Source organism: Citrobacter sp. Cpo074 (assembly GCF_030332745.1).
In the GTDB taxonomy this organism is placed as follows: domain Bacteria; phylum Pseudomonadota; class Gammaproteobacteria; order Enterobacterales; family Enterobacteriaceae; genus Citrobacter; species Citrobacter portucalensis.
In genome coordinates, this window is the sequence record NZ_JAOWHG010000033.1 from 682,534 (window position 1) to 797,876 (window position 115,343).

Genomic DNA, 115,343 nt, shown 5'->3' on the forward strand with positions numbered 1-115,343 from the left:
CCGTCTGGAGGTGTTGTATCAGTGCTCCCAGGCGTTAAATACCAGCCAGATTGACGTGCACTGCTTCCGCCATATTTTACAGATCGTCCGCGAACATGACGCCGCGTATTTCCTTGAACTCACCGTCGGTGATAACTGGCGGATTAGCGAAGGGACTAAAAGCCTCGAGCTACCGATGCAGATCCTGCCTGTCACCATGCAGGAAACCGTCTACGGCGAACTGCACTGGCAAAGTCCAAACGTCAATGCTTCTACTCCGCTGCTCAACAGCGTCTCCTCGATGCTGGGACGCGGGTTGTACTTCAACCAGGCGCAAAAACATTTTCAGCAGCTGTTGTTAATGGAGGAGCGAGCGACGATTGCACGCGAGCTGCACGACTCGCTGGCGCAGGTGCTCTCTTATTTACGCATTCAGCTCACGTTGCTTAAACGTTCAATCCCGGAGGATAACGCCCCGGCGCAAAGCATTATGGCGGATTTCTCCCAGGCGCTGAATGATGCCTATCGTCAATTGCGCGAGCTGCTGACCACCTTCCGTCTGACCTTACAGCAGGCAGACTTACCCTCCGCCCTGCATGAAATGCTGGAAACGCTGCAAAATCAAACCTCAGCTAAACTCACACTCGACTGTCGGTTACCCACGCTGGCGTTGGATGCGCAAATGCAGGTGCACCTGTTGCAGATCATCCGCGAAGCGGTGCTGAACGCCATTAAGCATGCCAGCGCGAGCGAAATTGCCGTCAGCTGCGTAACGGCTCCGGACGGCAACCACACGGTTTATATCCGCGATAACGGCATCGGCATTGGCGAACCACACGAGCCTACGGGGCACTACGGTTTAAATATTATGCGCGAACGAGCGGAAAGACTGAGCGGCACGCTGACCTTCTCTCAACCCTCCGGAGGGGGCACGCTGGTGAGCATCAGTTTCCGTTCGGCTGAATCAGACAGTGAGCTAACGTAAAGAACCGCAAAGCGCCGTCGGGTCTGGATCCAGGCCTGACGGCGTTGGCACGAAAGGTATGCTGTAAACGGGCATGATAATTTACATTATCTTCTTTTTTTCTCCACGTTTGACCCGTACCTTGCCGCTAAAGTGAAGCAAGCCATACCCATAACGATACGCAGAAACACGAGGTCCTCTTTTAATGGCGAATTTTTTCATCGATCGCCCCATTTTTGCCTGGGTGTTAGCTATCCTGTTGTGCCTGACAGGAGCCCTGGCTATTTTTTCACTGCCCGTTGAGCAATATCCCGATCTGGCACCGCCAAACGTGCGGGTCACCGCCAACTATCCTGGCGCTTCGGCTCAGACTCTGGAAAACACCGTCACCCAGGTTATCGAGCAGAACATGACCGGTCTCGATAACCTGATGTACATGTCATCGCAGAGCAGCGGGACAGGTCAGGCTACGGTTACGTTGAGCTTCGTTGCCGGAACCGATCCTGACGAGGCCGTCCAGCAGGTGCAAAACCAGCTGCAATCGGCAATGCGTAAACTGCCGCAGGCGGTACAGGATCAGGGGGTCACGGTGCGTAAGACCGGGGACACCAATATTCTGACTATCGCCTTTGTCTCCACCGATGGCTCAATGGATAAGCAGGACATCGCCGACTACGTCGCCAGTAACATTCAGGATCCACTCAGCCGTATTAACGGCGTGGGAGATATTGACGCTTACGGCTCACAGTACTCCATGCGTATCTGGCTTGACCCGGCCAAACTGAACAGTTTCCAGATGACCGCTAAAGATGTGACCGACGCTATCGAGTCACAGAATGCGCAGATTGCCGTCGGACAACTTGGCGGTACGCCTTCGGTGGACAAGCAGGCGCTGAACGCGACGATCAACGCCCAGTCGCTACTGCAGACTCCGGATGAATTCCGCGCCATTACGCTATGCGTCAACCAGGATGGTTCAGAAGTTAAACTGGGCGATGTGGCGACGGTCGAAATGGGTGCTGAAAAGTATGATTACCTCAGCCGCTTTAATGGAAATCCTGCCTCCGGCCTGGGCGTGAAGCTGGCTTCAGGCGCCAATGAAATGGCGACAGCAACGCTGGTCATTAACCGTCTGAACGAGCTGTCACAGTATTTTCCGCATGGGCTGGAATATAAGGTGGCTTATGAAACCACCTCCTTTGTCAAAGCCTCAATCATCGACGTGGTAAAAACCCTGCTGGAAGCTATTGCACTGGTATTCCTCGTGATGTACCTGTTCCTGCAAAACTTCCGCGCCACGCTGATTCCCACCATCGCCGTTCCCGTCGTCCTGATGGGTACCTTCTCCGTGCTTTACGCCTTTGGCTATAGCGTAAACACCTTGACGATGTTTGCGATGGTGCTGGCGATCGGTCTGCTGGTCGATGACGCCATTGTGGTGGTGGAAAACGTCGAGCGTATTATGAGTGAGGAAGGACTCTCACCACGGGAAGCGACACGAAAATCTATGGGGCAAATCCAGGGCGCGCTGGTCGGTATCGCCATGGTGCTGTCAGCGGTGTTTATCCCGATGGCCTTCTTCGGCGGCACTACCGGGGCTATTTACCGCCAGTTCTCGATTACTATCGTCTCCGCCATGGTGCTGTCTGTTCTGGTGGCGATGATCCTGACCCCCGCACTGTGCGCCACCCTGCTCAAACCGCTGCATAAGGGCGAGCATCACGGACAAACCGGTTTCTTCGGCTGGTTTAACCGGATGTTTAATCGCAACGCCGAGCGCTACGAAAAAGGCGTTGCCAGAATTCTGCACCGCAGCCTGCGCTGGATACTGATCTACGGCCTGCTGCTCGGTGGAATGGTTTTCCTGTTCCTGCGCCTGCCAACCTCCTTCCTACCGCTGGAAGACCGCGGCATGTTTACCACCTCGGTACAGCTGCCCAGCGGCTCCACACAGCAGCAAACATTGAAAGTGGTTGAGGAAGTGGAGAAGTATTACTTCACCCATGAGAAAGACAACATTATGTCAGTCTTTTCCACGGTCGGTTCTGGCCCTGGCGGGAACGGTCAAAACGTGGCGCGTATGTTTGTCCGCTTAAAAGACTGGGATGAGCGCGACACCACTACCGGAACCTCTTTCGCCATCATCGAACGTGCGACCAAAGCCTTTAATAAGATTAAAGAAGCCCGCGTCTTCGCCAGCAGCCCTCCGGCTATCAGCGGCCTCGGAAGCTCTGCCGGTTTCGATATGGAGCTGCAGGATCACGCCGGTGCGGGCCATGATGCGTTAATGGCCGCGCGCGACAAACTCATTGAGCTGGCAGGGAAAGACACGTCCCTTACCCGCGTTCGTCATAACGGTCTGGACGACAGCCCGCAGTTGCAAATTGATATCGATCAGCGCAAAGCCCAGGCGCTGGGCGTTTCCATCGACGACATCAATGACACATTGCAAACGGCCTGGGGTTCCAGCTACGTCAATGACTTTATGGACCGGGGCCGCGTGAAGAAGGTTTACGTGCAGGCGGCAGCAAAATATCGCATGCTCCCGGACGACATTAACTTGTGGTACGTCCGCAATAACAACGGTGGCATGGTGCCTTTCTCGGCCTTTGCGACTTCACGCTGGGAAACGGGTTCTCCACGTCTGGAACGCTATAACGGCTACTCCGCAGTCGAGATTGTCGGCGAAGCCGCGCCCGGCGTCAGTACCGGTACGGCAATGGACGTGATGGAATCGCTGGTGCGCCAGTTGCCGACAGGGTTTGGCCTCGAATGGACTGCGATGTCTTATCAGGAACGGCTGTCGGGCTCTCAGGCCCCTGCCCTGTACGCCATTTCTTTGCTGGTCGTGTTCCTGTGTCTGGCGGCACTGTACGAAAGCTGGTCGGTACCCTTCTCCGTCATGCTGGTCGTGCCGCTGGGGGTTATTGGCGCGCTACTGGCGACCTGGATGCGCGGCCTGGAAAACGATGTGTATTTCCAGGTCGGGTTACTTACCGTTATCGGGCTATCGGCGAAGAACGCAATATTGATTGTTGAATTCGCCAATGAGATGAACGAGAAAGGACACGATCTGCTCGACGCCACGCTCCATGCTTGTCGCCAACGTTTACGCCCAATTCTGATGACGTCACTGGCGTTTATCTTCGGGGTGCTGCCGATGACCATCAGCAGTGGCGCTGGTTCTGGCGGTCAACATGCGGTGGGGACAGGCGTAATGGGCGGGATGATTTCAGCCACTATCCTGGCGATTTACTTCGTTCCCCTGTTCTTTGTGCTGGTGCGCAGACGCTTCCCATTGAAGCCACGCCCAGAATAATCGGACACAAAAAAGGCGACTTACGTTGAGTCGCCTTTTTTTATCCTTTACAGGATATGAATTTCTTCCAGAAAATTATTTACGAAGCATCACTTCGATAAAGTCTTTCCAGTTCCCCAGTTCACGTTCAATCATAACAACCTCTCTTATTATTATGGGCATTCTACGAAATCATCATCATTAAAAGAAGGCAATTTAACCGATGGTTGCGATTGATTCCTCCAGTGTTTGGGGTTTATGTGATCACTATGCGCTATACCCATAAATTTTATGTGACTTACTGCAATATTTTGAAATATTCATACATCATCTACTACTTTTGCAATTCTGATGAAAAAACAGGCTGATGCAAACAGGCAGATTCTGATTTTTAGTTATACGGTATTTTTTGGAGCTTTCAGGAATCATTATTCACTGTTGTTCAACAATGTTATATTTTTCTATAACGATTGAATGACAATATGTATTATTCATTGCCACAGAACATAAGAATAAATATTCAAATTACGTCAATAAGGATTCAAATGATCACCCTTTACGGCATTAAGAATTGCGACACGATTAAAAAAGCCAGACGCTGGTTGGAGGCTCAAGGTATTGACTACCGTTTTCATGATTATCGCGTCGACGGTCTGGACAACACGCTATTACAGTCCTTTATCAGCGAATTAGGTTGGGAGGCGCTGCTCAATACGCGTGGAACCACCTGGCGTAAACTCGATGAATCCACGCGCAGTCAAATCACCGATGCGGCTTCCGCCGCCGCGTTGATGATTGAAATGCCAGCAATTATCAAACGCCCATTGCTCTGCGCGCCGGGTAAGCCTATGCTGCTTGGTTTCAGTGAATCCAGTTATACTCTGTTTTTTAATGAGGTGTAGTCTATGTCGTGCCCGGTCATTGAGCTGACACAGCAGCTTATTCGCCGTCCTTCCCTGAGCCCGGATGATGCCGGGTGCCAGGCGTTAATGATTGAACGCCTGCGCGCGGTAGGTTTTACCGTTGAGCGAATGGACTTTGGTGACACACAGAATTTTTGGGCATGGCGCGGTAAAGGTGAGACCCTGGCATTTGCCGGTCACACCGACGTAGTGCCTGCCGGCGATGTCGATCGCTGGATCAATCCACCGTTCGAACCGACCATTCGCGATGGCATGTTGTTCGGGCGTGGCGCTGCCGATATGAAGGGTTCACTGGCGGCGATGGTCGTGGCCGCAGAACGTTTTGTCGCCCAGCATCCAAACCATCAGGGTCGTCTGGCCTTTTTGATAACGTCTGACGAAGAAGCCAGCGCCAAAAACGGCACCGTGAAGGTGGTTGAAGCGCTGATGGCGCGTAATGAACGACTGGATTATTGCCTGGTGGGTGAGCCATCCAGCACGGAAATCGTTGGCGACGTGGTGAAAAATGGACGTCGTGGTTCACTGACCTGCAACCTGACCATTCACGGCGTGCAGGGCCACGTAGCCTATCCGCATCTGGCCGATAACCCGGTACACCGCGCGGCCCCCATGCTCAACGAACTGGTGGCGATCGAGTGGGATCAGGGTAACGAATTCTTCCCGGCGACCAGCATGCAGATTGCCAATATCCAGGCTGGAACCGGCAGCAACAACGTTATCCCTGGAGAACTGTTTATCCAGTTCAACTTCCGTTTCAGCACTGAGCTGACCGATGAGATGATTAAAGCACGGGTTCACGCGCTGCTGGAGAAACATCAGCTGCGTTATACCGTCGACTGGTGGCTTTCCGGTCAGCCGTTCCTGACCGAACGCGGTAAACTGGTGGATGCAGTGGTGAACGCCATTGAGCACTATAATGAGATTAAACCGCAGTTACTGACTACAGGCGGGACGTCCGACGGGCGTTTTATTGCCCGCATGGGGGCGCAGGTAGTAGAACTTGGGCCGGTCAACGCCACTATTCATAAAATTAATGAATGTGTTAATGCCGCCGACCTGCAGCTGCTTGCCCGTATGTATCAACGTATCATGGAGCAACTCGTCGCCTGATGAGTGTTCCTGTAAGAGGAAATGAGCATGGACTGGCTGGCAAAATATTGGTGGATTCTGGTGTTGGTGTTTCTGGTAGGCGTGCTGCTGAACGTGATTAAAGATCTCAAGCGCGTCGATCACAAGAAATTTCTTGCCAACAAGCCGGAGCTTCCCCCGCATCGTGACTTTAACGATAAATGGGATGACGACGACGATTGGCCGAATAAGGACCAACCGAAGAAATAATTAGTAGGCCGATAATTCCCGTAGGCCCGGTAAGCGTTAGCGCCACCGGGCATTACGTGCCGGATGGCAAGGCTTCGCGTTTTATCCGGCCTACGGTGATCAATCAGATCATGGTAATCACATCATCATCGTGAGGCTTACCGCCGCTCAGCGCTTCATCAAAGTAGTGCTTCGGTACGGTAAAACGCAGATGATCGAGCGCAAACTGCATGCTGCGTTCATCAATGGCGTGCCCCAGATTTTCGACGATATCCAGCGTCACATCCCCACCGGCGCGAATTAACGCTTCCTGCGCGGCAACGGCATGAGATAACTCAATTACCCGGTCTTCACCACCGTGAATCAAATGCACCGTCGTCGCGGTGGTTGCAGCCTCTGGCAAGGTGGCATAGCGGCCATTGAAGGCGATGACCCGCGACGCCAGCCCCGGCTCAGCTTTGATGCTCTCAAGTGACATAATCGAACCTTGAGAAAAACCAATCAGCGCGGTTGCCTGCGGCGAAACGCCGCTTTGCTTCTGCCAGTAGCGCACGGTTTCGATAAACACCGGCATAATGGCGTCAACACGTTCCTGACGATTCTCTTCTGTTACGCCCTGCACCGAAAACCACTGACGTCCGGACGTCGTTCCGTAAGGCTCTGCTCCACCAATGCTAACGATTAGCGCATCCGGAAACAGCGGCGCAAACCAGGAGCCGATTTCGCCCATGGCAACCGGGTTATCGCCGACGCCATGAAACAGCAGCAGTAGCTGTTGAGCGGGTTTATCGGGACTTTGAACAACAAAATGGTCATGTTTCATGGCGATCTCCTTAACTGATGAGAATCATTCTACGCCGCTTAACCGCAATGACCATGCCAGGAAATTGAAGAAGTTAGTGAAAAAATTGCCATTGCATAATGCGATTATGTAGCCGCTGTTCACGCTCTGCATCCAGCTGATTTAATGCCTGCGCCGCTTCGGCGCGCTGAATGACCAGCAACGCTTTACGACCAGAAATCTTGAGCTGTTGGCACAATTCGGCGTCGCTACGTTTAGCCTGGATGCGTCCGCGCAAGGCCGGAAGAGGTAACTCACTGTGCTCAAGCAGACGACTCAGACAGCCTAGCGACGTCAATAATGGCCGATGCGCGAAGGCAAACCCGGCCAGCTCAGCCCAGTCATCCTCATTAAGCGTAGTCTCTTTCAGCGGGACCAGCGGAATGCTCTCACCGTTCCATCGCGCAAGGATTTCCGCATCACGGCGCAAATGCTGGTGCTCCCGCTCGGCAAGGCGTTTCCCCGCTTCGCTAATGGGAAGTAACGCCATGGCGGTATAACAGCCGCTGCTGGCTTCCCGATGATTTCCCATTCGCACCAGCACAAAACCGCAACGTTGCCAGAAACGCCATAGTTCAGCCGTATACCCAAAACTGACCGACAGATAGTCACACGATGTGGAATAGCGGTAGGCCAGCATAATCAGCTGTTGCCCAATACCTTCTCTTTGGCGCGCAGGATGAACCGCAATTCGACTGACCCGTCTCCCGACGAGCGTCGCCGCCAACGGGTCACCACCGTGCGCCGCCAGCGACTGCGCAACCAGATTCCCTCTCGGTCGACGATATCCGGCCCAGACAGCCTGGCTTAATTCCGCGGATAGTCCCCCTTCATCGACCAACCAGACGGCTCCCGCTACGGAGTCAGCGGTTGATGCCTGAAGAAAATGCTGACCAGGCGCGTCCATCATCCGCCGCAGGTCCAATGGCGAGGTGCGATAATGCGCTCCAGAAAGCAGCTGGTATACCGCTAACGGCAGCGCCGGATTAGCATGCCAGGACTGTTGCTCAAATGCCGAGAAGTGAAGCTCCCCCAATGGGGCATGCGTGAACGTTTCATCATCAAACACCAGCGCATCGCTGACGATTTGCTCCAGCGGACATCCCTGCGCCCAGCGTACCGGTTGCTGCAACTCATAGCGTTGAAGATTGGGGAAGCGGGCACAGAATTTCAGCAAGAAGCCTCGACCCGTTCCCTCGTAGCCTTGTACTGTAGTGGTTAACAGCGTACGAGGAAAACACGCCACCAGTTGATGCAGCAGCGGCGCGGGGATCGCGGCGGCTTCATCCACAATTAGCCAGTCTGCGATTGCAGAACTGCTTAACAGCGCATCCGGGGCCATAAAACGGTAACGCTCTCCGGCAAATTGCGCCAGCACATCGGTTGCCGCTTTGGCAGGCGCTGTCACAATCGCAGTGCCGTTAATCCGCGCTATGAGTTGCCCTGCCAGAGCGGACTTGCCCCGACCCCGTGCGGCCGTCACCGCAACCACACCGGGAGGCATAGCCAGCAAATGATTTAATATCATCGCCTGTTCTGGCTGGGGTTCGCCGGTTGCCGCATGCCAGGCTGCGCGAGCAGGAAAATGCGGACAGGTAACCGGCTGATGCTGCTGCCAGTGCAGAGCCTGTCTATCGCGGGAAATCACCCGTTTGACGTGTTCGATAAAGTGCGGTGTAGGGATAGGTTCAGCACAATCGCTCCAGCGTAGTGAATCCGCGTCCGGATGCGTGTGCCAGGAATGCCAGGGTGGGGTCAGCAAAACCAGCCAACTGCCAGCAAGCAGTGTGCCGCATAAGGCGGCAAACGCCGCAGCGTCAAAACCCTGCCCTGCGTCAAAAACCGCATGACGAAACTCGCGCCCTAATAATGTTTTTAGCGCCTGCGGCGTACAGCACGGCTCGGTAGGGGCTTGCTCCCCTACCCACAGCCAGTCGCCGGGTAACGTGCTACGTAGCGCTAATGCCTGTTCCTGACACCAGTTATCCTCGCCGCTGATAATCAGCAGACGACGGATCCCTTCGTGGGTCATTTGTTCGGTTAACGCGCTCAGCGCCGTGTTATCGGACATCCCTGCCTCAGTATCTTAAATACCTTTACCAAAAGTATTACATTGCCCCGGATCGCCGCTGTCAAAGCCGCGTTTGAACCAGGTAAAACGCTGTTCAGAGGTTCCGTGAGTAAAGCTGTCCGGTACTACGCGTCCTTGTCCCTGCTGTTGCAGACGATCGTCACCAATGGCCTGTGCGGCGTTCAGTGCCTCTTCCAGGTCACCAGACTCCAGTACGCCCTGCTGCTGCATGCTGTGGCCCCAGACACCGGCAAAGCAGTCTGCCTGCAGTTCCATTCGAACGGAAAGACGGTTCACTTCTGCCTGTGAGGCATTCTGCTGCATCTGACGAACTTTAGGTTCAATGCCCAGCAGTTTCTGCACGTGGTGACCCACTTCATGGGCGATAACATAGCCCTGAGCAAAATCACCATCGGCGCCCAGCTTGTTTTTCATGTCGTCATAGAATGAAAGGTCGATGTAAACCGTACCATCTGCCGGGCAATAAAACGGTCCCATCACGGACTGACCCGCGCCGCAGCCGGTACGCGTCGCGCCCCGGTACATCACCAGCTTCGGCTGTTGGTAGGTGCGACCCATTTTTTCAAACTGCTGTCCCCAGGTATCTTCTGTTGTAGCCAGAATCACCGAGGTAAATTTTGCCGCTTCATCATCGTTTGGGCTGATGGAGCGTGATGATTGCTGTTGGGAGACCGGCTGGCCAGTCATTAGCCCGGTGAGATCCACGCCATAGTAACCCGCCACCAGCACCACAATCAGCAGGATGATGCCTCCTTTACCACTGGGCAGACGAAAACCAGGCCCACCCATAGAGGGGCCGCCAGAGCTGTTTCGTCTGTCTTCCACGTTGTCACTTTCACGACGCCCTTGCCAGCGCATAATCACCTCAACTTTTTATTCATTATGATGATGATCGTAGGCGGTTCGGAACAGGATTACCATAAGAAATAGTAATCAAATCAGGTGGGGTTAATGAGCCGGAGAGCGATCGCCGGCTCAGGGGATGATTAGTCTAACTTCACACCCAGGCGATGCGCGACGGCTTCATAGGCTTCGATCAGGCCGCCCAGACTCTGGCGGAAGCGATCTTTGTCCATTTTATCCAGCGTTTCTTTGTCCCACAGGCGGCTACCGTCCGGTGAGAATTCATCACCCAGGACCACTTCACCTTTATACAAACCAAACTCAAGTTTGAAGTCGACCAGAATCAGACCAGCATCATCAAACATCTTTTTCAGCACGTCGTTAGCTTTGTAGGTCAGCTCTTTCATACGTGCCAGATTCTCTTTGCTCACCCAACCAAAAGTTTCGCAATAGGAATCGTTAATCATTGGATCGTGCATAGCATCGTTTTTCAGGAACAGATCAAACAGCGGCGGATTCAGTTCAATACCTTCCTCAACGCCTAAACGCTTAACCAGAGAGCCTGCCGCGCGGTTACGTACCACACATTCAACCGGTACCATCTCCAGTTTTTTCACCAGACATTCGGTATCAGAAAGCAGTCGCTCCATCTGGGTAGGAATACCCGCTTCTTGCAGTTTAGTCATAATGAAATGGTTGAATTTGTTGTTCACCATGCCTTTACGGTCAAACTGTTCAATGCGCGCGCCATCCCCTGCTGACGTATCATTGCGGAATTCGAGCACCAACAGGTCCGGGTTTTCCGTGCTGTATACGGTCTTCGCTTTACCACGATACAACTCAGCTTGCTTTTGCATCTTTATTACTCCTGGGTGTGAATTAACGATAAATATTGCGTTTTTCTGCCGACGCACACGTTTGCGTATCATATCAGAAAAAAAGGGCTGGAGTTATCCAGCCCTTTATTTTTACTTACTGAACGCTGCCTGGAAGACGGCGACCAGCGCGTCGTTCTGGCTTTGCGTCAGGGTATGCCCCTTCGGATCGATAAACTGCAAGCTGCTGCGGTTGTCTAAATCACCGACCTGCAGTTTATAGTCGCCGGATACCAGACCCGGATCGCTTGCGCCCAACTCCTGCCAGTTGCTATCGGACAGTGGTTTGTAGGTCACCGCGATGCTGCCCTGAGAACGGGTGCTGTCGGTTACCTTCATCCCCACTTTCTCAAGCGCTGCCGGCAGACGCTGCCACACCACGTTGAACGGCCCACGTACCACCAGCATTGGTAAACCGGTGTCATCGGCGGCGCTCTGAACATCCATGGTGGCTGCAGAGCGGTTCTGCGCGGCATTCGCGGCGTCGGTGGCGTTCTTATCCAGACCAGCAGAGATAACGTTCATCATCTCAGCGCTGTAACGCTGCATTGATGCCGCATCGGCTACGGGTTTACCCGCCTGCTCGAGGTTAACCAGTTTCACCGTTACCGCTTGCTGATAGCCCTGCGGTTTAACCGAGATTTGATAACGTCCACGGTACTGCTCGTCTTCATCCAGACGGTTCCAGTCAACCCAGTCGGTGGTCAACGTCTGGCTGGCATCATCACGTTTGGTGATCGTGTAGTTTTTAGACTGAATGACGCTAACGACCTGCGGCCACAGTGTGTTGCCACGACCGTTTTCCACCAGTAATGTCGACGTATCACCCGCGATCTGTGTGCGAGCACCGGTGACTAATGCTAACGGCTGAGCCGGTGGACGAATATCCAGCGCTTTACCCACGGCACCACTGCCGTTGGTTACCGGGATATTATAGTCGCCCGACATAACCGGCAAAATCATCCCAGCTGGAGCATGAAGCTCAGCAAGCGGTGCGGCCTCCAGATAGGATTCATCACCGCTCACCTGGCGCTTATAGCGCGAGTCAGAGCTACAGGCCGCGAGCAACATAACAAGCGAAACACCCGCAACCTTGGCCAGGCGCGACTTTTGTACTGAGTAAGCCATCAAATCTCCCTAAACTTTACAGCAAACCGGCATGCTTAAGCGCCGCTTTGACGATTTCACGAGCATTGTCCGTGATTGGCGTCATCGGCAGACGTAGCGTATCGGTCGCCACAAGTCCCAACTCCTTACACGCCCATTTCACGGGGATAGGATTGGGTTCGACAAATAGTTTGTTGTGTAACGGCATCAGACGCTGGTTAATCACCCGCGCCTCGGCAAATTGCCCGGCTGCCGCCAGTTTGCACATTTCAGCCATATCACGTGCCGCAACGTTAGACGTTACGGAAATCACGCCATGACCACCGAGCTGCATAAAATCCAGTCCGGTCGCGTCATCACCGCTGAGCAGAATAAAGTCGTCCGAAACCAGCTCTTTGATCTGGTGAACGCGACTTAAGTTCCCCGTGGCTTCTTTAATAGCGATAATATTTTTAACTTTCGCCAGACGACCAACGGTTTCCGGCAGCATATCGCAGCCAGTACGGGACGGCACATTATACAGAATTTGCGGCAGGTCAGTATGCTCAGCGATGGCTTTGAAATGCTGGAACAAACCTTCCTGGGTTGGGCGGTTGTAGTAAGGCGTCACCGTCAGGCAGCCGACAACACCGCTGTCGTTGAAACGCTGCGTCAGACTAATGGCTTCCGCGGTCGCATTGGCGCCGGTTCCGGCAATCACCGGAATACGCCCGTCAGCCAGTTCCAGCGTCATCATCACCACATCGCCATGTTCATCATGACTCAGGGTGGCGGACTCACCGGTGGTGCCAACAGAAACGATCGCCGAGGTGCCGCTGGCGACATGATAATCAATCAGTTTTTTCAGGCTCGACCGGCAGACTTTACCTTTCTCATCCATCGGCGTAACAAGCGCGACAATACTTCCCGTGAACATGGGCCATCCTCTGTGCAAACAAGTGTCTCAATGGTACGTTTGGTACGACAATAAAAGCAAGCGACCAGAGCCGTTCTGATTGTTGTATGCATGTTTTTTTTATGCTTTCCTTATGATTACCTCACCGCTCAAAGGAAGAACAGGTTTGACATCGTCATCGCAACACTATCTGGTCATTACTGCGCTGGGTGCCGATCGCCCAGGAATTGTGAACACCATCACACGTCATGTCAGCAGTTGCGGCTGTAATATCGAAGACAGCCGACTGGCCATGCTGGGTGATGAGTTCACGTTTATCATGTTGCTGTCGGGCACCTGGAATGCCATCACCCTGATTGAATCAACCCTGCCATTAAAAGGCGCAGAGCTGGATTTACTCATTGTGATGAAGCGCACAACCGCGCGCCCCCGTCCGGCGATGCCTGCTACGGTATGGGTGCAGGTCGATGTCCCTGATTCTCCCCATTTGATTGAACGCTTCACCGCTCTGTTTGACAGCCACCAAATGAATATTGCGGAACTGGTTTCACGCACGCAACCGGCTGAGAATGGAAAGGCGGCGCAGTTGTTTATTCAAATTACCGCACATAGTCCTGCGTCACATGATTCGGCAAATATTGAAGATGCGTTTAAAGCACTCTGTACAGAACTCAATGCGCAAGGCAGTATTAACGTCGTCAATTACTCACAGCATGATGAACAGGATGGAGTTAAGTAATGAACCCACTGAAAGCCGGTGATATCGCACCGAAATTTAGCTTGCCGGATCAAGACGGAGAACAAGTAAATTTAACCGACTTCCAGGGACAGCGTGTTCTGGTTTATTTTTACCCGAAAGCCATGACACCCGGCTGTACCGTACAGGCCTGCGGCCTGCGCGATAACATGGATGAGTTAAAAAAAGCGGGTGTTGAAGTGCTGGGGATCAGCACCGACAAACCAGAGAAGCTTTCCCGATTCGCGGAGAAAGAAGTCCTGAATTTCACGCTCCTGTCCGATGAAGATCATCAGGTTTGCGAGCAGTTCGGCGTCTGGGGTGAGAAGTCATTTATGGGCAAAACCTACGATGGCATCCACCGCATCAGCTTCCTGATTGATGCCGAAGGGAAAATTGAGCATGTGTTTGATGACTTCAAAACCAGCAACCACCACGACGTGGTATTGAATTGGCTGAAAGAGAACGCCTGACCGTGAAATGCCGGATGGCGGCGTGAACACCTTATCCGGCCTACAAATGCACGCGCGTAGGCCGGATAAGACGCGTTAGCGTCGCCATCCGGCAGATGACCGCCCGGTTACTCAAACGTCCCTTCCACACACGCTTTCTGCTCCCTGACTACGGCTTTTCCCTTCGCCCACAGGTGATGAACTTCCAGCGCGTCGTTGAGCACCAGAATGTCCGCATCGCATCCCACCGCCAGACGCCCTTTATGCTCCAGTGCCAAAAATTCTGCGACCGTACGCGTCAGCGGACACAGCGCCTGTTCCAGCGGTATGGCATGAACCTTCACCAACTGGCGCACCGTCTCAGCCAGTGATTCAAACCCCGCGACACCGATGCCGGTGAGATTGCCAAGCTCATCAAATTCCGGCTGGCTGCCGTTGCCATCCGAGCTCAGGGTAATGCGCGACAGCGGCACGTTCTGGCGCAGCGCCGTGGCGATAGCCGTGGCGGGGTCGACGGGCTCATCAATGCTGCTGGTAATGTCGATATAACCGCCTTTACGGGCATACTCCAGCGCCGCCTGGAACAACGGTTCCGCACGGTTAACGTGTGTCGGCAACAGTTTAGTAATCGGCACATCGCAACAGTCAAGGATCTGGTACAACGGTTCCAGCATGCGCGGGCTGTCGCCCATATGGAAAACGCTGATCCCCGGTTTGCGCCCTAACAATCCGCCGACACGCGACTGCGCCGCCATATTTGCCAGCGCCGAAGTATCCGGGGCTGAAGAACGATGGTCCGAAACCGCACACTTCACGCCAATCACTTTATCGATCAGCGCCACGTCGCGATCGATGCTGCCGGTGATAGTCGGGGAAGGCAGAGAGTACGCCCCGGTCAGCATCCAGGCGCTGATACCTTCAAACTCCAGCGCGCGGGTTTTTGCCAGCAGCGATTCAGGGTGACGGGTAATGCCATCGGTACCCAGCAAACCCACCACCGACGTGACACCAGCTTCAACCAGCCGTGACAAGCGCACTTCCGGCGTGCGGGTATGCGGCCCCGCTTCCCCACCGCCGCCAATAAGATGGACGTGTTGATCGATAAATCCTGGGCACACAATCGCGCCGTCAAGATTGATACACTCGCAACCGGGAAAGTCTTCAGGAGAAATTGACGGGGCGATGGCAACAATTTTGCTGCCGGAGACCAGTATATCCTGTCGCCCTAAATCTTCCGGCGCATACACGTGTCCCTGCTGGAACAACGTCAAATCAAGAATTGAAAAGTTCATAACCTTCCTTGTCAGGCAATAACCTGCATAACCCAAATAGAGAGCAGCGAATTAATGACGCATACCGCAATAATTAGCGGATAATAACGAGGATGAACCCCCGCGGTCCCCAGACAACGGCCCACATTTTGCACCGGATTGCCCATCAGGTAGATAGCCGGTAACAACACCGTGGCATCATGTCCCGAAAGCGTACCGGCGACAACCAGGCTGGCGCACACGCCGACACCGCCTCCCATACTCATCACCGCTGCCAGCAGCACAGTGGCAGATTCCCCTGGCAGCCCCCACAGCGCCATTACCGGCTCGCATACCCGCCCGACAACCTCGAGCAGCCCTGTCACCTTCAGCGCCTGAATAATCACAAACGCCATCACCACGTTAGGCAACAGACTGGTTGTTGCAATGGTAAACCCGCGCCGTGCGCCATCGATAAACATATCCATGACGTTTTTACGTACCTGCGTTGTCATCTCACGCCTCCTGCTGCATACGGCGATTTTCCAGCTGCGCGATCCACACACGCAACAGGTTCGCACCCACAAATTTGAAGACAAGGATCACCGCCAGCGGCGTAATCACCGGAACGGTCACCATCGTAAACAGCGCTGCGCCAGAAGAAAAATAGTTGGTAATGCACGCGCTACCGCTGGTTTGCCAGCAGGCAAAAATAGCGCGTTCCTGCTCTGTGATAATGCCCTCTTCCGCCATTTCTTTGGTCATCCCTGCCGCGGCATCGGTATTTTGCAAATTCGCAATCAACGCCAGCGAACAAATACCCGGAATGCCCAGTAACGGACGCAGGACCGGCGTCATCAGCTGTTGTGCCGCGCGCAACCCACCCAACCCTTCGGTGACGGAAATAATCCCGAGCGAAAGAATGACGGAAGGCGCCAGTTCAAGCGCGAATAAGAAGCCGTCTTTTGCCCCCATCCCCCCAGTGCCACGAAAAGAGACCGCCGTGTCGCCCGCAGCATTAATCTGCCCAAACGCACCGTTGAGGACGGTGAAGTCAAAGACCCGCCACCATTCGGTACTTTTCGCAAACATGCCGGAAAAAAGAATAATCGTAATAAAAAAAGCGAGATAACCGCCCCATCCCACCTTTTGCTGCGTGTGTGTGCTGTGACCCATTTTGTTCTCCTGTTGGCCTTAATCCTTGTGTGACTAAAAGACATCACGATGGTCAAGTTAAATACAAACGCGGAGAAAAACGGCAGCAGAAGAGATTATTCAGAAAGTGTGGATAGAGGTCAGACAAGTTCAGATCCGGCGACATGATATCGCCGGATCTTGCAGATTAGGGTTCGTCAACGACCTGACCATCCGGCCAGGCATGCATTACCGCTTTGATTAACGTCGCCAGAGGAATCGCAAAGAATACGCCCCAGAATCCCCACAAACCGCCGAAAATCACCACGGAGAGAATAATCACCAGTGGATGCAGATTGACCGCCTCGGAGAACAGCACGGGAACCAGCAAATTGCCGTCCAGTGCCTGGATTATCAGGTACACGGCAAAACAGCTCCAGAACTCGGTGCCAAGCCCGAACTGGAACAGCGCCACGCCAACCACCGGAATCGTCACCACAAAAGCGCCGATATACGGGATCAGCACCGAGAACCCGACCAACACCGCCAGCAGCAGCGAATAGTTGAGACCAAACAGCAAGAAGCCGAGCCAGGTTGCTACGCCGACCACCACCATTTCCAGCACCTTCCCGCGGATATAGTTGGTGATTTGCTGATTCATCTCTTTCCATACCTGCCCCGCCAGCCCGCGGTTACGCGGCAGCACCCGGCGCACGGCGTTCAGCATCTGTCCTTTATCTTTGATCAGAAAGAACACCATCAATGGGACGAGAACCAGGTAAACCGCCAGCGTCAGCAAACCGACCAGTGAGGCCAGCGAATATTTCACCACCGAATCGCCCATGGTGAGCATTCGCGAGCGCATATTTTCCGCCATCGCATCAATGATGCCCGCATCCATCAGCGCCGGGTAACGTCGTGGCAAGGTGGCGGCAAAATCAGACAATTTATTGAGCATGCCTGGCATGTCGCGGATCAGGTAAATTCCCTGCTGCCACGCAACGGGCATCACCACAAAAGCCATCAGCAGTAAAATACCGACAAACACCACCAGCACAATCGATGTCGCCCAACGCCGTGAACACCCAATATGTTCCAGCCGCACTGTCGGCCATTCAAGCAGGTACGCCAGCACAATGGCGACCAGCAGCGGCGCCAAAAGACCGCTAAAGAAAAACAGGATGCCAAAACCGGCAACAAGAATAATCAGCAGGGCGATGGCTTCGGGGTCGCTAAAGCGGCGACGATACCATTGCATCAACATTTCGAGCATAAAACCCTTCCATGAACCCAATAGCGGGATTGCGATCCCGAATTGTATCGAAATGTCACAAAAAAGACTTCGCTTTTTATGGCTGATTACGCAAAGTGAAAAGACATTTTTCCTGGGTGTTCATCGTCAGGTTTCGCAGTTACACTCCGTAAGCTTGCGGAGTGTGAACGATACTTCACAGCATCGGTCAAATGGCTATCTCAAAAAAGAATACAGGACAGAGGTTATGTTCAGGCAGTTGAAAAAAAACCTGGTTGCTACCCTCATTGCCGCACTGACTATCGGTCAGGTTGCGCCCGCATTTGCTGATACTGCGGACACCCTGCCTGATATGGGAACGTCGGCAGGCAGTACGCTTTCCATAGGACAGGAAATGCAGATGGGCGATTATTACGTACGCCAACTGCGCGGTAGTGCGCCATTAATTAACGATCCATTGCTCACCCAATACATTAATGCACTGGGGATGCGTCTGGTCTCGCACGCCGACTCGGTAAAAACGCCCTTCACCTTCTTTTTGATTAACAACGATGAAATCAACGCCTTTGCTTTCTTTGGCGGCAACGTTGTCCTGCACTCCGCACTATTCCGCTATTCCGACAACGAAAGCCAGCTGGCATCGGTTATGGCGCACGAAATTTCCCACGTCACGCAACGCCACCTGGCGCGTGCCATGGAAGACCAGAAACGTAGCGCACCGCTAACGTGGGTTGGCGCATTAGGTTCAATTTTATTAGCAATGGCCAGCCCGCAGGCGGGTATGGCGGCGCTGACCGGTACGCTGGCGGGTACACGTCAGGGAATGATCAGCTTTACGCAGCAAAACGAACAGGAAGCAGATCGCATTGGTATTCAGGTACTGCAACGCTCGGGATTCGATCCCCAGGCCATGCCAACGTTCCTGGAAAAACTGCTCGACCAGGCTCGTTACTCTTCGCGTCCCCCGGAAATTTTGCTGACTCACCCCCTGCCGGAAAGCCGTCTGTCTGATGCCCGTAACCGCGCCAACCAGATGCGCCCGGTGGTCGTCCAGTCGTCAGAAGATTTTTATCTGGCTAAGGCACGAACCTTAGGCATGTACAACTCTGGTCGTAACCAGTTGACCGATGACCTGCTGAGTAGCTGGTCGAAAGGCAACGTACGTGAGCAACGTGCGGCGCAGTATGGCCGGGCATTGCAGGCGATGGAAGCCAGTAAATACGACGAGGCGCGTAAAGCGCTGCAACCGCTGCTGGCGGCGGATCCTAACAATGCCTGGTATCTCGACCTGGCAACAGATATCGATCTCGGCCAGAAGAAAACCAGTGATGCCATTAACCGCCTGAAAAACGCCCGCGACCTGCGCACTAACCCGGTTCTGCAGCTCAACCTGGCGAATGCCTATTTACAGGGTGGACAAGCCAAAGAGGCGGCGACCATCCTGAATCGCTATACGTTTAACCATAAAGATGACCCTAACGGCTGGGATCTGTTAGCGCAAACAGAAGCCAACCTGAGCAACCGCGATCAGGAGCTGGCGGCGCGCGCGGAGGGGTATGCCCTCGCGGGACGTCTGGATCAGGCTATTTCGATGCTCAGCAGCGCAAGCTCTCAGGTGAAACTGGGTAGCCAGCAGCAGGCCAGATACGATGCCCGTATTGACCAGCTACGCCAGCTGCAAGAACGCTTTAAACCGTACACGAAAATGTAATTATCGAACCCTTGCCGGATGGCGACGCTGTAGCGTCTTATCCGGCCTACGTCAGACGCAATATGTAGGCCGGATAAGGTCTTTTGGCCGCCATCCGGCAGTATTGTTATGCAAGGAGAAGTCATGTCAGACGCGATTAAAATCTACCATAACCCACGCTGCTCCAAGAGCCGTGAAACGCTGGAATTACTGAAGTCCAACGGCGTGGACCCGGAAGTGGTGTTGTATCTGGAAACGCCGGCTGACGCAGCAACCCTGCGTGAACTGTTGCAGATGCTCGGCATGTCCAGCGCGCGTGAACTGATGCGCCAGAAAGAGGATCTCTATAAATCGCTTAACCTGGCGGACAAAAATCTGAGTGAAGACGCGCTAATTCAGGCAATGGTGGAAAACCCGAAACTGATGGAGCGCCCGATTGTGGTTGCCAAAGGTCAGGCTCGAATTGGACGCCCGCCCGAGCAGGTACTGGAAATCGTCGGTTAACCTGCAACCTGCCGCAGTCTGCTCGGCTGCGGCGCTTACAGCTTCAGAATTTCTTTTACGAACGGAATGGTCAACTTACGCTGGGCGGTGATCGACGCATGATCTAACTGATCCAGCGTCATAAACAGCGTTCGCATTTCTCGATCCAGACGCTTTAGCAGAAAACGTCCCACATCTTCCGGCAGTTCAAATCCACGAAGTCTGGCGCGTAATTGCAACGCCTGCAGCTTATCTTCATCGGAAAGCGGTTGTAGCTTGTAGATTTGCCCCCAGTCCAGGCGTGAGGCGAGATCCGGCAACCCCAGATTCAGCTGTCTTGGCGGACGATCGCCGGTGATCAGCAGGCGCGTTTTCCCCGACTCCAGGATACGGTTGTAGAGATCAAAGATCGCCATTTCCCACAGCGAATCGCCGGCCACACATTCGATGTTATCAATGCAAACCAGCGATAAATGCTCCATCCCGTCGAGCACCTCGGGGACGAACCAGGTGCGTTTGTCGAGCGGCACGTAGCCTACCGCATCGCCGCGCGCGGACAGTTCCGCACAGGCTGCATGCAGCAAATGACTACGGCCAGCGCCTTCACGCGACCAGAGATAAATATACCCGCTATGTTCCTGACGCAGCACGTTTTGCAGTGCAGCCAGTAAAGAGGAGTTATCCCCCGGCCAGAAACTTGCGAAAGTTTCGTCGTCAGGAAGATAAAGTGGCAAAGAGAGCTGTGCCGGTGTGTTCAGAGATACCTCAACCCAGGATTTCATAAAATCGCGTTGAGTTTAACACAGAAATACGTCGCGATAGAACCGGGCAGCGCTGCCGCCCGGTCAGAGATTTACTGTTGCGGACTGTCTGCATCTTTCGCGTCAAGCACGACTTCTTCCGGACGCAGCAGGCTGATAACTTTGAAAATCAGGCTCAGACAGACACCAACGATGGTCGCCAGCGCCATGCCTTTCAGCTCTGCGGCACCGATGTGAACTTTCGCGCCACTTACGCCGATGATCAAAATAACCGAGGTCAGGATCAGGTTCTGCGCCTTGTTATAGTCAACCTTCGACTCGATCAGTACGCGAATACCAGAAGCACCAATCACACCGTACAGCAGCAGTGATACGCCGCCCATAACCGGCAGTGGGATAATTTGGATCGCCGCCGCCAGTTTACCCACGCAGGAGAGAAGAATGGCGAAAATTGCCGCACCACCGATAACCCAGGTACTGTAAACGCGGGTGATCGCCATTACGCCGATATTTTCGCCGTACGTGGTGTTCGGCGTAGAGCCGAAGAAACCAGAGATTACCGTAGACAGACCGTTGGCAAACATAGAACGATGCAAGCCAGGATCGCGAATCAAATCTTTTTTCACGATATTCGCCGTCACCACCAGATGCCCGACGTGTTCGGCGATGACCACCAGCGCCGCTGGCAGGATGGTCAGAATGGCAACCCATTCAAAACGCGGCGTGTAGAACGTCGGCAGCGCGAACCAGTGGGCCTGCGCAATCGGCGTAGTGTCCACAACGCCCATCACGAAGGAAAGCGCATAACCGGCCAGCACCCCGATCAGAATCGGGATAATCGCCATAAAACCGCGGAACAATACGGAACCAAAGACCGTTACCGCCAGCGTTACCATAGAAATGATGATGGTTTTTGAATCCGGTAATTGCCCCTCAGCAGGCAGTAACCCCGCCATACCCGCAGCAACGCCAGCCAGCTCCAGACCGATGACGGCAACGATTGCGCCCATCGCCGCAGGCGGGAACATGACATCCAGCCAGCCGGTTCCTGCCTTCTTAACAATGAAAGAAACCAGGCAGAACAAGACGCCGCACATAATGAAACCGCCCAGCGCCACTTCATACCCTAACGGCAGCAGCAGCAGTACCGGGGAAATAAAGGCAAAGCTGGAACCCAGATATGCGGGAATTTTACCCTTACAAATAATGAGATACAGCAACGTACCAATGCCATTAAACAGCAGAACGGTAGCCGGGTTGATGTGGAACAGGACTGGCACCAGTACCGTTGCGCCAAACATGGCGAACAGGTGCTGCAAACTAAGCGGGATTGTCTGTAAAAGCGGCGGTCTTTCACTCACCCCGATAGCACGGCGCGTCATAGTGTTTTCCTCTGAGTGTTGTTTGTTATTAGCCATTGGGTTGTTTTATTCAAAAAAAAGCCGACTCTTAAAGTCGGCTTCTTTTCACTTATTCGTTTACTTAGTACCAAAAATCTTATCGCCGGCATCGCCGAGCCCCGGAATAATGTATCCGTGCTCGTTCAGTCCCTGATCGATGGAGGCGGTGTACAGCTCCACATCCGGGTGCGCTTTTTCCAGTGCCGCGATACCTTCCGGTGCCGCAACCAGGACCAGCACTTTAATGCTGGTGCAGCCTGCATTTTTCAGCAGATCGATAGTGGCGATAACAGAGCCGCCGGTTGCCAGCATTGGGTCAACGATCAGCGCCATACGCTCATCGATGTTAGAAACCAGCTTCTGGAAATACGGAACCGGCTCCAGCGTCTCTTCGTTACGGTACATACCAACAACGCTGATACGCGCGCTCGGAACGTTTTCCAGAACGCCTTCCATCATGCCCAGGCCCGCACGCAGGATAGGCACAACGGTGATTTTTTTGCCTTTGATTTGGTCAACTTCAACTGGACCGTTCCAGCCTTCAATGGTCACCTTTTCGGTTTCCAGACCAGCGGTTGCTTCATAAGTCAGCAGACTGCCAACTTCCGAGGCGAGTTCACGAAAGCGTTTAGTGCTGATGTCGTTTTCACGCATCAGTCCCAGCTTGTGTTTGACGAGTGGGTGTTTGACTTCCACGATCTTCATACTCTTCTCCTTTCCTCAGACGAATGGCAACCACAAAAAAAATCGCCGGATTATACCGCTTTTCCTCTCTGGCGCAACACTGCATACGCTTGATATGGATCAACCAAAGTCATTTGCGTCTGAATGATGAGTATAAAACAAGCCCCGCACTGATGGCGGGGCTTGCTGTCAATACTATGAATTTTAAAGATATTCAGCATTGGTCTGGATGACTTTTTGATACCACGAAAAAGATTTTTTAGGTGAGCGCGTTAATGTCCCGCTACCGTCATTATTTTTATCGACATAGATAAACCCGTAGCGTTTTTTCATCTCCCCTGTCCCGGCAGAGACTAAATCAATGCAGCCCCACGGGGTATATCCCATCAGATCCACGCCATCTTCCACCACCGCTTTTTTCATCTCACGTATGTGGGCGGCAAGGTAGTCGATACGGTACTGGTCGTTAACTGTACCATCGTCCTCGCGCACATCAATGGCGCCAAATCCATTCTCCACAATAAATAGTGGCAGTTGATAATGATCCCAGAACCAGTTCAGTGAATAACGTAGGCCAACCGGATCAATCTGCCAGCCCCAGTCCGATTTCTGCACGTACGGGTTGGAAACCAGGCTTTTCGACTCGTCGTAATCCAGCTGTGGGTTGTCCGCGGTTGCCTGGGTCGCGAAAGACATATAATAGCTAAAGCCGATGTAATCAACGCAGCCCTTGGCCAGCGCCTGACGGTCTTCCTCGGTGATATCCAGTTCAAAGCCACGACGGGCAAAGTAGTTGAGAAGATGCCGCGGGTATTTGCCGCGCACATGGACGTCAGTAAACCAGTAACGCCGGTGCATGGCATTCATCGCCATCATCATATCGTCTGGCGCGCAGGTCAGCGGATAGATTGGACACATGGCAATCATGCACCCTATTTGTAATTCCGGGTTAATCTCACGCGCGACCTTTACCGCCAGCGCGCTTGCCACCAGCTCATAGTGCGCCGCCTGGTACATGACCGGCTCGCGGTCTTCGCCAGGCTGGTATTTCAGACCTGAGTTAGTAAAGGGCGCGAAATCTTCGTGATAATTTGCCTGGTTGTTAATCTCATTAAACGTCATCCAGTACTTCACTTTGTGCTGGTAACGAGTGAATACCACCCTGGCAAAACGGACAAAGAAATCGATAAGCTTGCGGTTGCGCCAGCCGCCGTACTCCGTCACCAGATGGTAAGGCATCTCAAAATGCGACAGCGTAATCACCGGCTCAATGCCATATTTCAGGCATTCGTCAAACAGGTCATCATAGAACTGTAGGCCAGCCTCATTGGGTTGTTCTTCATCGCCTAAGGGGAAAATACGTGTCCAGGCAATAGAGGTGCGAAAACATTTAAAACCCATTTCGGCAAACAGCTTTATGTCGTCTTTATAGCGATGATAAAAATCGATGGCCTCATGGTTAGGGTAATTTTTACCGGCAATCACACCGTCGGTAATTTCACGCGCCACCCCATGCGCTCCCGCGGTCATGACATCAGCAACGCTGACGCCTTTTCCGCCCTCCTGCCAGCCACCTTCCAGTTGATGAGCAGCGACAGCACCACCCCACATGAAATCTGCTTTAAATCCTGACATACCCTTCCCCTATCGTGATGACTCTGCGCAAAACGCTGTTGATGAGGTCCGCAACAGAAAAAAGAAACCGGTTTCAGTAAGATACTGTGCAATCGCCTAACAGGATTCAAGCACAAGACTGTACCCGGTTTCATTTTCGTGGCGCAGCTCAAACAAATAGATAAATGATTGTAAAATGCTGAAAAAACCAGCAGATAAAACTTGATGCAGAGCAGGCTCGCAAACGTTTGCTTTCCCTGTTAGAATTGCGCCGAATTTAACTTTTACTGCAAGTAAACATGTGGGGAAGCAGGCAGTGACCGATAAAACCTCTCTTAGCTACAAAGATGCCGGTGTTGATATTGATGCAGGTAATGCTCTGGTTGATCGAATCAAAGGCGTAGTAAAGAAAACTCGTCGTCCGGAAGTTATGGGTGGTCTGGGTGGCTTCGGTGCGCTGTGCGCATTGCCGCAAAAATATCGTGAACCGGTACTGGTTTCCGGCACTGATGGCGTTGGTACAAAACTGCGTCTGGCGATGGATCTGAAACGCCACGACACTATCGGCATTGATCTCGTCGCAATGTGCGTCAACGACCTCGTGGTTCAGGGCGCTGAACCGCTGTTCTTCCTCGACTACTATGCGACTGGCAAACTGGATGTGGACACCGCAGCCAGCGTCATTAACGGGATTGCTGAAGGCTGCCTGCAGTCTGGCTGTGCGCTGGTCGGTGGGGAAACAGCTGAAATGCCGGGGATGTACCACGGCGAAGATTACGACGTGGCAGGTTTCTGCGTTGGCGTCGTCGAAAAATCAGAGATTATCGACGGTTCAAAAGTGGCTGACGGTGACGTACTGATTGCGCTCGGCTCCAGCGGCCCGCACTCCAACGGCTACTCTCTGGTGCGTAAAATTGTAGAAGTCAGCGGTTGTGACCCAGAAACCACCGAGCTTGAAGGCAAGCCGCTGGCCGATCACTTACTGGCCCCTACCCGCATTTACGTGAAATCCATTCTGGAACTGATCGAGAAGGTTGATGTGCACGCCATTGCCCACCTGACCGGCGGCGGCTTCTGGGAAAATATTCCACGCGTTCTGCCAGACAACACGCAGGCAGTGATCGACGAATCTTCATGGCAGTGGCCAGCCGTTTTCAACTGGCTGCAAACGGCGGGTAACGTCAGCCAGCATGAGATGTATCGCACCTTTAACTGCGGTGTAGGTATGGTTATCGCCCTGCCAGCTCCGGAAGTGGACAAAGCCCTTGCTTTGCTCAATGAGAAAGGTGAAAACGCATGGAAAATCGGTATCATCAAAGCTTCTGATTCCGAACAGCGTGTGGTCATTGAATGAAAAACATTGTGGTGCTCATTTCCGGCAACGGAAGCAATTTGCAGGCGATAATCGACGCCTGCGAACAGAAAAAAATCAATGGCACCATACGTGCAGTATTCAGTAACAAGGCCGATGCGTTCGGCCTTGAGCGCGCACGCGAAGCGAATATTCCGGCACACTCGCTGGAAGCCGCCCAGTTTGCCAGTCGCGAAGCATTCGACCGCCAACTGATACAAGAGATTGACGCCTATGCACCCGATGTCGTGGTGCTGGCCGGTTATATGCGTATCCTCAGCCCGGCGTTTGTCGCTCACTATGCTGAACGATTGCTGAATATCCACCCGTCTTTATTGCCGAAGTATCCCGGCCTGCATACGCACCGCCAGGTACTGGAAAACGGCGATGAAGAACATGGTACCTCAGTCCATTTCGTAACGGATGAGTTGGACGGCGGACCGGTCATTCTCCAGGCCAAAGTCCCAGTATTTGAAGGCGACAGCGAAGATGACGTCACGGCACGGGTTCAGGCTCAGGAACATACCATTTACCCGCTGGTGGTAAGCTGGTTTATCGACGGTCGCCTGAAGATGCGTGATAACGCTGCTTGGCTGGATGGCGTTCGTTTGCCGCCACAAGGCTACGCCGCCGACGAATAATAAAAAAACCAACCTGTAAGCCGAATGTCACCATCCGGCTTACAGGCATAACTACCTTTTCCGGTTAATACCACCGGTATTCATCTACGCTCCCCCTTTCTCTTTGCTATCAGACGGTTTATTGTCATATTTTTCTGGCACAGTTGGACATCTGAGAGCAATGCTCGCCATAATAAATCGGTAGTGTCCCGTGAATGAAACGGAGTAAAAGTGGTAATGGGTCAGGAAAAGCTATACATCGAGAAAGAACTCAGCTGGTTAGCGTTCAACGAACGTGTACTCCAGGAAGCTGCTGATAAGTCAAACCCGTTGATCGAACGGATGCGTTTCTTAGGCATCTATTCCAATAATCTCGACGAGTTTTATAAGGTTCGTTTTGCCGAACTGAAGCGCCGAATCATTATTAGCGAAGAACAGGGTTCAAACTCTCACTCCCGCCATTTGTTAGGCAAAATCCAGGCCCGCGTATTAAAAGCCGATCAGGAATTTGACGGCCTGTACAACGAGTTGCTGTTGGAAATGGCGCGCAATCAGATTTTCTTAATCAATGAACGCCAGTTGTCTGTTAATCAGCAAAGCTGGTTGCGTCATTACTTCAAGCAATATCTTCGCCAGCACATCACGCCGATCCTGATTAACCGCGAGACGGATTTAGTCCAGTTTTTGAAAGATGACTACACCTATCTGGCGGTAGAAATTATCCGTGGTGATACGATCCGCTACGCGCTGCTGGAAATCCCTTCCGACAAGGTTCCCCGTTTTGTGAATCTGCCGCCGGAAACCCCACGCCGTCGCAAACCGATGATCCTGCTGGACAACATATTACGTTACTGCCTTGACGACATTTTCAAAGGGTTCTTTGACTACGACGCACTGAACGCCTATTCGATGAAAATGACCCGTGACGCCGAATACGATTTGGTGCACGAGATGGAATCGAGCCTGATGGAGCTGATGTCATCCAGCCTGAAACAGCGTCTGACCGCAGAACCTGTACGTTTTGTCTATCAGCGTGACATGCCCAATGCACTGGTCGAAGTACTGCGTGAAAAACTGACGATTTCTCGCTACGACTCGATTGTTCCCGGCGGGCGTTACCATAACTTCAAAGACTTTATTAACTTCCCTAACGTTGGCAAAGCTAACCTGGTGAACAAACCACTGCCGCGTCTGCGCCATATCTGGTTCGACAACGAGAAGTTTCGTAACGGCTTTGACGCCGTTCGCGAACGCGACGTGCTGCTGTATTACCCCTATCACACCTTTGAGCACGTTCTTGAACTGCTGCGCCAGGCCTCTTTCGACCCGAGCGTGCTGGCTATAAAGATCAACATCTACCGTGTGGCAAAAGATTCACGCATCATAGATTCAATGATCCATGCCGCGCACAACGGTAAGAAAGTCACCGTGGTGGTGGAATTGCAGGCCCGCTTCGATGAAGAAGCCAACATCCATTGGGCCAAGCGTCTTACCGAAGCAGGCGTTCACGTCATCTTCTCCGCGCCAGGCCTGAAAATTCACGCCAAACTGTTCCTTATCTCGCGTAAAGAAGGTGATGAAGTCGTGCGCTATGCGCATATCGGGACGGGGAACTTCAACGAAAAAACGGCACGCCTGTATACCGACTACTCGTTGCTAACTGCCGATTCGCGCATTACCAACGAAGTGCGTCGGGTGTTTAACTTCATCGAGAACCCGTATCGCCCGGTGACGTTCGATTATCTGCTGGTTTCCCCGCAGAACTCACGCCGTCTGCTGTACGCGATGATCGACAAAGAAATCGCCAACGCGCAGCAAGGACTGCCTTCCGGCATTACACTAAAACTGAATAACCTGGTCGATAAAGGTCTGGTTGACCGCCTCTATGCGGCCTCAAGCTCTGGTGTGCCGGTCAATTTGTTGATTCGTGGTATGTGTTCTTTGATTCCGAATCTGGAAGGTATCAGCGACAATATTCGCGTTATCAGCATCGTTGATCGCTATCTTGAACATGACCGGGTCTATATCTTCGAGAACGGAGGTGACAAGCAGGTGTATCTCTCCTCCGCTGACTGGATGACAAGAAACATCGACTATCGTATCGAAGTTGCCACACCGCTTCTTGACCCGCGCCTTAAGCAACGCGTGCTGGATATTATCGATATCCTGTTCAGCGACACGGTGAAAGCCCGCTTTATTGATAAAGAACTGAGTAATCGCTACGTACCGCGCGGAAACCGCCGTAAGGTTCAGTCACAATTGGCGATTTACGATTACATCAAATCACTCGAGCAACCTGACTAAAGATATGCCAATACACGACAAGACTCCACGACCGCAGGAATTTGCTGCGGTCGACCTTGGTTCAAACAGTTTCCATATGGTCATTGCCCGCGTGGTTGATGGCGCAATGCAAATTATTGGGCGACTGAAACAACGCGTACATCTGGCGGATGGCCTCGGCGAAGATAACAAGCTGAGCGAAGAGGCCATGGAGCGCGGGCTAAGCTGTTTATCACTGTTCGCCGAACGTTTGCAGGGGTTTCCTCCATCAAGCGTATGTATCGTGGGAACCCATACTTTGCGTCAGGCACTGAATGCGACTGATTTTCTCAAGCGAGCGGAAAAAGTCATCCCCTACCCAATTGAGATTATTTCCGGCAACGAAGAAGCCCGATTGATCTTTATGGGCGTTGAACATACGCAGCCGGAAAAAGGTCGCAAGCTGGTTATCGATATCGGCGGCGGCTCAACAGAACTGGTGATCGGAGAAGATTTCGAGCCTAAACTGGTCGAAAGCCGCCGTATGGGCTGCGTCAGCTTTGCCCAGATGTACTTCCCGCGCGGTGTAATTAACCGTGAAAATTTCCAGCGTGCCCGCATGGCGGCTGCGCAAAAGCTCGAAACCTTAACCTGGCAGTTTCGCATTCAGGGCTGGAACGTTGCGCTGGGCGCATCGGGCACCATTAAAGCAGCCCATGAAGTGCTGCTGGAGATGGGTGAAAAAGACGGTTTTATCACCCCCGAACGTCTGGACAAGCTGACATCTGAAGTGTTGAAGCACGCGTCATTTGATGCGCTCAGCTTGCCGGGGTTGTCAGAAGAAAGAAAAGCAGTGTTTGTACCCGGACTCGCGATTCTGTGCGGCGTTTTTGACGCGTTAGCTATTCGCGAACTTCGCCTTTCTGATGGTGCGTTACGTGAAGGCGTGCTGTACGAGATGGAAGGCCGTTTTCGCCACCAGGACGTTCGTAGCCGTACCGCCAGCAGCCTGGCGAACCAGTACAACATTGACAGCGAACAGGCCCGGCGCGTACTAGAAACGACGATGCAAATGTACGACCAGTGGCATACGCAGCAGCCAAAGCTGGCCAATCCCCAACTGGAAGCGTTACTGCGTTGGGCAGCAATGCTGCATGAGGTTGGGCTGAACATCAACCACAGCGGTTTGCATCGCCACTCTGCGTATATCTTACAAAACAGCGATCTACCTGGTTTCAATCAGGAACAACAGCTGATGATGGCAACATTAGTTCGTTATCATCGCAAAGCGATTAAGCTCGACGACTTGCCCCGCTTTACGCTGTTTAAGAAGAAACAGTTTCTGCCGTTAATTCAGCTGCTGCGCCTGGGCGTGCTGTTGAATAATCAGCGTCAGGCGACCACCACACCGCCGACTTTGACCCTGATAACCGACGACAGCCACTGGACCTTACGCTTCCCGCATGACTGGTTTAGCCAAAATGCGCTGGTGCTGCTCGATCTGGAGAAAGAGCAGCAATACTGGGAAGCCGTAACAGGCTGGCGACTCAAAATTGAAGAAGAGAGCTCACCCGATATCGCCGCATAAGATCTCAGCAGGTGTCAGTTCATCTGGCACCTGCTTTTCCAGAGTTTCACTCAACGGCAGTGGCTCACCAATCAGATACCCCTGCATGTAATCAATCCCCAGCGAAATCACCGCACTGCGTATTTCTTCGCTTTCGACGTACTCCGCAACCACCAGCATTCTTTTCATCCGCGCAAGATGGCAAATAGAGGCCACGATTTGGTAGTCGAGGCTGTTCGAAACAATATTGCGAATAAAGCTACCGTCAATTTTCAGGATATCGGCATTCACATTTTTCAGCCGCGCATAGCTGGCATACCCAGTACCAAAATCATCAATCGCAATCTGACAGCCCAGTGATTGCAGCTGCAGCAACGTTGCCTGTGCCTGTTCCGCATTGGTCAAGGCATTGCTTTCCGTCACTTCAAAGATAAGTTGCCATGCTTCAACCTTGTACTTATTCAGTAACTGATTGATGTCATTAGGAAGTCGCGCGCGACATACTGAGGTGGGTGATAAGTTGATAGCAAACCGGTGGGCGGGCATTTTTTCCCGATTCTGCGCCATAAATTTCAACGTATTTTCAATCACCCACAGATCGATACGGGATGACAAACCAAACTCATGGGCTACCGGCAAGAAGTTATCAGGGGCAATAGTTTCACCGTCATCCCCCTCAAGCCGCAGGAGGATTTCGTGATAAACGTCGCCACGCACGCCAAAAATCGGCTGCGCCTTCAGGAAAAAGCGATTGTTCTCCAGCGCCTGCTGAATACGGTTCATCATCGCAACTTTATCTTTCAGGTCGCGTTGCAGGTGCATTACACCACGCCGCTGCAAATTCTCTGGAGAATTGGTTGCCAGCGATAATTCGGCAATGGTACTTAACTCTCCCAGCAACAAATAGATATGGTTAACAGGAGAACGGACATAGCAAAAGCTGATCCCAACCTGCGGTTGCAAAGGCATTCCGTCCCAGACAAAACGAAACTGCTTGATATGCCTGTCCAGTGCTTCAATGCGTTCCTGGTGTAGCTCAGTGTTAAAACGCAGGATTAAATCATTACCTGACAATTGATAGACATGCTCATCCTGTTCAAGCAACGGTGTTATCCACTGAGCCAGTTTTTGCTTGTACTGGATACGCAGCATAATGCCGTAATTTTTCACCAGCAGCTCCATGCCCGGAACACCCAAAAAGCAAAGCACTGACCATGGCGCGTTTTTCAAATCCCGGTTCAAAGCGCGCAAATTCGGAATATGCACCATAGGGTCAAAGAAGGCCAGGCGATGGTTGCGCCGGGTAACAAAACGTTGACGCGTTGCCAGGACAGCAATGAAATTCACGATGAAGGAAAAAACCAGATAACTTGATGAGGTAATGGCCAGCTGCGTATCATAACCCGAATACCAGGGCATATAGCGCTGATAATAATGAATTGCGGTAATAAGTACGACCGCCCATATCAACGAAATAAATTTATAACCGTAACGCATTGCCCCCCACAGCATGACAGGCAGTAACAGTGACAGTGTATAATTCGTGCTGAATATTGAGCTTTGTTCATTGAGCGGCATACACAACATTGCCATTAGCACAGTCAATATAATCAACCAGACCGCAAACTCTGTTTTAGTCACTTTGGTATCAAACTGCTGCTTTAACTGAGAAAAATAGCCTCTCAGGTGCAAGGGGTTGCGAATTGTTCGAATGATGAAATAACACAGCGGCACACCTACAAGATTCCCCGCGAGTATGGACTGATAGTTGATCAATGTGCCTGTATTGAAGGGCATAACGCCCACCATGCCGGATTTGCTTTCATAAACACCCACAAATGCAGCAAACTGGAAGAGTATCAGAAACAGCGTTGCCGGGCAGAAGACTTGCCAGAACATACGCTGAAACAACAGATGAGAGTCGCCGTGGGAAACGTTGTTTCGTCGGGGAGAAAATACTTTATATCCTCCCCAGCTAAGCACGATTGTAACTATAAAGTGCGAAATTATTGAAAGTGTTTCAAATAACCCGACCTGCGGATATTTGTACCAGATAATGGAAATGATAATACCTGGCAATGCCGCCCAGCCAAAAAAAAGCATCAGGCTAATCATCAGCGCTAACGGCAGGTAGAAAAGAATTACGGTCCCCGTACTAATATGGGCATAGGTGGTGGCAGTGCTCAATATAGGCAACAACAAAGAAGGTAAGATGAGAGGTAATGCCCACCATCTATCTCTAATACCAATATAATTTTTATTGAGTTTCATAGATGCTCAGTAGAATCCCATACATCCTGTAGGGGGTATTCAGACAGGCATCCCACCTGACCTTAAAACGATAAAGTAAAATACATCACAATGATTCATCGATTTTAGTTGTCAGCAAAGTGTGATGCTTGATACATATCAAAAAACATCCCCCTCATTCATCAATTATTACTCTTTTCATTATTTTTTATCGTTAATACATTATTCATGCAAATAATAATATTAATTTCCATAACATAAGAAGATAAAACAACTGAAGCAATTTTACATAAGGAAGAATTGACCATTCCCTCTCAGTGTGCCTTAATGTGAGTATCGCCCTCAGTTGGGTACACTACAAGGAACCTTTTGTGAGCCAGGTTACCAGCCTACGCAAACGACACCGATTTAACAGTCGCATGATCCGGATCGTACTGCTTATCAGCTTTCTCTTCTTCTTCGGACGCTTCGTCTACTCCGCCATTGGTGCGTGGCATCACCACCAGGACAAAAAAGAATCTCAGCAGACCACTCAGCCGCAACAGACAGCTCCTGCACAAACCGACGAAAATTGATCGCTCGCGCCTGTGATACCCCCAGCATTAAGATTCCTTACCGGATGGCTAATCGCCTGACATTTAACCATCCGGTAAGGGATTTGAGTGACGAAACTTTACACATATCCCCACTCTCCCGCTTAATTATCAGATAATCGGCCGTATTTTTCGCACAAATGCACAATCTTTTCATCCCACTTCACCGCACCATTCGCGCTGATTTTTACGTTCCGGTTTAGCGGACATAAAAAGACAAACAGTGCTCAAATAAACGCTAATTAATATCACCAGCAAATATCACTGACGCAAGCATTTATATTTCGCATGAAAATTAAATAGTTATTTGAATTGTTATCATTTTTAAATACTACAGGGTAATACTATGAGTGGTTTTTTATTATTCCCGAAAATAAGAAGCGGCCTTGAGTGGATCGCCGGGCACAGCGATGCTGTCATTCAATTCGGCTGGAATATCGTTGCCGCCGTGATCTTATTGTTTATCGGTAAATTTATCGCTCGTCTGCTCTCTCGTGGGCTGGAAAAGTTACTGCTTAAACGTAAAGTCGACAGAACGATCATTCAGTTCTTCACCGCGCTGGTACGTTACATTACCCTCGCCTTTTCCGTCGTCGCCGCATTAGGTCGCATCGGTATTGAAACATCCTCCATTATTGCCGTCATCGGTGCCGCCGGACTGGCCATTGGCCTCGCGTTACAAAGCTCGCTTTCCAACTTTGCCGCTGGCGTGCTGTTGGTTTCCCTGCGGCCTTTTCGCGCCGGAGAAGTAGTGCAGATTGGTGCAGTCACCGGAACAGTAGAAAAGGTGCACATCTTCTCCACCACCCTGCTAACCGCGGACAGCAAAGAAGTTGTGATTCCAAACGGTAAGATCATCGCTGACAACATCATTAACTATTCCCGTCACCCTTTTCGTCGTATCGATCTGGTGATTGGTGTGGGTTATCAGAGTCGGATTGCAGAGGTTAAGCAAGTTATTAATCACATTATCGAGCAGGACAGCCGCATCGATAAGCAACGTGGGGTAACCGTTCGTCTGGGCGAACTGGGCGCTTCAGCGTTGAATTTTTACGTGCGCGTATGGGTGCCCAATATCGAATACTGGAATACCTATTACGATCTGCTGGAAAACATTAAAGAGGCGCTGGACGCCAACCACATCGACCTACCCTATCCACAGATGGATGTGCGTATTCAGAATGTCGCACCTCAGCAGCAGCCTCAGCTGCAACTGGTCGATTAGCGTACTTTCCTGCAGAGCATGCGCCTGAAGTATTTGCTGAAGTATTTTCTGAAATGCGTGCAATAAAAAACCCTCTATAAACAGAGGGTTTTTTGCATATTACCGGTTCAAAAAACCGCTAACGGAAAGGGATATTATTCCCACTCAATGGTAGCTGGCGGCTTACCGCTGATGTCATACACCACGCGGGAAATACCGTTCACTTCGTTGATAATGCGGTTAGAGACGCGGCCTAAGAAGTCATACGGCAAGTGTGCCCAGTGCGCGGTCATAAAGTCGATGGTTTCGACCGCACGCAGGGAAACAACCCAGTCGTATTTGCGGCCATCGCCCATCACACCAACGGAACGAACCGGCAGGAACACGGTGAACGCCTGGCTTACCTTGTTGTACAGGTCAGCTTTGTGCAGCTCTTCAATGAAGATAGCATCCGCGCGACGCAGCAGGTCGCAGTACTCTTTCTTCACTTCGCCAAGCACACGCACGCCCAGACCCGGTCCCGGGAACGGGTGACGGTACAGCATGTCGTACGGCAGGCCCAGCTCCAGACCAATCTTACGCACTTCGTCTTTGAACAGCTCACGCAGCGGCTCAACCAGACCCATCTTCATCTCTTTCGGCAAACCGCCCACGTTGTGGTGAGATTTGATAACGTGCGCTTTACCGGTGGCAGATGCCGCGGATTCGATCACGTCCGGGTAGATGGTGCCCTGCGCCAGCCATTTAACGTCTTCCAGCTTCAGCGCTTCTTCATCGAATACTTCCACGAAGACGCGGCCAATGATTTTACGTTTAGCTTCTGGATCGCTCTCGCCTTTCAGCGCGTCCAGGAAACGCTTTTCGCCTTCCACGTGAACGATGTTCAGGCCAAAGTGGTCGCCGAACATATCCATCACCTGCTGAGCTTCGTTGAGACGCAGCAGACCGTTGTCGACGAACACGCAGGTCAGGTTTTTGCCGATTGCACGGTGCAGCAGCATCGCGGTCACGGAGGAGTCAACGCCGCCGGACAGACCGAGGATAACTTTATCATTGCCAACCTGCTCACGAATGCGGGCAACGGCGTCATCGATAATTTTTGCCGGCGTCCACAGCGCTTCACACTGGCAGATGTCGCGCACAAAACGCTCCAGCATGCGCATGCCCTGACGGGTGTGGGTAACTTCCGGGTGGAACTGCACGCCGTAGAAGCGTTTTTCTTCGTGCGCCATGATAGCGAACGGGCAGCTGTCGGTGCTGGCAACGGTCACGAAACCTTCCGGAATGGCGGTCACTTTGTCGCCGTGGCTCATCCACACGTCCAGCAGCGGTTTGCCGTCTGCGGTCAGGGAGTCTTCAATACCGCGGACAAGCGCGCTGTCGGTCTGAACTTCAACCTGCGCATAGCCGAATTCACGTTCGTTAGAACCTTCAACATGACCACCGAGCTGCATTGCCATGGTCTGCATGCCGTAGCACACGCCAAACACCGGCACGCCCGCATTGAAAACGTATTCCGGCGCACGCGGGCTGTTTTCTTCGGTGGTACTTTCCGGACCACCGGAAAGAATGATACCGCTTGGGTTGAATTCGCGAATTTGTGCTTCCGTAACATCCCATGCCCACAGTTCACAGTAGACGCCCAGTTCACGTACGCGACGTGCAACCAGCTGAGTGTACTGCGAGCCGAAATCGAGGATGAGAATGCGATGTTTATGAATATTGTCTGTCATTGACGCTAATTCCGAGGCAAGTGAAACAAATTCGCCCGGCATATAGCCGGGCGCGGAAACTTATCAGGAGCCCATGCGGTAGTTAGGGGACTCTTTGGTGATGGTCACATCGTGAACGTGACTTTCCTGAATACCCGCACCGCTGATGCGTACAAACTCTGCTTTCGTTCGCAGCGCGTCGATAGTACCACAGCCGGTCAGACCCATACAGGAGCGCAGGCCGCCCATCTGCTGGTGAATGATCTCTTTCAGGCGACCTTTATAGGCAACGCGACCTTCGATACCTTCCGGGACCAGTTTGTCAGCAGCGTTATCGCTCTGGAAGTAACGGTCAGAAGACCCTTTGGACATCGCGCCCAGAGAACCCATACCGCGGTAAGATTTGTAAGAACGGCCCTGGTACAGTTCGATTTCGCCCGGGGATTCTTCAGTACCCGCCAGCATGGAGCCAACCATCACTGCGGCAGCACCAGCAGCAATCGCTTTAGCGATGTCGCCGGAGAAACGAATACCGCCGTCGGCGATAACCGGAATACCGGTGCCTTCCAGCGCTTCAACGGCATCAGAAACGGCAGTGATCTGCGGAACACCGACGCCGGTCACGATACGGGTAGTACAGATGGAGCCAGGGCCGATACCCACTTTAACTGCGCTGCAACCAGCTTCAGCAAGCGCGCGAGCACCTGCGCCCGTAGCAACGTTACCGCCGATGATCTGCAGGTCAGGATATTTAGCGCGAGTTTCACGGATACGCTGCAGAACGCCTTCAGAGTGGCCGTGAGAGGAGTCAATCAGCAGAACGTCTACGCCAGCGGCAACCAGCGCGTCTACACGCTCTTCGTTACCTGCGCCAGCACCTACCGCTGCACCAACGCGCAGACGACCATGCTCGTCTTTACAGGCGTTAGGTTTACGTTCTGCTTTCTGGAAATCTTTTACGGTTATCATGCCGAGCAGGTGGAAGCTGTCATCAACAACCAGCGCTTTCTCAACGCGTTTTTCGTGCATTTTGGCAAAAACGACATCGCGCGCTTCGCCTTCACGAACGGTCACCAGACGCTCTTTTGGCGTCATATATACGCTAACCGGCTGGTTCAGGTCAGTCACAAAACGCACGTCACGGCCGGTGATGATGCCGACCAGTTCGTTATCTTCAGTCACTACCGGGTAGCCAGCAAAGCCGTTACGCTCGGTCAGTTCTTTCACTTCGCGCAGAGTAGTGGTTGGCAGTACGGTCTGTGGGTCAGTTACCACGCCAGATTCGTGTTTCTTCACGCGGCGAACTTCTTCAGCCTGGCGCTCGATGGACATGTTTTTGTGGATAAAACCGATGCCGCCTTCCTGGGCCAGGGCAATTGCCAGGCGCGCTTCCGTCACGGTGTCCATTGCTGCGGAGAGCATAGGAATGTTCAGGCGAATGGTTTTCGTCAACTGGGTGCTGAGGTCAGCAGTATTCGGCAGAACGGTAGAATGAGCGGGAACGAGGAGGACGTCGTCAAACGTCAGGGCTTCTTTTGCGATACGTAGCATGGGCAATATCTCACCTGGGAGGTTATTAAATATTGCCGCGGCATTATACAGAGCGTAACCGATTGCATCCACACTTTTTTGCAAAAAAACCTTGCGCTCCTCTGTGAGCATGTTACTTTCGACTGAATAACTTGCTGATTTAGAATTTGATCCCGCTCACATGTTATCCTCTCAGACCACCTCAATTTTTACCGTAAGCCGCCTAAATCAGACGGTTCGTTTGCTGCTTGAGCAGGAAATGGGACAAGTTTGGATCAGCGGTGAAATCTCGAATTTCACTCAGCCGTCCTCCGGTCACTGGTATTTCACGCTCAAAGATGACACCGCCCAGGTACGCTGCGCGATGTTCCGCAACAGCAATCGACGGGTAACGTTCCGCCCACAGCATGGTCAGCAGGTCCTGGTACGCGCCAACATTACGTTGTACGAACCGCGTGGCGACTACCAGATAATTGTTGAGAGCATGCAGCCAGCTGGAGAAGGCTTGTTGCAGCAAAAATATGAGCAACTCAAAGCCAAACTGCAGGCTGAAGGGCTATTCGATCAGCAGTTCAAAAAATCACTACCCTCTCCGGCTCACTGCGTTGGAGTCATTACCTCGAAAACCGGGGCTGCGCTGCACGACATTCTCCACGTGCTGAAGCGCCGTGACCCATCCCTGCCCGTTATTATCTACCCGACCGCGGTCCAGGGCGACGATGCGCCAGGACAGATCGTTCGCGCCATTGAGCTGGCGAACGCGCGGGGCGAGTGCGATGTGCTTATCGTCGGGCGCGGCGGCGGTTCTCTGGAAGATTTGTGGAGTTTTAACGACGAACGCGTAGCACGGGCAATCTTTGCCAGCCACATCCCGGTGGTAAGCGCCGTCGGCCACGAAACAGATGTCACTATTGCCGATTTTATTGCAGATTTACGGGCGCCTACGCCATCAGCAGCGGCGGAAATTGTTAGCCGCAATCAACTGGAACTGCTGCGTCAAATTCAGCATGGCCAGCAGCGTCTGGAGATGGCGATGGACTACTACATCGCCAACCGTACTCGTCGCTTTACCCAGCTTCATCACCGTTTGCAACAGCAACATCCGCAACTGCGTCTGGCCCGTCAGCAGACCGTGTTGGAGCGGCTGCGTCAGAGGATGAATTTCGCCCTTGAGAATAAGATTAAGCAGGCCAATCAGCGCCAACAGCGCGTAAGTCAACGCCTGAGCCAGCAAAACCCACAGCCGCGCATTTATCGGGCGCAAACCCGTATTCAGCAACTGGAGTACCGTCTGGCAGAGAATATCCGCGCACGTTTAAGTGCACAGCGAGAACGCTTCGGTAATGTGGTGACGCATCTTGAAGCGGTGAGTCCTCTCTCGACGCTCGCTCGCGGCTATAGCGTCACTACCGCGACCGACGGCAAAGTGCTGAAGCAGACCAAACAGGTAAAAACCGGTGATGTGCTCACTACCCGCCTGTCAGACGGCTGGGTAGAGAGCGAAGTGAAAGGCGTAACGACGGCAAAGAAAACGCGTAAGAAAAAGCCAGATTAAACCGGCACAAACTCCACACGTTTCTTCGAAATCAGACCATGACCATTCTGACAGAAGTAATCCACCGCGCCGCAGGCTTTTAACACCTGGAGTGGCTGATGGCACTCCGGGCAGCGGGCTTCTAACGGAATATCTTTTTTACAGTTTTCACAGTGTGCCACACCGTTTTGTGGTTCCAGTTCTGCATGACAATCCGGGCAGGTCATCGACATGGTGACTCCTTTAAATGGCGTTCAATTCTGCGCTAATTTTACCATGATACGCTTAGTGTGAACCACGCAACTGTTGCTGTAGGATCAGTAATCGTTCTACCTCATCCAGCCTGCGCTGCGTCGTGCGGCTCACCTCCTGCGGGCTGCGTTCAAACAGACTTTGCGTCCCCAGAATATGTTCCGCCAGACAATGGGCATAAATCGTACCAGGCAGACACCAGCGTTGCACAACATCACCGTCAATCAATTCGAGCACATCGTCGGCACCCCGTCGGTCGTAGCTGATGATACGCCCATCACGCAGATAAAGGCGCAGACCTTTTTGTCCGCCAGCAGGCCCCGCGTATTTATTCAGCCAGATATCCAACGGTACACCGCTAATCAGTCCTTGCAGATGCGCCTCTCCTTCAGCCGTGGTCAGGTCACCCTGGATGATGTTACGTCCCAGACGGTCTTTAGCGCTCTTCACCTGCAGGGTCATGCTGTCATTACCGCCCAGGTAACGCACTGTTTCACGCAGCATGGCCAGTACGTGTGTGCCAATGTCCAGAATCACACCGTCCGGGTGGCGAAGCTCACGCGTATCTGGCTCACCAGTGGCAAAGTTGAGCGCGATCGGCTCTCCTGTAGCGTTATATCCGCTCGGCTCCTGCAAAAAACCGTCGATTTTAACAACGTCTGAAAAGTGAGAGACAAGTGCCTGTTGTGGGTTATCGCCCTGCCACTGCGCACCGAGTTTTCCCAATGCCAGCTGCATTGCGCCATTGCGCGCCATCCAGTGGTCGAGCGCCAGCACACGGTCGGCAGCGTCGGGTTGCTCCAGCAGCGTTTTCAGTTTTTCAATTTGGGAAAGCGTGGCAACAATCGGTTTTTCAACCACGATTCGTGCGATGGGAGCGGCCAGCGCCTGTTCAAGCACATCGAGATGATGCAGGGATGCGGTGGTGATAAACAGGGTATCAAGCGGTGTTGCAAGAAGTTCAGCGAGCGATGCACAGCGTGTCACACCAGCGGGCTGTTTTGCGGGTTGCACGTCAAATCCCACACAGCACAGGGAATCACCGTAAAGTTTACGCAATGCGGGCAAGTATGCCGTTTCAACGACTGCGCCAAGCCCAACAAACCCTAACAGCATGTTCTCACCTCGTAAATGAATTGGCCGGGACATCACGTCTGCCCCGGCACAATCGAGGTGTTATCAGGCGCTAGTAGCCGGTTTAGTTTGCGTATTCTCCAGCATGCGACGGATCGGCACAATGAGGACGATCAGTACCGCGGCGCAGATAAGCAATGCAATCGAGCAACGAGCGAAGAGATCCGGCAGCATATCCAGTTGGTCGGCCTTAACATGACCACCAATCAGACCTGCGGCCAGGTTACCCAGCGCACTGGCGCAGAACCACAGGCCCATCATCTGCCCGCGCATTCTTTCCGGGGCCAGTAGCGTCATGGTCGCCAGACCGATCGGGCTCAGGCACAGCTCACCAAGCGTCAGCATCAGGATACTGCCCACCAGCCAGAATGGGGAGACGCCTGCGCCACCGTTACTGAGAACGTTTTGCGCTGCCAGCATCATCAGACCAAAGCCTGCAGCGGCACAGAGAATACCGATAACGAACTTGGTGATGCTGCTCGGGCGAATGTTCATGCTCGCCAGTTTCGGCCACGCCCAGCTGAATACCGGTGCCAGCAGAATGATAAACAGTGCGTTTATCGACTGGAACCAGACCGCCGGGATTTCAAAATCGCCGATCATACGGTTAGTGTAGTCATTAGCGAACAGGTTGAATGAGGTTGGCTTCTGCTCAAATGCAGACCAGAAGAACGCGGCGGAAACCAGCAGGATAAAGCAGACCAGCAGTCTGGCGCGCTCTTTGCGATTCAGACCAGCAAAGACAAACAGGTAGATAAAATAGAGCGCGACGGAGGCGGCAATCACATACACCAGCATACTGGCAACCGCGACCGGATTTATCACAATCACGCCCTGCGCAATCAGCGTAACGATAACAGCTACGCCGACGGCCAGCGCCAGCAGCCACGCGCCCACACCGTTACGTTTCACTACCGGGCTGTTCCAGGTTGAGTCCAGACCCACTTCGCTGTCATAACGTTTCATCGATGGAACGGCAAACACGCGGAAGATGATCAACGCCACCAGCATCCCGATACCACCGATGCCAAAGCCCCAGTGCCAACCGTGGGATTTAATCAGCCAGCCGGAGATCAGCGGCGCGATAAACGATCCCATATTGATGCCCATATAGAACAGCGAGAAACCGCCGTCGCGACGCGCATCGCCTTTTTTATACAGCGTGCCAACCATCACTGAGATACAGGTTTTAAACAGACCGGAACCGAGTACGATAAACATCAGGCCGATAAAGAACAGGTTGTTCCCCATAATGGCCGAGAGCGCGATCGACAAGTGACCGAGCGCAATCAAAATGGAACCGTACCACACCGCTTTCTGTTGGCCGAGCCAGTTATCCGCCAGCCAGCCACCTGGCAGCGCGGCGAGATACATCGTACCGGCAAAGATACCCACAATCGCCGAGGCATTTTCACGCGCCAGCCCCATGCCGCCGTCATAAACGGTAGCAGCCATAAACAGGATCAGTAACGGGCGAATGCCGTAAAACGAGAAGCGCTCCCACATCTCTGTGAAGAACAGCGAGCCGAGCGGGTAAGGATGACCGAAGAAAGTTCGGCTTTCTTTTTGATTAACAGAGGATTGCATAATTCTCCCGAAAGTTATGTCGTCGTGCGTGTAAACACCGCGATGTACGCCAGCCAGTTACGTATCTGACCGATTTTTTACATGCGGCGAAAAGTTATTTAACCATTTGATAACCTAAGGCTAGTTTTGTCTAGTACCAGCCCCCGGACTTTAAGATGAAAACTCGACAAATGTCTACTTTCTTAGATTTAAACTTGGCAAAAAACGAATAGTGATTGACTTTACACAGGGGGAGATCAGCAATGGGCAGACGAAAAAAAACCCGCGACAAGCGCGAGTTTTTATCTGCATCAGCAACAGTTACTTGCTTTTTTTGATGTGCTTAATCAAACGCTTACGCTTACGCATCTGAGTCGGCGTCAATGTATTACGTTTGTTCGCAAACGGGTTCTCCCCTTCTTTGAACTGAATACGGATCGGCGTCCCCATTACGTCCAAAGACTTGCGGAAATAGTTCATCAGATAGCGCTTGTAGGAATCCGGCAGGTCTTTGACCTGGTTGCCGTGAATCACCACGATTGGCGGGTTATAACCACCAGCGTGGGCATATTTCAGCTTCACACGACGACCACGCACCAGCGGCGGCTGATGATCTTCTACTGCCATGGTCATGATGCGCGTCAGCATCGCGGTGCTCACTCGACGTGTGGAGCTATCGTATGCTTCACGGACCGATTCAAACAGATTACCCACGCCGCTACCGTGTAGCGCAGAGATAAAGTGTACGCGCGCAAAATCAATAAAGCCCAGACGGAAGTCCAGCGTCTCTTTGACCTGCTCTTTTACTTCCTGCGTCAGGCCATCCCACTTGTTGACTACGATAACAAGTGAGCGCCCACTATTGAGGATAAAGCCCAGCAGCGACAGGTCCTGATCGGAAATCCCTTCACGCGCGTCAATCACCAGCATCACCACGTTGGCATCTTCAATTGCCTGCAGCGTTTTGATTACTGAGAATTTTTCTACCGCTTCGGTAATTTTGCCGCGCTTACGCACGCCCGCGGTATCAATGAGCACATATTCGCGTTCATCGCGCTGCATCGGAATATAAATACTGTCACGCGTGGTTCCCGGCATGTCGTAAACCACTACGCGGTCTTCGCCGAGAATACGGTTAGTAAGTGTGGACTTACCTACGTTCGGACGACCAACAATCGCCAGTTTGATCGGCAGGTCCTGCGGGTTGAAATCGTCCTCAGGCTCTTCTTCGCCGTTTTCTTTGGCTTCCAGCTGCGCCCAGTATTCTGCGTCTTCATCCACTTCTTCCTGAGGAGCAACGTCATCCATCCACGGCAGCAGAACATGCTCCAGCAGGCTGAGGACGCCACGACCATGGGACGCCGCGATCGGATAAATTTCACCCAGACCCAGAGAGTAGAAATCAACAACCGCCTGGTCAGGATCGAGTCCGTCAGTTTTGTTAGCGACCAGGAACGTCGGTTTCTGGCGCGAACGCAGATGTTTCGCAATAGCTTCATCCGCAGGCATCAGGCCTGCACGCGCGTCCACCATGAACAGCACAACGTCTGCTTCTTCGATAGCCAGCAGCGACTGTTCTGCCATACGGGTTTCAACACCGTCTTCGGTGCCATCAATACCGCCGGTATCAATACAGATAAACTCACGGCCTTCAATTTCCGCACGACCGTACTTACGGTCACGAGTCAGACCCGGGAAATCCGCAACCAGCGCATCTCGGGTGCGAGTTAGACGGTTAAATAACGTGGATTTGCCAACGTTAGGGCGCCCGACAAGCGCGACCACAGGTACCATGTTTAAAGCCTCATTTAAAAAATCATCAGACAACGGGCACATTTTTTGCCCCGTTGTTAAAAACAGTAAAACGGCCCCTGCACCAGGAGCCGTTTTTCAAAGCGAGCGGCCGGAACGATTAACGCGTAATAGAGTACAGCGTACCGTCTTTCGCCTGGATCAGCAGTTTACCATCAGCAGAGACCGGCTCGGTCAGGAAACCTGAGCTGTCGACTTTCTGCTGGGCAACAAAACGACCATCGTCAACGTTAATCCAGTGCAGGTAGCCTTTGCTATCACCGACGACCAGATTGCCATTATACAATACCGGGGACGTCAGCAGACGGTGCAGCAGATCGCTTTGCGTCCACAGCGTCACGCCGCCATCGGTGGTCAGCGCCAGTACGCGGTCATTCTGGTCAACCAGGTAGATACGGTTACCGTCGACGATGAAATCATTCACCGAGCCTAGTTCGCGTTTCCACATAATTTGACCGCTGCGCAGATCCAGCGCCGTCAGGTTACCATTATAAGCCAGCGCGTAAACAACGCCATTGACGATAACCGGCGTGGTATCAACGTCGCTCAGACGATCGATTTCCGTTGGGCCTGTCGCCTGAGAGATACGCTGCTGCCAAATCATCTGGCCTTGCTGCATCAGCACGGCGCTCACGCGACCGTTATCACCGCCGACAATAGCTGCGCCAAAGGCGGTTGCCGGAGCGGATTCACCACGCAGAGACAGGGAAGGCATGTCGAGGTTAACGGTCCATTTGATGGCGCCATCAGCTTCGTTTAATGCCTGCAACTGGCCGTTGCTGGTGTGGATCAGTACTACGCCATCGCTCACAACAGGACGAGACAGCGCTTCACCGGCGACTTTCGTCTGCCATGCGGTGGTACCGTCGCTGGTATTCAACGCATAAACCTGTGCTTTTTCGCTGCCAATGTAAACATGTCCGCCGGACACGGTTACACCGCCAGAAAGCTGTGCAGATGCACGGGAGAACCAGCCGTCTTTCTCACCCAGATTCACAGACCAGACTTCTTTACCGTCGCCTGCGTTCAATGCTTTCACTACACCAGCGCGATCGGCTGCATAGACAACGTTATCCGCCAGCGCAGGATGAAGATTGGAATAGAAATCACCAATACCGTTGCCTACAGAGGTGCTCCATTCCGTAGACGGAGTAAACTGGTTTTCAACCACCGGTAATGGGGACATCTTAACGACATCTTCTTCGCCACTAAACAGTGAACAGCCGCTCAATAGGGTAACGGAAAGCAGCCCTGGCAGAAGTAATTTACGCAATTGCATCGGGTCCCTCTCAGATGGACAAATTATTGATTTTCATCTGCATCATTTCGCTCAGAGCAGGAGAGGCATCGCTTTTCACACCCGCTTCCCATGCGCTACGCGCACCTTGTTTGTCGCCTTTGCTCAGCAACGCTTCACCGCGCAGATCGGCAACAATGGCCGTCCACCCTTCACCTTTAATGGTGTCGAGTGTTTTCAGCGCGGTATCAGCCTGTTTAAGCTGAACCTGAACACGAGCCAGACGCAGGTTAATCACCGCTTTGAGATTTTCATCGCTGGTCGCAGCCAAGCCCTGTTGCAGCTGACTTGCGGCTTTCTCAAGTTCATTTTGGTCAACAAACTGCTGCGCAAGTTCCAGTGAAGCTAGCGCGCCGTAGGTATTTTTATTCTCTGCAGCAAATTTCTCAGCGGCAGGAATGCTGTCCGGTTTACCCGCACTAACCGCAGTCACCGTATTTTGATATGCCAGAGAAGCAGAGCGTGCGGACTCCGTCTGATGGCTGGTCCAGTAACGCCAACCAACCAGCGCGCCAACCCCTAAAATGATCCCAACAGCCAGCGCCTTGCCGTTTTCAGCAAAGAAGCGTTTTACCGCATCAACCTGGTCGTGTTCGTTCTCGTAAATTTCCACGCTGTCCTTCTCCTTAGCCCAGTAAAGTGCGCAAATGCGCGGCAACGCTATCCTGCGCTACTGCCGTTTGCTCACCAGAGCGCAAATCCTTCACTACAACAGTACCGTCAGCCACTTCGGACTCGCCCAGTACCAGTGCAACGCGGGCGCCCCACTTATCGGCACGGGCAAACTGTTTCTTAAAGTTGCCGCCACCGTGGTTTGTCATCAGTTTCACACCAGGAACTTCATCGCGCAGACGTTCTGCAAGCGTCATTGCCGCCGACTGCGTGTCCGCCCCTGAAGCGACCAGGTATATATCGACAACAGGATCTGCGTTAAATTCCGGATTAACTGCCTGAACTAACAAAACAAGTCGTTCCAGCCCCATAGCAAAGCCCACGGCTGGCGTTGCACGACCGCCAAGTTGCTCTACCAGACCGTCGTAACGACCACCGGCACACACGGTGCCCTGAGAGCCCAGGCTGCTGGTGACCCACTCAAATACGGTGCGGTTGTAGTAATCAAGACCACGAACCAGACGCTGATTGACGGTGTAGGCAATGCCTGCGGATTCCAGCAGTTTGCACAAGCCCGCGAAGTGCTCGCGAGAGTCGTCATCAAGATAGTCGCCCAGTGCAGGCGCGTCGTTGAGCAGCGCCTGTACTTCCGGGTTTTTGGAGTCGAGAACGCGCAGCGGATTGGTGTACATACGACGCTTGCAGTCTTCGTCCAGTTTCTCTTTATGCAGTTCCAGGTAGGCGACCAACGCATCACGGTAGTTAGCGCGGGCTTCAAGCGAACCGATTGAGTTCAGCTCAAGGCTAACATGCTGAGAAATACCCAGCGCGCGCCACCAGCGAGCGGTCAGCATAATCAGCTCCGCATCGATGTCCGGGCCTTGCAGGCCAAATACTTCGACACCCAGCTGATGGAATTGACGATAGCGTCCTTTCTGCGGACGTTCGTGGCGGAACATCGGCCCGATATACCACAGACGCTGTTCCTGATTGTACAGGAGACCATGTTCGATGCCGGCGCGTACGCAGCCCGCAGTCCCTTCAGGACGCAACGTCAGGCTGTCGCCATTACGGTCCTCAAAGGTATACATCTCTTTTTCAACCACGTCGGTAACTTCACCGATCGCGCGTTTGAATAACGGGGTCTGCTCTACAATCGGCAAGCGGATTTCACTGTAACCGTAGCTACCGAGCACGTTTTTGAGAGTGCCTTCAATGCGCTGCCAGATGGCGGTTTCGCCAGGCAGATAATCGTTCATGCCGCGAATGGCTTGAATGTTTTTTGCCACGTTTATTCTCTTTATGAATATAAAAATGAACCCTCAGCGCTAACCCGAACAATGCGGGCGCCATGCGGGTTCAATCATACACGGGAAGCACGCCGCTTCCCATCACGTTGTTATTTTTCAAGCTGCTGCACGTCGATACGACGCGCTTCGTCCAGAATACTCGCTTTAGCGCGGATGCGGGCTTCAAGCTGCGTAATCATATCGTCGTTATCGAGTCTGTCCTTACGCACGCCGTCTTCATACAGGCCGCTTTTCTTGTTACCGCCCGTCACGCCCAGCGTAGAAACCAGCGCTTCACCAGGACCGTTTACCACGCAACCGATGATCGAAACGTCCATTGGCGTAATGATATCTTCCAGGCGTTGCTCCAGCGCGTTAACCGTACCAATAACGTCAAACTCCTGACGCGAACAGGTTGGGCAAGCGATGAAGTTGATCCCGCGCGCGCGAATGCGCAGCGATTTCAGGATATCGAAACCCACTTTGATCTCTTCCACCGGATCGGCTGCCAGAGAAACACGCAGCGTATCGCCGATCCCTTCAGATAACAGCAGGCCAAGGCCGATCGCGGACTTCACCGAACCACTACGCAGGCCACCGGCTTCGGTGATCCCCAGATGCAGCGGTTGATCGATCTGTTTCGCCAGCAGGCGATAGGATTCTACGGCGAGGAAAACGTCAGACGCTTTAACACTGACTTTGAATTGATCGAAGTTCAGACGATCGAGGTGATCCACATGGCGCATAGCGGATTCCAGCAGCGCCTGCGGCGTCGGTTCACCGTATTTTTCCTGCAGATCTTTTTCCAGCGATCCGGCGTTGACGCCGATACGGATAGGAATATTTTTATCACGAGCGCAATCCACCACCATGCGAATACGCTCTTCACTGCCGATATTACCTGGGTTAATACGCAGGCAATCAACACCGTATTCCGCTACCTTCAGCGCGATACGATAGTCGAAGTGAATATCGGCAACCAGCGGGACGTTAACCTGCTGTTTGATAAGCTTGAACGCTTCTGCGGCATCCATTGTCGGTACAGAGACACGAACAATGTCTGCGCCTACGCGTTCCAGCGCTTTAATCTGATTAACCGTCGCTTCCACATCCGTGGTACGCGTATTAGTCATAGACTGTACGGCGATGGGCGCACCATCGCCGATCGGCACGTTCCCAACGTAAATGCGTGTCGATTTTCTACGTTGAATTGGAGCCTGGTTATGCATTAAAAAATCTCCCGCATTGCCGTCTGTTACTGAGCCGGTGATTGTTCGGCATTAACGGTCAGACGCGCAACCTGGTTAGTTCTGATAAAACGACTCAGATCGACAGGTTTACCCTGGAACTGAATCTGCACTGCCGCCGGGGCGCCAATTTTCAGTTTGTACGGCGCTTGACCGGTCAGGTTTAGATTGCCGTCTTTACGCTGCATCCCGCTGAACAGTTTTTTACCGGTCGCATCGGTTACTTCCAGCCAGCAATCGGCGGTAAAGTTCATCACCAGCGCGTTAGGATCGGCTGCAGGTGTAGTCACACCTGCCTGATCGGTCGGCAGAGGAGCCGCTGTAGTTGGCGCTGCGGTTGCGGTATCGACGTTAGCCTGAGAAGGGGCAACAACGGCGTTCTGTTGCGCATCAGCGGCGGGTGCCGGGGTCGCAGCAACGTCTGGCGTTGGCGCTGCGTCCGCTACCGCACCATCGTCAGGAGCCGGAGGGATATCCTGCCCTGCTGCTGCGCTGGTATCTAACGGTACGTTCTGCGCACCCTCTTTACCGGCATTCAGCTCAGCAGAGGATTGATCGGCCATAGTGGTGATCTCTTCCTGCTGTGCTTTATGGTTCTGCCACCACCAGGCGCCTGTCAGTCCGACAACGACAAACAGTACCAGCCAGGTAAAGGTCATTAACCAGCCATCGCGTTTCTTACGACGTTTGCCGAGCGAGAAGCTCTGCATCGGTGCGACTTTAGCTGGTCGAATCGGAGCCTGTTTTTCCAGCCCTGGCAACAGTTCTTCTTCAGGAATATGCACCAGACGCGCATAAGAACGGATATACCCGCGCAGGAATGTTGAAGCAAGATCGGCTGGCGCCTTATCTTCTTCAATATCGCGTACCGTGGAAACCTTCAGGCAAAGTCGCTCCGCGACTGCCTGCTGGCTGAATCCGAGTTGTTCACGGGCATTGCGCAGACGAACGCCGGTGGATAGTGTTTCATTTTTGTCGTGCGTGGCTTCAGTATTCATTCGCTACAGCTGCGTAAATTTGGGTTCTGATGCCGGCGAGCCACAATGCTCACCCACACCGCGAAACATCTGGTCAGTTAACCTTCGTCAGACAGTATAAAACGGTCAGACTATCAATGACAAAACGGCGTAAACCTGAGGGCTAAACACTTGTTACGCCGTTACATACTGCCTTAAAGTCGACAAAAACGCACCGTTATTATTGACCTGACGACGACAACAAAAAACCTCATATGGCTTACGTTGCACTACGGTACAGGAATTATACCGTAGTGCGCCAACATCAAACGGTCTTAATCTCGATAGCGTCGCCCTGCATACGCTTACGCAGAGTACGCTTGGTACGGTCGATAACATCGCCCGCCAGCTGACCGCAGGCTGCATCGATGTCATCACCACGTGTTTTACGCACGATGGTAGTGAAACCATAGCTCATCAACACTTTGGAGAAACGATCGATACGGCTGTTAGAACTACGGCCATACGGCGCGCCCGGGAACGGGTTCCACGGGATCAGGTTGATCTTACACGGCGTATCTTTCAGCAGTTCTGCCAGCTGATGCGCGTGTTCAGTGCCATCATTGATGTGATCTAACATTACATACTCAATGGTTACACGACCCTGGTTAGCGTTGGACTTCTCCAGATAACGACGAACCGCGCCAAGGAATGTTTCGATATTGTACTTTTTGTTGATAGGTACAATTTCGTCACGAATTTCATCGTTCGGCGCATGCAGAGAAATCGCCAGCGCGACGTCAATCATATCACCCAGCTTATCCAGCGCAGGGACAACACCTGAGGTGGAGAGCGTGACGCGACGCTTGGACAGCCCAAAACCGAAGTCATCGAGCATGATTTCCATCGCCGGAACCACGTTGGTCAGGTTGAGCAGCGGCTCGCCCATCCCCATCATCACCACGTTGGTAATAGGACGCACGCCCGTAGCCTTCACCGCACCGACGATCTTCGCCGCGCGCCAGACCTGACCAATGATCTCCGATACCCGCAGGTTACGGTTAAAGCCCTGTTGCGCCGTAGAGCAGAATTTACACTCTAATGCGCACCCGACCTGTGAAGAAACACACAGGGTCGCACGATCGTCTTCCGGGATATACACCGTTTCAACGCGCTGATCGCCAACCGCGATAGCCCATTTGATCGTACCGTCAGAAGAACGCTGCTCTTCCACCACTTCCGGGGCGCGAATTTCAGCCACTTCTTTCAGCTTGTTACGCAGCACCTTGTTGATGTCAGTCATGTCATCAAAGTTGTCGCTGCAATAGTGGTACATCCACTTCATGACCTGATCGGCACGAAACGGTTTTTCGCCCATCTCTTTGAAGAATTCGCGCATTTGCTGACGGTTCAGATCCAGCAGGTTAATTTTTCCATTTTTATTTGGAACCGCAGGAATGACGACTTCAGAGGTGTTAACTAATTCAGACATAATTTTTTCCGGCCTCGTTGTTACACGTTGTGGCCCGTGGAGGGTTAAAAAGAAACGCCCCGGCAAGCGATCTGCTCTTCCGGGGCGTTGCATTGTACAAAGTCTGGCGCAGGGATGCCACGTTTGCACGAAGCATTAGCGAAAATAATATGTAAAGGAAGATCGTAGGCCTGATAAGACGCATCAGCGTCGCCATCAGGCAAAACAGTGCCGGATGCGCAAATGCTTATCCGGCCTACCCCACGAGCTTATCAGCGAGTGCGCGGGCAAACCTCACCTTCACCAAAGAAATAGGCGATTTCGCGCGCCGCTGACTCAACGGAGTCGGAACCGTGAGTACCGTTCTCGGTGAAGCTGTCAGCATAGTCTGCACGCAGAGTACCGGCCAGCGCATTCGCCGGGTTGGTTGCGCCCAGCAGATCGCGATGACGCTGTACGGCATTTTCGCTTTCCAGAACAGAAACAACGATCGGACCGGAAGTCATGAATTCAACCAGACCGTCAAAGAACGGTTTGCCATCGTGCTCAGCATAGAAGCCACGTGCCTGCTCAACGGTCAGGTGCAGCATTTTAGTGCCGACAATTTTGAACCCTGCTGCTTCAAAGCGCGCAAAGATGCTCCCAATAACGTTTTTTGCCACCGCGTTTGGTTTGATGATGGAAAAAGTACGTTCAATAGCCATGATAACCTCTGTAATGTGTTCTGTTGTTGTCTATATAGATGTACGACCTGGCGCGGATTATAAAGAGCATCCCGGCAATTGACTATTGATGAAGGTAACATTTCTTTAAAATAAGATGAATTTTAGCAACAAACAGTCACCAACTGGTCTACTGCATCGAAAATCTCACCGTCGCTACCTGACCAGCGTCATCCATCACCAGCAGTTGATAATCCCCTTTAGTCACCAGCCGTAGCGTAAGACGACGTCCACGTTCTTCCAGCCTTTCACCGTTAAGAAACCACCAGCGTTCACCGCTCCCACCACTGGTTTGCACCGGCAATGAGGCTTGAGCAGAACCGGGTAAACGCTTCACAATCGCGCCATCACGAATGCCTGTCAACTGCAATGGCTGCGAAGCGTCTTGCCCCAGCGGCGGACACGTGGCAGAAACTGGCGGTAATCTCGCCCCACGACGTTCTGATTCCGGTAGCCATGGCTCCAGCGGCAACGGCCAGACGATTAATGTTTGCTCGTGCGCCTGCGGACAATCCGCCGCCACACGTTTGCCTTCATCATCCAGCCAGACAGGAAAACGAATGCCATTAACCCCTTCCTGCTCGGGCAATAATAACGTTGGCGGCTGACTGCCATCCAGTAACCAGGTTGCCAGACGGCGACGGCAGTTGCTGTCTCCTGGGGCAAGGGATTGCCCGCCCGGCCAGCACACCACGCCGCGACTCACGGAATCAGGACGTGGATCTTCCGGCTGATTTGTCCCGCGAGAGAGCAAAAGATTGTTGACCTGATTGAGCAGCGGCACGGCGCTGGCAAATCCAAACTGGCCCACCACCGGCGTTCCGTCTGGTCTGCCAGTCCAGATACCGATCACATAACGGGCGTTAACGCCAATCGCCCAGGCATCGCGATAGCCATAGCTGGTGCCCGTTTTCCACGCCAGCGGAACCACTCTGCTCAGCGAGTTATCCGGCAGCGGTTGCGCTTCGTCGGCCATAATACGGCGAATAATCCACGCCGCGCCCGCCGACATCAACGGACGTTCAAGCAGTGGGTCACCCGGCTGCAGACGCAGTTTTCCCGCTTTTCCCTTACGGGCAAAGGCGCTGTACGCTGCGGCCATATCTTCCAGCCTTGCCCCCGCGCCACCTAAAATCAGCGACAGATTCGGCGCAGCCCCTGCGGGCAGATACAGCGGTAAGCCGACGTTACGTAACGATGCGGCAAAGCGCTTCGGACCATAGGCTTCAAGCACCTGTACGGCGGGTAAATTCAACGACCTTACCAGCGCTTCGCTCATGCTCACCGGGCCATGAAAACCGCTGTCAAAATTCCCCGGTCGATAATCTCCGGTTCGCCGCGGGACATCCTGCAACAACGAAGCGGGATGAATGAGTCCGTCATCCAGCGCCAGTCCATAGATAAACGGCTTCAGCACCGAGCCTGGCGAACGGATCGCATTCACCATATCCACATGACCAAAGCGGGAGTCGTCATTCATATCTACCGACCCCACCCAACCACGCACGCTCATATCGGTGTGATCGACCACAATCATTGCCAGCGAACTGCGTGCAGGTAAGCGCCCCTTCCAGTTCTGCGCCAGCTCTTCCAGTTGACGCTGCAATCCGGCATCAAGGGTAGTCACGATTTTATCGCTCCGGCTTTTTCCCAGCATCATGCGCGAGAATAACGGCGCTAACTGCGGCATTTGCCGGGGTGACAGCCAGACTGGCTCTTCACGCGACTCCTGTACCTGTTTGGCAGTCCAAATACCCTGGCTCGCCATACGTTCGAGTACTTTATTACGCGCCGCTTCAGCACGGTCCGGCCAGCGATCCGGACGCAGGCGACTCGGTGCCTGTGGCAAAACAGCCAGTAGCGCGGCATCGGAGTAACTCAAATGCGCGGGTGATTTACCAAGATAGGCCCAGCTTGCCGCCCCGACGCCCTGCAGCGTACCGCCAAACGGCGCACGGTTGAGATACAGTGTCAGGATGTCGCGTTTGGAGAGATGCCATTCCAGCTGCAATGCGCGCCAGAGCTGGCGAAACTTGCCGCCGAAGGTTCGCGGATGGGGATCGAGTAATCGTGCGACCTGCATGGTGAGCGTACTGCCGCCCGAAACCACACGCCCAGAGGAGAGGTCCTGCCATGCTGCGCGCAGTACTGAAAACGGATTGACGCCGGGATGCTTCCAGAACCAGCGGTCTTCATAGTTAATTAGCGCCTCAAGGTAGAGGGGCGACACCTCATCAATCGTTACCGGATACCGCCAGATACCTTCGGCATCGGCAAAGCGCCAGAGTGGCGTACCATCATGTGCCACCACGACCCGTGCCGGATCGACTTCGTGCAAGGGCAGCGGCCAGATTTTATCTGCCGCCCAAACTGCCGCCACAATCAATAGCGCAACGGCTGCCAGCCAGAGCCAGCAGCCGCGTTTACCCAACCCGCGCATCATTTACGGTCTGACAATCAAAAGTCCCTCTGTCGCACCGGTCGCGCGCCACTGCGGAACATACATTGATTCCACCTGTGGGACGGGAACCTGGTAGGTCCCCGGCGTTACCGCTCGCGCCAGATACACCAGCGTAACCGGTTGTCCTTCATTGACCGCCACCGCAGCGACAAAGCGATCGTCACGGAACTCAACGTGCTGGATATCTGCCTGCTGCATCTGATTAAGCAGATTCGCCACTTCGCTACCGCTATCCTGCAGGCTGGCGCTGCCGTTGGCCAGATTCTGGTTTTCCAGTTCCAGTCCTGCTGGCAGTAAGTCAACCACCAGCGCATCCGGCACGTTCTGGCTGGCTTTCACCTCCAGCCAGACCAGCACCAGCTCGCCGCTGCGCAGCGAATCCAGCGATTTGCTGTTTCCGTCGAGCCCCAGAATTTGACGCTCAATATGCAGAACGTTGCTGGCAGGCGTCGGTGAAGTTTGCGGATAACCGCTCACATCCAGACGCAGCCACAGCGGTTGATTACCGGTATTGGTGACGCTCAGCGTAGACAGCGCATCGGCATCCAGATTACGCGTCTGTGATTTCTCCCCGGCTAACGGTTGCTCCGAGAGTGACGTTTGCGCCTGCCATGTGCCTGGCAAGTCCTGTAACGTACGCGCGGCAAGGAACAACGCATTATTTTCCTGAGTCGAGAGCCAGCGCTGCCCAAAGGCCTGTTCTGACAACGTGTTCAGCAGCGTATTCTGCACGTCAGGTTTGAGCTTGTTCTCTTCGAGCAAGGCCATCATCAACGCGTTATCCCGTAACGCACTGCCGTAATCCGCCATCCACTGTTGCGTATCGCGGCGCGGCGTATTCAGCGCCAGCGTCAACGCCTGTTCACTGCGGTTAGCATCGCCCATATTTTTCAGCGCGATTCCCAGTTGTAACAGCGGTAAACCAGAGGACGCTTGCGCACGACGCTCCCAGATCTCACGCAATGCGCCGAGCGGGGCTTTTTGCTGACGCGCCAGAACCAACGCGGCGTAGGCTTGTACGGCAAACCGGCTTGCTGAAGAGTCGTCGGTATAGCGAATCGACAACATTCTTGGATCCTGCAAATAGCGCAGCAGCCGCTCGTTGCCACGATTAATGACCTCTACCGGGACGCTGTAGCCCTGTTCATTTGCCCTAACGAGGAAATCCATGACATACGCAGTCAGCCAGTACTCTTCCGACCCGTTTTTATCCCACAGCGCGAAACCGCCGTTATCACGCTGCATCTGCACTAAACGAGAAATCCCAATATCGACCGCCGCACGGCGTTTTTCATCGCTGTCACCCACAATACCTAACGTCTTCAATTGCGCAGCGTTAGTGTATAAGGATGGGAACAACCCGCTCGCCGTTTGCTCCAGGCAGCCGTAAGGGTAAGCCTTCAGTTCGCGGATATAACGCGCCAGATTTAGCGGCGGCTTACCGCTGAACAGCAGTTGTCCCTGCATCGTTGCAGGGGAGAAATTGGTCAGTTCTTCGCCCGGAAGCTGCCAGGTTGCGCCCGGTTGAAGTGCGACACCGTTATTAACGGTTTGCGCCGGGAACGCCGGACGCACGCCAATCTTCCACTGTTTATGCTGAACTGGCAGCGTTTCACCCGGTAAAGTCAGACCGCTAATTTCTGCCTGAATTTCGCCATCGCCAAACCCCTCCCGCGCACGCACCGGAATAAACAACGTAGTCCGTACGCCTGGTGCCAGATTCAATGGAGCAGGATCTTGTCCCATCAGCTCCAGTAAGCCATTGGCCGCGAGCTTAATATTCAGCGTTTGCGGTTTGTCAGTCAGGTTAGTCACGTCCAGCGTCAGGCGCGAGGTATCGCCTCCCGCCAGAAAACGCGGCATATTCAGTTCAGCAATTACCGGCGCGGCAACAATCACCTTGCTTTCACTGCTGCCAAAGTCATCCGCCGTCCAGGCCTGTGCCATTACCCGTAGCTCGCCGTTGAAATCACCAATCGGTAGCGTCACCGTACCTTCGCCCTGCTCGTTGAGCGTGACCGGCAACGCCTGTTGCGCCACGATATTGACGTGATTGACCGGTGGCTTACCGCCGCGCTTTAATTCATCGCCATCACCACCAAAGCGCAGTGCCGCCAGCCGCCCTTGCCCTTCGATCACCTGGCCGTAAATATCATAAATATCCGCGCCATAGCGTTTTTGTCCGAAAAATGCCTGCCACGGATCTGGCGTGGCGTAATCGGTAATGTTCAACACCCCGCTATCAACGGCAGAGACCAGCACGTTGACCTGTTTTGGTATGTCGCCATTTTTGACGCTGGCTTTAATCTTGACGGTCAACGACTGGTTTGGACGTATTTTCGCCGGGTTTTCCAGCGCCAGCGCCAGACGACGGTTTTCATCACCTAACGGCAAATGCAGTAAACCAACCGCCCGTTTTGGCGTGGCCGAACGGGACTTGTCGCCAGGACGAACCACCAGCGCACTGAGATACAAATCGTGGCGATTCCAGGTTTTATCAATCGGGATGGAGATATCGAGACCATCCGCCGGTACGTCTATTTCTTTCCACCACAGCGGGCCTTCGCTGGATTCCACCATCGCATAACCTTTGCCAGCAGCAGGAGCGGCAACGTGCAGCTTCATGGTATCGCCAGGACGATAGCTGGGTTTGTCCAGTTTCAGCGTCACGCGATCGGGACGCACAGCCCCACTGCCGTCGCTGTTATCCTGCCAGCTATAACCTGCCCAGAAGCGTACGCTGCTCACCGCATCATTCGGGGCTTTCACTTCCAGACGATAGGCACCCCACTCAACCGGGAAGCTGACTTTACCGGTTTCATCGGCCTTGAGATCCAGAGTCTGCTCACCTTCAACCAGATCCTTTTGATCGAACTGTGATTGCCAGCCCTCGCCTTCAGACCAGTTCCAGTAATAATCCCGGCGCTCGCGGATCAAACGCACCTGCAAACCGGACACCGCTTTTTTCTCGCCCTGCGCATCGGCATAAACAATGTCGAAAGCGGCGTTGCTGTTTTCATCAACGATAGGCTGATTCATGGTGGTATCAGTGCGGTAGTCATAGACGGCTTTTGCCGCAAACTGCGGACGAATACCCGGCAGCGTGTCCGCAGGCCAGATGGCTTGTTCAGCCCGACGCGTCACCGGGCGGCCACCTGACTCCAGCAGGCTGGCTTGCAGGATCACCTGTAACGGGGAATGCATCTCCTGCCATTGGCTGTTGGTGGTCACTTCGCCGCGACCGTGTTCATCCAGCGTAAGCTGAACTTCATCGAGGCTGCGGGACAGGTTTTCTTCAGCAATATTACCAAACTGGAACCCCGGTAATGCCTGCACCGCTTCGCGCAGCGGGCGCAGGAAAAGCTGCCCTTGCAGAGCATTGCCGTTAGCAGGCGCGCCGTACAGGTAGTAGCCCACTACCGAGAACTTCACTTCATCAGCCGGAGCTACCGGAATCTTATTAGCGGAGAGATTGAGCGCCATCCGCTCAGGCATAAAATCTTCGACGTGGAAATCCCACATCCGTGACTGGTTGTCGCCCGTATTAGCACGAATATGCCACATACCGGTTGGTGCGTTGGTGTCCAGCGGCCAGCTAAAGCGATACAGACCGTTCTCCGGCTGGCTAACCACCGAACGTAACACTTGCCCGTCGGGCTTCACGACCTCCAGCTTCACCGGCTGGTCGGGCAACGTGTTGCCGTCGCTGTCACGCAGTAATCCGTTGAGGATCACCGTTTCGCCAGGACGATAGAGGTCACGGGGACCAAACATAAAGAATTGTTTGCTGTATCCCGGTGCACCGGCAATATCAAATTCAGCCAGATCCAACGCCGGGAGTTTCAAATCCAGCAGCGTGGTTTGCCCGTCTTTGCGGGCCAGCAATAAAGCCGCGTCTTTATCAGTCTCCAGTTTGACATGACCCTGCGCGTCGCTGGTAGCCTGCGCCAGCGTCTGTCCTTTTTCGTTGAGTAACGTGACCTCAATACCCTGCTGCGCAGCGCCGTTTTCCAGACTCTGCGTAAAGACATCAAGTTGATTATGGTAACGGTGCGCAGACACACCAATATCGCTGAGCGTGAACAGCGTAGCGGCATTACTGTAGTTGTATTGTCCAGCCTGATTCATCACCGCGATGTAAACACCTGCTTGCTGCAACGGCTTGATATCGCTCAGCGGCAGCAGCAACTTCTCACGGGTGTTACGCGCAGGATTGAGGTCAAAGCGTCCGGTATACACCAGTTCCGCCATTTTCAATAGATTGTCAGATTCCCAGTTCGTCAACGAATTGCGGTATTCCCACTGGCTGACAAATGCGCCGAGCGATTCAGGCTTCACACGAAAGAAGTTCACATCCACGCTGTTAACGTTGAGGGCCATTACCGGCAGGCCTTCAATTACTTTTCCCGGCAACAGCGAGCCGCGACTGGCAAACCCAACGCTTGGCTGTACATCGCGGGTGGTAATGTTTTTTTCATAATCAATAGCGAACGTCGCTTTATTCAGCGCCAGCAAATCACGCTCAATGGTCACCACCAGTTCCCGGTTAGGTTCCAGATGGCGTAAGCGCAGCTCTTTCAGATTTGGCGCCAGCTCCCAGGCACCATCCACTTTGCCGCTTTTTTTATCAACAACGTGCACGACGCGGGAAAAATCTTGTTCTGGATCGAGGGGAATGGAGAAGGTCAAAACGAGCGTTGCCGCACCGTCGAGCTGGACCTCTGAGGCATCCAGCAGCGTCAGCGACTTGCCCTGGCTTTGCTGCATCAGCTTTTGTAATTGAGCTTTATCTTTTGCTGGCGCAGTCTGTGCCGCAGGCGCATCAGGTTTCGCAGCCGTCGGTGATTTTTCGTTATTATTATCGCACCCGACCAGTGCCAGCATCAGCATGCAGGCCGCTACGCGTAAATGTTTCATTTTTCATCCCTGGCCGTAGTGGCCCGTTAGCTACGTAGAACAACTATTATGCGTCAGATTTCCGGCTGTGGAAGTCAGTAACTGAACAACGTTGTCTTAATTTAAGTGATTAATGTGGATTCACCTGACAAATCAGCCTGTTTTACTTGTCGCTTTACGGTAAACATCCGACAATTTGCCAAAACCTGGTAAAAATGGAGATGCCTATGACCACCGCCTTCTTTGTCGCTGCCGACTGGCTTGCCGAACACATTGACGACCCGGAAATACAAATTCTTGATGCCCGGATGGCACCTCCAGGACAGGAAGATCGCGATGTTGGCGAGGAGTATCGTGCGGGCCATATTCCTGGCGCAGTATTTTTTGATATTGAAGCGCTTTCCGATCATACCTCACCGCTACCGCATATGATGCCACGCCCCGAAGCCTTTGCCGTTGCGATGCGCGAGCTGGGCGTTGATCAGGATAAGCATCTGGTTATCTACGATGACGGTAATCTGTTTTCCGCGCCACGCGCATGGTGGATGCTGCGGACATTTGGCGTCGAAAATGTCTCCATTCTGGCAGGCGGTCTGGCAGGCTGGAAGCGCGATGAGTTAATGCTCAAGGAAGGCGATGAGGATTTACCTGAAGGTGAATTTAACGTGGCCTTTACGCCTGACGCAGTTGTGCGCGTTACCGATGTACTGCTGGCCAGTCATGAAAAAACGGCGCAGATCGTCGATGCCCGTCCGGCTGCGCGTTTTAATGGCGAAGTTGACGAGCCGCGTCCTGGTCTGAAACGTGGTCATGTGCCGGGTGCGCTTAACGTACCGTGGACAGAACTGGTTCGTGACGGCGAACTGAAAACCACCGATGAGCTGGATGCTATTTTCTTCAGCCACGGCGTGAGCTTTGACCGCCCTATTATCGCCAGCTGCGGCTCCGGCGTAACGGCTGCCGTCGTCGTGCTGGCACTTGCCACGCTGGGCGTTTCTGACGTCGCATTGTATGACGGCGCATGGAGCGAATGGGGAGCGCGCAACGATTTACCGGTAGAACCGCAATTATAAAGCTGGAAAAGCCGGATAGCGCTTCGCTTATCCGGCCTACAATTTAGATAATCCGGTTCTGTTTAAAGTCGCGCAGGAAACCGCCCCAGCGGCGTTCGTAGAACGGTGCGATATGCTCAGTGATAAAGTGGCTCACGCCCTTCTCACCCTTCTTCACCTGGCAGATATCAATAGGTTCATCGCCCGGCAGCGTATCGGTCGCGACGCTGCCAGCAGCGTGGATGATCTCTTCAATATCCCCATCCGCTTCAATACCAATCAGCAGATTCGGCTGGGCTTCCGCGCTTTCTTTGATTGAGCAGAGAAACGCGCGTTTTACCGGCTTAATGGTTTTAAACAGCGTAGTCAGCGAGTCAATCATCTGCGCCGGAGGTTCAGCGACTTCAGAGAGGATCAGCGATTCACCGCCTTCCAGTACTTCCTGGGTGCTGAGCGGATTCCCCTCTTCCCCCATCAGCAGGCTGATTTCACGCGGCATAAATTCTTTGCCGGTCGGCAGTTTCGCGTTGAGAAAGAGCGTTTCGCCGAGCGTCATTTCAAACAACGTACGCACCGGCATAACGACAAATGCTTGCTCATCTTCCACCGCCTGCTGCAGGGCTTCCAGAGAAGTGAAGAACGGGATCACGGTCGTGCCGTCTTCTTTTTCCCAGTGCTGCAGGTCGAGAGCGCTGTCTTCAACCACCGCCTCGCCTTCTGCGGCAGTACCCGGCACCCAGACTGTGGATTCCAGTAAAGTACGGAAAAATGCCGGACGATGCGCAGGCTCTGTTGCCGCTTGTTCCAGCAATGTTTCTAATTCGTTTTTTGTTTCGGACATAAGTATCACAAATTGGATGAATACATGTAGGCCGGATAAGCGTAGCGCCATCCGGCAATACAGTAATAAATTATGCGGTCAGCAGATTCGCAATCGTGCGCACACCCAGACCGGTTGCGCCCGCAGACCACTGCTCAACCGGCGCTTTGCGATAGGTTGCGGAGCAGTCGATATGCAGCCAGCCCTGCTGGTAGTTTTCCACGAAATGGGACAGGAAGCCCGCCGCGGTGCTTGCGCCAGCCGGGTAAGCCGCGCTGCCGGTGTTATTCAGTTCGGCAAAGTTCGACGGCAACTGGCTACGGTGAAACTCTGCCAGCGGCAGACGCCAGAACGGTTCGTTTTCTTGCGCCGCACTTGCCAGCAGGCGAGCAGCCAGCTGATCATCAAAGCTAAACAGCGCGTGGTAATCGTTGCCCAGCGCGGTTTTCGCCGCGCCGGTCAGCGTGGCAGCATCAATGATCAGTTCCGGTTTCTGCGCGCTGGCATCGATCAGGCCATCGGCCAGCACCAGACGTCCTTCGGCATCGGTATTCATCACTTCAACTTTTTTACCGTTGCGATAGTGAATAATGTCGCCGAGCTTAAAGGCGTTGCCGCTAATCAGGTTATCCGCGCAGCACAGATACAGCTTCACGCGCTTGTTCAGACCACGGGTGATGGCAAATGCCAACGCGCCGGTGACCGTTGCCGCACCGCCCATGTCGGACTTCATTGAGTCCATAAATGCGCTTTGCTTGATGCTGTAACCACCGGAATCAAAAGTAATTCCCTTACCAACCAGGCAGGCATAAACCGGGGCTTCTTTGTCGCCTGTTGGGTTGTAGTCCAGCGCCAGCAGCACTGGAGGACGTTCAGATCCGCGACCCACGGTATGCAGGCCCATGTAGTTCTGCTCGCGCAGATCTTCACCTTTGGTGATGCGGTAAGAGACGTTATCGCACGCGACGGAGCACAGCAGATCAACAGCGCGCTGTGCCAGCTGTTCCGGGCCCAGCTCTTCTGCCGGGGCGTTAATGGTATCGCGCACCCAGTCAATAATCTTCAGACGGCTATCCAGCTCTTTGCGCTGCGCTTCGTCCAGAGCAGCCCACTCAACTTTGCGGGTGCCTTTTGGTCCCTTGTAGCCCTGCCAGAACGCCCAGCTACGTTCGGTATCCCAGCCTTCACCGTCCAGTTGAACGTGTTTAATACCCAGGCCGTCGATTTTACGCGCGGCACGCTGGATAAGGCCGAGGTCATCTTTTCCGTTCAGGTGCAGGGTAATGCCGTCATTATTAATGCTGTATGTCGCCTTTTCACCCCAGCGGACATCGGCGGGTTGCGTGGAAAGCGTAATTTTCATGGCTTCTGTCATTTTATTTATCCTTATTTTCGCGCATACAGGAAAACGGGCCACCCGTGGGCAGCCCGTTGACTTATTCGGCTTCGTCCAGCCAGACCAGCAAAATGGCCTCAAGGATTTTTTCGTTCGATGCCTGAGGATCATCATCGAACTCTTCCAGGTCACAGATCCACTGGTGCAGATCGGTGAAACGAACGGTCTTGGGATCGAGATCGGGGAAAGCGTCATACAGCGCCTCGCCGATTTCGCGGCTATCGGTCCACTTCAGTCCCATACTACCCTCTGTTAATGCTCACGCGCATGATTGATTGTGTAACGTGGGATTTCGACCACTAAATCGTCCTCGGTTACCCGCGCCTGACAGCTTAAACGGCTCTCCGGCTCCAGTCCCCAGGCTTTATCCAGCATGTCGTCTTCTTCTTCTGTGCTTTCCGGCAAAGAATCAAAACCTTCACGCACGATGCAGTGGCAGGTAGTGCAGGCACAGGATTTTTCACAGGCGTGTTCAATCTCGATCCCGTTACGCAGGGCAACGTCGAGAATGGTTTCGCCGGTCTCAGCTTCCAGAACTGCGCCATCGGGACAGAGATCCTGATGAGGCAAAATAACAATCTTTGGCATATTAAACCTCGTCCACGGAATGGCCTTTCAGCGCGCTACGGACGGATTTGTCCATGCGGCGAGCGGCGAATTCCTGGGTTTGTTTGTCTACGTTTTTAATGGCTTGTTCTATCGCGTCAACATCGTCACCCTGTGCAACCTCGCTCAAGTGCGCGGCGGCGGTGTCGATAGCCTGACGTTCTGCGGCGCTTAACAGCGCGGCATCAGCGTTCAGCGCACCGGATAAACTCTCCAGTACGCGTGCCGCTTCGACTTTCTGTTCTGCCAGCATACGGGCTTTAACGTCCTGCTCGGCAAAACTCATCGAATCCTGAATCATGGAGGCGATTTCACTGTCGGTCAGACCGTAGGACGGTTTAACCTGGATTGAGGACTCAACGCCTGTGGATTTCTCCATGGCGGTGACGCTCAGCAGCCCATCGGCATCCACCTGGAAGGTCACGCGGATGTGCGCACCGCCAGCCGGTAATGCCGGGATGCCGCGCAGCGCAAAACGCGCCAGTGAACGGCAGTCCTGCACCAGCTCACGCTCGCCCTGCATCACGTGAATGGACATCGCGGTTTGGCCATCTTTAAAGGTGGTAAAGTCCTGCGCGCGCGCCACTGGGATAGTGGTGTTACGCGGGATCACTTTCTCCACCAGACCGCCCATGGTTTCCAGTCCCAGAGACAGCGGGATAACGTCCAGCAGCAGCATTTCGCTGTCCGGTTTATTTCCGACGAGAATATCCGCCTGGATTGCCGCACCGATAGCGACCACTTTGTCCGGGTCAATAGAGGTCAGCGGCGTGCGGCCAAAAAATTCACCGACGCGTTCACGTACCAGAGGCACGCGCGTTGAACCGCCAACCATCACCACTTCCAGCACATCTTGCGGCTCCACGCCCGCATCTTTCAGCGCGCGACGGCAGGCCAGCAGCGTACGCTTGACCAGTGCGGAAATGAGTTCATTAAAGGTTTCACGGGTGATTTCACCCTGCCATCCAGCCACGTTAACCGTTACAGAATCAGCGTCGCTAAGTGCGATTTTCGCTGCAATCGCGGCATCCAGCAGTTCACGCTGTACGCGGTTATCGCTGCGATCGGCCACGCCCGCCTGCTCGCGAATGTAATCGGCCAGCAGATGGTCAAAATCGTCGCCGCCGAGCGCGGAATCACCGCCGGTCGCCAGCACTTCAAATACGCCACGGCTCAGGCGCAGAATAGAAATATCAAACGTACCGCCGCCAAGATCGTAGACTGCGATCACGCCTTCCTGACCGGAGTCCAGACCATACGCGATCGCCGCTGCGGTCGGTTCGTTCAGCAGACGCAATACGTGCAGGCCCGCCAGACGCGCGGCGTCTTTGGTCCCCTGACGCTGTGCATCGTCAAAGTAAGCCGGAACGGTGATTACCACGCCGTCCAGTTCGCCGGACAGCGATTCGGTAGCCCGCGCGGCCAGCGCTTTCAGAATATCAGCAGAGACGCGCACCGGATTAAGCAAACCGGCAGCGGTTTCAATCATCGGCAGACCGTTTTCGCTCGCCTGGAACGTATATGGCAGATGCGGGTAACGCGCCTGGATATCCACCAGAGAGCGGCCCATCATGCGTTTTACCGAGCTAACGGTGTTAGCCGTATCCAACGCTGCATTGGCGCGGGCATCGTAACCGACAGAGTAGCCCTGCTGCTGATAGTGAACCACTGACGGCAACAGGTGGCGACCTTCATGGTCTGCCAGCGTTTCGGCCTGGCCGCTGCGTACGGTAGCAACCAGGGAGTTGGTGGTGCCTAAATCGATACCTACCGCCAGACGACGCTGGTGCGGCGCGGCGCTCAGACCAGGCTCACTAATTTGTAATAAGGCCATTTTCGCTTCCGGAAATTAAAAATCGAGCAGTTTTTCTTCGAGTTGTTCTGCACTGCTTCGCAGTTTATCGAGAAAACGCAGCTTACGCACGGTATCTGCCGCTGCGTCCCACGTCTCGCTATCCAGCTGTTCCACCATCAGTTGATGGCGAACGTTATACATTTCGCTGACGCGTTTCATAAACGCATCTAAACGTTGACTGTCTTTTGCCTGTTCAATCTCGTCCAGCTCTTCACGAAGCTCCAGTTGCTCCATCAGGAACGCGGTATCGCGCACCGTGTGCTGCTCGCTGCGGATATCAAAACCGTGTAAAGACAATAAGTATTCGGCGCGCATCAAAGGATGGCGCAGCGTTTGCCAGGCCTGGTTGATAGTGGCGGACTGCGAAACCGCAGCAAGTTGTTCCGCCTGGGAACCGCTGGCGAATTTATCAGGATGATACTGACGTTGTAGATCCTGAAAACGTAGGCTCAGCGCCTGAGTATCGAGCTGATAACGGGCCGGTAAGCCAAAGAGGGTGAAGTAGTCCATAACATTCTCAGGGCATCGATTCTCTGTTGTTCGATGAGGCAAAACCAGAGAGTCAGGTAAAACAAACCCCACGCGCAGGCGACCACGGTGGGGTTATCAGTAAGCGCGTTACACGTGGAAGCTTTCGCCGCATCCACATTCGTCTTTCACGTTCGGGTTAGTGAACTTAAACCCTTCGTTCAGACCTTCTTTGACGAAGTCTAACTGCGTACCGTCGAGGAATTGCAGGCTCTTACCGTCGATCACGACTTTTACGCCTTTGTCTTCAAACACGGTATCTTCAGCCGCCGGCTCGTCAACAAATTCCAGTACATAGGCCATACCTGAGCAGCCGGAGGTTCTCACGCCCAGACGCAGACCAAACCCTTTACCGCGGTTTGCCAGGAAGGTATTTACACGCGCTGCTGCACTGTCGCTTAAGGTAATCGACATAATAAAACCTCAACTCTTAATTATTTTGCTTCACGTTTGCTTTTGTAATCCGCAATCGCGGCTTTAATCGCGTCTTCAGCCAGAATAGAGCAGTGAATTTTCACCGGTGGCAGTTCAAGCTCGTCGGCGATATCGGTGTTTTTAATCGCCTGTGCTTCGTCCAGAGATTTCCCTTTTACCCATTCGGTAACCAGAGAGCTGGAAGCAATAGCGGAACCGCAGCCGTAAGTCTTGAAACGCGCGTCTTCAATGATACCCTCATTGTTGACTTTGATCTGCAACTTCATCACGTCGCCACAGGCCGGTGCACCTACCATGCCGCTGCCCACGTTCTCATCGCTGTTGTCAAAAGAGCCCACGTTACGTGGATTCTCGTAATGATCGATTACTTTTTCGCTGTAAGCCATGCTGAATTCTCCTTATCGGTACCGATTAGTGATGTGACCATTCAATGCTGTTCAGATCCACGCCCTGTTTGAACATTTCCCACAGCGGAGAAAGGTCGCGCAGGCGGCCGATGGAGTTGCGAACCAGATTGATGGCGTAGTCAATCTCTTCTTCGGTAGTGAAACGACCTAAAGAGAAACGAATTGAGCTGTGTGCCAGCTCGTCGGTCATCCCCAGCGCGCGCAGCACGTAGGATGGCTCCAGGCTTGCAGAAGTACATGCAGAACCGGAGGATACAGCCAGGTCTTTCAGCGCCATAATCAGCGACTCGCCTTCAACAAAGTTGAAGCTGACGTTGAGAATGTTCGGTGCGCCCTGCTCGAGGTCACCGTTGAGGTACACCTCTTCCATATCTTTCACGCCGTTCCACAGACGGTTACGCAGACTGCGCAGGCGCGCCATCTCGGTTTCCATCTCTTCTTTAGCGATACGGTATGCTTCACCCATGCCGACGATCTGGTGCACAGGCAGCGTACCGGAACGCATACCGCGCTCGTGACCGCCGCCGTGCATCTGCGCTTCAATACGAATACGCGGTTTACGACGAACGTACAGCGCGCCGATACCTTTCGGCCCATAGATTTTGTGGCCGGAGAAGGACATCAGGTCAACTTTCAGTTGGCTCAGATCGATAGGCAGTTTGCCCACGCTCTGGGTCGCATCAACGTGATAGATGATGCCGCGAGCACGGCACATTTCGCCGATAGTCGCGATATCCTGCACCACGCCGATTTCGTTGTTCACGTGCATGATGGACACGAGAATGGTGTCGTCACGCATTGCAGCTTCAAGTTCTTTCAGGTCGATAATGCCGTTACGCTGTGGGGCGAGGTAGGTGACTTCGAACCCTTCGCGCTCCAGCTGACGACAGGTATCCAGCACGGCTTTGTGTTCGGTTTTGCTGGTGATGATGTGCTTGCCTTTTTTCTGATAAAAGTTGGCAGCACCTTTAATCGCCAGGTTATCGGATTCAGTCGCACCGGAAGTAAATACGATTTCACGCGGGTCAGCGCCCACGAGGTCGGCAATCTGGTTACGGGCGATATCTACCGCCTCTTCAGCCTGCCAGCCGAAACGGTGTGAACGAGACGCTGGGTTACCAAAGTTTCCGTCCAGGGTCAGACACTGCATCATTTTCTCGGCAACACGCGGGTCCACCGGCGTGGTTGCGGAGTAGTCGAGATAGATCGGTAATTTCATTGCTCTATAAACTCCGTACATCGCTTCAATGCAAGGAATCAGGCAACCGGCTGGATGTACGACCGAGTTAACGGGGTGTGTAGCACCCCGGCCTGATTCTAAAATACTTTTATTATGCGCGTAACTTAACGTCGATCGCGTCTTGAGCACGATTAGTGCGTGGAGCGTCATGGGTATGCTGGCGACCAGACACATCCAGGACTTCCTGATTATTTACCAGTTCGCCCAACGTAATGTTGTTGAGGAAACCGGTCAGACGATCGCTCAGATCGCGCCACAGCGCGTGGGTCAGGCATTTATCGCCGCCCTGACAACCGCCTTTGCCCTGGCAACGGGTCGCATCTACAGACTCGTCAACAGCGCTAATCACTTCACCTACTGCGATGCTGCCGGCATCTTTACCCAGCAGATACCCGCCGCCTGGTCCACGTACGCTGGAAACCAGACCGTTTTTACGCAAACGGGAAAACAGCTGCTCCAGATATGACAGGGAAATTCCCTGACGTTCAGAAATATCAGCCAACGGTACCGGGCCCGTTTCGGAGTTGAGCGCAACGTCCAACATTGCGGTCACGGCATAACGCCCTTTTGATGTCAGTCTCATGTCTTACTTAGCCTCAAACTCGCCCCTGCCCGGGGTTTTTTATTGTAAAATGGGGGTATTGCATAGCAGGGGCAAGTCTGACATTCCCGACTAAATCAGTCAACTATTTACTTGACTAATTTAGTCAGGTATTTAACCTTCAGTGCCATTTTCACTTGCCGGATGCGCTTCGTTTATCCGGCCAGCAAATCGTGCGGCCTGTAGGCCGGATAAGCGAAGCGCATCCGGCATTAGTACAGTTACTTGCTTTTATTCTGCTGCTCGATTGAAGCTAAAATCCCGCGCAGGATGTTCAGCTCCTGGCTCTCTGGACGCGCGCGCGTGAACAGACGGCGCAGTTTATTCATCACCTGCCCCGGGTGCCCTTCGCGGATAAACCCGGTCGACAGCAGCGTTTGCTCCAGATGACCGTAAAAACGCTCTAAATCATCGACCAGCGGATACTCTGCTTCTTCGTAATCTACGGTCTTGTCGCTTTCCTGCGTCGCCAGCCAGGCCATGCGCACCTCATAAGAGATGACCTGCACTGCCATCGCCAGGTTGAGCGAACTGTATTCCGGGTTCGCGGCAATGGCGACGTGATAATGGCACTTTTGCAGTTCTTCGTTGGTCAGACCAACACGTTCACGACCAAAGACCAGCGCCACCGGCGAGTTCGTCGCTTCAGAGACACTTTTTAAACCGCATTCACGCGGATCCAGCATCGGCCACGGCAGCGTGCGGGAACGCGCACTGGTGCCTACCACCAGGCTACAGCCCGCCAGCGCTTCATCGAGCGTATCGACGATCTGCGCACTGCCGATCACATCACTGGCCCCCGCAGCCAGGGCGATTGCCTGGGAGTCCGGTTTAACCAGTGGATTTACCAGCCACAGATTGGTTAAACCCATGGTTTTCATTGCGCGGGCTACAGAGCCCATGTTGCCAGTGTGAGAGGTTTCCACCAGCACGATTCGAATATTTTGCAGCATTGTATTTCTTCGGCTAAAGATTATTCGGGCATATTATCATAAAACGAAGACATATTCCGAACTCGCTGCTATACTCTGCGCCGTTTTCCCGTTCTTTAACATCCAGTGAGAGAGACCGATGCATCCGATGCTGACCATCGCCGTGCGCGCAGCGCGCAAGGCGGGTAATGTAATTGCCAAACACTACGAAACCCCAGACTCTGTAGAAACCAGCCAGAAAGGCAGCAATGATTTCGTGACTAACGTCGATAAAGCCGCCGAAGCGATTATTATCGAAACGATTCGCAAATCTTACCCACAGCACACCATCATCACCGAAGAAAGCGGTGAACATGTTGGTGAAGATTTGGATGTTCAATGGGTTATCGATCCACTGGATGGCACCACCAACTTCGTAAAACGTCTGCCGCACTTCGCGGTATCCATCGCAGTACGCATCAAAGGCCGCACTGAAGTCGCCGTTGTTTACGATCCAATGCGTAACGAACTGTTCACCGCAACCCGTGGCCAGGGCGCACAGCTGAACGGCTACCGTCTGCGTGGCAGCACCGCCCGCGATCTGGATGGCACCATCATCGCCACCGGTTTCCCGTTCAAAGCCAAACAGCACGCCGCTTCTTACATGAAAATTCTTGGCAACATGTTTACCGAATGTGCGGACTTCCGCCGCACCGGTTCTGCTGCGCTGGATCTGGCCTACGTTGCCGCAGCCCGCGTTGACGGTTATTTCGAAATTGGCCTGCGCCCGTGGGATTTCGCCGCAGGTGAACTGATTGCCCGTGAAGCTGGCGCACTGGTTTGCGACTTTACCGGTGGTCATAACTACATGGCGACCGGCAACATCGTTGCAGGTAACCCGCGCGTAGTGAAAGCCATGCTGGCTAACATGCGTGATGAACTGAGCGATGCGCTGAAGCGTTAATCGTTTGATGCCGGATGGCGGCTAGCGCCTTATCCGGCCTACCAGGGAATTCCCCGTAGGCCTGATAAGCGAAGCGCCATCAGGCATTCATCCTACAACAGTGCTAAAACGGTCTTATCCCTCGCCCCACCGGCACCGCACTCATCCACATCACTACCGCAGCAGCGATCAGCACCGCACCACCGGCTAATGCCAGCGTCGTCCAGCCAATCTGTCGCCACAATACCGGCGCTTTATGCCCGCTAAGTTTCACCGCCAGCGAGCGGAAACTGTGTACCAGCAGAGCCAGTGACGTAATCGTCAAAGAGGTTCCTGCCGCCATCGCCAGCGCCGACGCCATACCCCAGCTAAACACGCCAACCACTTTGCTGAACAGTAAAACCATGATGGCCCCCGAGCACGGGCGCATCCCCATAGACAGCACGATCATCAACCGGGCACGCCAATCATCACCACTTTGCAGCTGTTCAGGATCGGGCAAATGCTGATGCCCGCAGCCGCAACCCTCGTGATGCACATGATGCGGCGTGAAGGCAGTGAATTTTGGGCGGCGCAGCAGCTGGCGCAATTTCTTCAGCGCACGGACGCACAATAAAACGCCCAACACGCCAACCAGCGCATAACTTCCTTTCTCCAGCCAGAAACTACTCATATGTAGCTGTCGTGCAGGCAACTGCAAGATGGTAAGCACCACAACCACCAGTCCGATGGCGACCAGCCCCTGTAATAAAGATGAGGCTAGCGTCAGGCCAATACTCGACTTCAGCTTCGAAGGGTGCGTTGCCAGCCAGGTGGTAATAACGACTTTTCCATGTCCCGGCCCCAGCGCGTGCAGAACGCCGTAGAGAAAACTAAACAGCAGCAGCGATCCCCCGGCCTGGGCCGGCCTGGCGGCAACTGCTTTCAGCAACCCGCTCATCTGTTGGTTAACGTCGCGCTGCCAGACGACACTTTTCATCATCACCTGCGGCCAGGCCTGCCATAGCCACAGTATGCCGCCTGCCGCCAGCAGCAAAAAGACAGCCAGCGGCCATAGCATGAGCCAGCGACGTCTGGCTGCGCGTTGTTGATACACTACTGACATTGCAGCGTTACCGTCTGTGCAAACTGTTTACCCAACTCCATATCCTCCGGCGGTGCGTCTTCTTTATCCAGCGACTGCGCAAAGCTCAGCGTTTGTTCATTCGGCGTCGGCGTATGTACTGAAATCCGGCATTTTTGGCTTATGGACTGCCCCAGCCTGGCATCGCTATCTTTGTCATAGCTCATATCAACGTAGTAGGTCGGGTCGAAGGTTGAAATGGTATATTTTTGACCACTCAGCGGCTGAGCTTCGGCCAGCGGTAAAACGAACGTCAGCACTGCCTGGTGTTCCTCCCGCGCCATGCCATAATCCGTCGGCCTGTTTTTAAACTTTACCTTTTTCCCGTCGTGCCACACTTCGGTGAAATAGTGCTGCCCGAGAACGTTGGCCATCACTTCCGCCGCCAGTTTCTTCCAGATCTCATCACCAGGTTTGGCATTCCCCGCATCGTAAAGCAGATCCGCCGAGGTAATTTCATCCATCGTCCAGCGCATTTTCAGCGCGACGAACTGGTCATTCTCGCTCACTATCTCAGTTTTCAGATGGATAAAGCTGTGGGGATGCGCGCCTGCGCCAAAGGACAGGACAGCGAGAAACAACGTGATAATGATACGTTTAACGCCTTGCATGAGTTCTCCACGATGAAAATCTACACCGCCACAAATAATGATGCCGGGTTTGGCGAAAGTGTGCTGAGGATACCATTGAACGAAAAAATATTGAGCACCCTTTTCCGGTATCGATTCAGTTCTCAATTTCGATAATTTCTTCTTCGGGAAATTCCCCCCAAACACCTTTTAGGCGTCAAAACTCAAGTCAAATGATAACAAAATGTTAATTAATAGTTTCATTTTAATATTTAATTAACACTTAATTTGAAAACCTGAATGTAAAACCATGCAAATTTAACTAATTATTAACCATTTTATTTCTATAAATTCACAATAATGGACGCATATCACATTTACCAAACTTATGATTCATTCCCTCTTCCATTCATTGTTAACTTCACGCCGTGACATGTCCTGCCCCCTACGAAAGGTACAACTATGAAATTCAAACTCGCATTACTCAGTGCAACCCTGGTTTCTGCATGCATGTTGTCCGGCACGTCCTTTGCGGCGGAAAAATATGAAATTGCTGTGGTTGCCAAAGTCACCGGGATCCCATGGTTTAACCGGATGGAAACCGGCGTAAATGAAGCAGCAAAAAAACTGGATGTGAATGCTTACCAGACCGGACCTTCAACGCCGGACCCGGCGCAGCAGGTGAAAGTGATTGAGGATCTGATCGCCAAAAACGTTAATGCGATCATCGTGGTGCCGAATGATGCCAAGGTCCTTGAGCCGGTACTGAAAAAAGCGCGCGATAAAGGCATCGTGGTGCTGACGCACGAATCCCCGGATGAGCAAATTGGCCAGTGGGATATCGAAACCATCGATAGTGAAAAATACGCACAGGCTAACGTCGATGAGTTAGCGAAAAATATGGGCGGCAAAGGCGGATATGCCATCTATGTTGGTTCGCTGACGGTCCCACTGCATAACGCGTGGGCGGATTATGCAATTAAGTACCAGAAAGAAAAATATCCGGAAATGTTCGAAGTCACTTCACGTCTGCCGGTCGCGGAAAGTATCGATAAATCCTACGCCACAACGCTGGATCTGATGAAAACCTACCCGCAGATGAAGGGCATTATCGGCTTCGGCTCGCTGGGTCCAATCGGTGCGGGTCAGGCTGTGCAGAAAAAACGCGCCAAAGATAAGATCGCCGTCGTCGGGATCGCTATGCCAGCGCAGGCAGCACCTTACCTGATGCGCGGTGATATCAAAAAAGCGCTGCTGTGGGATCCAAAAGACGCGGGCTACGCGCTGGTCACCGTTGCCGATCAGCTGTTGCAGGGCAAAGAAGTGAACGCCGATCTGAGTATCGATGGTTTAGGGAAAGCCGATATCGACACGGAGAAGAAAGTGATCCGCTTTAACAAGATCCTCGAAGTCACCAAAGACAACGCACAATCACTTGGTTTCTAAGGCTTTAGCCAACACCAGGGAACCTTAACGCCGACCGTCTGGTCGGCGCTATCAACCAAACTAACACTCAGCGTCCCCCCGGACGCGCGCAGGGGTATTGTCCATGGCAGACACCACCGCATTTATCACTCTTGAGAATATCAGCAAACAATTCCCGGGCGTGCTGGCGCTGGATAACGTGAATCTGACGCTGAGAAAAGGCGAAGTTCACTGTCTGGCGGGTCAAAACGGCTGTGGTAAAAGTACCATTATTAAAGTGATCTCCGGGGTTTATCATCCGGAAAAAGGCGCGCAGATTTTACTCGACGGAAAATTATTCCATCATCTGACGCCGCAGCTCTCTTCCCATTATGGCATTCAGGTTATTTATCAGGACCTGTCGTTGTTCCCCAACTTTAGCGTCGCAGAAAATATCGCGGTCAACCGCTATCTGCCGGGTGGCGATATCTGGGTGCGTCGCGGCGCCATGAAGCAGCAGGCGCTGGCAGCCATGAAACGTATTGGGGTGAATATCGATCCCGATAAAAAAGTTGAAAAACTCTCAATTGCTGATCGACAGCTGGTCGCCATTTGCCGGGCGATTGCCGCCGATGCGCGTCTGGTGATTATGGACGAGCCCACCGCCTCGCTAACCCGCCAGGAGGTTAATGGCCTGCTGCGGGTAGTTAATGAACTGAAAGCGGCCGGAATTTGCGTCGTGTTTGTCAGCCATCGCCTGGATGAGGTGATGGAAGTGGCTGACCGCATCAGCGTAATGCGCGACGGCAAACTGGTGGGTACATACCCTGCCAGCGAACTCGACAGCCACGAGCTGGCCTTCCTGATGACCGGACAACGCTTCCACTACAGCCCGTTGCCGGAAAGGCCCGCGATTGAGCAAGAGCCGCTGCTTGAGCTGCGCAATCTCAGCCGCAGAGGTAAATACCAGAACATTAATCTGTCGCTGCACGGCGGCGAGATCGTCTCCATTGTTGGTCTTCTGGGTGCCGGGCGCACCGAGCTTTGTCTGAGCCTGTTTGGTATGACCCACCCGGAAAGCGGCGAGATTCGCATTAACGGTCAGCCGGTTACTCTGCGCAATAACCATGACGCCATCCAACACGGGATCGGCTATGTCTCAGAAGATCGCCTGACGCAGGGGCTGATCATGGAGCAGTCGATCTACGACAACACCATCGTCACGGTGTTTGATCAACTGCACACCGGTAGCGGTCTGCTCGATCATCGTAAAGCGCAAAAGTTGGTCGCCGATTTAATCCGCGAACTGAATATCAAAGTGTCCGATCCGCACCTGCCGGTCAAAACCCTTTCCGGCGGTAATGCCCAGCGTATCGCCATTGCCAAATGGGTGGCGACCAATCCCCGCATCCTGATCCTCGACTCGCCTACCGTCGGCGTGGATATCGCCAACAAAGAGGGCATTTACCAGATAGCCCGCGATTTGGCGGAACAGGGTATGGCGGTGCTGATGATTTGCGATGAAATCCCGGAAGCGTATTACAACAGCCACCGTGTGCTGGTAATGCGTCGCGGCAAGCTGGTGGCGGAATTTAATCCTCATCAATGCCGTGAAGAGGAGATTGCTGAAGTGGTCGAGGTAATCAATGAATAAGATGCATCTCTCCCGTTTAATCGGGCAACATGAGTTCTGGCTGGGCCTGCTGGTTGTAGCCCTTGCCGTTGGGCTAAGCATCAGCACCGACGAGTTCTTGTCTTTGGGGAACCTGACGGATGTGGCCACCAGCTACGCGATTCTCGGCATCCTGGCCTGTGGGCTGTTTGTGGTGCTGATTTCCGGCGGGATCGACATCTCATTTCCGGCGATGACCGCGATAGCCCAGTATGCAATGGCCAGTTGGGTTATCGGTCACGGCGGTAACTTCGCGCTGGCGTTAATCATCGCCATTGCGGTGGGCCTGCTGCTTGGGCTGATCAACGGTTTTCTGGTCTATTGGCTACGCGTTCCGGCAATCATCATTACCATCGCCACGTTGAACGTCTACTACGGTCTGCTGGTTTACGCCACCAAAGGCACCTGGCTGTACGGCTTCCCGGACTGGTTTATGAACGGCATTAACTGGTTCTCGTTCACCGCGGCGGATGGCTACGACTACGGTTTGACCCTGCCCCTGCTGTGCCTGGCGGCGGTGATCATTTTTACCGCCGTGCTGATGAACTATACCCGTCTTGGCCGTCAGGTTTACGCCATGGGCGGCAACCGCGACGCGGCCTCGCGCCTGGGGCTGAATCTGCTGAAGCTGCATTTTTACGTCTATGGCTACATGGGCATTCTGGCAGGCGTTGCCGCCGTGGTTCAGGCGCAAATCACCCAGTCAGTTGCGCCCAATTCGCTGCTCGGCTTTGAGCTGACGGTGCTGGCGGCGGTAGTACTCGGCGGAACCAGCATGAGCGGCGGGCGCGGTACGTTGACCGGAACCCTGCTCGGCGTGGTTCTGCTGGCCTTCTTACAAAATGGCCTGACGCTGCTCAGCGTCTCCTCTTACTGGCACACCGTGTTCAGCGGCGCCATTATCCTGGTCAGCATTAGCGCCACGGCCTGGAACGAAAAACGCAAACTGGCAAGGGAGCTTTGAGATGAAAACAATCGCCAGATTTTTACCCGGTGATGCCATCATTCGTCTGCAATGCGTGATTATTGTGGCCGTCGCCCTGGTCTTCTCGGCCCTGCTCGGCAGCCGTTTTTTCAGCGTCGCTAACTTCCAGTCGATTGGCTCACAGCTACCAATCCTCGGCATGCTGGCCCTCGGGATGGGCATGACCATGCTGACCGGCGGCATTAACTTGTCGATTATTGCCGGGGCGAACGCCTGCTCGCTGGTGATGGCGGCGATTATCGTCACCCATCCGGATAACCCGCTGTTTCTGGTGCTGGCGCTGCTGGCAGGCGCTGCCGTGGCGGTGGCTATCGGCACGCTCAACGGTGCGCTGATTGCCTGGGTCGGGGTTTCGCCTATTCTCGCCACGCTCGGCACGATGACGCTTATCTCCGGGCTGAATATTCTGCTTTCCAACGGGACGGTGATTTCCGGTTTCCCGACCGCCATTCAGTACCTTGGTAACGCCACGATTGCCGGTATTCCGGTGGCGCTACTGCTCTTTTTCCTGGTGGCAATCCTGCTGTGGGTACTGCTGGAACACACCACGCTTGGGCGCAGCCTGTATCTCGTTGGTTCCAATGAACAGGCTACCCGCTACAGCGGCGTGAATACCGTACGGGTACAAATTTCGGTGTACGTGATTTCTGCCCTGCTCGGCTGGGTCGCCGCCATTTTGATGATGGCGAAATTCAACTCAGCTAAAGCCGGATACGGTGAATCCTACCTGCTGGTCACCATCCTTGCCTCCGTCCTCGGCGGTATCAACCCGGATGGCGGCTTCGGGCGCATTATCGGCCTGGTGCTGGCACTGATTGTGCTGCAAATGCTGGAAAGCGGCCTTAACTTGCTGGGGGTCAGCAGCTATCTGACGATGGCGCTGTGGGGCGCGGTGCTGATCCTCTTTATCGCATTACAGAATCGTAAAGCCTGATTTCAGGAGAAAAAATTATGGCAAGTTACTTTATTGGTGTGGATGTCGGAACCGGAAGCGCCCGTGCTGGCGTGTTTGATCTCAACGGCAGAATGGTCGGTCAGGCCAGTCGGGCCATCGAGATTTACCGCCCGCAGGCCGATTTTGTTGAGCAGTCTTCCGATAACATCTGGCAGGCGGTGTGTAACGCGGTTCGCGATGCGATTAACCAGTCGGATATCAACCCTATCCAGGTGAAAGGTCTGGGCTTTGACGCGACCTGTTCACTGGTGGTGCTGGACAAAGAAGGTAAACCGCTGACCATCAGCCCGTCCGGGCGCAGCGAACAGAACATCATTGTGTGGATGGATCACCGCGCCATTACTCAGGCCGAGCGCATCAACGCCCTGCATCATCGGGTGCTGGACTACGTTGGCGGCATTATCTCCCCGGAAATGCAGACGCCAAAACTGCTATGGCTGAAGCAACATATGCCCAACACCTGGGCCAATGCGGGATACTACTTTGACCTGCCCGATTTCCTGACCTGGCGCGCAACGGGCGATGACACGCGCTCATTGTGTTCGACGGTGTGTAAATGGACCTATATGGGCCATGAAGACAAATGGGATGCCAGCTATTTCCGCCAGATTGGGCTGGAAGATTTGCTGGAGCATGATGCTGCCAAAATTGGTCGCTACGTGAAAACCATGGGCGAACCGCTCGGTCACGGGCTATCCGCGCGCGCCGCCAGCGAAATGGGGCTGATTCCGGGGACCGCTGTCAGCGTCTCGATCATCGATGCCCACGCCGGTACCCTCGGCACGCTCGGGGCAAGCGGTGTTTCCGGCGAGGTGGCGGATTTTGACCGTCGTATCGCGCTGATTGGCGGCACTTCCACTGGACACATGGCGATTTCCAAAGAGCCGCGTTTTATCGGCGGCGTCTGGGGTCCTTACTACTCAGCCGTGCTGCCAGAATACTGGCTCAACGAAGGTGGACAGTCGGCAACCGGGGCGTTAATCGACCACGTTATTCAGTCGCATCCTTGCTACGAAACCCTGCTGGCGCAAGCTAAATCTCAGGGGCAGACCATTTACGAAGTGCTGAATGCGCTGTTGCGTAAAATGGCCGGTGAGCCGGAAGATATCGCATTTTTAACCCGCGATATGCACATCCTGCCCTATTTCCACGGCAACCGCTCGCCGCGCGCTAACCCAACGCTTACGGGCGCAATCACCGGACTGAAACTGTCACGTACGCCGGAAGATATGGCGCTACAGTACCTTGCGACCATCCAGGCTATTGCGCTGGGAACCCGCCATATCATTGAAACGATGAATCAAAGCGGCTACACCATCGATACGATAATGGCCAGCGGCGGCGGGACGAAAAACCCAATCTTCGTTCAGGAACATGCCAACGCCACCGGCTGCGCGATGCTGCTGCCTGAAGAGAGCGAAGCCATGCTGCTGGGTGGCGCCATGATGGGAACTATCGCCGCGGGCGTTTTCGAAACCTTCCCGGAAGCGATGTCGGCGATGAGCCGGATTGGTAAAACGGTTACCCCGCAAACAAATCGTATTAAGCAGTACTACGATCGCAAATATCGGGTATTCCACGAGATGTATCAGGATCATATGAAATACCGCCAGTTGATGCAGGAGGACGCATGAGCGACTCCTGGTCTCAGGCCACCGGCGTATTTCAGCTCTATAGCGATGCCCTGGCGGGTCTGGGGCAGCATCTGACTGAACCGCTCTGGCAGTCGCTGATGGCGGAGCTGCGCGGCTGTCGGGGGAAAATCGTCGTCACCGGCGTCGGCACCTCCGGCATTGCGGCGCGTAAAGTGGCGCATATGCTTGCGTGCGTGGAACGTCCGGCGATTTACCTCAACGCGACGGACGCGGCGCATGGCGATCTCGGTTTTTTACGCGCCAACGACCTGGTGATTATGCTGTCGCGTGGGGGGAATTCGGACGAACTCACCCGGCTGCTGCCCGGACTAAATGCGCGAAATGTGCCGATTCTGAGCGTGACTGAAAACGCCGATTCAGCCATTGCTAAAGCGTCGAGACTGGTGATTTCCACCGGCGTCCAGCGTGAGGCCGACCCGCTGAACATGTTGGCCACCACCTCAATTTTACTGGTGCTGGCTATCTTTGACGCCGCCTGCGCCTGCCTGATGAGCGAAAGCGGTTACTCAAAAGAGACGCTGTTGTCTGTGCATCCAGGTGGTGATGTGGGATTAACACTGAGCCGTGGTAAGTAACGCCAGACAGCGCTCTTGTTACCCACCTATTTGCAGGTGTAATGGCGGTCAGTTAAACATGTAGGGAGAACGTTTTACTCTGAATAAGTTTCCGTTCACCTTATGTGCATCGCTTCTCTGATATCGCTATACCCGTGAACGTGCAAGGGAGGCTCACCGCCGCCTCCCTTGCATCCCAGGCTCCCGGCGGGAAAATCGTCGCTGCGCGAGCTATTCGTCTTATTCCGTCTGCCTGTCGGGTCGGGGCCGAGCCGGCATCCATGCAGGCCGTCCCCTCTGCCCGCATCCCTGCGGGCAGACCCGGTCAGCCGTCAACGCCTCATCGATTTTCAGCCGGACCGGGGTCATCGCTTCAACGCTCTGACTTCCAGTTAAATCTGTTTTGCTGTTTTAACAAAAAACGCAGAAGGTGGGGTGTGAGCTGGTCCGGCTGAAAATTGCCGACGTGTTTCCGTAAGGCCGGGAGAGCCAGCATGGATGCTGGCTCAGGGCGCGCTTTACAGGGACGTTACATCGCGCCCGGCCCTGTAGCCTGGAGGAATAAGCTGAGGGAACCGCGGAGCGGCAATTTTCCCGCCGGGAGCCGGGATTGTTAAGGGTGCGGCGATAGCACCCTTAACACGTTCACTGGCGTTCAGTGTACAGAGAAGCGATGAACATAAGGTGAACGGAACCTTTTCTCGGAGAAAACATATTCATTATGCTCCGCCAACATATGTTGATACAGGAGCATTAACAGTACGTCATTGCGCAACCTGCCGGTTTATTTATATCTAACCAAAAGATAAAACAGTGAAAAAGCGGATTAACGCGCTGCGTTCCACTACCGCTATCTGTTCCGCACGTTAAAAATTCTGTGACGTTCTCCAGCATTCCTGGCGTAAAGCTTTCCATTCCTCAAATCTATGCGCAAACTTTAACTATTCTTATCAAACATACTCACGGGAGATCCTACAGATGATGTCAACGCTTGCCCCACCATCTGTACTTTCCGCTCCCCAGCGCCGTTGCCAGGTGCTGCTGACGCTTTTCCTGCCGGGGCAAATCGCTACTACACAAACCTTCAGCAGCCTCAACGGTGTCGATGATGCCACGGTTCAGGAAGATATTATTGGCGCAGGACTCGAAATCCAGCGCTATCACCGGCTCGCGATAGCCACCGCGCAGAATGGTGGCTATACGATCGAAGGAACCCCGCTAAATCAGCGTCTGTGTCTGTTGCAGTGGCTGCGCCGTGGCCTGCGGATTTGCCCTGCCTTTATCGCCCAGCAGTTTACCCCGGCGTTAAAAGCAGAACTTAAACAACGGGGGATCGCACGTACTCTGTATGACGACACCAATCTGCATGCGCTCATTAATCTGTGCTCCCGGCGCTTGCAGAAGCCGTTTGAGTGTCGTGACATCCAGTTCCTGCGCCTGTATTTACAGTATTGCCTGCTACAGCATCACGCGGGGATCACCCCGGAATTTAACCCACTCCAGCAACGCTGGGCGCAATCCTGCGCGGAATATCCGCTCGCAGAGGAAATTGGCCGTCATTGGCAGCGCCACGTCATGCAGAGTGCACCGCTGGGCGAATCGCTGTTTATGGCGTTGCTGTTCTCAATGCTTCGTATCCCCGACCCGATTCGCGATAATCACCAGCAGGATCGCCGCCTGCGCCTTGCTATTGCGCGGCTGGTGCTGCGTTTTCGCGAGTATGGCAATGTGCGCTTCAGCGATGAGCAAGGATTGAATGACCAGTTGTATATCCACCTGGCTCAGGCACTGAACCGCAGCGTGTTTGCCATCGGCATTGATAACACGCTGCCGGAGGAGTTCAGCCGCCTTTATCCCCGGCTGGTTCGTACTACCCGCGAGGCGATTCACGGCTTCGAGGCCGAATACGATGTGCAATTTTCCGAAGAAGAGATCGGGCTGGTGGCCGTAATTTTCGGCGCCTGGCTGATGCAGGAGAAGGATTTACACGAAAAGCAGATTATCCTGCTGACCGGTAGTAACGAACAACTTGAAGTACATATAGAGCAACAGCTGCGCGAACTGACGCTGCTGCCGCTCAACGTAAAACATATGCCGATGCAGGACTTTCAAAAAGAGGGTGCCCCGCGCGGCGTAACGCTGATTATTACGCCGTACACCACGCCGTTACCGCTATTTTCACCCCCGTTGATTCATGCGGATCTGGCGCTTACGCCGCATCAGCAGCAGCAGATCCGCAAAATCCTCGAATCATAACGTTGCAGGCTGCGCGACCACCTTCGGGCGCAGAACGATTGCCGGGAGCGCCACCAGCGCCATCACCCAGAACACGCCGCTGCCCAGATTCTGGTACAGATAGCCCGCGAATACGGTCATGATGGCGATACTGCCGCCCATCGCTATCGCGGAATACACCGCCTGCAAACGAATAACTTCGCTCCCCTGGCGTGCCGCGATATAACGCATTGCCGCCAGGTGGCAGACGGTAAAGGTTCCGCAATGGAGGATTTGCACCACGATCAGCCACGGCAGCTCGGTGCTCCAGCCCATCAATCCCCAACGCACCACCCCGCAAACGGCGGAAAGCAGCAGCAGATCGCGGGCGCTGAAGCGACGGAACAGCTTGTGGCTAAGTGCGAAAATAATCACCTCCGCCACCACACCTAGTGACCATAAATAGCCCACCGCCGAAGCGGAATATCCGGCAGACTGCCAATAGATGGCGCTGAAACCATAATACGCAGCATGCGCCCCCTGTAGCAGACTCACGCAAGCAAGAAAACGCCAGCTCTGGGTTATCAGCGCGCGCCAGGCGGGCCATCCCGCACTCTCCTGCTGACGGTTTTCACCCGCTGGCTGCACGCTCGGGCGAATCATCATGCCCAGCAGCATCGAGGCGACGCCAAGCGATAGCAGGACCAGGATCACCCGATAGTCAAACAGGCTCACCAGTTTGCCGGTTAGCGCGGAGCCGATCACAAAAGCCACGGATCCCCACAGTCGCACCCGACCGTAATCCATGGTTATCTGTTTCTGCCAGGTGTTGGCCAGCGCATCGGTCAGCGGTACCAGCGGTGAGAAAAACAGGTTGAAGCCGACCATCACCACCATCAGCCACGCCACGTTGGTTCCCGCCCAGAAGGCCAGCGCAAACACCAGCGTCAACAGGGCCAGAATACGTAACGCTGAGATCAGCCGAGAGGGATCGCTCACACGCGGCGCAATCAGCAAACTACCGAGAAAACGGGCAATCAGCCCCGCCCCCAGCAGTAAACCGATGGTTTCCGGCGTCAGCCCTAACCCTTCGAGCCAGACGCTCCAGAAAGGCAGAAAGATACCGTAGCTAAAGAAATAGGTGAAATAACCGAGCGCCAGCCAGCGCGTGGAATGCAAAGCCATGGGTCCTCCCGTTTGGAGGCGATAGTCTGGCGACAAACGCAGGCTGGCGCAAGAGAGCATTAACAGGCAGATAACATGATTTTTGCCCTATTCGACGCTAATTTGCATCGCAAAATGGCAGCGTTCTCCCTGCGCTAAAACCTGCAATCCCGGCTGCCCCTGCATGTTGTGGGCATTCACCGGATGCGTTTGCGGCTCCAGACACAGGAACTCCTCACCCGACATTCTGAACAGCATCAACCACGGAGTTTGCGCTAAAATCGTGACTTTCATCACATCACGCTGAATAACGGCCCGCCCGCTCCAGCCAGAATATCCGACATTCAGCCAGCTATCCTCACCGTATTGCGCATGCATGAAATCAGCCGCTGAAGGGATATCACGTTGCCATTCCAGCGGCAGATGCTGCTCCCCCTCAGGCCAGTAGCCGCTTGCGGTGAACTGCGCCGTACTGCGCTTATCAAAGGCGAAAAACGGATGGAACCCGCAGCCGTAAATCATTGGCTGCTCACCGCAATGAGTGAGCGTCAACGAGGCGTGCAGGCTCGAGGTTTCCAGTTGATAGCAAAGCTGCGCCGTATAGTCGTAACCACAGGGATGCCAACTGCGCAACTGTAGCAAACAACCACTTTGCGTAGCGGTGATAACCTGCCAGCGCTGCAGCCAGCCGTCACCGTGCAGGAAGAAGTGTTCATCCGCTTCATGGTGCGGTAGCACCACCTCTTCCCCACGTAACATAAAATGATTGCCCGCCACCCTATTTGCCACCGGTAACATCGGAAACAGGCCGCAATCACCGGGCTGCTGACCATGACCTTCGCGTAAAATGGCTTGTTGATGTTGTAACGAAACCAGACTTAATAGCGAACCGCCCTGCGAGTCTACGCACATCCGCAGATGTGCGTTTTGTAGCATCAGCAGAGAGTTCATTAGCGGGCGCTTCGTTGCTGGGCTGATGCGCCAGCTTTTGTATGTTGCGCCGCAAGCTGTTCTTCCAGCGCTTCCAGCGTCACGCCTTTGGTTTCCGGCACATTACGCAGAACATAGATAAAGCCCATCGCACAAATCACACCATAGAGCAGGAAACTTCCCGATGCGCCCAGACTCGCATTCAGCAGTGGGAAGGTATAGGTCAGCAGGAAGCAGGCAATCCACAACGCCAGCGTGCCGAGCGACATCGCTAACCCGCGAACACGGTTGGGGAAAATTTCGGACAGCAGCACCCAGGTTACCGGGGCCAGCGTCAGGGCGTAAATGGCAATCGCCGCCAGCACCAGAACCAAAACCGGCCAGCCCATAATGCCCAACCCGTACGCCCCGGCAATCAGTACATAAATAACGGTTAATCCTGACGCACCGAACAACATCAGTTTACGACGACCAATTTTGTCCACTAACGGCAGAGCGGCAAGGGTAAAGACCAGATTGATGATCCCGGTCGCTACGATCGATTTTAACGTACCGTTGATGTCGAATCCGGCAGAAGCGAAGATTTCCTGCGCATAGTTGAAAATAACGTTGATCCCACACCACTGCTGAAACACTGCCAGCACCATACCAATAATCACGATCGGTTTGATCTGCGGTTGTAACAGCGTTGACCACGCGACCTTGTGATTATCTTTTTGCAGCGTATGTTCAATCTCTTTCAGCGTTTGCCCGGCATATTCCGCCGAACCAATGCGCTGCAGCATGGCGCGCGCACGATCGGCTTTGCCCGCTTTCACCAGCCAGCGCGGCGATTCAGGAACAAAGAACATCAGCACCAGGAAAATTACCGCGGGCACTAATTCCGCGCCAAACATCCAGCGCCAGCCCGTCTGACCGTTCCAGCTTTCAACAATTGCCTGCTGCGTAGCGCCTGTGGCAACAGGTTCGGCAATCATCAGGTTGATAAGCTGCGCCGCCAGCACGCCAATGACGATGGTGAGCTGGTTAACGGCCACAAAGCGACCACGCTTTTCAGCGGGGCTAACCTCGGCGATATACAGTGGGCTTAGCGCAGACGCCAGACCAATCCCCACGCCGCCAACGATGCGATAAACAATAAACATATCGAAGTTACTGGCGACGGCGGTTCCCCAGGCGGAAGCGCTAAAGAGGATCGCTGAGAGAATCAGCGGCATTTTTCGGCCAAATTTATCGGCGCACCAGCCGGAAATCAGCGCGCCAAAGATACAACCAACCAGCGCGGAACTCATCGCCCAGCCGGATTGTGCCGGATCGGTAATCGAGAAATATGCCTCATAGAAGGGTTTTGCCCCACCGATCACCACCCAGTCATAGCCAAACAGTAAACCTCCGCAGGCCGCAACCAGGCAGATAGTCCAGACGTAACCAATCTTTAAATGTGTCTGCGCGTTATTCATTATGATTCCTCTTTCAGGGAAACGCAGGGTACAGTAGGTTTCGGGTGAGGTTACCCCCACCCGTTTCGGGTGTTACTGGAAAAGCCTTACGTTAATGGCGTGACGCAGCAGTAATGCCTTGTCATGTGCCGGATTGAGTTGCAGGAGTTCATCAAGTTCACGCTGACAGGCGGCGCTATTTCCCAGCCCCAGATGCCCGAGCGCATTGATAAACAGGCAGTGTTGCTGGTGTTTTGCTTGTGCTGAGGTATCCAGCACCACCAGGTCGGGTAGCGATACGGCAAAGAAATCGACATCCGGAACGTTGTCGTGATGCGATTCGCTCCATTGCAGGAAGCTATTGAACAGAGCGTCCGCCTCTGCGTCATCGCCAAGTTTTCTCTGCGCCATACCCTGCCAGAAGAGATAGTCCACTGGCTGGTCGTTGTAGTAACGTCCGGCATCCAGTGAGCTGCCGCCGCGCGTCGCACGGGAGAAGTAGCGCTGAGATTCTTCGAAATGGCCTTGCAGCTGAGCGCAATGCCCCAGCAAATACCAGATGTCATTATCCGTTTGCCCTGGCAAGCGTCCTTCCCCGAGGTTTTGTGGGTAGTGCAACGCCTGTTGCAGCTGCGCGATGGCGGTTTGCAGGTCGCCGGAATGAACGGCAGCCAGGGCACGATGCATCTGATTCAGCAGATATTGCCCGGTGGCTTTACCTTCACCACCTTCCCACGGATGGAACACGCGTTCACGTAACACTGCGGCGGCATCGTCGTAGCGCCCCACCCCATTCCACAAGCTGAGCAGTTCCACCGTCAGATCGTCTCGATGGAAGACAATCTCTTTACTGGCTTCCAGTCGCTGCAGACGCTGCTCAGCGGGTTGTGCCATTAACTTCTTGAGATAGTCGAGTTCAAACAGGAAGCGAGCATTCTGTGGTTCCAGCGCCACGGCCTGCGACAAATACTGCATCGCCTGCTGTGCATCGTGCAGTTTGTTCCAGGCATAGATTCCCAGTAAACGGTGTACCGGTGCGAAATCCGCTTCCTGCGCAAGCGTGAACTGCCAGCAGGAAACCGCCTCGGCATAACGCCGTTTGCTGTACCAGAAGCAGCCGAGGAAATAGCGGGCAAAAGCACTTTGCTCAAGAGTTTGCAGCATCTGCACTTCATCCAGCGTATTGGGGAAGCGCACGCGGTTTTGCAGACACTCACGAGCACGTTCAATGAACGGTTGTGGATTATCGCTCAGCGAAGCGCGCCACAGCATCGGCAGCGTTTCCTGACTGTCGAGCAGTTCCAGCACGCTACGGGCAGCATCCTTTTGCCCCAAAGAAGTCAGCCAGCCTGCCAGTTCACACGCGTTGGTACCGCGCCGCCCGGTAATCGAGATTAGCGCCTGTGCAGTGGCCTCATCCTGGCAAATAGCCCAGCGCGCATAGTGCAGGGTGTAACTCAGCGGATAATCAACCAGTTGTTGGCGAATGTAGTCCAGCGCTTGCACATTGCGATCAAGCTTTGCCAGCGCCAGCGCTTTCAGTCCCATCGCCAGGTTATTACTGCCGTTAAAGCGCAGGCTCTGCTCGACCTTTTCCAAGGCGCCGGCGTAGTCCTGACGCTTCATCGCCAAACGCGCTAACGACCAGAAAGCTGCATCCCGGCAGTTGCCGCTCCAGCTGGCCTTATAATAATTATCCCACGCGCTGTCATCATCGCCCTGACGTTCCTGTGCGGCGGCCAGCAGCATACTTGCCTCACCATCACGCGGATTTTTATTGAGCTTATGCGCCCGCTCCAGCGCCTTGCCAGCACATTGTGCCGCCAGCGCCCAGTCGGCGCGGTTTAGCGCTAGCGTCCCCTGGGCCACATTATTGCGGTAGTCCAGCGGATCAACGTCCAGCGCGCGGCGATAATAATCTTCGGCATAGCGGCTGGCGTGGTTGTACTGCTCCAGATGCTGACCAATAAAATAGAGTTCATCGGTATTAGAAAGCGCTTCTGGCAGCGCTGGCGCAACGGCCGCCGAAGGCAGCGGTAATTCTTTCGCGATGTGCTCTTCGTACTGCAAAAGCGTAGTGCCATCGACGCTTGTGACGGTCATCGTCACCCGGGCATGGCCATTGTCAGACACATCGGCCAGCCAGCTCTGTCCAGGCTCAAGGGTGAGGGTATTTTCATAGAACGGCTGCCCGTGCGCAGCAAGCGTAACCTGAACATCGCGTAGCGGCGCAATCGCATAAACGCCCACAGAAAGCTGGTTACGCTCACGCACCAGACGAAGCGCCAACTGCGTGCTGGCGTTTTGCACCATTCCCAGTTCGCTGTAGGGCAAGAAGTTTTGCACGAAGACTTTCTCTTCGTACGGCGCAAGCCAGGTGAAATCCGGCTGATTATCGGTAAAGACCCCGGTCATCAGTTCAATATACGGACCGTTGTCATCGGTGAGATTACGATCCCAGGCAACACCAAAGTCGCCGTATCCCCATGTCCACTGTTTTTTCCCCGGCGAAACATGGTGATCGGCCACATGCAGCAACCCACCACGCTCGCCGTGATGCCACGCGCCAACAAAATCATAATCTGATTTTTCAGCCATATAGGAGGTCGGTACGGGTACGTTCTTGTAGCGTGAGATATCCACACCGGCCGAATAGTCCACTTTGTAGTATGTGCCGGTGGCGATGGGAAACGCTGAGACATCGCGCTTACCGTGGTCAAATACCGCCGTCACATCCGGAGGGAACACGCTCTGATGATCGTCGCCGCCCTTCACCGCCGGATTCGCCCACCATAAGAAGTGGCGCGGGGTAGCGTTACCGTTAAACACTTTCCCGGTTATCTCGATCAACGCGCGATCCGGATACAGCGTGAATCCGGTCATCACCTGTAAACCGCGCATGGGTTCAACCTCACCCATCCACACGGTGTATTCACCCTGCTCACCCTGCTGTTGAGTAAAATCCACCGGCATAAAGGTGGTCGGGCGATGATGTTGCGGCCAGTTAAACTCGATACCGCCGGAGATCCACGGCCCAAGCAGACCGACCAGCGCGGGTTTCACCACTTCGTTGTAGTAGACGAAGTCGCGCTGCTGCACTTTGTCATACGCTCGATGAATACGCCCGCCTAACTCCGGCAGCAGCATGATGCGAATGAAGTCGTTCTCCATCCACACCGCCTGATAGTCGCGCATTTCACGTTTGCCGGTCAGCGTATCAATCACGCCGTAAGGGTAAACCGCTCCAGAAGATCCCTGATACACCCGTTTTTCCAGAAACATTGGGTTGGCATCTTCTTCACCCGCCGCCCACGTTGGGAGGGTGATCGTTTCCTGCCAGACTTTAACTGAACCGTACATGCCGCTCTCCACTCAATAAACAAAAGTAAAAATTCAACTTGATGCTATTCTGCGGCAGTTAGGTGGCGTTAAAATGCGCAATGCTCACGCAATATAGTTAAGGGAGTTAAGTGAATGCAGCGTTCGGGGTTCAACAACGTCAGGGTCCGTCAAGCGAATAAACAGATCTTTTTGTCTCACCTGTGGCGGGAAAAACAGCTCAGCAAGTCACAGCTGGCGCAGCTCACCAGCCTGTCGATCCCGGCGGTCAGCAATATCCTCGAAGAACTGATGGATGAAGGGAGAATCAGCCATTCGCGAGAAACCTTAAGCCAGCGCGGTTTGAGCAGCGGCAGCTATCATTTGCCAGAAAAAGGCGCCTGGACGCTGTGCATCAACGTCACCCCCACCAGCATCACCAGTCAACTGGCGGACGCGCGACTGGTGGCCGTAGGCGACTGGCAGCATGAAGTCATCAACCCCGAATCGCCAAAAGCGCTGCTGTCAGCCCTGGCGGCACACTGGCGGGAGTATCGTCGGGAATTTCCCGATGTGACGATTAATCTGGCGCTTGGCGTTCATGGTCAAGTTGATCCGATAACCGGTGCATCAAAAACCATGCCCCAGGCCCCGTGGAAAACTCCGGTGGAAATAAAATATCTGCTGGAGGAGAAGCTCGGCGTGCAGGTCCGGCTGGACAATGACTGCGTGATGCTGGCGCTGGCGGAAAAATGGCAAAACCCGGCGGCCAACGGTGATTTCTGCGTGATTAACGTTGATTACGGTATTGGCTCATCGTTTGTGATTAACGATAACATCTGGCGCGGTAGCCTGTATGGCAGCGGTCAGATTGGGCATACCATCATTCATCCCGATGGTGTCGCCTGTGACTGTGGTCGCTATGGCTGTCTGGAAACCGTAGCGTCATTAAGCGCATTGAAAAAGCAGGCCCGGGTGTGGATGAAATCGCAGCCGACATCCCTTTACGATCCGGAAACGCTCACCACTGACCAGCTAATTGCGGCCTGGCAGCACGGAGATGTCCGCATTCAGGCCTGGGCCGAAAATGCCGCCAGCGCCATCGGGCTGAGTCTTTATAACTTTCTGAATATACTGAATATTAACCAAATATGGTTGTATGGGCGTAGCTGCGCATTTGGCGACAGCTGGCTCAATACGCTGGTGCAGCAAACTGGGTTTAACCCATTCGATCACGGCGATAACCCGCGAGCCAGAGCCACGCAGATAAGCTTCGGTAAGCTTAATCGCACCCAACAACTTATGGGCATTGGCTATCTGTATGTCGAGTCACAGCTTAGCGAGTTATAGCCATTACTCCGTCAGGCTCACCGCTAAACGTTCATGTACCGTGGCGATAAAATCGGTCAACGCCGGTTTGATTGGCCCTTTTTTCCACGCCATCAACAGCGCAATGGTCGGTACATCGCCAACAATAGGGCGGAAAACCACCTGTCCGGTATTAAAATTATTCATATAACCGGGTATCAAAGTCACCCCCAGCCCCATGCCGACCAGGTTCATGGTCACCAGAATGTTGGTTGCCACCTGCACAATGTTGGGCTGGCTTTTTTGCTGCTGAAACCAGTTTTTGACAATCATCGCTAACGCGCCGGAGTAGGCCGGATCGGTGCTGACAAAATTCACGCCGTGTAGTTGTTCCGCGGAGATTGCTTGCTCATTAGCTAACGGATGATTTACCGGTAAAACCACTACTAACGGCTCATGAATCAGCTCCAGATAATCGAGATCCGGGCTGTACACCGGGTGGCGCATTAAGCCCACATCCAGCTCTCCACTCAGGATCTTCTCTTCCTGTTCGGTGGTGATCAGACTCACCAGCTCAATGTGCGTATCTGGCTGTTTTAAACGAAACAAAGGCAGCACCTTCGGCAGCAGATTTACCTCTGCGGAAGGGACAAAACCGATGGCGAAATGATTATCTTCCTGCACCGTTTTACGGGCACGAACTTTGGCGTTTTCCGCCTGTTCGAGGATCGCCAGCGCATCTTGCAAAAAGCACTCTCCCGCCGCCGTCAGCGCAACTTTTCGTTTATCCCGCACCAGCAACGGAACGCCCACGCACGTTTCCAGATCGCGGATCTGGCTGCTTAACGACGGCTGAGAGGTATGCAGCTTCTCTGCCGCTCGGGTGAAATTCAGCGCCTGCGCCACCGCTACGAAATAGCGTAAGTGCCTCAGTTCCATGCCCTTCTCCTTGTTATCGAAAAAATGTCTCAACTGGTAGAAATTTACTATTTCACAGATTGATAACTAACCAGCAACATCCTTAAGGTACAAAAAAAGAAGGTCAATACATCTTAGCTTTCAGGATTAAAAAATATGACCACACCCTCAAATTTAGACATCTACGAACTGATCGACACGCAAAACGGTCGCGTAACCCCACGAATTTATACCGACCCTGAAATTTACCAACTGGAGCTGGAGCGCATCTTCGGACGCTGCTGGTTATTTCTCGCCCACGAAAGCCAAATCCCCAAACCCGGTGATTTTTTTAACACCTACATGGGCGAGGATGCAGTTGTGGTGGTTCGCCAGAAAGACGGCAGCATCAAAGCGTTTCTCAACCAGTGTCGCCACCGCGCAATGCGCGTCAGCTACGCCGACTGCGGCAATACCCGCGCCTTCACCTGCCCGTATCACGGCTGGTCGTACGGCATTAACGGCGAGCTGATCGACGTTCCGCTGGAACCGCGCGCCTACCCGCAAGGGCTGTGCAAATCGCACTGGGGGCTGAACGAAGTTCCTGGCGTAGAGAGCTACAAGGGACTGATTTTCGGCAACTGGGATACCTCCGCGCCTGCGTTGCGCGATTATCTCGGCGACATCGCCTGGTATCTCGACGGTGTGCTGGATCGTCGTGAAGGCGGCACCGAAATCGTCGGTGGCGTACAAAAGTGGACCATCGATTGTAACTGGAAATTCCCCGCCGAACAGTTTGCCAGCGACCAGTATCACGCGCTGTTCAGCCATGCCTCGGCCGTGCAGGTGCTGGGGGCAAAAGACGACGGCAGCGACAAGCGCCTGGGCGACGGACAAACCGCCCGCCCGGTGTGGGAAACCGCCAAAGACGCGCTACAGTTCGGTCAGGATGGGCACGGCAGCGGATTTTTCTTTACCGAAAATCCCGATGCCAACGTCTGGGTCGACGGCGAAGTCTCCAGCTACTACCGTGACACCTACGCGGAAGCCGAGCAGCGTCTGGGAAAAGTTCGCGCCCTGCGTCTGGCCGGTCACAACAACATTTTCCCAACGCTTTCCTGGCTCAACGGTACTGCCACCTTAAGGGTCTGGCATCCGCGCGGGCCGGATCAAGTTGAAGTATGGGCATTCTGTATTACCGATAAAGCCGCCTCTGATGAAGTGAAAGCTGCGTTTGAAAACAGCGCCACGCGCGCCTTTGGCCCCGCCGGATTCCTGGAGCAGGACGACTCGGAAAACTGGTGTGAAATTCAAAAACTGCTGAAGGGTCATCGCGCACGCAACACCAAATTGTGTTTGGAAATGGGGCTGGGCCAGGAGAAACGTCGTGAAGACGGCATTCCGGGGATCACCAACTACATCTTTTCGGAAACCGCCGCGCGCGGCATGTATCAGCGCTGGGCCGATTTGCTCAGCAGCGAAAGCTGGCAGGAAGTGCAGGAGAAAACTTCAGCTTACCAGCAGGAGGTGATGAAATGAGCACCTTAGTTTCTCAGGAACTACACCACCGCATTACACAGTTTCTCTACCATGAAGCCAGCCTGCTGGATGACTGGAAGTTTCGTGACTGGCTGGCACAACTGGATGAAGACATTCGCTACACCATGCGTACGACGGTCAATGCCCAGACGCGCGATCGTCGCAAAGGCGTGCAGCCGCCGACCACCTGGATTTTCAACGACAACAAAGACCAGCTCGAACGTCGTATCGCGCGGCTGGAAACCGGCATGGCCTGGGCGGAAGAGCCACCGTCGCGTACCCGGCACCTGATCAGCAACTGCCAGGTCAGTGAAACTGGAGTTCCCGACGTCTTTGCCGTTCGCCTTAATTATCTGCTGTATCGCGCGCAAAAAGAGCGCGATGAAACCTTTTACGTCGGCATGCGCATAGACAAAGTGCGCCGTTTGCCGGGCGATGAGTGGCGCTTACTGGAGCGTGAGATCGTGCTGGATCAAGCGGTGATCACCTCCCATAACCTGAGTGTACTGTTCTGATGAGTCGTGTTTATGCTTGCCCCGTAGGGGATTTGCCGGAGGGTGAAGCGCTCCGGCTTGATACCTCGCCCGTCATCGCGCTGTTCAACGTTGGCGGCGAGTTCTATGCCATTAACGATCGCTGTAGCCACGGTAACGCCTCGATGTCGGAAGGCTATCTGGAAGACGACGCTACGGTGGAATGCCCGCTGCATGCCGCCAGTTTTTGCCTGAAAACCGGCAAGGCGTTGTGTCTACCCGCCACCGATCCGCTAACCACCTACGCGGTATATGTGGACGGTAGCGATGTGTTTGTTGATATTCCAGAGGACGCAAGATGAGCGATTTACGCGATAACGTGGTCTTTATCACCGGCGGCGGCTCCGGTCTTGGTCTGGCACTGGTCGAGCGTTTCATCGAAGAAGGTGCGCGGGTCGCCACGCTGGAGCTGTCGCCAGCTAAAGTTGCCAGCCTGCGTCAGCGCTTTGGCGAACATGTGCTGGCAATCGAAGGCAACGTCACCTGCTACGCCGACTATCAGCGCGCGGTAGATCAAATCCTGACGCATTACGGTACGCTGGACTGTTTTATCGGAAATGCGGGGATATGGGATCACAATGCCTCGTTGGTCAATACGCCTGCGGATGCGCTGGAGAGCGGCTTTCATGAGCTGTTTAACGTCAACGTGCTGGGCTATCTGCTGGGCGCGAAAGCCTGTGCCGCTGCGCTTATCGCCAGCGAAGGCAGCATCATCTTTACCCTGTCCAATGCGTCGTGGTATCCCGGCGGCGGCGGCCCGCTGTATACCGCCAGCAAACATGCGGCTACCGGGCTGATTCGCCAGCTGGCATACGAGCTGGCACCAAAGGTTCGTGTTAACGGTGTCGGTCCATGCGGTATGGCGACAGATCTACGCGGCCCGCAGGCGCTGGGACAAAACGATACATCGATTATGCAGTCGCTGACGCCGGAAAAAATCGCCGCTATTTTGCCGCTACAGTTTTTCCCGGAGCCGGCGGATTTTACCGGCCCGTATGTGATGCTGGCATCAAAGCGCAACAACCGCACATTGAGCGGCGTGATGATCAATGCCGACGCCGGTCTGGGTATTCGCGGTATTCGTCACGTCGCCGCCGGACTGAATCTCTGAGGAGACGTTATGAACCCAAAAACTATCGCTATCGTCGGCGGCGGTCAGGCGGCGGCTATGGCTATCGCTGCACTGCGCCAACAAGGTTTTGACGGCGAATTACACCTGTTTTCCGATGAGCAGCATCTGCCCTATGAACGCCCACCGCTCTCCAAAGCGATGCTACTGGACGACAATCCGCAACTTCAGCCGATACTCCCCGCTGACTGGTGGCGGGAACACAACGTACAGCTGCATCTGGGGGTTACTGTGCAGACGCTCGGCCGCCAAACGCATCAGTTGGTGCTGGCTAATGGGCAGAGTTATCCATGGGATCGGCTACTGATTGCGACGGGCGCTGCGGCACGCCCCCTTCCGCAACTGGATAAGCTGGGCGATCGTTGCTTCACCCTGCGCCACGCGGGCGATGCCGAGCGCCTGCGCGACAATTTATTGCCGGGCAAGTCGATTGTCATTGTCGGTGCGGGCACCATTGGTCTGGAACTGGCGGCCAGCGCGACTCAACGCGGCTGTCAGGTGACGGTGGTGGAGCTGGCGCCAACGGTCATGGGCCGCAACGCGCCTGCTCCGGTGCGCGACTACCTGCTAGCCCGCCACCAACTTGCGGGCGTGCGGGTACTGCTTAACAGCGCTATTGAGCATGCCGAAGCGGGAGAGTGTATCTCGCTCACGCTACAAAACGGCGAAACTCTCACCGCTGATGCGGTGATCTATGGCATCGGTATCGTGGCGAACGATATGCTGGCCCGCGAAGCGGGGCTGGAGACGGCGAACGGCATTATCGTTGATACCGCCTGCACCACCTCCGATCCCGCGATTTTCGCCGCCGGTGACGTAGCGATAACGCGCCAGGCTGACGGTTCGTTAGTACGCGTGGAAAGCTGGGAAAACGCCAATTTTCAGGCACAGGTTGCCGCCGCCGCGATGCTCAATCAACCGCAGCCAGCAGCAACGCCGGGCTGGTTCTGGACCGATCAGTACCGTGATAATCTACAGTTTGTCGGCGAAATGCAGGGTGAGAACTGGCTCCTACGCGGCGATCCTGATGCGCAGAAAGCAATATGGTTTAACCTACAGGATGGCGTGATTGTCGGCGCAGTAACGTTGAATCAGGGCCGAGAAATACGTTTATTGAGAAAATGGATTCAGGCAAAGAAAAAGCCGCCAGTGGCGACTTTAATCGATGAAACAATCTTGCTTAAGTCAATATAACTGCCGGAAAGTACTTCGTTTATCCGGCCTACATGTGAGTTACCTGTAGGCCGGAAAAGGTGTTTACACCACCATCTGGCAATCCGTATTACTTACGCGTAAACCGGGAAACGTGCACAGATATCCAGCACTTTACCTTTGACGCGCTCGATAACAGCTTCGTCATTGATGTTGTCCAGAACGTCACACATCCAGCCAGCCAGCTCTTTCACTTCCGCTTCTTTAAAGCCACGGCGAGTCACAGCCGGAGAACCGATACGGATACCGGAAGTCACAAACGGGCTCTTCGGATCGTTCGGTACGCTGTTTTTGTTAACGGTGATGTTAGCACGGCCCAGCGCGGCGTCAGCTTCTTTACCGGTCAGGTTTTTATCAACCAGATCCAGCAGGAACAGGTGGTTTTCAGTACCGCCAGAAACCACTTTGTAGCCACGATTCAGGAACACTTCCACCATCGCTTTGGCGTTTTTGGCAACCTGCTGTTGGTAAACCTTGAACTCAGGCTCCATCGCTTCTTTCAGCGCCACAGCTTTCGCCGCGATCACGTGCATCAGCGGGCCGCCCTGCGCGCTTGGGAACACAGCGGAGTTCAGTTTTTTGTACAGCTCTTCGTCACCGCCTTTCGCCAGGATCAGGCCACCGCGTGGACCCGCCAGGGTTTTGTGGGTGGTGGTGGTCACAACGTGTGCGTGTGGAACCGGGTTCGGATAAACGCCTGCGGCAATCAGACCTGCAACGTGCGCCATATCGACGAACAGATATGCACCGATGCTGTCGGCGATTTCGCGCATTTTTGCCCAGTCAACAACGCCGGAGTAAGCAGAGAAGCCACCGATGATCATCTTCGGTTTGTGCTCTTTGGCCTGCTTCGCCATGTCTTCGTAGTCAATTTTGCCGGACTCATCAATACCGTAAGGGATGATGTTGTACAGTTTGCCGGAGAAGTTAACCGGGGAGCCGTGAGTCAGGTGGCCGCCTTGTGCCAGGTTCATACCCAGAACGGTATCGCCCGGTTGCAGCAGAGCGGTGTAAACAGCAAAGTTAGCCTGAGAGCCGGAGTGCGGTTGTACGTTAGCGTAGTCAGCGCCAAACAGCTCTTTTGCGCGATCGATAGCCAGTTGCTCAACGATATCAACGTACTCGCAACCGCCGTAGTAGCGCTTGCCCGGATAACCTTCAGCATATTTGTTGGTCAGCTGAGAACCCTGCGCCTGCATAACACGCGGGCTGGTGTAGTTTTCGGAGGCGATCAGTTCGATGTGCTCTTCCTGACGTACTTTTTCCTGCTCCATAGCCTGCCACAGTTCGGCATCATAATCGGCAATGTTCATTTCACGCTTTAACATCCGCATCTCCTGACTCAGCTAACAATAAAATTTTCGGCCTTAAAAGGCGGTCCGTAGGACAACGGCGAACAGTATAACCGAATCATTCTTCGATAACAGGTCTTGACAAAGGATTTTACGCAAACGATTACCTTCATGGTACGCAAGGCTTTGGAGAACAAAGGTCTGCTGAATTTCAACGGATTTCTTTTCAGGTTTGTGATGCAGATTTTTCACGATGTAACCTTTACAACGCAAAGTTACAAAGAACCATTTACAATGCAGGGGTATTTTTTATAAGATGTATTTGACATACATCATTAAAGTTTCAGATAAAGGAAGACCGTATGCTTGACGCACAAACCATCGCTACAGTGAAAGCCACCATTCCCCTGCTGGTTGAAACAGGTCCGAAGCTGACCGCCCATTTCTACGACCGCATGTTTACGCATAACCCAGAGCTGAAAGAAATCTTCAACATGAGTAATCAGCGTAATGGCGATCAGCGTGAAGCGCTGTTTAACGCTATTGCCGCGTATGCCAGCAATATCGAAAACCTGGCGGCACTGTTGCCGGCTGTTGAGAAAATCGCACAGAAGCATACCAGCTTCCAGATTAAACCCGAGCAGTACAACATCGTGGGTGGCCATTTACTGGCAACGCTGGACGAAATGTTCAGCCCAGGCCAGGAAGTTCTGGATGCGTGGGGCAAAGCATACGGTGTGCTGGCGAACGTTTTCATCAACCGTGAAGCGCAAATCTACAGCGAAAATGCCAATAAAAATGGCGGCTGGGAAGGTACCCGTCCTTTCCGCATCGTGGCAAAAACCCCACGCAGTGCACTTATCACCAGCTTTGAGTTTGAACCTGTCGACGGTGGCGCAGTGGCTGAATATCATCCGGGGCAATATCTGGGCGTCTGGTTAAAGCCGGAAGGTTTCCCGCATCAGGAAATTCGTCAGTACTCACTGACCCGTAAACCCGATGGCAAAGGCTACCGTATTGCGGTTAAGCGTGAAGACGGTGGTCAGGTTTCAACCTGGCTGCACAACCATGCGAATGTTGGCGACGTTGTTCACCTGGCCGCACCAGCGGGCGATTTCTTTATGGACGTCGCGACCGACACCCCGGTATCTCTGATCTCCGCGGGCGTGGGACAAACCCCAATGCTGGCGATGCTGGATACGCTGGCAAAAGCGAAGCATACGGCGCTGGTTAACTGGTTCCACGCGGCAGAAAATGGTGACGTGCATGCCTTCGCTGATGAAGTCAATGAACTCGGCAAAACGCTGCCACGCTTTAGCGCACACACCTGGTATCGTGAGCCAACCGAAGCCGATCGTGCGAAAGGTGCCTTTGATAGCGTAGGTCTGATGGATTTGAACAAACTGGAAAGCGCAATCAGCGATCCGGCGATGCAGTTTTATCTGTGCGGTCCGGTTGGTTTCATGCAGTTCGCCGCGAAGCAGCTGGTCGGTCTGGGCGTGAAAAACGAGAACATTCATTACGAATGCTTCGGTCCGCACAAAGTCTTGTAATGTGTTACGCGAGTAGGCCGGATAAGGCGTTTACGCCGCCATCCGGCAATCACTCTGCCTGATGCGCTACGCTTATCAGGCCTACAAATTAACGGCGCGGCTTAGATTGCCGCGTCGTCTTCTTCACCGGTACGAATACGAATAACGCGTGCCACGTCGAAGACAAAAATCTTACCGTCACCGATCTTGCCGGTCTGGGCAGTACGGATAATGGTGTCGACGCAGGTATCGACGATGTCGTCGGTAACCACAATTTCAATTTTTACCTTCGGCAGAAAATCCACCATATATTCCGCGCCACGGTACAACTCGGTATGGCCTTTCTGACGGCCAAAACCTTTCACTTCTGTCACAGTCATACCGGTAATGCCGACTTCTGCCAGCGCTTCGCGGACGTCGTCCAGCTTGAAGGGTTTAATAATCGCATCAATCTTTTTCATGCTATTCCTTGAAAAGGTCGCCTGTCTTTTGATCGAATAAAGCTAACATAATCCGCAGATTTATTCTTTGAAATCGTTTGCATCCAGCTCGTGCCGAGAAAGCAATTTATAGAATTCGGTGCGGTTGCGCCCCGCCATTCTTGCCGCGTGGGTCACATTGCCCTTGGTGATTTGCAGCAGCTTACGCAGATAGTTGAGCTCAAACTGGTTACGCGCCTCAACAAAGGTCGGCAGCGCGGTGTTTTCCCCTTCCAGCGCCTGCTCCACCAGCGCGTCGCTGATCACCGGCGAAGAGGTCAACGCCACGCACTGCTCAATTACGTTGACCAGCTGACGCACGTTGCCCGGCCAGCTGGCGGTCATTAACCGCTTCATGGCATCGGTTGAAAAGGCGCGTACGAACGGTTTGTGCCGTTCAGCAGACTGGCGCAGCAGATGGTTCGCCAGCAGCGGAATATCTTCCGTACGCTCGGCCAGCGCAGGGATCTTCAGGCTCACCACATTGAGGCGATAGTACAAATCCTCGCGAAATTCGCCCCGTGCCATCGCTTTGGGTAAATCGCGGTGGGTCGCAGAAACGATCCGCACATCAATGTCGATATCGCGGTTACTGCCCAATGGTCTGACTTTTCGTTCCTGCAATACGCGCAGCAGTTTCACCTGTAACGGCGCAGGCATATCGCCAATCTCATCGAGAAACAGCGTACCGCCTTCTGCGGCCTGAAACAGCCCTTCACGATTGCTCACCGCACCGGTAAAAGCACCGCGCGCATGACCAAACAGTTCTGATTCCAGCAGTTGTTCCGGCAACGCGCCGCAGTTAATGGCAATGAAAGGTTTTTGGCTGCGTGGGCTGGCGTTGTGAATAGCCTGAGCGAAAACTTCTTTCCCGGTTCCGCTTTGACCGTTAATCAAGACGCTAACGTCCGATTGCGCCACCATCCGCGCCTGTTCCAGCAGGCGTAGCATCAGCGGGCTGCGGGTAACGATAGATTCGCGCCAGCTGTCATCGGTGGCGGGCGCAGACTGTTCCAGCGCCCCGTCAATCGCGTGATACAACGCGTCCTTGTCGACTGGCTTAGTGAGAAAACTGAACACCCCTTGCTGGGTCGCCGCAACAGCGTCCGGGATGGAGCCGTGAGCGGTCAGGATAATCACCGGCATCCCAGGCTGTACTTTCTGGATTTCAGTAAACAGCTGCATACCATCCATTTCATCCATGCGCAGATCGCTAATAACCAGATCCACTTTTTCACGGTTCAGCACCCGTAACCCTTCCTGCCCACTTTCCGCGGTCACGACGCTGTAGCCTTCGCTGGTCAGTCGCATTCCAAGTAATTTCAACAGTCCCGGATCGTCATCCACCAGCAGCAGATGCGCGGGCTTACGGCTTATCATGGCGTAACCTCATCGGCAGACGGCGCTGCGCCTTCTTCGTTATCAGGCGTAGTGAGTTTATCGTTCCCGTGCAGCGCATCAGGATTGTAGTTACCGCCAGGTTTGCGCGTGGAAAGCTGGCGCTCAATATCGGTCAGATTCTCCAGCTTGCGGGTCGTGAGATCGAGCTGGGACTGCAAATGCTGTTGCTGTTGGCGCAGCGTATCGAGATCGCTGTCGGACGCCTGCTGGAGTTTACTGTAGCGCATACGCTCTTCGGCAAGCTGCAACTGCAACGTTTGGCTGCTGCGCCAGACCTGATACAGCGGGCGTACCTGCGGCGGAATTTGCGGGCTTAACGCATCGAGGCGCGTAACAGCCTCCCGCCTTTCAGGCGGCGTAATGTTGGCATTATCGAGCAGGATCCCACGCCTGAAAGCGCCCTGCCAGGTATCTGCCATCAGGGTGCTGGCTTCACTACGCGCCTGCACCGGCATCAGGCGATTGGCACAATCCATCGCCCGCAGCCAGTACAACGGATTGGTTTCTGTAGACTGGCCAGACAGCGACCAGATATCCGTACAGTCGGTTGCAAGGTAGTCCGCCAGTTGATTAGGCGGAATTTTCTCCTGCGAGGGATCGCCGATAATATGATTCACCGCGTTCGGGACACAACCAACCAGCGCCAGGCACGGCAGGCTTGCGAGGATGACGCGACGAAGAAAATGTCGTTTAAGCATTCGGACAACAACGTATGGCATACTCACCAGACTTAGGTTTATTTTAGTGATTTTTCGCAGCAGCTAGCGGCAGTTCTATGCGAAAACAAACGTTTTGCGCATGGTCATCAACCAGATACAGCTTGCCCCGCATACGGCGGATGCAATCTCTGGCAATGCTTAGCCCCAACCCGCTTCCTTTTACCGCCCCTTTTCGCTGATGACTCCCCTGGAAAAAAGGCTCGAAGATCATGGTCTGTTCTGCTTCTGGAATCGGTGTGCCGGTATTCATTACATCGATGTATACCGTTGAGCCATGCAAACTGCTGCGGATCCAAATGTTACCGGATTCAGCACCATAGTGCACCGCATTGGAATAAAGATTGTCCAGCACGCTCATCAACAGCATCGGTTCTGCCAGGCAAGTGTTCACCGCAAGCGCAACATCAGTATGTATCATTTTGGCGCGAGCGGGCAGGCTATGCGCAGAAACAACGCTTTCCACCAGCGGCGCGATTTCCACACTTTCAAGTTCCACCTCGTCATCCGCCAGCTTGCGGTTGTAATCGAGGAGTTGTTCAATCAGCTTTTGCAGGTTACGGCTGCTGTCATCCAGAATACCGACCACCTCTTTTTGCTCCGGTGTTAACGGGCCAACCACCTGATCGGCCAACAATTCGGTACCTTCGCGCATGCTCGCCAGCGGTGTTTTCAGCTCATGGGAAAGATGGCGTAAAAACTGATGCCGTTGCGACTCAAGCCAGGAGAGGCGTTCGCTTAACCAGATGATACGCTGCCCCACGGATCTCAGCTCCCGTGGCCCGGTAAATAATACGCTATCCCCCAGCGAGCGCCCTTCTCCCAGACAGTTGATCATCCGTTCAATGCCCTTCACCGGACCGATAATCATGCGGGTAAACAGCAAGACCATCGCCAGGCTGACGAGAAACAGCACCAGTGCCTGCCAGCCAAAAAACTGCCCGCGTTCGGCTATTTCCTGCTGTAACTGCTGCCCACGAGAAAAGACCACGGTACGCGTCGCTTGCACCATCTCGGTATTGGCATTGGCGAACGCTTCCAGCCGTGCAGCCGACACACTGTCAGGACCACTGTTTTTACACTGCAACTGCGCGAGATCGTTAAGATCCTGACGCAACGCCTGGTAGAGCTTGGTATCCGGCAACACCCCCGCATGCGCATCCAGCATGTCGCTGTAGCGTTTACGCTGGCTTTGGTAGACCCTGGCCAATGTTGGGTCATCAAGCACGCAGTATTGCCGATAGCTGCGCTCCATCTCCAGCGCGACGTTGGTCATCGCCTCGCTGCGTCTGGCATCAATCAGCGTGGTGCGGTTTGTCAGCGCAGCCTGCGCGCTCAGGGCATTCAGACTTTGCCATGCCTGCCAGGCCAGAACTAACAACGGCAGCAGGATAAGCAAGAAGGCCAACGTCACCAATTGACGTAAAGATCGGGGAAAAACTGACCAGCGCTTCAAGGCGTTACTCTCAATGGACAGGAATAGATTGATGCTAACTGAGGGGAACGCCAGATACAACAAAGCCGGGATTAACCCGGCTTTGTTATGGAATAAGGCGGTGCCTAACTCGACGTTTCGCCCGGAAGTTGATATGAGCAATGCTAATATCAGATGTTGGACGGCAGGCACCTTGTTGTGCGTCATTCGAAGTTTATGTAGCACGTCCCGAAGGGGCTGACATAAGAAGGTGAATGAGCCACTGGTTAATATTATGCAGCATCTGTGCCAATATTCAAAACACTTTATTAACACAATGATAAGTATGAAAAATATTATTATTTTCACAAATAACAATTCTGGCTGTTTTTTGTTCTCTCTGTCGCCAATCAGCAACACTTGCAGCACTTAAAAACAAATCACTATTAAATCAAATAATTAAACGTCTCTTTTTGACGACACCGCAACCCTGCTCATGTCGGCATTTCCCGACACTTTACTTTTAGGTGCAAGCGCTGAGTTTATTGCCGGATGGCGGCGTGAACGCCTTATCCGGCCTACAACCGCATTTTCCCTGTAGGCCTGATAAGCGTAGCGTCATCAGGCGGGTTTCATCCGGCAGACAAAAAAAAGCCCCTCGCGAAGAGGGGCTTGATGACTATTGAGCGAATTAACCGAGCTGTTTACGCGCGTTGCGGAAAATACGCATCCATGGGCTATCCTCGCCCCAGTTTTCCGGGTGCCAGGAGTTGCTCACGGTACGGAACACACGTTCCGGGTGCGGCATCATAATGGTGACGCGACCATTTTCAGTGGTCACTGCAGTAATGCCGTTCGGCGAACCGTTCGGGTTAGCCGGATAGGTCTCGGTCACCTTACCGAAGTTATCAACGTAGCGCAGCGCCACCAGACCTTTGCTCTCAAGCTGAGCCAGATGCGCACCGTCACGCACTTCCACACGACCTTCACCGTGAGAAACGGCAATCGGCATCATCGAACCCACCATATCGGCAAGCAGTAAAGACGGGCTTTGCGTCACTTCGACCAGACTGAAGCGGGCTTCAAAGCGGTCGGAATGGTTACGCACAAAGCGCGGCCACAGGTCGCTTCCTGGGATCAGCTCACGCAGGTTAGACATCATCTGACAACCGTTACACACGCCGAGTGCCAGCGTTTGCGGGCGATGGAAGAAGGTTTCGAACTCATCACGGACGCGGTTGTTGAACAGAATCGACTTCGCCCAACCTTCACCAGCGCCAAGCACATCGCCGTAAGAGAAGCCGCCGCAGGCCACCAACGCCTGGAAGTTACCCAGGCCGATACGTCCGCCCAGCAGGTCGCTCATGTGCACATCGATGGCGTCGAAACCCGCACGGTGGAAGGCTGCTGCCATTTCAACGTGGGAGTTCACACCCTGCTCGCGCAGCACGGCCACTTTGGGACGCGCACCGGTGGCGATGTACGGAGCGGCAACATCTTCGTTGATATCAAACGACAGTTTAACGTTGAGACCAGGGTCCGCATCGTTGGTTTTAGCATCATGTTCTTGATCGGCGCATTCCGGGTTGTCACGCAGGCGCTGCATCTGCCAGGTGGTTTCCGCCCACCACATACGCAGGGTAGTACGGCTTTCGCTAAACACCGGCTGGCCGTTAGCGGTCAGGGTGAAGCGGTCACCTTCAACGGCTTTACCGAGGAAGTGTACGCAGTCTGCCAGGCCGTGGGCAGCCAGAATCGCTTCCACCGCCTCACGCTCAGCAGCACGAACCTGAATCACCGCACCCAGTTCTTCGTTAAACAGCGCCGCCAGACGATCTTCACCCAGAGAGTGGATATCAGCGTCAATACCGCAGTGACCGGCGAAGGCCATTTCCGCCAGCGTAACCAGCAGACCGCCGTCAGAACGGTCATGGTAGGCCAGCAGCTTACGCGCAGCGACCAGCGCCTGAATCGCATCGTAGAAGCCTTTCAGTTGCTCAACGTTACGCACGTCGGCAGGCTTATCGCCCAGTTGACGGTAAACCTGCGCCAGCGACGTAGCGCCCAGCGCATTGTGACCAAGACCGAGGTCAATCAGCAGCAGGGCGTTGTCTTCAGTAGACAGCTGCGGGGTAATGGTGTGGCGCACATCTTCTACGCGGGCAAAGGCGGTGATCACCAGCGACAGTGGCGAGGTCATTTCACGCTGCTCGTTACCTTCCTGCCAGCGGGTTTTCATCGACATAGAGTCTTTACCCACTGGAATGGTCAGGCCGAGCGCCGGGCATAGCTCTTCCCCGACGGCTTTTACTGCTTCGTACAGGCCAGCATCTTCACCAGGGTGACCAGCAGCCGCCATCCAGTTTGCCGACAGCTTAATACGTTTGATGTCGCCAATCTGCGTTGCCGCAATGTTGGTCAGCGCTTCACCGACCGCCAGACGCGCAGAGGCAGAGAAGTCCAATAGCGCAACCGGCGCGCGTTCGCCGATAGACATTGCTTCGCCGTAGTAGCTATCGAGGCTGGCGGTAGTGACCGCGCAGTTAGCGACCGGGATCTGCCACGGACCAACCATCTGGTCACGCGCCACCATGCCGGTAACGGTACGGTCACCGATGGTCACGAGGAACGTTTTCTCCGCGACAGTCGGCAGATGCAGCACGCGGTTAACCGCATCTGCAATCGAGATTTCACCACGATTCAGGGCATCGCCTTTGGCTTTCAGCGTCTGCACATCGCGGGTCATTTTCGGTGTTTTACCCAGCAGCACATCGAGCGGCATGTCGATCGGCTGGTTGTCGAAGTGGCTGTCGCTCAAGGTCAGATGCTGTTCTTCGGTAGCTTCACCAATCACCGCATACGGCGCGCGCTCACGCTTACACAGTTCGTCAAACAGCGGCAATTGATCGGCAGCAACCGCCAGCACGTAGCGTTCCTGGGATTCGTTACACCAGATTTCCAGCGGGCTCATACCCGGCTCGTCGCTGAGGATATCGCGCAGCTGGAACTTACCGCCACGACCGCCATCGCTTACCAGCTCCGGCATAGCGTTAGACAGTCCACCCGCGCCAACGTCATGGATAAACAGAATCGGGTTCGCATCACCCATCTGCCAGCAACGGTCGATAACTTCCTGGCAACGACGTTCCATTTCCGGGTTGTCACGCTGTACGGAAGCAAAATCCAGATCGGCATCAGACTGGCCGGAAGCCATAGAGGAAGCAGCCCCGCCGCCAAGACCGATGTTCATCGCCGGACCGCCAAGGACGATAAGCTTAGCGCCAACGACGATCTCGCCCTTCTGCACGTGATCGGCACGGATGTTACCGATCCCGCCTGCCAGCATGATCGGTTTATGGTAACCGCGCAGCTCTTCGCCGTTGTGGCTGTTGACCTTTTCTTCATAGGTACGGAAGTAGCCGGTCAGCGCCGGACGACCAAATTCGTTGTTAAACGCCGCGCCGCCCAGCGGGCCTTCGGTCATGATATCAAGCGCGGTAACAATACGGTCCGGCTTACCGAAGTCTTCTTCCCACGGCTGTTCAAAGCCAGGAATACGCAGGTTGGAAACGGAGAAACCCACCAGCCCGGCTTTCGGTTTTGCACCGCGACCTGTTGCGCCCTCGTCGCGGATTTCGCCGCCGGAGCCGGTTGCAGCACCTGGCCACGGAGAGATGGCCGTCGGGTGGTTGTGAGTTTCAACCTTCATCAGGATGTGGGCTGGTTCCTGATGGAAATCGTAGCGGCCGGTTTTGTGGTCGGCAAAATAGCGGCCCACTTCAGAGCCTTCCATTACCGCAGCGTTGTCTTTATAGGCAGACAGCACGTGGTCCGGCGTGGTTTCGAAGGTATTCTTGATCATCTTGAACAGCGACTTAGGCTGCTGTTTACCATCGATAACCCAGTCGGCGTTAAAAATCTTGTGACGGCAGTGCTCAGAGTTGGCCTGCGCAAACATGTACAGTTCAATATCGTTCGGGTTACGTCCCAGTTTGGTGAACGCATCCTGCAGATAGTCAATTTCGTCTTCCGCCAGCGCCAGACCCAGACGCAGGTTAGCGTCGATCAGCGCCTGACGCCCCTCACCCAGTAGATCAACGCTGGAGACCGGCGCCGGTTGGTGATGGGCAAACAGTTTTTCGGCATCGTTCAGCGCAGAGAAAACCGTTTCCATCATGCGGTCGTGCAGTTCGTCGGCCACCATCTGCCATTGCTCAGCGGTCAGCGTAGAGGCTTCTACATACCAGGCAATGCCACGTTCCAGGCGGCTAATCTGATGCAGACCGCAGTTGTGGGCAATATCAGTCGCTTTAGAAGACCACGGGGAGATGGTGCCTGGGCGAGGCGTAACCAGCAGCAGTTTGCCTTCCGGGGCGTGGCTTTGCAGAGCAGGACCATATTTCAGCAGGCGTGCAAGCTGCGCGTGCTCATCTTCATTTAACGGTGCATTCAGATCGGCAAAATGGACGTACTCGGCGTAAATGTTGTGGACCTGGAGGTTGGCAGCCTGAAAACGTGCCAGCAGTTTGTTAATACGGAATGCAGACAGTGCAGGTGAACCACGCAGAATTTCCATCATAAGTCTCTCGTCTTCTAAGCTTTCGGTGTGCCCAAGTGGGGGAAACGGGCGTCATTATAAAGAATCTACCGCGCCGACGAAACCGTTTGCGTCGAAATAAAATCACGACCGTCACTTATCATCAAATGCGGTCAGATTTCTGAATAAGTTGCCAACTGACGCAAGTTTAAGCAAAATGCCGTTCATTAATGACGACTTCACTTCTTAATCAACACCACAGCAGACAGAGACAACGTACGGTTCAGAGAATTAACTAATTGAAAAAATTAAAGATTAATTATCTGTTCATCGGCATATTGACGCTGTTGTTGGCAGCGGCCCTTTGGCCATCTATTCCCTGGTTCGGTAAAGCCGAAAATCGTATCGCCGCCATTCAGTCGCGGGGAGAGCTGCGCGTCAGTACCATTGATTCGCCATTAACTTACGCGACCCTCAACGGCAAAAAATTCGGCCTGGATTATGAACTGGCCCAGGAATTTGCCGACTACTTAGGCGTGAAGTTAAAAGTTACCGTACGCCAGAACATCAGCCAGCTTTTTGACGACCTGGATAACGGCAATGCCGACCTGTTAGCCGCAGGCCTGGTCTATAACAGCGAGCGGGTTAAAAATTACCAGCCCGGTCCGACCTATTATTCGGTTTCACAACAGCTGGTGTACCGGGTTGGGCAATACCGTCCGCGCACGCTTGCCACGGTGAACGAAAACCAACTGACTATCGCCCCGGGGCACGTGGTGGTTAATGACCTCCAGCAGCTAAAAGAGAAAAAATTTCCCGATCTGAGCTGGAAAGTCGATGACAAAAAGGGCACCACCGAACTGCTTGATGATGTAATCGCCGGAAAGCTGGATTACACCATTGCCGATTCTGTTGCCATCAGCTTATATCAACGCGTGCATCCTGAGCTGGCCGTAGCGCTCGACGTCTCTGACGAACAACCGGTGACATGGTTTAGTCGGTTGGACGATGACAACACGCTGTCTGCCGCCCTACTGGATTTCTTCAACACCATGAATGAAGACGGTTCTCTGGCACGGCTGGAAGAGAAATATCTCGGGCATGGCGATGATTTTGACTATGTTGATACCCGCTCCTTTTTACGCGCCGTAGACAGCGTGTTGCCGGACCTCAAGCCGCTGTTTGAGAAATATGCGCAAGAGATAGACTGGCGACTGCTGGCCGCTATCTCGTATCAGGAATCACACTGGGACGCGCAGGCCACCTCTCCAACCGGCGTACGCGGACTGATGATGCTGACCAAAAATACCGCTCAGAGTCTCGGGCTGACCGACCGTACCGATGCCGAACAGAGTATCAGCGGCGGCGCGCGATACTTGCAGGATATGATGAGTAAAGTACCGGATACCGTCCCCGAAGGAGAACGCATCTGGTTTGCCCTTGCAGCCTATAACATGGGTTATGCGCACATGCTGGATGCGCGGGCGCTGACGGTGAAAACCAAAGGCAATCCGAACAGTTGGTCTGACGTAAAACAGCGATTACCGTTGCTCAGCCAAAAGCCGTATTACAACAAGCTGACCTATGGCTATGCACGTGGCCACGAAGCTTACACCTATGTGGAAAATATCCGTAAGTACCAAATTAGCCTGGTGGGATATCTGCAAGAGAAAGAAAAACAGGCGCTTGAAACACAGCAACTGGCGCAGGATTACCCGACGGTGACGCCCGCAGAGCTATTAGGTAAAGAGAAATTCCCGCTTTCGGCGTTTCTGTCTCAAACGTCGTCAAACTACCTGACGCACTCCCCTTCCCTGCTGTTTTCACCGCATAAAAAAGAGGAGAAGTAGTCTTGTACGCTTGATAAGCGCACTGCCATCAGGCTGAGAGTTACTGATTAGCGGATTTTTTCAGGGCCTTGATTTCCTGCCGGCGCATGCGGAAGAAATCACTGAGTAACGTGGCACATTCATCCCGCAGTACCCCCTCTGTCACTTCAACCCGATGATTCATTCCAGGGTGATGCAGTACATCCATTAATGACCCGGCAGCGCCCGTTTTCGCATCGCGTGCGCCAAAAACGACCCGACCGATACGGCTGTGCACCATCGCGCCAGCGCACATCACGCACGGTTCCAGAGTGACGTACAGCGTGGCATCTAACAGGCGGTAGTTTTGCAGCACCAGACCGCCCTGACGAAGCGCCATAATCTCAGCGTGGGCAGTCGGATCATGATGTCCAATAGGGCGGTTCCAGCCTTCGCCAATTACTCGGTTGTTATGTACCAATACCGCACCCACCGGGACTTCACGCTCATCCCAGGCGCGCTTAGCCAGCGTTAAAGCATGACGCATCCAGTATTCGTGGCTAAATTCAACATCTGACAAAGGGGTAACTCCAGTAATCAAAGCGGGCGCATTATACACGTCATACTTCAAATTGCATGTGCGTTAGCTATTCGAGTTGCTGAAGCTCTCCGCGCGGCGTGACGCGCCAGCGATGCTGGCAAAAAGAGAGCAGCGGATTGTCCTGATTACTGTCACTATAGCCACTGTAAAGCTGTAGCGGCGCGCCAATGTGGCGTTCCAGTTGTGTCACTTTCTCATGGCCCAGACAGCGCAAAGTCAGTACCCAACCGCCGTATCCCCGTGCCATTTTGCTGGCGATCAGATTGACTCGCGGTAGCCATGGAGTATCAAAGTAAACCTGCTCGACCAGTGACTGCGGAGAGCCGGTAATAAGCCAGATATCAGCGTCAGAACTTAACAGATAGGTTGTCAGCCGCTGCTGCACGAGCGGAAACGCCGTCACGTTACTGCGAAACCAGCGCACAAAGTCGGCCTGATGCGCTTTCAGACGCGCCTCACTGCGGCCAAAAGTGCATCCCCATAACAGCAGGCTCATTGGCCAGCGGGCGGCACGTCCTTTTATCAGCAACGCCAGCGCAATCACCGGTAATAGAGGCAGCACAAGCAACGCATTCAGCGGCTGGCGACGCAGCAGATAACGAATAAAACTACCGAACATATCCTGCTGGTGTAACGTGCCATCCAAATCAAAAAAGACAACGCGGCGCTGGTGATTGGTCAAACCTTATTCCTCTGGATCAGTGAATCCCAATAGCCAGGTAAACAGGAACCCGGCGATAACTGCTACCAGATAGCCTAACAGATAGAACATCACTTTTCCGGCAACAATCGTCAGTGCCAGCGGTAACCCGGAGATGCCAAAGGTGATGACCGTCGCCACCTTCCAGTAGCTAATCAGCGCCCCACCTACCGCGCCGCCAAGACAGGCACCGATAAACGGCTTACCCAACGGCAGCGTTACGCCAAAAATCAGCGGCTCGCCAATCCCCAGCAGTCCGACCGGTAGCGCCCCTTTGATCACTTTCTTTAGCCGCGCATTACGAGTTTTCATCAGAACCGCGATCGCAGCACCTATTTGCCCAACGCCCGCCATCGCCAGGATCGGAAAAAGCGCGTTATAACCGTGTGCCTGAACCAGCTCAACGTGGATGGGCACCAATCCCTGATGAAGTCCGGTGAGCACCAACGGCAGAAAGGTTCCTGCCAGCACGGCACCGACCAGAAAACCGCCGCGATCGATAGCCCAGGATGCGCCGTGAGCGATAGATTCAGAAATCCATCCGCCAAGCGGTTGCAGCGCCACAATCGCGATTACGCCGGTAATAATGGTGGTCAGCAGCGGGTTAAGGATAAGCTCCAGTGATTCCGGCAACAGCGTGCGGAATTTGCGTTCGATCCAGCACATCAGCGCAACCACCAACAATACCGCGATCACCCCGCCACGCCCCGGCTGTAACGCTTCGCCAAACAGGGTAATTTGCGCCAGCTGAGGGCTGGAAAGGATCCCCGCCATCACCCCGCCCATTGCCAGGGAGCCACCGAAAACTTTGGCGGTATTCACCCCGACCAGAATATTCATAATGGCAAACACGGCGCTGCCAAATATGCCCATCAACCCCAGCATATTTGGATAGTGGGTCGCAAAATCCCCCACGATATCCGGGCGCTTAAGGATGTTAATAATGCCGGTAATCAAACCAGAGGCGATAAACGCCGGAATAAGAGGGATAAAGACGTTCGCCAGCTTGCGCAGCGCATCACTCATCGGCGCTTTGTACTTCGCTTTGGCCTCTGACTTGGTGCGCTCAATATCATTGGCACCTGCTCGCTCGCCGCCATCGGCAATCAGGGAACGCATGGCATCCACCACTTTGGCAGCTTTACCGGGGCCGACAATAATCTGGTGCTGTGCGCCCTGCTTCACGTAGCCGCTAACGCCGGGCAGTTGCCTGAGGCGGGGAATATCGATCTGCCCGTCATCCTGAACTTCCACCCTGACACGGGTCATACAGTTTTCCAGACGCAGAATATTGTTCTCTCCGCCAACGCCCAGCAGGATGTCGCTGGCCAGCAACGCCATCTTATCCATATACACCTCTTAGTGTTCTAACGCCGCGCGTAAAAAACCCTGGTGAGCGGCAAGCTTTTCGCGGGCGGCAGCGGCATCCAGGCCGGTGAGCGCCATTAAAATAGCTGGCTTAACATCATAATCCGTCTGCTTCAGCAGCGTTTCAGCTTGAGCCCGCGCAATACCGGTGGCTTCAACCACCATACGGCACGCCCGATCGACCAGTTTGACGTTGGTTGCCTGCATATCAACCATCAGGTTCTGGTACACCTTGCCAAATTTCACCATTGCGCCGGTGGAGATCATATTGAGCACCAGCTTTTGCGCTGTGCCGGATTTCAGTCGTGTTGACCCGGTCAGCGCCTCAGGCCCCACTACCGGAGAAATGGCAATATCCGCTTCATGCGCGATAGGGGAATCCGGATTGCAAGAAATAGCCGCCGTTGTACAGCCCACCGAACGCGCATATTTCAACCCGCCAATTACATACGGCGTGCGACCAGAAGCTGCCAGCCCCACCACCAGATCCTGTGCGGTAAGATTGAGCGTACGCAGATCGTCTTCGCCTAGCTGCGGGTTATCTTCTGCGCCTTCTACTGCCTTCAGCAAAGCGCCCGGTCCCCCGGCAATCAGCCCAACCACCAGACCGTGCGGGACGCCGAAGGTTGGTGGGCATTCAGACGCGTCCAGCACCCCAAGACGCCCGCTGGTACCTGCTCCCATGTAAATAATGCGTCCACCGGCTTTTAGCGCGTCAGCTGCCGCATCAACCGCGCGCGCAACTTCAGGAAGAGTTGCTTTTACTGCTTCAGCTACCAGCGTATCCTGTTGATTAAAACGATGAACCAACTCCAGAGTGGAGAGCGCATCCAGATCCATGGTCTGAGGATTGCGGGTTTCTGAAACTAACGCACCGAGATTCATTTTTTGTTCCTTAGGAATTTTTAATTCATAATAATCTGTCATAATGGAATATTATATTCACTAAGGCGAGTGATATTTTGTTTTGTAATCGCCATCACATTTTCGCCAGGAGAAAGCATGAACTGTTTAATTCGCATTCGTCAGCGTTATCCGGATCTCGCGCAAAGCGATAAAAAACTTGCGGATTATCTTCTTGCTCAGCCGGATACTGCGCGTCATCTCAGTTCACAACAGCTGGCCTTTGAAGCGGGCGTCAGCCAGTCCAGCGTGGTGAAATTCGCGCAAAAGATGGGCTTTAAAGGATTCCCGGCACTCAAACTGGCGATTAGCGAAGCATTGGCCAGCAATCCCAACCCCCATTCCATTCCGGTACATAATCAGATTCGCGGTGACGACCCAATGCGAATGGTAGGCGAGAAACTGATTAAAGAGAACGTGGCGGCGATGCATGCGACGCTGGACGTCAACAGCGAAGAGAAACTGATGGAGAGCGTCACGATGCTGCGTTCAGCCCGCCGCATTATCGTGACCGGGATTGGCGCATCGGGTCTGGTGGCGCAGAACTTTGCCTGGAAGCTGTTGAAGATTGGTTTTAACGCGGTAGTCGAACGTGATATGCACGCCCTGCTGGCGACGGTGCAGGCGCTTTCACCAAGCGATTTGTTGCTGGCTATTTCGTACACCGGTGAGCGCCGCGAACTTAATCTGGCGGCAGATGAAACGCTGCGTACCGGCGCGAAAATCCTCGCCATCACCGGATTTACACCGAACGCCCTGCAGCAACGGGCAAGTCATTGTCTGTACACCATTGCCGAAGAGCAGGCCACGCGCAGCGCAGCGATTTCCTCCACCCACGCGCAAATGATGCTCACCGATTTACTGTTTATGGCGCTGGTGCTGCAGGATCTGGAGCATGCCCCGGAACGCATTCGTCACAGCGAAGCGCTGGTAAAAAAACTGGTCTGAGCAAAGAATGCGCGTATAATGCCCGCCCGATTTGTGATGTTTTGAGAGTTTCCTGATGGCCCTGTTAATCACTAAAAAGTGTATCAATTGCGATATGTGCGAGCCCGAATGCCCGAATGAGGCGATTTCGATGGGTGATAGCATTTACGAGATTAACAGCGACAAGTGTACGGAATGCGTAGGCCATTACGACACGCCAACCTGCCAGAAAGTGTGCCCGATCCCCAATACTATTTTGAAAGATCCGGCGCATGTCGAAACAGAAGAGCAACTGTGGGATAAGTTTGTGCTGATGCACCACGCCGATAAACTTTAGCCGCGTCGCCATCTGGCGAAGAAGCCCCTACCCTGCCCCTGCAACAAACGCATAACCCGTAGGCCGGATAAGACGCTACGCGTCGCCATCCGGCATCGTCCTGAATCTAACTTTCGATAATCACCGTGGCGCAGGCGTAGTGACGCTCATCGGCCAGCGTCACATGCATGTGCGCAACGCCGAGTTTTTCCGCCAGTTTTAACGCCTCTCCCCATAATCGCAGACGCGGCTTACCGAGTTCATCGTTAAAGACTTCAAACTGATTAAATGCCAACCCATTGCGAATACCCGTGCCAAAGGCTTTTGCTGCCGCCTCTTTGACTGCAAAACGCTTCGCCAGAAAACGCACCGGCTGCTGATGCGTTTCCCAGATTGCCCATTCGTTGTCGCTGAGCACACGTCTTGCCAGGCGGTCGCCGGAACGGGAGATCACCGCTTCGATGCGGGCAATCTCCACGATATCCGTACCTAATCCCAGAATCGCCATTAGCCACGCGCTTCCAGCATCAGGCGCTTCATTTCTACTACGGCCTCTTTCAGGCCGCTCATCACCGCACGTCCAATAATGGCATGGCCAATATTCAGCTCGTGCATTTCCGGGATACGCGCGATAGCTTTAACATTGTGATACGTCAGACCGTGACCCGCATTCACCTTCAGGCCAAGACTTGCAGCATAGGTTGCCGCTTTGGCGATACGCGCCAGTTCGCTGGCCTGTTCTGCGTCGGTTTTCGCATCGGCGTAACAGCCAGTGTGAATTTCAATAAACGGTGCGCCAACTTCCGCAGCGGCCTTAATCTGCTCTTCATCGGCATCGATAAACAGCGAAACCAGAATGCCTGCGTCCGCCAGGCGTTTGCAGGCATCGCGCATCTTGTCACGCTGACCGGCGACGTCCAGCCCACCTTCAGTGGTAACTTCCTGACGCTTTTCCGGCACCAGGCAGCAAAAATGCGGCTTAGTCTCAACGGCAATCGACAGCATCTCTTCGGTGACTGCCATTTCCAGATTCATGCGCGTATCCAGCGTCTGGCGCAAAATACGTACGTCACGGTCGGTGATATGACGACGGTCTTCACGCAGGTGTACGGTAATACCGTCCGCGCCCGCCTGTTCAACGATAAACGCTGCCTGAACCGGGTCCGGATATGCGGTACCGCGTGCATTACGTAAAGTGGCAATGTGGTCAATGTTGACGCCTAACAGTAATTCGGCCATGACAATCCTCGTTTTTTATTTTCGCTTCGGCATAAACTGCCGGAATAATTCGCGGCTCTTTAAGGGCTTACCACCAAGATACGGCTTTAACGCCATGCGGGTAAAGCGTTTCGCGGCGCGAAGCGTATCAGCATCCGGAAATTCCCGCGATTCGAGTGCTTTCAGATGGCGTCCGGTAAAGGTGGCGTTATCAATCACTACGCTTGCGATAAACCCTTTTTCTTCCCGGTAGCGATAGGTCATGGTGTCGTCTACCGGCTCGCCGCTGCCCGCACAGTGGGTAAAATCGACGCCATACCCCAGATGACCAAGTAAGGCCAGCTCAAAGCGACGCAATGCAGGTTCTGGCGAACCCGTCGCGCCAGCCAGCGCCTGAATACAGTTCAGGTAATCGAAAAAGAGTGCAGAAAAGCGGGTTTCGTATTCGAGTACGCGCGAGATAAGCTCGTTAATATACAAGCCGCTGTACAGCGTGATTCCGCTAAGGGGGAGTGCCAGAGAAACGGCTTCGGCGCTGCGCAAGGTTTTGACCTCGCCACGTCCACCAAAGCGAAGCAACAACGGGGTAAAAGGCTGGAGTGCGCCTTTAAGATTGGAGCGTTTGGAACGTGCGCCTTTAGCCACAAGGCGCACGCGACCCGACTCTTCCGTGAAGACGTCCAGCACGAGACTGGTTTCGCTCCAGGGGCGACTGTGCAGGACAAAAGCGCGTTGCCATCCTTCCATCATAATACTCGTCGTCTTTCAAGTTGCAGGTGCGTTGGCTGCGCCCGTTCACCCCAGTCACTTACGAGAGTAAGCTCCCGGGGATTCACGGACTTGCCGCCTTCCTGCACCTCGAAAGCCATAGAGTATTAAAACTACTGGTCGTCGCCGTAACCGAGGCTACGCAGCGCGCGTTCGTCATCGGCCCAGCCGGATTTCACTTTCACCCACAGTTCCAGGTGAACGGGCGCTTCGAACATCTCCTGCATGTCTTTACGCGCTTCGATGCCGATGGTTTTAATCTTGGCCCCTTTGTTGCCAATAACCATCTTCTTCTGCCCTTCACGTTCAACGAGGATCAGACCGTTGATGTCGTAGCCACCGCGCTCGTTAGAGATAAAACGCTCAATCTCCACGGTAACGGAGTACGGCAGTTCAGCACCCAGAAAACGCATCAGCTTTTCACGGATGATTTCAGAGGCCATAAAGCGCTGAGAACGGTCGGTGATGTAATCTTCCGGGAAGTGATGAATAGCTTCCGGCAAATGCTTACGCACGATGCCCGCAACGGTATCGACATTCAAGCCGGTTTCGGCAGAAATCGGTACGATATCAAGGAAGTTCATCTGGCTTGCCAGGAACTGCAGGTGCGGCAGCAGATCGGCTTTTTCCTGAACGTTGTCGACTTTGTTGACGGCCAGAATAACCGGGGCTTTGCCATCACGCAGCTTGTTGAGCACCATTTCGTCGTCCGGCGTCCAGCGGGTGCCTTCGACAACGAAAATAACCAGTTCAACATCACCGATCGAGCTGCTCGCCGCTTTGTTCATCAAGCGGTTAATAGCCCGTTTTTCTTCCATATGCAGACCCGGGGTATCAACATAAATCGCCTGATACGCGCCTTCGGTATGGATGCCAACAATACGGTGACGTGTTGTCTGAGCCTTACGTGAGGTAATAGAAATCTTCTGCCCAAGCAGATTATTCAACAGGGTGGATTTGCCGACGTTCGGGCGACCGACGATAGCAATAAATCCGCAGTAGGTTTTCTCTTCGCTCATTCCAGCTCCAGTTTTTTCAACG

The 115,343-nt window shown here is 53.8% G+C and carries 99 protein-coding genes (2 of these 99 only partly in view); 35 read left to right on the forward strand and 64 right to left on the reverse strand.

The annotated features are described in order from the left end of the window. Both narQ and acrD read left to right on the forward strand, forming a co-directional pair. Nucleotides 1-964: the 3' portion of a nitrate/nitrite two-component system sensor histidine kinase NarQ gene (gene narQ / locus OGX83_RS17640; protein WP_020996701.1), read on the forward strand. It extends 734 nt beyond the left edge of the window; 964 of the gene's 1,698 nt are visible here — the last part of the coding sequence; its start codon lies beyond the left edge, outside the window; it ends in the stop codon at nucleotides 962-964. Nucleotides 965-1,148: 184 nt separating this feature from the next. After that, complete coding sequence (gene acrD / locus OGX83_RS17645; RefSeq protein WP_286588749.1) at nucleotides 1,149-4,262, forward strand: multidrug efflux RND transporter permease AcrD; 3,114 nt, start codon at nucleotides 1,149-1,151, stop codon at nucleotides 4,260-4,262. Between the two features lie 75 nt (nucleotides 4,263-4,337). Here the strand turns inward: acrD and ypfM are convergent, their stop codons facing one another. After that, nucleotides 4,338-4,397, reverse strand: a complete 60-nt coding sequence (gene ypfM / locus OGX83_RS17650) for a protein YpfM (protein ID WP_001386977.1) — start codon at nucleotides 4,395-4,397, stop codon at nucleotides 4,338-4,340. A gap of 389 nt (nucleotides 4,398-4,786) precedes the next feature. Between ypfM and OGX83_RS17655 the strand changes: the two genes are divergently transcribed. Genes OGX83_RS17655 through OGX83_RS17665 form a run of 3 tightly spaced genes read left to right on the forward strand, consistent with a single transcriptional unit; the run spans nucleotide 4,787 to nucleotide 6,502 of the window. Beyond that, nucleotides 4,787-5,143, forward strand: coding sequence for an ArsC family reductase (locus OGX83_RS17655; protein WP_003835078.1), 357 nt, complete (start codon nucleotides 4,787-4,789; stop codon nucleotides 5,141-5,143). A 3-nt stretch (nucleotides 5,144-5,146) separates the two neighbouring features. Next, a complete protein-coding gene (gene dapE / locus OGX83_RS17660) occupies nucleotides 5,147-6,274 on the forward strand; it encodes a succinyl-diaminopimelate desuccinylase (protein WP_003037976.1) in 1,128 nt (375 codons plus the stop codon). A gap of 27 nt (nucleotides 6,275-6,301) precedes the next feature. Further along, entirely contained in the window at nucleotides 6,302-6,502 is a 201-nt protein-coding gene (locus OGX83_RS17665; protein WP_003835080.1) for a YpfN family protein, read from the forward strand. Between the two features lie 103 nt (nucleotides 6,503-6,605). On the opposite strand, the gene ypfH is transcribed toward OGX83_RS17665, so the two are convergent. The 6 genes from ypfH to dapA all read right to left on the reverse strand — a co-directional run bounded on the left by ypfH (nucleotide 6,606) and on the right by dapA (nucleotide 13,155). Continuing rightward, nucleotides 6,606-7,304 carry an esterase gene (gene ypfH, locus OGX83_RS17670; protein WP_008785432.1) on the reverse strand — a complete coding sequence of 233 codons (699 nt, stop codon included), beginning with the start codon at nucleotides 7,302-7,304 and terminating at the stop codon, nucleotides 6,606-6,608. Between the two features lie 73 nt (nucleotides 7,305-7,377). Next, on the reverse strand, nucleotides 7,378-9,393 hold the full coding sequence (locus OGX83_RS17675; protein WP_286588751.1) for a tRNA(Met) cytidine acetyltransferase TmcA: 2,016 nt from the start codon (nucleotides 9,391-9,393) through the stop codon (nucleotides 7,378-7,380). Between the two features lie 15 nt (nucleotides 9,394-9,408). Beyond that, a complete protein-coding gene (ypfJ, locus tag OGX83_RS17680) occupies nucleotides 9,409-10,272 on the reverse strand; it encodes a KPN_02809 family neutral zinc metallopeptidase (protein WP_032944186.1) in 864 nt (287 codons plus the stop codon). Nucleotides 10,273-10,400: 128 nt separating this feature from the next. Continuing rightward, on the reverse strand, nucleotides 10,401-11,114 hold the full coding sequence (purC, locus tag OGX83_RS17685) for a phosphoribosylaminoimidazolesuccinocarboxamide synthase (RefSeq protein WP_003835086.1): 714 nt from the start codon (nucleotides 11,112-11,114) through the stop codon (nucleotides 10,401-10,403). Between the two features lie 111 nt (nucleotides 11,115-11,225). Beyond that, nucleotides 11,226-12,260: an outer membrane protein assembly factor BamC gene (bamC, locus tag OGX83_RS17690; protein WP_003835088.1), complete on the reverse strand. Its 1,035-nt coding sequence runs from the start codon at nucleotides 12,258-12,260 to the stop codon at nucleotides 11,226-11,228. A 16-nt stretch (nucleotides 12,261-12,276) separates the two neighbouring features. Then, nucleotides 12,277-13,155 (reverse strand): 4-hydroxy-tetrahydrodipicolinate synthase, encoded by an 879-nt coding sequence (gene dapA, locus OGX83_RS17695; RefSeq protein ID WP_003037957.1) that lies wholly within the window; start codon nucleotides 13,153-13,155, stop codon nucleotides 12,277-12,279. 145 nt (nucleotides 13,156-13,300) lie between these two features. On the opposite strand from dapA, the gene OGX83_RS17700 reads away from it, so the two are divergent. Both OGX83_RS17700 and bcp read left to right on the forward strand, forming a co-directional pair. Next, nucleotides 13,301-13,873: a glycine cleavage system transcriptional repressor gene (locus OGX83_RS17700; RefSeq protein WP_003037954.1), complete on the forward strand. Its 573-nt coding sequence runs from the start codon at nucleotides 13,301-13,303 to the stop codon at nucleotides 13,871-13,873. Then, nucleotides 13,873-14,343: a thioredoxin-dependent thiol peroxidase gene (gene bcp / locus OGX83_RS17705; protein ID WP_003037951.1), complete on the forward strand. Its 471-nt coding sequence runs from the start codon at nucleotides 13,873-13,875 to the stop codon at nucleotides 14,341-14,343. The genes OGX83_RS17700 and bcp overlap by 1 nt, the downstream gene beginning before the upstream one ends. A 107-nt stretch (nucleotides 14,344-14,450) precedes the next feature. Here the strand turns inward: bcp and iadA are convergent, their stop codons facing one another. From iadA to OGX83_RS17725, 4 genes are all read right to left on the reverse strand, one after another. Continuing rightward, nucleotides 14,451-15,614 (reverse strand): beta-aspartyl-peptidase, encoded by a 1,164-nt coding sequence (gene iadA, locus OGX83_RS17710; protein ID WP_286588753.1) that lies wholly within the window; start codon nucleotides 15,612-15,614, stop codon nucleotides 14,451-14,453. A gap of 11 nt (nucleotides 15,615-15,625) precedes the next feature. After that, a complete protein-coding gene (locus OGX83_RS17715; RefSeq protein WP_286588755.1) occupies nucleotides 15,626-16,087 on the reverse strand; it encodes a YjiG family protein in 462 nt (153 codons plus the stop codon). Between the two features lies 1 nt (nucleotide 16,088). Continuing rightward, nucleotides 16,089-16,748, reverse strand: a complete 660-nt coding sequence (locus tag OGX83_RS17720; RefSeq protein ID WP_032944189.1) for a nucleoside recognition domain-containing protein — start codon at nucleotides 16,746-16,748, stop codon at nucleotides 16,089-16,091. 166 nt (nucleotides 16,749-16,914) lie between these two features. Continuing rightward, nucleotides 16,915-17,979, reverse strand: coding sequence for an AI-2E family transporter (locus OGX83_RS17725; RefSeq protein ID WP_003037941.1), 1,065 nt, complete (start codon nucleotides 17,977-17,979; stop codon nucleotides 16,915-16,917). 226 nt (nucleotides 17,980-18,205) lie between these two features. On the opposite strand from OGX83_RS17725, the gene bepA reads away from it, so the two are divergent. Next, a complete protein-coding gene (gene bepA, locus OGX83_RS17730) occupies nucleotides 18,206-19,669 on the forward strand; it encodes a beta-barrel assembly-enhancing protease (protein WP_008785438.1) in 1,464 nt (487 codons plus the stop codon). A 123-nt stretch (nucleotides 19,670-19,792) separates the two neighbouring features. Beyond that, the gene (gene arsC, locus OGX83_RS17735) at nucleotides 19,793-20,152 is read left to right on the forward strand and encodes an arsenate reductase (glutaredoxin) (protein WP_003037937.1); all 360 of its coding nucleotides are present in this window, start codon (nucleotides 19,793-19,795) and stop codon (nucleotides 20,150-20,152) included. Nucleotides 20,153-20,187: 35 nt separating this feature from the next. Here the strand turns inward: arsC and OGX83_RS17740 are convergent, their stop codons facing one another. The 4 genes from OGX83_RS17740 to OGX83_RS17755 all read right to left on the reverse strand — a co-directional run bounded on the left by OGX83_RS17740 (nucleotide 20,188) and on the right by OGX83_RS17755 (nucleotide 24,611). Further along, nucleotides 20,188-20,889, reverse strand: a complete 702-nt coding sequence (locus tag OGX83_RS17740) for a DnaA inactivator Hda (protein WP_211924219.1) — start codon at nucleotides 20,887-20,889, stop codon at nucleotides 20,188-20,190. A gap of 95 nt (nucleotides 20,890-20,984) precedes the next feature. Next, a complete protein-coding gene (uraA, locus tag OGX83_RS17745) occupies nucleotides 20,985-22,274 on the reverse strand; it encodes a uracil permease (RefSeq protein WP_286588757.1) in 1,290 nt (429 codons plus the stop codon). 96 nt (nucleotides 22,275-22,370) lie between these two features. After that, nucleotides 22,371-22,997 carry a uracil phosphoribosyltransferase gene (gene upp / locus OGX83_RS17750; protein ID WP_003835110.1) on the reverse strand — a complete coding sequence of 209 codons (627 nt, stop codon included), beginning with the start codon at nucleotides 22,995-22,997 and terminating at the stop codon, nucleotides 22,371-22,373. A gap of 183 nt (nucleotides 22,998-23,180) precedes the next feature. After that, on the reverse strand, nucleotides 23,181-24,611 hold the full coding sequence (locus OGX83_RS17755; RefSeq protein WP_071446833.1) for a 6-phospho-beta-glucosidase: 1,431 nt from the start codon (nucleotides 24,609-24,611) through the stop codon (nucleotides 23,181-23,183). 295 nt (nucleotides 24,612-24,906) lie between these two features. On the opposite strand from OGX83_RS17755, the gene purM reads away from it, so the two are divergent. The 4 genes from purM to ppx all read left to right on the forward strand — a co-directional run bounded on the left by purM (nucleotide 24,907) and on the right by ppx (nucleotide 30,411). Continuing rightward, on the forward strand, nucleotides 24,907-25,944 hold the full coding sequence (gene purM, locus OGX83_RS17760) for a phosphoribosylformylglycinamidine cyclo-ligase (protein WP_020996702.1): 1,038 nt from the start codon (nucleotides 24,907-24,909) through the stop codon (nucleotides 25,942-25,944). Further along, the gene (gene purN / locus OGX83_RS17765; RefSeq protein WP_008785442.1) at nucleotides 25,941-26,582 is read left to right on the forward strand and encodes a phosphoribosylglycinamide formyltransferase; all 642 of its coding nucleotides are present in this window, start codon (nucleotides 25,941-25,943) and stop codon (nucleotides 26,580-26,582) included. The genes purM and purN overlap by 4 nt, the downstream gene beginning before the upstream one ends. Nucleotides 26,583-26,798: 216 nt before the next feature. Beyond that, nucleotides 26,799-28,865 carry a polyphosphate kinase 1 gene (ppk1, locus tag OGX83_RS17770; RefSeq protein WP_032944192.1) on the forward strand — a complete coding sequence of 689 codons (2,067 nt, stop codon included), beginning with the start codon at nucleotides 26,799-26,801 and terminating at the stop codon, nucleotides 28,863-28,865. 4 nt (nucleotides 28,866-28,869) lie between these two features. Next, on the forward strand, nucleotides 28,870-30,411 hold the full coding sequence (gene ppx / locus OGX83_RS17775) for an exopolyphosphatase (RefSeq protein WP_032944195.1): 1,542 nt from the start codon (nucleotides 28,870-28,872) through the stop codon (nucleotides 30,409-30,411). Here the strand turns inward: ppx and OGX83_RS17780 are convergent. Continuing rightward, nucleotides 30,391-32,661 carry a bifunctional diguanylate cyclase/phosphodiesterase gene (locus tag OGX83_RS17780; protein WP_267454543.1) on the reverse strand — a complete coding sequence of 757 codons (2,271 nt, stop codon included), beginning with the start codon at nucleotides 32,659-32,661 and terminating at the stop codon, nucleotides 30,391-30,393. The genes ppx and OGX83_RS17780 overlap by 21 nt on opposite strands. A 350-nt stretch (nucleotides 32,662-33,011) precedes the next feature. Here OGX83_RS17780 and OGX83_RS17785 point away from each other — a divergent pair, with 350 nt between their 5' ends. Together OGX83_RS17785 and mscS are read left to right on the forward strand one after the other, a co-directional pair. Next, nucleotides 33,012-33,215 carry a YfgG family protein gene (locus OGX83_RS17785; RefSeq protein WP_220394927.1) on the forward strand — a complete coding sequence of 68 codons (204 nt, stop codon included), beginning with the start codon at nucleotides 33,012-33,014 and terminating at the stop codon, nucleotides 33,213-33,215. 364 nt (nucleotides 33,216-33,579) lie between these two features. Further along, on the forward strand, nucleotides 33,580-34,458 hold the full coding sequence (gene mscS, locus OGX83_RS17790; protein ID WP_008785447.1) for a small-conductance mechanosensitive channel MscS: 879 nt from the start codon (nucleotides 33,580-33,582) through the stop codon (nucleotides 34,456-34,458). A 134-nt stretch (nucleotides 34,459-34,592) separates the two neighbouring features. Here the strand turns inward: mscS and guaA are convergent, their stop codons facing one another. Beyond that, complete coding sequence (guaA, locus tag OGX83_RS17795; protein WP_048236381.1) at nucleotides 34,593-36,170, reverse strand: glutamine-hydrolyzing GMP synthase; 1,578 nt, start codon at nucleotides 36,168-36,170, stop codon at nucleotides 34,593-34,595. Between the two features lie 63 nt (nucleotides 36,171-36,233). After that, nucleotides 36,234-37,700 (reverse strand): IMP dehydrogenase, encoded by a 1,467-nt coding sequence (gene guaB, locus OGX83_RS17800; RefSeq protein ID WP_003037756.1) that lies wholly within the window; start codon nucleotides 37,698-37,700, stop codon nucleotides 36,234-36,236. A 160-nt stretch (nucleotides 37,701-37,860) separates the two neighbouring features. On the opposite strand from guaB, the gene xseA reads away from it, so the two are divergent. After that, nucleotides 37,861-39,234 carry an exodeoxyribonuclease VII large subunit gene (xseA, locus tag OGX83_RS17805; protein ID WP_048215788.1) on the forward strand — a complete coding sequence of 458 codons (1,374 nt, stop codon included), beginning with the start codon at nucleotides 37,861-37,863 and terminating at the stop codon, nucleotides 39,232-39,234. On the opposite strand, the gene OGX83_RS17810 is transcribed toward xseA, so the two are convergent. The 13 genes from OGX83_RS17810 to OGX83_RS17870 all read right to left on the reverse strand — a co-directional run bounded on the left by OGX83_RS17810 (nucleotide 39,231) and on the right by OGX83_RS17870 (nucleotide 58,949). After that, a complete protein-coding gene (locus OGX83_RS17810) occupies nucleotides 39,231-39,446 on the reverse strand; it encodes a zinc ribbon domain-containing protein (RefSeq protein ID WP_003835160.1) in 216 nt (71 codons plus the stop codon). The genes xseA and OGX83_RS17810 overlap by 4 nt on opposite strands. A gap of 52 nt (nucleotides 39,447-39,498) precedes the next feature. Next, nucleotides 39,499-40,581, reverse strand: coding sequence for a Gfo/Idh/MocA family oxidoreductase (locus OGX83_RS17815; RefSeq protein WP_032944203.1), 1,083 nt, complete (start codon nucleotides 40,579-40,581; stop codon nucleotides 39,499-39,501). A gap of 63 nt (nucleotides 40,582-40,644) precedes the next feature. Further along, nucleotides 40,645-42,186 carry a peptide MFS transporter gene (locus tag OGX83_RS17820; protein ID WP_003835166.1) on the reverse strand — a complete coding sequence of 514 codons (1,542 nt, stop codon included), beginning with the start codon at nucleotides 42,184-42,186 and terminating at the stop codon, nucleotides 40,645-40,647. A gap of 300 nt (nucleotides 42,187-42,486) precedes the next feature. After that, nucleotides 42,487-43,959 carry a ribosome biogenesis GTPase Der gene (gene der / locus OGX83_RS17825; RefSeq protein ID WP_003835168.1) on the reverse strand — a complete coding sequence of 491 codons (1,473 nt, stop codon included), beginning with the start codon at nucleotides 43,957-43,959 and terminating at the stop codon, nucleotides 42,487-42,489. A 118-nt stretch (nucleotides 43,960-44,077) separates the two neighbouring features. Further along, entirely contained in the window at nucleotides 44,078-45,256 is a 1,179-nt protein-coding gene (bamB, locus tag OGX83_RS17830; RefSeq protein ID WP_286588761.1) for an outer membrane protein assembly factor BamB, read from the reverse strand. Between the two features lie 10 nt (nucleotides 45,257-45,266). Beyond that, the gene (locus OGX83_RS17835) at nucleotides 45,267-45,887 is read right to left on the reverse strand and encodes a YfgM family protein (RefSeq protein ID WP_003835172.1); all 621 of its coding nucleotides are present in this window, start codon (nucleotides 45,885-45,887) and stop codon (nucleotides 45,267-45,269) included. Nucleotides 45,888-45,900: 13 nt separating this feature from the next. After that, a complete protein-coding gene (gene hisS / locus OGX83_RS17840; RefSeq protein WP_003835173.1) occupies nucleotides 45,901-47,175 on the reverse strand; it encodes a histidine--tRNA ligase in 1,275 nt (424 codons plus the stop codon). Between the two features lie 110 nt (nucleotides 47,176-47,285). Continuing rightward, a complete protein-coding gene (gene ispG, locus OGX83_RS17845; protein ID WP_003037720.1) occupies nucleotides 47,286-48,404 on the reverse strand; it encodes a flavodoxin-dependent (E)-4-hydroxy-3-methylbut-2-enyl-diphosphate synthase in 1,119 nt (372 codons plus the stop codon). Between the two features lie 26 nt (nucleotides 48,405-48,430). Beyond that, complete coding sequence (gene rodZ, locus OGX83_RS17850) at nucleotides 48,431-49,420, reverse strand: cytoskeleton protein RodZ (RefSeq protein WP_286588763.1); 990 nt, start codon at nucleotides 49,418-49,420, stop codon at nucleotides 48,431-48,433. A gap of 283 nt (nucleotides 49,421-49,703) precedes the next feature. Beyond that, a complete protein-coding gene (gene rlmN / locus OGX83_RS17855) occupies nucleotides 49,704-50,870 on the reverse strand; it encodes a dual-specificity RNA methyltransferase RlmN (protein WP_008785455.1) in 1,167 nt (388 codons plus the stop codon). A 251-nt stretch (nucleotides 50,871-51,121) separates the two neighbouring features. Next, entirely contained in the window at nucleotides 51,122-51,553 is a 432-nt protein-coding gene (ndk, locus tag OGX83_RS17860) for a nucleoside-diphosphate kinase (RefSeq protein WP_003037710.1), read from the reverse strand. A 148-nt stretch (nucleotides 51,554-51,701) separates the two neighbouring features. Further along, a complete protein-coding gene (gene pbpC, locus OGX83_RS17865; RefSeq protein ID WP_286588765.1) occupies nucleotides 51,702-54,014 on the reverse strand; it encodes a peptidoglycan glycosyltransferase PbpC in 2,313 nt (770 codons plus the stop codon). Continuing rightward, nucleotides 54,015-58,949, reverse strand: a complete 4,935-nt coding sequence (locus tag OGX83_RS17870) for an alpha-2-macroglobulin family protein (protein ID WP_286588767.1) — start codon at nucleotides 58,947-58,949, stop codon at nucleotides 54,015-54,017. It abuts the gene before it with no gap. A 206-nt stretch (nucleotides 58,950-59,155) separates the two neighbouring features. Here OGX83_RS17870 and sseA point away from each other — a divergent pair, with 206 nt between their 5' ends. Further along, complete coding sequence (sseA, locus tag OGX83_RS17875) at nucleotides 59,156-60,001, forward strand: 3-mercaptopyruvate sulfurtransferase (protein ID WP_048225027.1); 846 nt, start codon at nucleotides 59,156-59,158, stop codon at nucleotides 59,999-60,001. 43 nt (nucleotides 60,002-60,044) lie between these two features. Here the strand turns inward: sseA and sseB are convergent, their stop codons facing one another. From sseB to trmJ, 11 genes are all read right to left on the reverse strand, one after another. Next, entirely contained in the window at nucleotides 60,045-60,821 is a 777-nt protein-coding gene (gene sseB / locus OGX83_RS17880; protein ID WP_204552014.1) for an enhanced serine sensitivity protein SseB, read from the reverse strand. 70 nt (nucleotides 60,822-60,891) lie between these two features. After that, a complete protein-coding gene (gene pepB / locus OGX83_RS17885) occupies nucleotides 60,892-62,175 on the reverse strand; it encodes an aminopeptidase PepB (RefSeq protein WP_032944218.1) in 1,284 nt (427 codons plus the stop codon). Between the two features lie 61 nt (nucleotides 62,176-62,236). Next, complete coding sequence (gene iscX / locus OGX83_RS17890; RefSeq protein ID WP_003037694.1) at nucleotides 62,237-62,437, reverse strand: Fe-S cluster assembly protein IscX; 201 nt, start codon at nucleotides 62,435-62,437, stop codon at nucleotides 62,237-62,239. An 11-nt stretch (nucleotides 62,438-62,448) separates the two neighbouring features. Then, complete coding sequence (gene fdx / locus OGX83_RS17895; protein ID WP_003037690.1) at nucleotides 62,449-62,784, reverse strand: ISC system 2Fe-2S type ferredoxin; 336 nt, start codon at nucleotides 62,782-62,784, stop codon at nucleotides 62,449-62,451. A gap of 1 nt (nucleotide 62,785) precedes the next feature. Beyond that, nucleotides 62,786-64,636 carry a Fe-S protein assembly chaperone HscA gene (gene hscA / locus OGX83_RS17900; RefSeq protein ID WP_286588772.1) on the reverse strand — a complete coding sequence of 617 codons (1,851 nt, stop codon included), beginning with the start codon at nucleotides 64,634-64,636 and terminating at the stop codon, nucleotides 62,786-62,788. Between the two features lie 15 nt (nucleotides 64,637-64,651). Beyond that, on the reverse strand, nucleotides 64,652-65,167 hold the full coding sequence (gene hscB / locus OGX83_RS17905) for a co-chaperone HscB (protein WP_003835201.1): 516 nt from the start codon (nucleotides 65,165-65,167) through the stop codon (nucleotides 64,652-64,654). Nucleotides 65,168-65,275: 108 nt separating this feature from the next. Continuing rightward, a complete protein-coding gene (gene iscA / locus OGX83_RS17910) occupies nucleotides 65,276-65,599 on the reverse strand; it encodes an iron-sulfur cluster assembly protein IscA (protein ID WP_003835203.1) in 324 nt (107 codons plus the stop codon). 20 nt (nucleotides 65,600-65,619) lie between these two features. Continuing rightward, nucleotides 65,620-66,006 carry a Fe-S cluster assembly scaffold IscU gene (gene iscU / locus OGX83_RS17915; RefSeq protein ID WP_002913991.1) on the reverse strand — a complete coding sequence of 129 codons (387 nt, stop codon included), beginning with the start codon at nucleotides 66,004-66,006 and terminating at the stop codon, nucleotides 65,620-65,622. A gap of 25 nt (nucleotides 66,007-66,031) precedes the next feature. Continuing rightward, a complete protein-coding gene (gene iscS / locus OGX83_RS17920) occupies nucleotides 66,032-67,246 on the reverse strand; it encodes a cysteine desulfurase (protein ID WP_003835233.1) in 1,215 nt (404 codons plus the stop codon). Between the two features lie 112 nt (nucleotides 67,247-67,358). Then, complete coding sequence (gene iscR, locus OGX83_RS17925) at nucleotides 67,359-67,850, reverse strand: Fe-S cluster assembly transcriptional regulator IscR (RefSeq protein ID WP_003037674.1); 492 nt, start codon at nucleotides 67,848-67,850, stop codon at nucleotides 67,359-67,361. Nucleotides 67,851-68,089: 239 nt separating this feature from the next. Continuing rightward, nucleotides 68,090-68,821: a tRNA (cytosine(32)/uridine(32)-2'-O)-methyltransferase TrmJ gene (gene trmJ, locus OGX83_RS17930; protein ID WP_003835235.1), complete on the reverse strand. Its 732-nt coding sequence runs from the start codon at nucleotides 68,819-68,821 to the stop codon at nucleotides 68,090-68,092. Between the two features lie 118 nt (nucleotides 68,822-68,939). Here trmJ and suhB point away from each other — a divergent pair, with 118 nt between their 5' ends. Next, nucleotides 68,940-69,743 (forward strand): inositol-1-monophosphatase, encoded by an 804-nt coding sequence (gene suhB / locus OGX83_RS17935; protein WP_003835237.1) that lies wholly within the window; start codon nucleotides 68,940-68,942, stop codon nucleotides 69,741-69,743. A gap of 103 nt (nucleotides 69,744-69,846) precedes the next feature. Here suhB and OGX83_RS17940 read toward each other — a convergent pair whose 3' ends face one another. Next, nucleotides 69,847-70,827: a nickel/cobalt transporter gene (locus OGX83_RS17940; RefSeq protein ID WP_079935289.1), complete on the reverse strand. Its 981-nt coding sequence runs from the start codon at nucleotides 70,825-70,827 to the stop codon at nucleotides 69,847-69,849. Further along, nucleotides 70,818-71,456, reverse strand: coding sequence for a DUF1007 family protein (locus tag OGX83_RS17945; protein ID WP_079935290.1), 639 nt, complete (start codon nucleotides 71,454-71,456; stop codon nucleotides 70,818-70,820). The genes OGX83_RS17940 and OGX83_RS17945 overlap by 10 nt, the downstream gene beginning before the upstream one ends. Before the next feature lie 420 nt (nucleotides 71,457-71,876). Between OGX83_RS17945 and OGX83_RS17950 the strand changes: the two genes are divergently transcribed. From OGX83_RS17950 to csiE, 7 genes are all read left to right on the forward strand, one after another. Next, on the forward strand, nucleotides 71,877-72,860 hold the full coding sequence (locus tag OGX83_RS17950; protein ID WP_003037665.1) for an autoinducer 2 ABC transporter substrate-binding protein: 984 nt from the start codon (nucleotides 71,877-71,879) through the stop codon (nucleotides 72,858-72,860). 103 nt (nucleotides 72,861-72,963) lie between these two features. Continuing rightward, nucleotides 72,964-74,472, forward strand: a complete 1,509-nt coding sequence (locus OGX83_RS17955) for a sugar ABC transporter ATP-binding protein (protein ID WP_008785466.1) — start codon at nucleotides 72,964-72,966, stop codon at nucleotides 74,470-74,472. Then, the gene (locus tag OGX83_RS17960) at nucleotides 74,465-75,454 is read left to right on the forward strand and encodes an ABC transporter permease (protein WP_008785467.1); all 990 of its coding nucleotides are present in this window, start codon (nucleotides 74,465-74,467) and stop codon (nucleotides 75,452-75,454) included. The genes OGX83_RS17955 and OGX83_RS17960 overlap by 8 nt, the downstream gene beginning before the upstream one ends. A 1-nt stretch (nucleotide 75,455) precedes the next feature. Beyond that, nucleotides 75,456-76,409: an ABC transporter permease gene (locus OGX83_RS17965; protein WP_267456772.1), complete on the forward strand. Its 954-nt coding sequence runs from the start codon at nucleotides 75,456-75,458 to the stop codon at nucleotides 76,407-76,409. 17 nt (nucleotides 76,410-76,426) lie between these two features. After that, nucleotides 76,427-78,064 (forward strand): FGGY-family carbohydrate kinase, encoded by a 1,638-nt coding sequence (locus OGX83_RS17970; RefSeq protein WP_008785469.1) that lies wholly within the window; start codon nucleotides 76,427-76,429, stop codon nucleotides 78,062-78,064. Further along, nucleotides 78,061-78,660: a KpsF/GutQ family sugar-phosphate isomerase gene (locus tag OGX83_RS17975; protein ID WP_153752480.1), complete on the forward strand. Its 600-nt coding sequence runs from the start codon at nucleotides 78,061-78,063 to the stop codon at nucleotides 78,658-78,660. Before OGX83_RS17970 ends, OGX83_RS17975 begins: the two co-directional genes overlap by 4 nt. A 957-nt stretch (nucleotides 78,661-79,617) precedes the next feature. After that, nucleotides 79,618-80,895 carry a stationary phase inducible protein CsiE gene (gene csiE, locus OGX83_RS17980; RefSeq protein WP_032944230.1) on the forward strand — a complete coding sequence of 426 codons (1,278 nt, stop codon included), beginning with the start codon at nucleotides 79,618-79,620 and terminating at the stop codon, nucleotides 80,893-80,895. Here csiE and OGX83_RS17985 read toward each other — a convergent pair. The 4 genes from OGX83_RS17985 to OGX83_RS18000 all read right to left on the reverse strand — a co-directional run bounded on the left by OGX83_RS17985 (nucleotide 80,890) and on the right by OGX83_RS18000 (nucleotide 87,746). After that, nucleotides 80,890-82,038 carry a 3-phenylpropionate MFS transporter gene (locus OGX83_RS17985; RefSeq protein ID WP_008785472.1) on the reverse strand — a complete coding sequence of 383 codons (1,149 nt, stop codon included), beginning with the start codon at nucleotides 82,036-82,038 and terminating at the stop codon, nucleotides 80,890-80,892. The genes csiE and OGX83_RS17985 overlap by 6 nt on opposite strands. A gap of 87 nt (nucleotides 82,039-82,125) precedes the next feature. After that, the gene (locus OGX83_RS17990) at nucleotides 82,126-82,968 is read right to left on the reverse strand and encodes an aldose 1-epimerase (protein WP_286588777.1); all 843 of its coding nucleotides are present in this window, start codon (nucleotides 82,966-82,968) and stop codon (nucleotides 82,126-82,128) included. Further along, nucleotides 82,968-84,407 carry a sugar porter family MFS transporter gene (locus OGX83_RS17995; protein ID WP_103285643.1) on the reverse strand — a complete coding sequence of 480 codons (1,440 nt, stop codon included), beginning with the start codon at nucleotides 84,405-84,407 and terminating at the stop codon, nucleotides 82,968-82,970. The genes OGX83_RS17990 and OGX83_RS17995 overlap by 1 nt, the downstream gene beginning before the upstream one ends. Before the next feature lie 72 nt (nucleotides 84,408-84,479). Next, nucleotides 84,480-87,746 carry a DUF5107 domain-containing protein gene (locus OGX83_RS18000; protein WP_286588781.1) on the reverse strand — a complete coding sequence of 1,089 codons (3,267 nt, stop codon included), beginning with the start codon at nucleotides 87,744-87,746 and terminating at the stop codon, nucleotides 84,480-84,482. 114 nt (nucleotides 87,747-87,860) lie between these two features. On the opposite strand from OGX83_RS18000, the gene OGX83_RS18005 reads away from it, so the two are divergent. Then, nucleotides 87,861-89,054, forward strand: coding sequence for an ROK family transcriptional regulator (locus tag OGX83_RS18005; RefSeq protein ID WP_048215773.1), 1,194 nt, complete (start codon nucleotides 87,861-87,863; stop codon nucleotides 89,052-89,054). 3 nt (nucleotides 89,055-89,057) lie between these two features. On the opposite strand, the gene hcaR is transcribed toward OGX83_RS18005, so the two are convergent. After that, the gene (hcaR, locus tag OGX83_RS18010; RefSeq protein ID WP_048234713.1) at nucleotides 89,058-89,951 is read right to left on the reverse strand and encodes a DNA-binding transcriptional regulator HcaR; all 894 of its coding nucleotides are present in this window, start codon (nucleotides 89,949-89,951) and stop codon (nucleotides 89,058-89,060) included. 135 nt (nucleotides 89,952-90,086) lie between these two features. On the opposite strand from hcaR, the gene hcaE reads away from it, so the two are divergent. From hcaE to hcaD, 5 genes are read left to right on the forward strand one after another with little or no spacing between them, the layout of a single operon-like run. Further along, entirely contained in the window at nucleotides 90,087-91,448 is a 1,362-nt protein-coding gene (gene hcaE / locus OGX83_RS18015) for a 3-phenylpropionate/cinnamic acid dioxygenase subunit alpha (RefSeq protein WP_286588783.1), read from the forward strand. After that, nucleotides 91,445-91,963, forward strand: coding sequence for a 3-phenylpropionate/cinnamic acid dioxygenase subunit beta (gene hcaF, locus OGX83_RS18020; RefSeq protein ID WP_032944241.1), 519 nt, complete (start codon nucleotides 91,445-91,447; stop codon nucleotides 91,961-91,963). The genes hcaE and hcaF overlap by 4 nt, the downstream gene beginning before the upstream one ends. Further along, nucleotides 91,963-92,283, forward strand: a complete 321-nt coding sequence (gene hcaC / locus OGX83_RS18025) for a 3-phenylpropionate/cinnamic acid dioxygenase ferredoxin subunit (protein WP_003037633.1) — start codon at nucleotides 91,963-91,965, stop codon at nucleotides 92,281-92,283. Before hcaF ends, hcaC begins: the two co-directional genes overlap by 1 nt. Next, complete coding sequence (gene hcaB / locus OGX83_RS18030) at nucleotides 92,280-93,092, forward strand: 3-phenylpropionate-dihydrodiol/cinnamic acid-dihydrodiol dehydrogenase (protein ID WP_100272022.1); 813 nt, start codon at nucleotides 92,280-92,282, stop codon at nucleotides 93,090-93,092. Before hcaC ends, hcaB begins: the two co-directional genes overlap by 4 nt. 9 nt (nucleotides 93,093-93,101) lie before the next feature. Then, the gene (hcaD, locus tag OGX83_RS18035) at nucleotides 93,102-94,304 is read left to right on the forward strand and encodes a phenylpropionate dioxygenase ferredoxin reductase subunit (RefSeq protein WP_286586006.1); all 1,203 of its coding nucleotides are present in this window, start codon (nucleotides 93,102-93,104) and stop codon (nucleotides 94,302-94,304) included. 92 nt (nucleotides 94,305-94,396) lie between these two features. Here hcaD and glyA read toward each other — a convergent pair whose 3' ends face one another. Further along, on the reverse strand, nucleotides 94,397-95,650 hold the full coding sequence (gene glyA / locus OGX83_RS18040) for a serine hydroxymethyltransferase (protein WP_003835277.1): 1,254 nt from the start codon (nucleotides 95,648-95,650) through the stop codon (nucleotides 94,397-94,399). A gap of 326 nt (nucleotides 95,651-95,976) precedes the next feature. Between glyA and hmpA the strand changes: the two genes are divergently transcribed. Further along, nucleotides 95,977-97,167, forward strand: coding sequence for an NO-inducible flavohemoprotein (hmpA, locus tag OGX83_RS18045; RefSeq protein WP_286588785.1), 1,191 nt, complete (start codon nucleotides 95,977-95,979; stop codon nucleotides 97,165-97,167). A gap of 101 nt (nucleotides 97,168-97,268) precedes the next feature. Here hmpA and glnB read toward each other — a convergent pair whose 3' ends face one another. From glnB to purL, 5 genes are all read right to left on the reverse strand, one after another. Next, nucleotides 97,269-97,607 (reverse strand): nitrogen regulatory protein P-II, encoded by a 339-nt coding sequence (gene glnB / locus OGX83_RS18050; protein WP_002914032.1) that lies wholly within the window; start codon nucleotides 97,605-97,607, stop codon nucleotides 97,269-97,271. Between the two features lie 60 nt (nucleotides 97,608-97,667). Continuing rightward, a complete protein-coding gene (glrR, locus tag OGX83_RS18055) occupies nucleotides 97,668-99,002 on the reverse strand; it encodes a two-component system response regulator GlrR (protein WP_304502732.1) in 1,335 nt (444 codons plus the stop codon). After that, nucleotides 99,002-99,745, reverse strand: a complete 744-nt coding sequence (qseG, locus tag OGX83_RS18060) for a two-component system QseEF-associated lipoprotein QseG (protein ID WP_032944248.1) — start codon at nucleotides 99,743-99,745, stop codon at nucleotides 99,002-99,004. The genes glrR and qseG overlap by 1 nt, the downstream gene beginning before the upstream one ends. 22 nt (nucleotides 99,746-99,767) lie before the next feature. Then, the gene (gene qseE, locus OGX83_RS18065) at nucleotides 99,768-101,198 is read right to left on the reverse strand and encodes a two component system sensor histidine kinase QseE/GlrK (protein ID WP_103286014.1); all 1,431 of its coding nucleotides are present in this window, start codon (nucleotides 101,196-101,198) and stop codon (nucleotides 99,768-99,770) included. A 649-nt stretch (nucleotides 101,199-101,847) separates the two neighbouring features. Further along, a complete protein-coding gene (purL, locus tag OGX83_RS18070) occupies nucleotides 101,848-105,735 on the reverse strand; it encodes a phosphoribosylformylglycinamidine synthase (protein WP_048225083.1) in 3,888 nt (1,295 codons plus the stop codon). A 257-nt stretch (nucleotides 105,736-105,992) separates the two neighbouring features. Here purL and mltF point away from each other — a divergent pair, with 257 nt between their 5' ends. Then, nucleotides 105,993-107,543, forward strand: a complete 1,551-nt coding sequence (gene mltF / locus OGX83_RS18075; protein WP_286588787.1) for a membrane-bound lytic murein transglycosylase MltF — start codon at nucleotides 105,993-105,995, stop codon at nucleotides 107,541-107,543. A gap of 40 nt (nucleotides 107,544-107,583) precedes the next feature. Here the strand turns inward: mltF and tadA are convergent, their stop codons facing one another. From tadA to murQ, 4 genes are read right to left on the reverse strand one after another with little or no spacing between them, the layout of a single operon-like run. Further along, nucleotides 107,584-108,120: a tRNA adenosine(34) deaminase TadA gene (tadA, locus tag OGX83_RS18080; protein ID WP_071845284.1), complete on the reverse strand. Its 537-nt coding sequence runs from the start codon at nucleotides 108,118-108,120 to the stop codon at nucleotides 107,584-107,586. A gap of 28 nt (nucleotides 108,121-108,148) precedes the next feature. Further along, nucleotides 108,149-108,784: a phosphatidylglycerophosphatase C gene (yfhb, locus tag OGX83_RS18085; RefSeq protein WP_048234700.1), complete on the reverse strand. Its 636-nt coding sequence runs from the start codon at nucleotides 108,782-108,784 to the stop codon at nucleotides 108,149-108,151. 3 nt (nucleotides 108,785-108,787) lie between these two features. Further along, the gene (locus OGX83_RS18090; protein ID WP_286588792.1) at nucleotides 108,788-110,152 is read right to left on the reverse strand and encodes a PTS transporter subunit EIIC; all 1,365 of its coding nucleotides are present in this window, start codon (nucleotides 110,150-110,152) and stop codon (nucleotides 108,788-108,790) included. A gap of 9 nt (nucleotides 110,153-110,161) precedes the next feature. Beyond that, nucleotides 110,162-111,055: an N-acetylmuramic acid 6-phosphate etherase gene (murQ, locus tag OGX83_RS18095; RefSeq protein ID WP_003835317.1), complete on the reverse strand. Its 894-nt coding sequence runs from the start codon at nucleotides 111,053-111,055 to the stop codon at nucleotides 110,162-110,164. A gap of 117 nt (nucleotides 111,056-111,172) precedes the next feature. On the opposite strand from murQ, the gene OGX83_RS18100 reads away from it, so the two are divergent. Together OGX83_RS18100 and OGX83_RS18105 are read left to right on the forward strand one after the other, a co-directional pair. Beyond that, nucleotides 111,173-112,021: a MurR/RpiR family transcriptional regulator gene (locus OGX83_RS18100; RefSeq protein ID WP_286588793.1), complete on the forward strand. Its 849-nt coding sequence runs from the start codon at nucleotides 111,173-111,175 to the stop codon at nucleotides 112,019-112,021. 55 nt (nucleotides 112,022-112,076) lie between these two features. Then, complete coding sequence (locus OGX83_RS18105; protein WP_003037590.1) at nucleotides 112,077-112,337, forward strand: YfhL family 4Fe-4S dicluster ferredoxin; 261 nt, start codon at nucleotides 112,077-112,079, stop codon at nucleotides 112,335-112,337. Between the two features lie 106 nt (nucleotides 112,338-112,443). On the opposite strand, the gene acpS is transcribed toward OGX83_RS18105, so the two are convergent. The 5 genes from acpS to rnc all read right to left on the reverse strand — a co-directional run. Further along, on the reverse strand, nucleotides 112,444-112,824 hold the full coding sequence (gene acpS, locus OGX83_RS18110; RefSeq protein ID WP_003037588.1) for a holo-ACP synthase: 381 nt from the start codon (nucleotides 112,822-112,824) through the stop codon (nucleotides 112,444-112,446). Continuing rightward, nucleotides 112,824-113,555 carry a pyridoxine 5'-phosphate synthase gene (gene pdxJ / locus OGX83_RS18115; RefSeq protein WP_008785494.1) on the reverse strand — a complete coding sequence of 244 codons (732 nt, stop codon included), beginning with the start codon at nucleotides 113,553-113,555 and terminating at the stop codon, nucleotides 112,824-112,826. The genes acpS and pdxJ overlap by 1 nt, the downstream gene beginning before the upstream one ends. A gap of 15 nt (nucleotides 113,556-113,570) precedes the next feature. Next, entirely contained in the window at nucleotides 113,571-114,281 is a 711-nt protein-coding gene (recO, locus tag OGX83_RS18120) for a DNA repair protein RecO (RefSeq protein ID WP_008785495.1), read from the reverse strand. Between the two features lie 134 nt (nucleotides 114,282-114,415). Then, complete coding sequence (gene era / locus OGX83_RS18125; protein ID WP_032937937.1) at nucleotides 114,416-115,321, reverse strand: GTPase Era; 906 nt, start codon at nucleotides 115,319-115,321, stop codon at nucleotides 114,416-114,418. Then, on the reverse strand, nucleotides 115,318-115,343 hold the final stretch of the coding sequence (gene rnc / locus OGX83_RS18130) for a ribonuclease III (protein WP_003037579.1). It continues 655 nt past the right edge of the window; only the last 26 of its 681 coding nucleotides appear in the window; its start codon lies off the right edge, out of view — the gene reads right to left on this strand; the stop codon is at nucleotides 115,318-115,320. The genes era and rnc overlap by 4 nt, the downstream gene beginning before the upstream one ends.

What these genes read in the sequence shown, in the direction of transcription:
- acrD (WP_286588749.1), top strand. Translation starts at nt 1,149, where the DNA reads ATGGCGAATTTTTTCATCGATCGCCCCATTTTTGCCTGGGTGTTAGCT.
- OGX83_RS17655 (WP_003835078.1), top strand. Translation starts at nt 4,787, where the DNA reads ATGATCACCCTTTACGGCATTAAGAATTGCGACACGATTAAAAAAGCC.
- dapE (WP_003037976.1), top strand. Translation starts at nt 5,147, where the DNA reads ATGTCGTGCCCGGTCATTGAGCTGACACAGCAGCTTATTCGCCGTCCT.
- OGX83_RS17665 (WP_003835080.1), top strand. Translation starts at nt 6,302, where the DNA reads ATGGACTGGCTGGCAAAATATTGGTGGATTCTGGTGTTGGTGTTTCTG.
- ypfH (WP_008785432.1), bottom strand. Translation starts at nt 7,304, where the DNA reads ATGAAACATGACCATTTTGTTGTTCAAAGTCCCGATAAACCCGCTCAA.
- OGX83_RS17675 (WP_286588751.1), bottom strand. Translation starts at nt 9,393, where the DNA reads ATGTCCGATAACACGGCGCTGAGCGCGTTAACCGAACAAATGACCCAC.
- ypfJ (WP_032944186.1), bottom strand. Translation starts at nt 10,272, where the DNA reads ATGCGCTGGCAAGGGCGTCGTGAAAGTGACAACGTGGAAGACAGACGA.
- purC (WP_003835086.1), bottom strand. Translation starts at nt 11,114, where the DNA reads ATGCAAAAGCAAGCTGAGTTGTATCGTGGTAAAGCGAAGACCGTATAC.
- bamC (WP_003835088.1), bottom strand. Translation starts at nt 12,260, where the DNA reads ATGGCTTACTCAGTACAAAAGTCGCGCCTGGCCAAGGTTGCGGGTGTT.
- dapA (WP_003037957.1), bottom strand. Translation starts at nt 13,155, where the DNA reads ATGTTCACGGGAAGTATTGTCGCGCTTGTTACGCCGATGGATGAGAAA.
- bcp (WP_003037951.1), top strand. Translation starts at nt 13,873, where the DNA reads ATGAACCCACTGAAAGCCGGTGATATCGCACCGAAATTTAGCTTGCCG.
- iadA (WP_286588753.1), bottom strand. Translation starts at nt 15,614, where the DNA reads ATGAACTTTTCAATTCTTGATTTGACGTTGTTCCAGCAGGGACACGTG.
- OGX83_RS17715 (WP_286588755.1), bottom strand. Translation starts at nt 16,087, where the DNA reads ATGACAACGCAGGTACGTAAAAACGTCATGGATATGTTTATCGATGGC.
- OGX83_RS17720 (WP_032944189.1), bottom strand. Translation starts at nt 16,748, where the DNA reads ATGGGTCACAGCACACACACGCAGCAAAAGGTGGGATGGGGCGGTTAT.
- OGX83_RS17725 (WP_003037941.1), bottom strand. Translation starts at nt 17,979, where the DNA reads ATGCTCGAAATGTTGATGCAATGGTATCGTCGCCGCTTTAGCGACCCC.
- bepA (WP_008785438.1), top strand. Translation starts at nt 18,206, where the DNA reads ATGTTCAGGCAGTTGAAAAAAAACCTGGTTGCTACCCTCATTGCCGCA.
- arsC (WP_003037937.1), top strand. Translation starts at nt 19,793, where the DNA reads ATGTCAGACGCGATTAAAATCTACCATAACCCACGCTGCTCCAAGAGC.
- uraA (WP_286588757.1), bottom strand. Translation starts at nt 22,274, where the DNA reads ATGACGCGCCGTGCTATCGGGGTGAGTGAAAGACCGCCGCTTTTACAG.
- upp (WP_003835110.1), bottom strand. Translation starts at nt 22,997, where the DNA reads ATGAAGATCGTGGAAGTCAAACACCCACTCGTCAAACACAAGCTGGGA.
- OGX83_RS17755 (WP_071446833.1), bottom strand. Translation starts at nt 24,611, where the DNA reads ATGTCAGGATTTAAAGCAGATTTCATGTGGGGTGGTGCTGTCGCTGCT.
- purN (WP_008785442.1), top strand. Translation starts at nt 25,941, where the DNA reads ATGAAAAACATTGTGGTGCTCATTTCCGGCAACGGAAGCAATTTGCAG.
- ppk1 (WP_032944192.1), top strand. Translation starts at nt 26,799, where the DNA reads ATGGGTCAGGAAAAGCTATACATCGAGAAAGAACTCAGCTGGTTAGCG.
- ppx (WP_032944195.1), top strand. Translation starts at nt 28,870, where the DNA reads ATGCCAATACACGACAAGACTCCACGACCGCAGGAATTTGCTGCGGTC.
- OGX83_RS17780 (WP_267454543.1), bottom strand. Translation starts at nt 32,661, where the DNA reads ATGAAACTCAATAAAAATTATATTGGTATTAGAGATAGATGGTGGGCA.
- mscS (WP_008785447.1), top strand. Translation starts at nt 33,580, where the DNA reads ATGAGTGGTTTTTTATTATTCCCGAAAATAAGAAGCGGCCTTGAGTGG.
- guaA (WP_048236381.1), bottom strand. Translation starts at nt 36,170, where the DNA reads ATGACAGACAATATTCATAAACATCGCATTCTCATCCTCGATTTCGGC.
- guaB (WP_003037756.1), bottom strand. Translation starts at nt 37,700, where the DNA reads ATGCTACGTATCGCAAAAGAAGCCCTGACGTTTGACGACGTCCTCCTC.
- xseA (WP_048215788.1), top strand. Translation starts at nt 37,861, where the DNA reads ATGTTATCCTCTCAGACCACCTCAATTTTTACCGTAAGCCGCCTAAAT.
- OGX83_RS17810 (WP_003835160.1), bottom strand. Translation starts at nt 39,446, where the DNA reads ATGTCGATGACCTGCCCGGATTGTCATGCAGAACTGGAACCACAAAAC.
- OGX83_RS17815 (WP_032944203.1), bottom strand. Translation starts at nt 40,581, where the DNA reads ATGCTGTTAGGGTTTGTTGGGCTTGGCGCAGTCGTTGAAACGGCATAC.
- OGX83_RS17820 (WP_003835166.1), bottom strand. Translation starts at nt 42,186, where the DNA reads ATGCAATCCTCTGTTAATCAAAAAGAAAGCCGAACTTTCTTCGGTCAT.
- der (WP_003835168.1), bottom strand. Translation starts at nt 43,959, where the DNA reads ATGGTACCTGTGGTCGCGCTTGTCGGGCGCCCTAACGTTGGCAAATCC.
- bamB (WP_286588761.1), bottom strand. Translation starts at nt 45,256, where the DNA reads ATGCAATTGCGTAAATTACTTCTGCCAGGGCTGCTTTCCGTTACCCTA.
- ispG (WP_003037720.1), bottom strand. Translation starts at nt 48,404, where the DNA reads ATGCATAACCAGGCTCCAATTCAACGTAGAAAATCGACACGCATTTAC.
- rodZ (WP_286588763.1), bottom strand. Translation starts at nt 49,420, where the DNA reads ATGAATACTGAAGCCACGCACGACAAAAATGAAACACTATCCACCGGC.
- rlmN (WP_008785455.1), bottom strand. Translation starts at nt 50,870, where the DNA reads ATGTCTGAATTAGTTAACACCTCTGAAGTCGTCATTCCTGCGGTTCCA.
- ndk (WP_003037710.1), bottom strand. Translation starts at nt 51,553, where the DNA reads ATGGCTATTGAACGTACTTTTTCCATCATCAAACCAAACGCGGTGGCA.
- pbpC (WP_286588765.1), bottom strand. Translation starts at nt 54,014, where the DNA reads ATGATGCGCGGGTTGGGTAAACGCGGCTGCTGGCTCTGGCTGGCAGCC.
- OGX83_RS17870 (WP_286588767.1), bottom strand. Translation starts at nt 58,949, where the DNA reads ATGAAACATTTACGCGTAGCGGCCTGCATGCTGATGCTGGCACTGGTC.
- sseA (WP_048225027.1), top strand. Translation starts at nt 59,156, where the DNA reads ATGACCACCGCCTTCTTTGTCGCTGCCGACTGGCTTGCCGAACACATT.
- sseB (WP_204552014.1), bottom strand. Translation starts at nt 60,821, where the DNA reads ATGTCCGAAACAAAAAACGAATTAGAAACATTGCTGGAACAAGCGGCA.
- pepB (WP_032944218.1), bottom strand. Translation starts at nt 62,175, where the DNA reads ATGACAGAAGCCATGAAAATTACGCTTTCCACGCAACCCGCCGATGTC.
- iscX (WP_003037694.1), bottom strand. Translation starts at nt 62,437, where the DNA reads ATGGGACTGAAGTGGACCGATAGCCGCGAAATCGGCGAGGCGCTGTAT.
- fdx (WP_003037690.1), bottom strand. Translation starts at nt 62,784, where the DNA reads ATGCCAAAGATTGTTATTTTGCCTCATCAGGATCTCTGTCCCGATGGC.
- hscA (WP_286588772.1), bottom strand. Translation starts at nt 64,636, where the DNA reads ATGGCCTTATTACAAATTAGTGAGCCTGGTCTGAGCGCCGCGCCGCAC.
- hscB (WP_003835201.1), bottom strand. Translation starts at nt 65,167, where the DNA reads ATGGACTACTTCACCCTCTTTGGCTTACCGGCCCGTTATCAGCTCGAT.
- iscA (WP_003835203.1), bottom strand. Translation starts at nt 65,599, where the DNA reads ATGTCGATTACCTTAAGCGACAGTGCAGCAGCGCGTGTAAATACCTTC.
- iscU (WP_002913991.1), bottom strand. Translation starts at nt 66,006, where the DNA reads ATGGCTTACAGCGAAAAAGTAATCGATCATTACGAGAATCCACGTAAC.
- iscS (WP_003835233.1), bottom strand. Translation starts at nt 67,246, where the DNA reads ATGAAATTACCGATCTATCTCGACTACTCCGCAACCACGCCGGTGGAC.
- iscR (WP_003037674.1), bottom strand. Translation starts at nt 67,850, where the DNA reads ATGAGACTGACATCAAAAGGGCGTTATGCCGTGACCGCAATGTTGGAC.
- trmJ (WP_003835235.1), bottom strand. Translation starts at nt 68,821, where the DNA reads ATGCTGCAAAATATTCGAATCGTGCTGGTGGAAACCTCTCACACTGGC.
- suhB (WP_003835237.1), top strand. Translation starts at nt 68,940, where the DNA reads ATGCATCCGATGCTGACCATCGCCGTGCGCGCAGCGCGCAAGGCGGGT.
- OGX83_RS17940 (WP_079935289.1), bottom strand. Translation starts at nt 70,827, where the DNA reads ATGTCAGTAGTGTATCAACAACGCGCAGCCAGACGTCGCTGGCTCATG.
- OGX83_RS17945 (WP_079935290.1), bottom strand. Translation starts at nt 71,456, where the DNA reads ATGCAAGGCGTTAAACGTATCATTATCACGTTGTTTCTCGCTGTCCTG.
- OGX83_RS17950 (WP_003037665.1), top strand. Translation starts at nt 71,877, where the DNA reads ATGAAATTCAAACTCGCATTACTCAGTGCAACCCTGGTTTCTGCATGC.
- OGX83_RS17955 (WP_008785466.1), top strand. Translation starts at nt 72,964, where the DNA reads ATGGCAGACACCACCGCATTTATCACTCTTGAGAATATCAGCAAACAA.
- OGX83_RS17960 (WP_008785467.1), top strand. Translation starts at nt 74,465, where the DNA reads ATGAATAAGATGCATCTCTCCCGTTTAATCGGGCAACATGAGTTCTGG.
- OGX83_RS17965 (WP_267456772.1), top strand. Translation starts at nt 75,456, where the DNA reads ATGAAAACAATCGCCAGATTTTTACCCGGTGATGCCATCATTCGTCTG.
- OGX83_RS17970 (WP_008785469.1), top strand. Translation starts at nt 76,427, where the DNA reads ATGGCAAGTTACTTTATTGGTGTGGATGTCGGAACCGGAAGCGCCCGT.
- OGX83_RS17975 (WP_153752480.1), top strand. Translation starts at nt 78,061, where the DNA reads ATGAGCGACTCCTGGTCTCAGGCCACCGGCGTATTTCAGCTCTATAGC.
- csiE (WP_032944230.1), top strand. Translation starts at nt 79,618, where the DNA reads ATGATGTCAACGCTTGCCCCACCATCTGTACTTTCCGCTCCCCAGCGC.
- OGX83_RS17985 (WP_008785472.1), bottom strand. Translation starts at nt 82,038, where the DNA reads ATGGCTTTGCATTCCACGCGCTGGCTGGCGCTCGGTTATTTCACCTAT.
- OGX83_RS17990 (WP_286588777.1), bottom strand. Translation starts at nt 82,968, where the DNA reads ATGAACTCTCTGCTGATGCTACAAAACGCACATCTGCGGATGTGCGTA.
- OGX83_RS17995 (WP_103285643.1), bottom strand. Translation starts at nt 84,407, where the DNA reads ATGAATAACGCGCAGACACATTTAAAGATTGGTTACGTCTGGACTATC.
- OGX83_RS18000 (WP_286588781.1), bottom strand. Translation starts at nt 87,746, where the DNA reads ATGTACGGTTCAGTTAAAGTCTGGCAGGAAACGATCACCCTCCCAACG.
- OGX83_RS18005 (WP_048215773.1), top strand. Translation starts at nt 87,861, where the DNA reads ATGCAGCGTTCGGGGTTCAACAACGTCAGGGTCCGTCAAGCGAATAAA.
- hcaR (WP_048234713.1), bottom strand. Translation starts at nt 89,951, where the DNA reads ATGGAACTGAGGCACTTACGCTATTTCGTAGCGGTGGCGCAGGCGCTG.
- hcaE (WP_286588783.1), top strand. Translation starts at nt 90,087, where the DNA reads ATGACCACACCCTCAAATTTAGACATCTACGAACTGATCGACACGCAA.
- hcaF (WP_032944241.1), top strand. Translation starts at nt 91,445, where the DNA reads ATGAGCACCTTAGTTTCTCAGGAACTACACCACCGCATTACACAGTTT.
- hcaC (WP_003037633.1), top strand. Translation starts at nt 91,963, where the DNA reads ATGAGTCGTGTTTATGCTTGCCCCGTAGGGGATTTGCCGGAGGGTGAA.
- hcaB (WP_100272022.1), top strand. Translation starts at nt 92,280, where the DNA reads ATGAGCGATTTACGCGATAACGTGGTCTTTATCACCGGCGGCGGCTCC.
- hcaD (WP_286586006.1), top strand. Translation starts at nt 93,102, where the DNA reads ATGAACCCAAAAACTATCGCTATCGTCGGCGGCGGTCAGGCGGCGGCT.
- glyA (WP_003835277.1), bottom strand. Translation starts at nt 95,650, where the DNA reads ATGTTAAAGCGTGAAATGAACATTGCCGATTATGATGCCGAACTGTGG.
- hmpA (WP_286588785.1), top strand. Translation starts at nt 95,977, where the DNA reads ATGCTTGACGCACAAACCATCGCTACAGTGAAAGCCACCATTCCCCTG.
- glnB (WP_002914032.1), bottom strand. Translation starts at nt 97,607, where the DNA reads ATGAAAAAGATTGATGCGATTATTAAACCCTTCAAGCTGGACGACGTC.
- qseG (WP_032944248.1), bottom strand. Translation starts at nt 99,745, where the DNA reads ATGCCATACGTTGTTGTCCGAATGCTTAAACGACATTTTCTTCGTCGC.
- purL (WP_048225083.1), bottom strand. Translation starts at nt 105,735, where the DNA reads ATGATGGAAATTCTGCGTGGTTCACCTGCACTGTCTGCATTCCGTATT.
- OGX83_RS18090 (WP_286588792.1), bottom strand. Translation starts at nt 110,152, where the DNA reads ATGGATAAGATGGCGTTGCTGGCCAGCGACATCCTGCTGGGCGTTGGC.
- murQ (WP_003835317.1), bottom strand. Translation starts at nt 111,055, where the DNA reads ATGAATCTCGGTGCGTTAGTTTCAGAAACCCGCAATCCTCAGACCATG.
- OGX83_RS18100 (WP_286588793.1), top strand. Translation starts at nt 111,173, where the DNA reads ATGAACTGTTTAATTCGCATTCGTCAGCGTTATCCGGATCTCGCGCAA.
- OGX83_RS18105 (WP_003037590.1), top strand. Translation starts at nt 112,077, where the DNA reads ATGGCCCTGTTAATCACTAAAAAGTGTATCAATTGCGATATGTGCGAG.
- acpS (WP_003037588.1), bottom strand. Translation starts at nt 112,824, where the DNA reads ATGGCGATTCTGGGATTAGGTACGGATATCGTGGAGATTGCCCGCATC.
- pdxJ (WP_008785494.1), bottom strand. Translation starts at nt 113,555, where the DNA reads ATGGCCGAATTACTGTTAGGCGTCAACATTGACCACATTGCCACTTTA.
- recO (WP_008785495.1), bottom strand. Translation starts at nt 114,281, where the DNA reads ATGGAAGGATGGCAACGCGCTTTTGTCCTGCACAGTCGCCCCTGGAGC.
- era (WP_032937937.1), bottom strand. Translation starts at nt 115,321, where the DNA reads ATGAGCGAAGAGAAAACCTACTGCGGATTTATTGCTATCGTCGGTCGC.